At 61.3% G+C, this 113970-nt stretch carries 105 protein-coding genes, 7 tRNA genes and 1 pseudogene (1 of these 113 only partly in view); 43 read left to right on the top strand and 70 right to left on the bottom strand.

Annotated features, from left to right (window positions below; all coding sequences use genetic code 11):
• From A0O30_RS03590 to A0O30_RS03580, 3 genes are all read right to left on the bottom strand, one after another.
• On the bottom strand, positions 1-176 hold the beginning of the coding sequence (locus tag A0O30_RS03590) for a DUF3772 domain-containing protein (protein ID WP_105945599.1). The gene continues 2227 nt to the left of window position 1, outside the view; the window shows 176 of its 2403 coding nt (coding positions 1-176); it begins with the start codon at positions 174-176; the stop codon falls past the left edge of the window.
• A 56-nt stretch (positions 177-232) separates the two neighbouring features.
• Positions 233-1285 (bottom strand): bifunctional DNA-binding transcriptional regulator/O6-methylguanine-DNA methyltransferase Ada, encoded by a 1053-nt coding sequence (gene ada, locus A0O30_RS03585; RefSeq protein WP_105945598.1) that lies wholly within the window; start codon positions 1283-1285, stop codon positions 233-235.
• Between the two features lie 148 nt (positions 1286-1433).
• Positions 1434-2060, bottom strand: a complete 627-nt coding sequence (locus A0O30_RS03580; protein WP_105945597.1) for a DNA-3-methyladenine glycosylase — start codon at positions 2058-2060, stop codon at positions 1434-1436.
• 171 nt (positions 2061-2231) lie between these two features.
• On the opposite strand from A0O30_RS03580, the gene A0O30_RS03575 reads away from it, so the two are divergent.
• Positions 2232-2747, top strand: a complete 516-nt coding sequence (locus tag A0O30_RS03575; protein WP_060709595.1) for a sigma-70 family RNA polymerase sigma factor — start codon at positions 2232-2234, stop codon at positions 2745-2747.
• On the top strand, positions 2734-3690 hold the full coding sequence (locus A0O30_RS03570) for a FecR domain-containing protein (protein WP_105945596.1): 957 nt from the start codon (positions 2734-2736) through the stop codon (positions 3688-3690). The genes A0O30_RS03575 and A0O30_RS03570 overlap by 14 nt, the downstream gene beginning before the upstream one ends.
• A 7-nt stretch (positions 3691-3697) precedes the next feature.
• Here A0O30_RS03570 and A0O30_RS03565 read toward each other — a convergent pair whose 3' ends face one another.
• From A0O30_RS03565 to A0O30_RS03560, 3 genes are all read right to left on the bottom strand, one after another.
• Entirely contained in the window at positions 3698-4855 is a 1158-nt protein-coding gene (locus tag A0O30_RS03565; RefSeq protein ID WP_060500224.1) for an MFS transporter, read from the bottom strand.
• A gap of 83 nt (positions 4856-4938) precedes the next feature.
• Positions 4939-5076, bottom strand: coding sequence for a hypothetical protein (locus tag A0O30_RS27810; protein ID WP_003247435.1), 138 nt, complete (start codon positions 5074-5076; stop codon positions 4939-4941).
• 199 nt (positions 5077-5275) lie between these two features.
• The gene (locus A0O30_RS03560) at positions 5276-6490 is read right to left on the bottom strand and encodes an MFS transporter (RefSeq protein ID WP_105945595.1); all 1215 of its coding nucleotides are present in this window, start codon (positions 6488-6490) and stop codon (positions 5276-5278) included.
• A gap of 191 nt (positions 6491-6681) precedes the next feature.
• Here A0O30_RS03560 and A0O30_RS03555 point away from each other — a divergent pair, with 191 nt between their 5' ends.
• Positions 6682-7605: a FecR domain-containing protein gene (locus tag A0O30_RS03555; protein ID WP_105945594.1), complete on the top strand. Its 924-nt coding sequence runs from the start codon at positions 6682-6684 to the stop codon at positions 7603-7605.
• Between the two features lie 95 nt (positions 7606-7700).
• Positions 7701-7777: transfer RNA gene (locus tag A0O30_RS03550), tRNA-Met, on the top strand.
• Positions 7778-7895: 118 nt separating this feature from the next.
• Here the strand turns inward: A0O30_RS03550 and A0O30_RS03545 are convergent.
• From A0O30_RS03545 to A0O30_RS03530, 4 genes are all read right to left on the bottom strand, one after another.
• On the bottom strand, positions 7896-10400 hold the full coding sequence (locus tag A0O30_RS03545) for a TonB-dependent receptor (RefSeq protein WP_105945593.1): 2505 nt from the start codon (positions 10398-10400) through the stop codon (positions 7896-7898).
• 77 nt (positions 10401-10477) lie between these two features.
• The gene (locus A0O30_RS03540) at positions 10478-11428 is read right to left on the bottom strand and encodes a FecR domain-containing protein (RefSeq protein ID WP_256589596.1); all 951 of its coding nucleotides are present in this window, start codon (positions 11426-11428) and stop codon (positions 10478-10480) included.
• On the bottom strand, positions 11425-11946 hold the full coding sequence (locus A0O30_RS03535; RefSeq protein ID WP_105945592.1) for a sigma-70 family RNA polymerase sigma factor: 522 nt from the start codon (positions 11944-11946) through the stop codon (positions 11425-11427). Before A0O30_RS03535 ends, A0O30_RS03540 begins: the two co-directional genes overlap by 4 nt.
• A 67-nt stretch (positions 11947-12013) precedes the next feature.
• Positions 12014-12628, bottom strand: a complete 615-nt coding sequence (locus tag A0O30_RS03530) for a LysE family translocator (protein ID WP_105945591.1) — start codon at positions 12626-12628, stop codon at positions 12014-12016.
• 156 nt (positions 12629-12784) lie between these two features.
• Here A0O30_RS03530 and A0O30_RS03525 point away from each other — a divergent pair, with 156 nt between their 5' ends.
• Positions 12785-13702, top strand: coding sequence for a LysR substrate-binding domain-containing protein (locus A0O30_RS03525; RefSeq protein ID WP_105945590.1), 918 nt, complete (start codon positions 12785-12787; stop codon positions 13700-13702).
• On the opposite strand, the gene A0O30_RS03520 is transcribed toward A0O30_RS03525, so the two are convergent.
• The gene (locus tag A0O30_RS03520) at positions 13642-14226 is read right to left on the bottom strand and encodes a D-Ala-D-Ala carboxypeptidase family metallohydrolase (protein ID WP_177410247.1); all 585 of its coding nucleotides are present in this window, start codon (positions 14224-14226) and stop codon (positions 13642-13644) included. The two genes, A0O30_RS03525 and A0O30_RS03520, sit on opposite strands and share 61 nt — an antisense overlap.
• Positions 14227-14498: 272 nt before the next feature.
• Here A0O30_RS03520 and A0O30_RS03515 point away from each other — a divergent pair, with 272 nt between their 5' ends.
• Positions 14499-15188, top strand: a complete 690-nt coding sequence (locus A0O30_RS03515; protein ID WP_105945589.1) for an NYN domain-containing protein — start codon at positions 14499-14501, stop codon at positions 15186-15188.
• Positions 15189-15224: 36 nt separating this feature from the next.
• On the opposite strand, the gene rimI is transcribed toward A0O30_RS03515, so the two are convergent.
• Together rimI and A0O30_RS03505 are read right to left on the bottom strand one after the other, a co-directional pair.
• A complete protein-coding gene (gene rimI, locus A0O30_RS03510; RefSeq protein WP_060500236.1) occupies positions 15225-15680 on the bottom strand; it encodes a ribosomal protein S18-alanine N-acetyltransferase in 456 nt (151 codons plus the stop codon).
• Complete coding sequence (locus A0O30_RS03505; protein WP_105945588.1) at positions 15677-16459, bottom strand: energy transducer TonB; 783 nt, start codon at positions 16457-16459, stop codon at positions 15677-15679. Before A0O30_RS03505 ends, rimI begins: the two co-directional genes overlap by 4 nt.
• 396 nt (positions 16460-16855) lie before the next feature.
• Between A0O30_RS03505 and mksB the strand changes: the two genes are divergently transcribed.
• Genes mksB through mksF form a run of 3 tightly spaced genes read left to right on the top strand, consistent with a single transcriptional unit; the run spans position 16856 to position 21673 of the window.
• Positions 16856-18145, top strand: a complete 1290-nt coding sequence (gene mksB, locus A0O30_RS03500) for an Mks condensin complex protein MksB (RefSeq protein ID WP_016713342.1) — start codon at positions 16856-16858, stop codon at positions 18143-18145.
• Positions 18135-18842, top strand: coding sequence for an Mks condensin complex protein MksE (mksE, locus tag A0O30_RS03495; protein ID WP_105945587.1), 708 nt, complete (start codon positions 18135-18137; stop codon positions 18840-18842). The genes mksB and mksE overlap by 11 nt, the downstream gene beginning before the upstream one ends.
• Complete coding sequence (mksF, locus tag A0O30_RS03490; RefSeq protein ID WP_105945586.1) at positions 18839-21673, top strand: Mks condensin complex protein MksF; 2835 nt, start codon at positions 18839-18841, stop codon at positions 21671-21673. The genes mksE and mksF overlap by 4 nt, the downstream gene beginning before the upstream one ends.
• A gap of 138 nt (positions 21674-21811) precedes the next feature.
• Here mksF and A0O30_RS03485 read toward each other — a convergent pair whose 3' ends face one another.
• The 5 genes from A0O30_RS03485 to rplU form a co-directional block, all read right to left on the bottom strand.
• A complete protein-coding gene (locus tag A0O30_RS03485; RefSeq protein ID WP_105945585.1) occupies positions 21812-22273 on the bottom strand; it encodes a CreA family protein in 462 nt (153 codons plus the stop codon).
• Entirely contained in the window at positions 22270-23388 is a 1119-nt protein-coding gene (gene proB / locus A0O30_RS03480) for a glutamate 5-kinase (RefSeq protein ID WP_025754691.1), read from the bottom strand. Before proB ends, A0O30_RS03485 begins: the two co-directional genes overlap by 4 nt.
• A gap of 85 nt (positions 23389-23473) precedes the next feature.
• Positions 23474-24700: an Obg family GTPase CgtA gene (gene cgtA, locus A0O30_RS03475; protein ID WP_060500244.1), complete on the bottom strand. Its 1227-nt coding sequence runs from the start codon at positions 24698-24700 to the stop codon at positions 23474-23476.
• A gap of 188 nt (positions 24701-24888) precedes the next feature.
• On the bottom strand, positions 24889-25146 hold the full coding sequence (gene rpmA / locus A0O30_RS03470) for a 50S ribosomal protein L27 (protein WP_003247464.1): 258 nt from the start codon (positions 25144-25146) through the stop codon (positions 24889-24891).
• 38 nt (positions 25147-25184) lie between these two features.
• Positions 25185-25499 (bottom strand): 50S ribosomal protein L21, encoded by a 315-nt coding sequence (rplU, locus tag A0O30_RS03465; RefSeq protein WP_003247466.1) that lies wholly within the window; start codon positions 25497-25499, stop codon positions 25185-25187.
• Positions 25500-25743: 244 nt separating this feature from the next.
• Here rplU and A0O30_RS03460 point away from each other — a divergent pair, with 244 nt between their 5' ends.
• From A0O30_RS03460 to A0O30_RS03445, 3 genes are all read left to right on the top strand, one after another.
• The gene (locus A0O30_RS03460) at positions 25744-26712 is read left to right on the top strand and encodes a polyprenyl synthetase family protein (RefSeq protein WP_016713348.1); all 969 of its coding nucleotides are present in this window, start codon (positions 25744-25746) and stop codon (positions 26710-26712) included.
• Positions 26713-26898: 186 nt separating this feature from the next.
• Positions 26899-27240, top strand: a complete 342-nt coding sequence (locus tag A0O30_RS03450) for a zinc ribbon domain-containing protein YjdM (protein WP_009686103.1) — start codon at positions 26899-26901, stop codon at positions 27238-27240.
• An 84-nt stretch (positions 27241-27324) separates the two neighbouring features.
• A complete protein-coding gene (locus tag A0O30_RS03445) occupies positions 27325-27570 on the top strand; it encodes a hypothetical protein (protein WP_016713350.1) in 246 nt (81 codons plus the stop codon).
• A 135-nt stretch (positions 27571-27705) separates the two neighbouring features.
• On the opposite strand, the gene A0O30_RS03440 is transcribed toward A0O30_RS03445, so the two are convergent.
• The 5 genes from A0O30_RS03440 to A0O30_RS03420 form a co-directional block, all read right to left on the bottom strand.
• Positions 27706-28323 (bottom strand): FKBP-type peptidyl-prolyl cis-trans isomerase, encoded by a 618-nt coding sequence (locus A0O30_RS03440; protein ID WP_016713351.1) that lies wholly within the window; start codon positions 28321-28323, stop codon positions 27706-27708.
• Positions 28324-28408: 85 nt separating this feature from the next.
• The gene (locus A0O30_RS03435; RefSeq protein ID WP_105945583.1) at positions 28409-28714 is read right to left on the bottom strand and encodes a DUF6482 family protein; all 306 of its coding nucleotides are present in this window, start codon (positions 28712-28714) and stop codon (positions 28409-28411) included.
• A gap of 128 nt (positions 28715-28842) precedes the next feature.
• Positions 28843-29331, bottom strand: a complete 489-nt coding sequence (locus A0O30_RS03430) for a TIGR00645 family protein (protein WP_003247486.1) — start codon at positions 29329-29331, stop codon at positions 28843-28845.
• A 201-nt stretch (positions 29332-29532) separates the two neighbouring features.
• Complete coding sequence (locus A0O30_RS03425; RefSeq protein WP_084297418.1) at positions 29533-29871, bottom strand: hypothetical protein; 339 nt, start codon at positions 29869-29871, stop codon at positions 29533-29535.
• A gap of 160 nt (positions 29872-30031) precedes the next feature.
• A complete protein-coding gene (locus A0O30_RS03420; RefSeq protein WP_019099374.1) occupies positions 30032-32470 on the bottom strand; it encodes a Lon protease family protein in 2439 nt (812 codons plus the stop codon).
• A gap of 251 nt (positions 32471-32721) precedes the next feature.
• Between A0O30_RS03420 and A0O30_RS03415 the strand changes: the two genes are divergently transcribed.
• The 4 genes from A0O30_RS03415 to A0O30_RS03400 all read left to right on the top strand — a co-directional run bounded on the left by A0O30_RS03415 (position 32722) and on the right by A0O30_RS03400 (position 36151).
• Positions 32722-33210 carry a DUF3015 domain-containing protein gene (locus tag A0O30_RS03415; RefSeq protein WP_016713355.1) on the top strand — a complete coding sequence of 163 codons (489 nt, stop codon included), beginning with the start codon at positions 32722-32724 and terminating at the stop codon, positions 33208-33210.
• 71 nt (positions 33211-33281) lie between these two features.
• Positions 33282-35135, top strand: a complete 1854-nt coding sequence (locus tag A0O30_RS03410) for a DUF4105 domain-containing protein (protein WP_105945582.1) — start codon at positions 33282-33284, stop codon at positions 35133-35135.
• A 90-nt stretch (positions 35136-35225) separates the two neighbouring features.
• On the top strand, positions 35226-35582 hold the full coding sequence (locus A0O30_RS03405; RefSeq protein WP_105945581.1) for a hypothetical protein: 357 nt from the start codon (positions 35226-35228) through the stop codon (positions 35580-35582).
• A gap of 71 nt (positions 35583-35653) precedes the next feature.
• Positions 35654-36151, top strand: coding sequence for a GreA/GreB family elongation factor (locus A0O30_RS03400; RefSeq protein WP_105945580.1), 498 nt, complete (start codon positions 35654-35656; stop codon positions 36149-36151).
• A gap of 130 nt (positions 36152-36281) precedes the next feature.
• Here the strand turns inward: A0O30_RS03400 and gdhA are convergent, their stop codons facing one another.
• The 3 genes from gdhA to A0O30_RS03385 all read right to left on the bottom strand — a co-directional run bounded on the left by gdhA (position 36282) and on the right by A0O30_RS03385 (position 40220).
• Positions 36282-37622, bottom strand: coding sequence for an NADP-specific glutamate dehydrogenase (gdhA, locus tag A0O30_RS03395; protein WP_027609768.1), 1341 nt, complete (start codon positions 37620-37622; stop codon positions 36282-36284).
• 220 nt (positions 37623-37842) lie between these two features.
• Complete coding sequence (ettA, locus tag A0O30_RS03390) at positions 37843-39510, bottom strand: energy-dependent translational throttle protein EttA (RefSeq protein WP_105945579.1); 1668 nt, start codon at positions 39508-39510, stop codon at positions 37843-37845.
• Positions 39511-39812: 302 nt separating this feature from the next.
• Positions 39813-40220, bottom strand: coding sequence for a hypothetical protein (locus A0O30_RS03385; protein WP_105945578.1), 408 nt, complete (start codon positions 40218-40220; stop codon positions 39813-39815).
• 248 nt (positions 40221-40468) lie between these two features.
• On the opposite strand from A0O30_RS03385, the gene A0O30_RS03380 reads away from it, so the two are divergent.
• From A0O30_RS03380 to A0O30_RS03370, 3 genes are all read left to right on the top strand, one after another.
• Positions 40469-44299, top strand: coding sequence for a GGDEF and EAL domain-containing protein (locus A0O30_RS03380; RefSeq protein WP_105945577.1), 3831 nt, complete (start codon positions 40469-40471; stop codon positions 44297-44299).
• Positions 44300-44480: 181 nt separating this feature from the next.
• On the top strand, positions 44481-45734 hold the full coding sequence (gene glyA, locus A0O30_RS03375) for a serine hydroxymethyltransferase (RefSeq protein WP_016713363.1): 1254 nt from the start codon (positions 44481-44483) through the stop codon (positions 45732-45734).
• Between the two features lie 114 nt (positions 45735-45848).
• Positions 45849-46802 carry an arsenic resistance protein gene (locus tag A0O30_RS03370; RefSeq protein WP_105945576.1) on the top strand — a complete coding sequence of 318 codons (954 nt, stop codon included), beginning with the start codon at positions 45849-45851 and terminating at the stop codon, positions 46800-46802.
• Between the two features lie 213 nt (positions 46803-47015).
• Here the strand turns inward: A0O30_RS03370 and A0O30_RS03365 are convergent, their stop codons facing one another.
• From A0O30_RS03365 to A0O30_RS03325, 9 genes are all read right to left on the bottom strand, one after another.
• Entirely contained in the window at positions 47016-49370 is a 2355-nt protein-coding gene (locus A0O30_RS03365; protein WP_256589593.1) for a TonB-dependent siderophore receptor, read from the bottom strand.
• A gap of 133 nt (positions 49371-49503) precedes the next feature.
• The gene (locus A0O30_RS03360) at positions 49504-50433 is read right to left on the bottom strand and encodes a FecR family protein (RefSeq protein ID WP_105945575.1); all 930 of its coding nucleotides are present in this window, start codon (positions 50431-50433) and stop codon (positions 49504-49506) included.
• Positions 50434-50438: 5 nt separating this feature from the next.
• Complete coding sequence (locus A0O30_RS03355; protein ID WP_105945574.1) at positions 50439-50936, bottom strand: RNA polymerase sigma factor; 498 nt, start codon at positions 50934-50936, stop codon at positions 50439-50441.
• Between the two features lie 109 nt (positions 50937-51045).
• The gene (locus A0O30_RS03350; RefSeq protein ID WP_105945573.1) at positions 51046-53469 is read right to left on the bottom strand and encodes a TonB-dependent receptor; all 2424 of its coding nucleotides are present in this window, start codon (positions 53467-53469) and stop codon (positions 51046-51048) included.
• A 91-nt stretch (positions 53470-53560) separates the two neighbouring features.
• Positions 53561-54484: a FecR domain-containing protein gene (locus A0O30_RS03345; protein ID WP_105945572.1), complete on the bottom strand. Its 924-nt coding sequence runs from the start codon at positions 54482-54484 to the stop codon at positions 53561-53563.
• A complete protein-coding gene (locus A0O30_RS03340) occupies positions 54481-55002 on the bottom strand; it encodes an RNA polymerase sigma factor (RefSeq protein WP_110740597.1) in 522 nt (173 codons plus the stop codon). Before A0O30_RS03340 ends, A0O30_RS03345 begins: the two co-directional genes overlap by 4 nt.
• A gap of 361 nt (positions 55003-55363) precedes the next feature.
• Positions 55364-57799: a TonB-dependent receptor gene (locus A0O30_RS03335; RefSeq protein WP_105945570.1), complete on the bottom strand. Its 2436-nt coding sequence runs from the start codon at positions 57797-57799 to the stop codon at positions 55364-55366.
• Between the two features lie 91 nt (positions 57800-57890).
• Positions 57891-58856, bottom strand: coding sequence for a FecR domain-containing protein (locus tag A0O30_RS03330; protein ID WP_105945569.1), 966 nt, complete (start codon positions 58854-58856; stop codon positions 57891-57893).
• Positions 58853-59389 carry a sigma-70 family RNA polymerase sigma factor gene (locus tag A0O30_RS03325; RefSeq protein WP_104833497.1) on the bottom strand — a complete coding sequence of 179 codons (537 nt, stop codon included), beginning with the start codon at positions 59387-59389 and terminating at the stop codon, positions 58853-58855. Before A0O30_RS03325 ends, A0O30_RS03330 begins: the two co-directional genes overlap by 4 nt.
• A 325-nt stretch (positions 59390-59714) precedes the next feature.
• Here A0O30_RS03325 and A0O30_RS03320 point away from each other — a divergent pair, with 325 nt between their 5' ends.
• Entirely contained in the window at positions 59715-59900 is a 186-nt protein-coding gene (locus A0O30_RS03320; RefSeq protein ID WP_177410246.1) for a hypothetical protein, read from the top strand.
• Positions 59901-59988: 88 nt separating this feature from the next.
• Here the strand turns inward: A0O30_RS03320 and A0O30_RS03315 are convergent, their stop codons facing one another.
• Entirely contained in the window at positions 59989-60918 is a 930-nt protein-coding gene (locus A0O30_RS03315; protein ID WP_105945568.1) for a malate dehydrogenase, read from the bottom strand.
• A 456-nt stretch (positions 60919-61374) separates the two neighbouring features.
• Here A0O30_RS03315 and A0O30_RS03310 point away from each other — a divergent pair, with 456 nt between their 5' ends.
• Entirely contained in the window at positions 61375-62760 is a 1386-nt protein-coding gene (locus A0O30_RS03310; protein WP_105945567.1) for a GntP family permease, read from the top strand.
• Positions 62761-62788: 28 nt separating this feature from the next.
• On the opposite strand, the gene A0O30_RS03305 is transcribed toward A0O30_RS03310, so the two are convergent.
• The 4 genes from A0O30_RS03305 to A0O30_RS03285 all read right to left on the bottom strand — a co-directional run bounded on the left by A0O30_RS03305 (position 62789) and on the right by A0O30_RS03285 (position 65227).
• On the bottom strand, positions 62789-63286 hold the full coding sequence (locus tag A0O30_RS03305) for a hypothetical protein (RefSeq protein WP_105945566.1): 498 nt from the start codon (positions 63284-63286) through the stop codon (positions 62789-62791).
• Positions 63287-63390: 104 nt separating this feature from the next.
• Positions 63391-63882, bottom strand: a complete 492-nt coding sequence (locus tag A0O30_RS03300) for a helix-turn-helix domain-containing protein (protein WP_105945565.1) — start codon at positions 63880-63882, stop codon at positions 63391-63393.
• 542 nt (positions 63883-64424) lie between these two features.
• Positions 64425-64802, bottom strand: coding sequence for a hypothetical protein (locus A0O30_RS03290; RefSeq protein WP_105945564.1), 378 nt, complete (start codon positions 64800-64802; stop codon positions 64425-64427).
• A 197-nt stretch (positions 64803-64999) separates the two neighbouring features.
• Positions 65000-65227, bottom strand: coding sequence for a hypothetical protein (locus tag A0O30_RS03285; protein WP_105945563.1), 228 nt, complete (start codon positions 65225-65227; stop codon positions 65000-65002).
• Positions 65228-66090: 863 nt separating this feature from the next.
• Between A0O30_RS03285 and A0O30_RS03280 the strand changes: the two genes are divergently transcribed.
• Positions 66091-67785 (top strand): DUF262 domain-containing protein, encoded by a 1695-nt coding sequence (locus A0O30_RS03280; protein WP_256589590.1) that lies wholly within the window; start codon positions 66091-66093, stop codon positions 67783-67785.
• A gap of 217 nt (positions 67786-68002) precedes the next feature.
• Positions 68003-68965 carry a DUF4238 domain-containing protein gene (locus A0O30_RS03275; protein WP_105945561.1) on the top strand — a complete coding sequence of 321 codons (963 nt, stop codon included), beginning with the start codon at positions 68003-68005 and terminating at the stop codon, positions 68963-68965.
• Between the two features lie 301 nt (positions 68966-69266).
• Here the strand turns inward: A0O30_RS03275 and A0O30_RS27635 are convergent, their stop codons facing one another.
• From A0O30_RS27635 to A0O30_RS03235, 7 genes and pseudogenes are all read right to left on the bottom strand, one after another.
• The gene (locus A0O30_RS27635) at positions 69267-69995 is read right to left on the bottom strand and encodes a hypothetical protein (protein WP_146256295.1); all 729 of its coding nucleotides are present in this window, start codon (positions 69993-69995) and stop codon (positions 69267-69269) included.
• Between the two features lie 274 nt (positions 69996-70269).
• On the bottom strand, positions 70270-71406 hold the full coding sequence (locus tag A0O30_RS03265; protein WP_146256294.1) for a hypothetical protein: 1137 nt from the start codon (positions 71404-71406) through the stop codon (positions 70270-70272).
• Positions 71357-72817 carry a DUF3696 domain-containing protein gene (locus A0O30_RS03260; protein ID WP_105945558.1) on the bottom strand — a complete coding sequence of 487 codons (1461 nt, stop codon included), beginning with the start codon at positions 72815-72817 and terminating at the stop codon, positions 71357-71359. The genes A0O30_RS03265 and A0O30_RS03260 overlap by 50 nt, the downstream gene beginning before the upstream one ends.
• Positions 72818-73200: 383 nt before the next feature.
• A pseudogene (locus tag A0O30_RS03255) lies at positions 73201-73346 on the bottom strand (integrase); the annotation flags it as partial.
• Positions 73347-74238: 892 nt separating this feature from the next.
• The gene (locus tag A0O30_RS03245) at positions 74239-75567 is read right to left on the bottom strand and encodes an integrase arm-type DNA-binding domain-containing protein (protein ID WP_105945557.1); all 1329 of its coding nucleotides are present in this window, start codon (positions 75565-75567) and stop codon (positions 74239-74241) included.
• A 164-nt stretch (positions 75568-75731) separates the two neighbouring features.
• Positions 75732-75807: transfer RNA gene (locus A0O30_RS03240), tRNA-Thr, on the bottom strand.
• 71 nt (positions 75808-75878) lie between these two features.
• Positions 75879-76289, bottom strand: a complete 411-nt coding sequence (locus A0O30_RS03235) for a pilin (RefSeq protein WP_105945556.1) — start codon at positions 76287-76289, stop codon at positions 75879-75881.
• Between the two features lie 216 nt (positions 76290-76505).
• Between A0O30_RS03235 and A0O30_RS03230 the strand changes: the two genes are divergently transcribed.
• From A0O30_RS03230 to yacG, 4 genes are read left to right on the top strand one after another with little or no spacing between them, the layout of a single operon-like run.
• A complete protein-coding gene (locus A0O30_RS03230; protein ID WP_105945555.1) occupies positions 76506-77714 on the top strand; it encodes a type II secretion system F family protein in 1209 nt (402 codons plus the stop codon).
• A gap of 2 nt (positions 77715-77716) precedes the next feature.
• On the top strand, positions 77717-78583 hold the full coding sequence (locus A0O30_RS03225; protein WP_105945554.1) for an A24 family peptidase: 867 nt from the start codon (positions 77717-77719) through the stop codon (positions 78581-78583).
• Positions 78583-79206 carry a dephospho-CoA kinase gene (gene coaE / locus A0O30_RS03220; RefSeq protein WP_105945553.1) on the top strand — a complete coding sequence of 208 codons (624 nt, stop codon included), beginning with the start codon at positions 78583-78585 and terminating at the stop codon, positions 79204-79206. The genes A0O30_RS03225 and coaE overlap by 1 nt, the downstream gene beginning before the upstream one ends.
• Positions 79203-79403: a DNA gyrase inhibitor YacG gene (yacG, locus tag A0O30_RS03215; RefSeq protein ID WP_016484797.1), complete on the top strand. Its 201-nt coding sequence runs from the start codon at positions 79203-79205 to the stop codon at positions 79401-79403. The genes coaE and yacG overlap by 4 nt, the downstream gene beginning before the upstream one ends.
• 195 nt (positions 79404-79598) lie before the next feature.
• Here yacG and A0O30_RS03210 read toward each other — a convergent pair whose 3' ends face one another.
• Positions 79599-80306, bottom strand: coding sequence for an energy-coupling factor ABC transporter permease (locus tag A0O30_RS03210; RefSeq protein WP_105945552.1), 708 nt, complete (start codon positions 80304-80306; stop codon positions 79599-79601).
• Between the two features lie 86 nt (positions 80307-80392).
• Between A0O30_RS03210 and A0O30_RS03205 the strand changes: the two genes are divergently transcribed.
• The 4 genes from A0O30_RS03205 to A0O30_RS03190 all read left to right on the top strand — a co-directional run bounded on the left by A0O30_RS03205 (position 80393) and on the right by A0O30_RS03190 (position 83195).
• Entirely contained in the window at positions 80393-80824 is a 432-nt protein-coding gene (locus A0O30_RS03205) for a hypothetical protein (protein WP_105945633.1), read from the top strand.
• A 55-nt stretch (positions 80825-80879) separates the two neighbouring features.
• A complete protein-coding gene (locus tag A0O30_RS03200) occupies positions 80880-81509 on the top strand; it encodes a DUF1780 domain-containing protein (RefSeq protein WP_013970766.1) in 630 nt (209 codons plus the stop codon).
• A 132-nt stretch (positions 81510-81641) separates the two neighbouring features.
• Positions 81642-81815: a DUF3094 family protein gene (locus A0O30_RS03195; RefSeq protein WP_013970765.1), complete on the top strand. Its 174-nt coding sequence runs from the start codon at positions 81642-81644 to the stop codon at positions 81813-81815.
• 84 nt (positions 81816-81899) lie between these two features.
• Complete coding sequence (locus A0O30_RS03190) at positions 81900-83195, top strand: NAD(P)/FAD-dependent oxidoreductase (RefSeq protein WP_105945551.1); 1296 nt, start codon at positions 81900-81902, stop codon at positions 83193-83195.
• Positions 83196-83311: 116 nt separating this feature from the next.
• Here A0O30_RS03190 and A0O30_RS03185 read toward each other — a convergent pair.
• The 8 genes from A0O30_RS03185 to rluD all read right to left on the bottom strand — a co-directional run bounded on the left by A0O30_RS03185 (position 83312) and on the right by rluD (position 88742).
• Positions 83312-83387 (bottom strand) — tRNA-Lys (locus tag A0O30_RS03185).
• 5 nt (positions 83388-83392) lie between these two features.
• A tRNA-Pro gene (locus A0O30_RS03180) sits at positions 83393-83469 on the bottom strand.
• A gap of 46 nt (positions 83470-83515) precedes the next feature.
• A tRNA-Lys gene (locus tag A0O30_RS03175) sits at positions 83516-83591 on the bottom strand.
• Between the two features lie 6 nt (positions 83592-83597).
• Positions 83598-83674 (bottom strand) — tRNA-Pro (locus tag A0O30_RS03170).
• Positions 83675-83678: 4 nt separating this feature from the next.
• Positions 83679-83754: transfer RNA gene (locus A0O30_RS03165), tRNA-Asn, on the bottom strand.
• A gap of 473 nt (positions 83755-84227) precedes the next feature.
• Positions 84228-86792: an ATP-dependent chaperone ClpB gene (gene clpB, locus A0O30_RS03155; protein ID WP_105945549.1), complete on the bottom strand. Its 2565-nt coding sequence runs from the start codon at positions 86790-86792 to the stop codon at positions 84228-84230.
• 250 nt (positions 86793-87042) lie between these two features.
• Complete coding sequence (gene pgeF / locus A0O30_RS03150; RefSeq protein ID WP_105945548.1) at positions 87043-87783, bottom strand: peptidoglycan editing factor PgeF; 741 nt, start codon at positions 87781-87783, stop codon at positions 87043-87045.
• Positions 87780-88742 (bottom strand): 23S rRNA pseudouridine(1911/1915/1917) synthase RluD, encoded by a 963-nt coding sequence (rluD, locus tag A0O30_RS03145; RefSeq protein ID WP_026020366.1) that lies wholly within the window; start codon positions 88740-88742, stop codon positions 87780-87782. Before rluD ends, pgeF begins: the two co-directional genes overlap by 4 nt.
• 147 nt (positions 88743-88889) lie before the next feature.
• Between rluD and A0O30_RS03140 the strand changes: the two genes are divergently transcribed.
• The 10 genes from A0O30_RS03140 to A0O30_RS03095 all read left to right on the top strand — a co-directional run bounded on the left by A0O30_RS03140 (position 88890) and on the right by A0O30_RS03095 (position 98567).
• Positions 88890-89909, top strand: a complete 1020-nt coding sequence (locus A0O30_RS03140; RefSeq protein WP_016713393.1) for an outer membrane protein assembly factor BamD — start codon at positions 88890-88892, stop codon at positions 89907-89909.
• Between the two features lie 94 nt (positions 89910-90003).
• Positions 90004-90234, top strand: coding sequence for a PP0621 family protein (locus A0O30_RS03135; protein ID WP_016713394.1), 231 nt, complete (start codon positions 90004-90006; stop codon positions 90232-90234).
• A gap of 179 nt (positions 90235-90413) precedes the next feature.
• Complete coding sequence (locus tag A0O30_RS03130; RefSeq protein WP_003247561.1) at positions 90414-91178, top strand: FadR/GntR family transcriptional regulator; 765 nt, start codon at positions 90414-90416, stop codon at positions 91176-91178.
• Between the two features lie 90 nt (positions 91179-91268).
• Positions 91269-92471: an ABC transporter substrate-binding protein gene (locus tag A0O30_RS03125; RefSeq protein ID WP_105945547.1), complete on the top strand. Its 1203-nt coding sequence runs from the start codon at positions 91269-91271 to the stop codon at positions 92469-92471.
• 65 nt (positions 92472-92536) lie between these two features.
• Entirely contained in the window at positions 92537-93397 is an 861-nt protein-coding gene (locus A0O30_RS03120) for a branched-chain amino acid ABC transporter permease (protein ID WP_016713397.1), read from the top strand.
• A gap of 1 nt (position 93398) precedes the next feature.
• On the top strand, positions 93399-94418 hold the full coding sequence (locus tag A0O30_RS03115) for a branched-chain amino acid ABC transporter permease (RefSeq protein ID WP_025754951.1): 1020 nt from the start codon (positions 93399-93401) through the stop codon (positions 94416-94418).
• Complete coding sequence (locus tag A0O30_RS03110; protein ID WP_060501394.1) at positions 94418-95170, top strand: ABC transporter ATP-binding protein; 753 nt, start codon at positions 94418-94420, stop codon at positions 95168-95170. Before A0O30_RS03115 ends, A0O30_RS03110 begins: the two co-directional genes overlap by 1 nt.
• Positions 95170-95865, top strand: coding sequence for an ABC transporter ATP-binding protein (locus tag A0O30_RS03105; protein WP_016713401.1), 696 nt, complete (start codon positions 95170-95172; stop codon positions 95863-95865). The genes A0O30_RS03110 and A0O30_RS03105 overlap by 1 nt, the downstream gene beginning before the upstream one ends.
• A gap of 13 nt (positions 95866-95878) precedes the next feature.
• The gene (locus A0O30_RS03100) at positions 95879-97156 is read left to right on the top strand and encodes a Zn-dependent hydrolase (protein ID WP_105945546.1); all 1278 of its coding nucleotides are present in this window, start codon (positions 95879-95881) and stop codon (positions 97154-97156) included.
• 1 nt (position 97157) lies between these two features.
• A complete protein-coding gene (locus A0O30_RS03095) occupies positions 97158-98567 on the top strand; it encodes an amidase (RefSeq protein ID WP_105945545.1) in 1410 nt (469 codons plus the stop codon).
• A gap of 154 nt (positions 98568-98721) precedes the next feature.
• Here the strand turns inward: A0O30_RS03095 and thiO are convergent, their stop codons facing one another.
• From thiO to A0O30_RS03070, 5 genes are read right to left on the bottom strand one after another with little or no spacing between them, the layout of a single operon-like run.
• Complete coding sequence (gene thiO, locus A0O30_RS03090) at positions 98722-99819, bottom strand: glycine oxidase ThiO (RefSeq protein WP_105945544.1); 1098 nt, start codon at positions 99817-99819, stop codon at positions 98722-98724.
• 54 nt (positions 99820-99873) lie between these two features.
• Positions 99874-100263: a type IV pilin protein gene (locus A0O30_RS03085; RefSeq protein ID WP_019099324.1), complete on the bottom strand. Its 390-nt coding sequence runs from the start codon at positions 100261-100263 to the stop codon at positions 99874-99876.
• Between the two features lies 1 nt (position 100264).
• A complete protein-coding gene (locus tag A0O30_RS03080) occupies positions 100265-100729 on the bottom strand; it encodes a hypothetical protein (RefSeq protein ID WP_105945543.1) in 465 nt (154 codons plus the stop codon).
• Positions 100726-101367, bottom strand: coding sequence for a PilW family protein (locus A0O30_RS03075; RefSeq protein ID WP_105945542.1), 642 nt, complete (start codon positions 101365-101367; stop codon positions 100726-100728). The genes A0O30_RS03080 and A0O30_RS03075 overlap by 4 nt, the downstream gene beginning before the upstream one ends.
• On the bottom strand, positions 101364-101546 hold the full coding sequence (locus A0O30_RS03070) for a prepilin-type N-terminal cleavage/methylation domain-containing protein (protein ID WP_105945541.1): 183 nt from the start codon (positions 101544-101546) through the stop codon (positions 101364-101366). The genes A0O30_RS03075 and A0O30_RS03070 overlap by 4 nt, the downstream gene beginning before the upstream one ends.
• A gap of 109 nt (positions 101547-101655) precedes the next feature.
• Here A0O30_RS03070 and A0O30_RS03065 point away from each other — a divergent pair, with 109 nt between their 5' ends.
• A complete protein-coding gene (locus A0O30_RS03065) occupies positions 101656-102141 on the top strand; it encodes a GspH/FimT family pseudopilin (protein ID WP_105945540.1) in 486 nt (161 codons plus the stop codon).
• Here the strand turns inward: A0O30_RS03065 and ispH are convergent, their stop codons facing one another.
• The 6 genes from ispH to murJ all read right to left on the bottom strand — a co-directional run bounded on the left by ispH (position 102142) and on the right by murJ (position 109477).
• Positions 102142-103089, bottom strand: a complete 948-nt coding sequence (gene ispH / locus A0O30_RS03060) for a 4-hydroxy-3-methylbut-2-enyl diphosphate reductase (protein ID WP_016713410.1) — start codon at positions 103087-103089, stop codon at positions 102142-102144.
• Between the two features lie 14 nt (positions 103090-103103).
• Positions 103104-103541 (bottom strand): FKBP-type peptidyl-prolyl cis-trans isomerase, encoded by a 438-nt coding sequence (gene fkpB, locus A0O30_RS03055; protein WP_003247607.1) that lies wholly within the window; start codon positions 103539-103541, stop codon positions 103104-103106.
• Positions 103534-104049 carry a signal peptidase II gene (gene lspA / locus A0O30_RS03050; protein ID WP_105945539.1) on the bottom strand — a complete coding sequence of 172 codons (516 nt, stop codon included), beginning with the start codon at positions 104047-104049 and terminating at the stop codon, positions 103534-103536. Before lspA ends, fkpB begins: the two co-directional genes overlap by 8 nt.
• Positions 104042-106873 (bottom strand): isoleucine--tRNA ligase, encoded by a 2832-nt coding sequence (gene ileS / locus A0O30_RS03045; RefSeq protein ID WP_105945538.1) that lies wholly within the window; start codon positions 106871-106873, stop codon positions 104042-104044. The genes lspA and ileS overlap by 8 nt, the downstream gene beginning before the upstream one ends.
• Positions 106870-107820, bottom strand: a complete 951-nt coding sequence (ribF, locus tag A0O30_RS03040; RefSeq protein WP_060501367.1) for a bifunctional riboflavin kinase/FAD synthetase — start codon at positions 107818-107820, stop codon at positions 106870-106872. The genes ileS and ribF overlap by 4 nt, the downstream gene beginning before the upstream one ends.
• 118 nt (positions 107821-107938) lie before the next feature.
• Entirely contained in the window at positions 107939-109477 is a 1539-nt protein-coding gene (gene murJ, locus A0O30_RS03035; protein WP_105945537.1) for a murein biosynthesis integral membrane protein MurJ, read from the bottom strand.
• 250 nt (positions 109478-109727) lie between these two features.
• Here murJ and rpsT point away from each other — a divergent pair, with 250 nt between their 5' ends.
• Entirely contained in the window at positions 109728-110006 is a 279-nt protein-coding gene (rpsT, locus tag A0O30_RS03030; RefSeq protein WP_003247625.1) for a 30S ribosomal protein S20, read from the top strand.
• 198 nt (positions 110007-110204) lie between these two features.
• Here the strand turns inward: rpsT and A0O30_RS03025 are convergent, their stop codons facing one another.
• The 3 genes from A0O30_RS03025 to A0O30_RS03015 are packed head-to-tail and all read right to left on the bottom strand — an operon-like array spanning position 110205 to position 113767.
• Entirely contained in the window at positions 110205-112505 is a 2301-nt protein-coding gene (locus tag A0O30_RS03025; protein ID WP_105945536.1) for a PqiB family protein, read from the bottom strand.
• Positions 112498-113121, bottom strand: a complete 624-nt coding sequence (locus tag A0O30_RS03020; protein WP_060501363.1) for a paraquat-inducible protein A — start codon at positions 113119-113121, stop codon at positions 112498-112500. Before A0O30_RS03020 ends, A0O30_RS03025 begins: the two co-directional genes overlap by 8 nt.
• Positions 113108-113767: a paraquat-inducible protein A gene (locus tag A0O30_RS03015; RefSeq protein WP_105945535.1), complete on the bottom strand. Its 660-nt coding sequence runs from the start codon at positions 113765-113767 to the stop codon at positions 113108-113110. Before A0O30_RS03015 ends, A0O30_RS03020 begins: the two co-directional genes overlap by 14 nt.
• Between the last annotated feature and the right edge of the window lie 203 nt (positions 113768-113970).

Genomic DNA, 113970 nt, shown 5'->3' with positions numbered 1-113970 from the left:
ACCTGATCCAACCGGTCGCTCAGTTGCTCGATGCTGGCGTTTTCATCCAGCGCTGGCGCTTCGGCCGCCGCCAGGTTGGACAATGGCGTGGCCGGGGCCGACCACGCCGGGCTGGCAAGCGCCAACAGCAGGACCATAAGGCCTGCGCAATAACGGGCAAGGCTGACACGCCTCATCGAATATTCCTCTTTACAACTCGATTTGGCGGGGGATTCTACGCGGCTTCAAGCCATCAGGAGAGTGCCGTCTCTCGTTTGAGTAGCTGCTGTTTGCGCTCGACGCCCCAGCGGTAGCCGCTGATGTCGCCGTCCCGACGCACAACCCGGTGGCACGGGATGGCCACGGCAATGTGGTTGGCCGCGCAGGCCATGGCGACTGCACGCACCGCTTTGGGCGCACCGATGCGCTCGGCGATGTCGGTGTAGCTGACCCGGCTGCCGGCCGGCACCTCGCGCAGGGCCTGCCACACCCGCTCCTGAAACGCCGTGCCCTGTACATCCAGCGGCAAGGTCAGGCCCAGCGCCGGGGCTTCGACGAAGCCCACCACTTCGGCAACCAGCTGTTCGTAGGCGCTGTCGCCGCCAATCAGACGGGCTTTGGGGAACTGGTCCTGCAAGTCTTGCAACAGGGCCTCGGGATCGTCGCCCAACAGAATCGCGCAAATACCCTTCTCGCTTTGGGCCACCAGGATCGCGCCCAGTGAACACTGACCGATGGCGAAATGGATCGTTGCCCCGGTGCCGCCAGCACGGAATTGCCGGGGGCGCATGCCCAGGCGCTGACCGGCGCTTTCGTAGAAGCGGCTGTTGGAGTTGTAGCCCGCATCGTAGATGGCGTCAGTGACTGAACGCTCACCGTCTTCCAGGTGCGCACGCACACGCCGGGCGCGGAAGGCGGTGGCGTAGGCCTTGGGGGTTACGCCGGTTTCAGCCTTGAACAAGCGATGCAGGTGGAAGGGGCTGACAGCCAACTGCGCGCTGAGCTGGTCGAGGCTGGGGGCAGGGTCGCAGGTTTCGATCAGGCGACAGGCGCGGGTGACCAACTGGCTGTGGCGGCTGGTGCTGGCTTTGCTGATGCAACGTTTGCAGGCGCGGTAACCGGCCGCTTCGGCGGCAACGGGGGTATCGTAGAACTCGACGTTGCTGCGCTTGGCCATGCGCGATTTACAGCCGGGGTGGCAGTACACGCCGGTGGTGCGCACGGCGTAGACGAAGTGGCCGGTGGCGTTGGAGTCACGGGACTCGACGGCTTGCCAGCGTTGGTCGGGGGTGGTGTAGAGAGTCATGGGTTAGCATCCAGATGAGTTGTCGCCTGTACCGGCCTATTCGCGGGCACGCCCGCTCCCACAGGGACCGAGCAATGCTCAAGCGCTGTGGAGAACCTGTGGGAGCGGGCGTGCCCGCGAAAGGGCCGGCACAGTCGGTGCGAAAGCCTCAGGCCCGCCACAGGTACCAGGCCGCCACGGTACGGTATGGGCGCCAGCCGCCACCCAGCGAGCGCATCTGCGCAGGCGTTGGCGCCTTCTCCAGCCCCTTGAGCCGTCGATAGCCCTCGCGCACACCAAAATCGTCCACTGGCAGAATGTCCGACCGCTCCAGGCTGTAGATCAGCAGCATCTCCACCGTCCACCGCCCTACCCCACGCAATGCCACCAGGCGCTCGATCAGGGCTTCATCAGCCATGGCCAATGCCTCTTCCCGCGTCGGCACCAGGCCTTCCAGCCGGGCCTGGGCAATGCCCTGCACCGTGGCCATCTTGCTTGCCGAAAACCCACAGGCACGCAGGGTGTCCGGGCTGACAGCCAACAGTTGCTCCGGTGCCGGGAACGCAACCTGCGGGAACAGCGCCAGCAACCGGCCAAGGATCGCCTCTGCGGCGCGGGCATGCAGCTGCTGGTAGGCAATCGCCCGCACCAGTGCCTCATAAGGCTCGCGCCCCGGTGTGGCCTGGTGCAGGCACGGCCCGGTCGCCGCGAGGTGCCGCGACCAGTCCGGATCGAGCGCGGCAAGGTAATTAGTGGCCTCGCGCAAGGCCTGCGGCGAAACGTCGGCCAGAATCATGGCACCTCCATCAAGTCGATTGCAGGTCCAGCTTAGCGCAGCCGTTCATCGGGCAAACGCCGGTTCTTGCTCGGCTAATTCCTGGCATACCATTGCTCCACGCCATCATCCCCGCATAGAATTGAGAACAATTCACAATCGCACACATCAAGGGACCGGGCCTTCGCTACGATGCAGATCAACGACACGCTCAAACCGGCCGAGGTCGCTCTGCTGTACCAGTCCCACCATGCCTGGCTGCGCGGCTGGTTGCGTAGCCGGGTCGGTTGCGGCGAGCATGCCGCCGACCTGGCTCAGGATACCTTCGTACGCTTGCTGCGCGCCCGCCAGGTGTCACCGCTGAAAGAGCCGCGCGCCTACCTCAGCAGCATCGCCCGTGGCTTGATGATCGACCAGTTCCGCCGCCGCGCACTGGAGCGGGCCTACCAGGAAAGCCTCGCGCACTTGCCCGAGGCTGAAGTGCCCAGCGAGGAAGACCGGTTGGTCATCCTCGATGCCCTGGAGCGCCTGGACCGTGCCCTGCACCAGTTGAAACCGCGTGTACGCCAGGCGTTTCTGCTGGCCCAACTGGACGGTTTGAGCATCGTGCAGATCGCCCAGCAGCTGGACGTATCCCGCGCCACCATCGAGCGCGACCTGGCCAAGGCCCTGGGCGTCTGCTACCGGTTGCGCTATGCCGACACCTGACAGCACACCCGCGCAGGCACAGGTCGACCAGGCGATCGACTGGCTGGTGAAACTGCGCTTCGACCGCCCCAGCGCACGCACCGAGCAACAGTTCCGGCAATGGCTGGCCAGCCACCCGCACAACCCGCTGGCCTGGCAACGTGTCAGCCACCTCAGTGACGAGATGGCCGCGTTGCCCAAGGGCCTGAGCCGGCGCACCCTGGACGGCGGCCAGCGCCAACGCGTCAGCCGCCGGAACCACCTTAAGTTGCTGGGGCTCCTGGCCGTGGGCGGCAGCCTGGGCTGGGCTGCACGCGAACCGTTGGGCCTGCCACAACTGCTGGCCGACAGCAGCACCGCCACAGGTGAACGGCGCCAATGGCAAGGCAGCGACGGCAGCCGCATCCAGCTCAACACCGCCAGCGCCATCGACTTGCGCTACAGCGCAGCGCAACGCCGGCTGGAACTGATCCACGGCGAGGTCAGCCTGGACAGCAACCCGAATGACAACCGACCGTTCCGTATCGACACCCGTGTCGGCCCGCTGACCACACTTGGCAGCCAGCTGTTGCTGCGCGAAAACAGCCAGGGCCTGCTGCTGTCGGTGCGTCGTGGCGAAGTTACGCTGTTCCCCTCTTCCGCGTCTGCGCGGCAAATCGAGCAGGGCGAAACCTTGCAGGTCGGGGCAAATGGCAGCATCCACACAGTGACGCTGCACAGCGACCCGTGGGGCTGGACCGACGGTGTTCTCAGTGTGCAGCAGATGCCATTGGCCGAGTTTGTCGCCGAACTCGGCCGGTACCGTCCAGGCCTGTTGCGCTGCGCGCCTGAAGTGGCAAGCTTGAAAGTGTCTGGCACCTTTCAGTTGGCTGACACCGAGCAGGTCCTGCAACTGCTCACTCGCAGCCTGCCTGTGCGGGTCGACTACAGGACGCGCTTCTGGGTAAACGTCGGCGCAGCCTGAAAGGTCATCATTGCGCTACAGCGCGGATGCGCCCCGCACGCCGGTACGACTGCCTAGCAAAACACACGAACAACCCGGCCATCAGCGCCAGCGCCATGGGCAAGCCATGTGGCGCCACATTCATTGCCGCGCCACTGAGCAGCGGCCCGATCAGGCTCCCCACGCCCCACAGCAACCCTACGCTGGCGTTGGCAGTGACCAGGTCCTGGCCTTTGAAGCGCTGCCCGATCAACACCAACGCCAAGGTGTAGATACCCCCTGCCACCGCGCCCAGTACCACCAACAGCGGCCACAGCAGCCAGGTGAGGTTCAACAGCCAAGGCAGGCCGATGCCGATCGCCATCGCCACCAGCCCGCACACCAGGTGCAGCCCGGTGCGCTCCACCCGGTCCGCCAGCCAGCCCAGCGGCAGCTGGAACAGCATGTCGCCAGCAAACACCACAGTCACCATCAGCGCCGCGACGCCCACGGCAAAGCCATGGCTGGTGGCATACACCGGCAACAGCGACAGCACCACGGCATCGAAGAACGAGAAGAACAGCACGGCCACGCACAGCGCCGGCGCCACACGGAAGAACCCGGCCAGGCCAAAGCTCTTTTCGCCCTCTTCATGTTCGACATGGTCGTTGGGCACGGTCAGCACGATGCACAGCAGCGCCAGGCCATAGCAGGCGGTGACCACCCCGGTGATCCACGGGCTATCGGCACCCAGCACCGCCAGCATGGCCGGGCCGAGCACCTGAAAGCCGGTGAAGCTGGTGGCATACAGGGCCATGATCTTGCCGCGGTTGTGCTCCGGGCACAGCTCGTTGACCCACGACTCGCCGAGGATGATGGCAATCCCCATGCCCAGCCCGAGGCCCAGGCGCAGCAGCGCCAGTAGCCACAGCGAACCGAATGCCGACTCGAGCAAGGCAATGCTGACCGTGCACAGGCTGAAACACAGCAAGTAGATGGTGCGCCGGGTGAGGTGACGGCAGCAGGCATCGACCAGAAACGCCGAGAGCATCATGCCCGCAGCAGGGATGGCCGAGATGATGCCGATTTCCAGGGTGCTCGCCCCCGCTTCATGCAGGCGCAACGACACCAGCGGCAAGCTGGCCCCCAAACTGAAACCCACGACCGACACGGCGAACAACAGGCCCGCCAGCAAACGCATGTTCATGTACCACTCCTTGCAAACCGAAAAGACGTGCAGACACAGGCGCGCACGCCAGGGTGGCGAGCGACGCAAAAGCGCAGATCAGTTCAGGCGAGGTGTGGCGAGAAGGTGAAGGCAAACAGCACGCTGCGGCGGCGCTTGAGCACCGTGTCGCTCGGCCACGCACGACGCAAGGCCTGGAAGGCAGGCTGACGGGCGTGTGGCAGGGACTGGGTACGGCGCATTGCTTTGACTACTACGCAGGTGGTTGGAAAAAGAGGCGGCACTCTAGGCCAAGGGTGTCAGGTCGTCAATCGTCAGGGCCGCTGCGCGCCCCATCGCCGGCAAGCCAGCTCCCACAGGTTTTGCACATGGCTCAAGGTCTGTGCAGCCGGGGTGGGAGCTGGCTTGCCGGCGATGGGCTGCAAAGCAGCCCCGGCAATGTTAGCGCTTACCGGTACTCGGCAAGAACACCGCCAACAACCCGAACAGCGGCAGGAACGAGCACACCCCGTACACATATTCGATACCGCGCAGGTCCGCCACATAACCTAGCAGCGCCGCACCAATGCCGCCAAAGCCGAACATCAGCCCGAAGAAGATACCGGCGATCATGCCCACGCTGCCCGGTACCAGCTCCTGCGCATAGACCACAATCGCGGAAAACGCCGACGCCAGGATAAAGCCGATCACCACGCTCAACACCGTGGTCCAGAACAGGTCGGCATACGGCAGTGCCAAGGTGAACGGCGTCACACCCAGAATCGAGAACCAGATCACCGCCTTGCGCCCGATGCGGTCACCGATCGGCCCGCCAAAGAACGTGCCGGCCGCCACCGCGCCGAGGAACAGGAACAGGTGCAGCTGCGAGCTGGCCACCGACACATCGAACTTCTCGATCAGGTAGAAGGTGAAGTAGCTGGTGAAGCTGGCCATGTAGAAGTACTTGGAGAACACCAGCAAGCCCAGCACGATCAGCGCTGCGATCACCCGGTTGCGCGAGATGCCGTGGGTGGCCTGCACCGCCTTGCGCGCCTTGGCCTGGTTGAGGTGCTCCTTGTACCAGCCACGCAGCATCAAGGTGACGCCAAAGAAGAACAGCGCGGCCAGGCCGAACCAGGCGACGTGGGTCTGGCCGAATGGAATGACGATGGCCGCCGCCAGCAGCGGGCCCAGGGCCGAACCGGTGTTGCCGCCCACCTGGAAGGTCGATTGGGCCAGGCCGAAGCGCCCGCCAGAGGCCAAGCGTGCAATACGCGAGGTTTCCGGGTGGAACGTCGATGAGCCGATACCGACCAGCGCCGAGGCCAGCAAGATCATCGGGAAGCTGCCCACAAAAGCAAGCATCACGATGCCCACCAGCGTGCACAAGGTGCCCATCGGCAACAGGTTCGGTGTCGGCCGGCGGTCGGTGAAAAAGCCGACCCAGGGTTGCAGCAACGAAGCGGTGATCTGGAACGTCAGCGTGATCAGGCCGATCTGGGCAAAGCTCAGGTCGTAGTTGGCCTTGAGCATCGGGTAGATCGCCGGCAGCACCGACTGGATCAGGTCGTTGATCAGGTGCGCCAGGGCGCAGAAACCAATGATGCGCATCACCAGCGGCGTGGCTTGGTTTGCCGTTGCGTTGGTGGACGCGGTGGAGGCACTACTGATGGCCATTTGCCTAAATCTCCGTCCTCAGGTTTGGGATCCGATTATCAGGAAACAAATAGATACATAGCTACCTTTTTTATCCCTCCGTCGCGACGTACTTGAAAATGGTTCTCAATATAATTAGCATCCTTGACCCATACCCCTGTCATCGTTGGGCGAAACGGCCCCTATCGTGAGCAGACCTACCCATGAGCCCGATGCCCGCCATGCAACTGCAGCCCGACCCACAGCAGGAAGCGCTGGAGTGGTTTTCGCTATTGCGCCAACCCGGCTGTGACGAAGCCCAGCGCCAGGCATTTGCGGCCTGGTGCCAGGCCCCCGATAACGCTCGCGCCTATGCCGAGCTGGAAACGTTCTGGCAGCAGTTGCAGCCACCACCCGCCCGCCCCCGCCCACGGCAGGTCACTGTGCGCCGCAGCCACCTGGGCAAATGGCTGGCACTTGTGTTCCTGCTTGTATTAAGCGCCGCAGCTTACCTCTACTGGCCGCTGATGCAGCGCCTGGCCAGCGAGTTGCACACCGACGTGGGCGAACGCCGCAGCACGCGCCTGGCAGATGGCACCACGCTTAACATGGACAGCGCCAGCGCCATGAACGTCGACCTGCGCGGCCGTACGCGTCAACTGCACCTGGTGCAGGGCCAGGTGTACCTGGAGGTTGTGCTCGATGGACGGGCGATGGAAGTGGAAGTGGGCAGCGCACGCATCCAGGTGTTCGGCACTCGCCTGCAGGTCGCCCGCCATGCAGATCATGATGAACTCGTGGTAATCAGTGGCAAGGCCATGGTCACCCAAGGGGGGGATCAACGCATGGTCTCGGCGGGTGAGCGGGTTACCTTTGATGACATGCGTATCGACCCGGTGCAGAAAGCCGACCTGAAAACCGCCGACAGCTGGCGCAACGGCCGCCTGAAAGCCACCGACATGCCTTTGGGGCAGGTGCTGGAGCGCCTTGCCGGGTACCAGGGGCAACGCCTGTGGATGATGGATGAACAAATGGCCCATCGGCGCGTAAGCGGTGATTTCAACCTCGACCAGCCACAGGAAAGCCTGCAATCCCTGGCTGCGGCCCAGCATCTGCAGCTTCAGGGCGTGCTCGGGCACTGGCTTGTGGTGCGCTGAAACCGCGCCCGGCCGCTAAGTTTTTGAAAGCGTGCAAATTTTTTTTGAAATGAGTGTTGACAGGGGGGCCGTTCAAGAGAATAATGCGCGCCATCGGCTACATAGCTCAGTTGGTTAGAGCATAGCATTCATAATGCTGGGGTCCGGGGTTCAAGTCCCTGTGTAGCCACCAAACAAGACGAAGGGCTTACCGCAAGGTAAGCCCTTTTTCTTTGCCCGCGAAAAAGATTCACCCGTTCTCCTGGCAATATGCAGCCCCCACCGCAGGGGCTGCATGGCCTGTTAGCGCGTCAGAACTCCCACTTCGAACTCAGCATGAAGTTGCGCGGTTCACCGTACGATGCACTGTTGAAGTTGTCATCGAACGAGCTGAAGTACTTCTTATCGAACAGGTTGTTCACGGTCGCGGTCGCCGACCACTGCGGCGTGAGTTGATAGCGAGCCATCAGGCCAACGGTGGCATAGTCTCCCTGCTTGATCTTCACCGGGTTACCGACCTGCCAAGGCGTGGCGGTAAAGTGCATGCCGCTCTGCCAGTTCACACCACCACCAACGGTCAGACGCTCCAGTTCACCAGACAGCTGGTAAGTGCTCCACAGCTTGAACATGTCCATCGGGATGGTGGTCTTGACCCGCTCGCCGTCATTGTCCTTCACCCTGGAATGGGTATAGCTGGCTGCCAGGTTCCAGCCCGGCGCCAGCTCCCCGCTTACCTCCATGTCGATACCGCGGGTGGTGGTCTTTTCTGCGCGATACGCGGTGATCAGGCCATCACTGCCGGCCACGGTCCCGTCGGCCACGGCATCGTTGTCCAGCTTGACTTCATACAGCGCAAAAGCGGTGTTCAGGCGGCCACCGAAATACTCGCTCTTCAGGCCAAGTTCGTAGTTGTCCCCTTCACGCGGCTCCAGCAGCTTTCCTGCCTGGTTACGGTAGGGCTGCGGCTTGAAGATGCTGGTGTAGCTGGCGTAGACCGAGTGCACATCGTTCAGGTCGTAAACCACGCCTGCATAGGGCGTCACCTCCCCCGTGGCCTTGACCGAATCATCGGTGTCGTAGGGCTGCAGGCTGGCAACGTGGTAATGGAACAGGGCGTCGTACTGGTAATTGCTGACCCGCGCACCCAGGATCACCGACAGATCATCCGTCGGTTTCAGGCGCGTCGCCAGATAGGCCCCGGTTTGGCGCTGGTCGATATCATCGTCTTCACGGTTGAAGTTGTAGGACGGTGTCGGGCCTTGGTTGTCCCAGGTCCAGATGTTCACCGGCACACCGCTGACGCCATTGTTACTGCTGCCGTTCGCCAGCAGGTTGCCAAAGCCGTTGCGGCGGTTCTCATAGCTTTGGTAATTGAAGCCCATCACCAGCTCGTGTTCACGCCCCAGCAACTGGAACGGGCCACTGAGCATCACATCGATACCGCGTTGCTTCTGCGTGTTGTCACCCTTGGTGGCGGTGTAACGCAAACCGTCGCCGGTGGTCGGGTTGACCACGCCCGTGGTGGTGCCGACGATGACCGAGTCGTAATCGCGGGTGCCGTACAGATAGTTGGCGGCGAGCTTGAGCGACCAGCCCTCGCCCAAACGCTGCTCAAGCGAGGTGAAGGTGTTGACCGACTCCTGATGGTTGCTGCTATCGCGGCTGGCACCGTTGTATGAGCGTGGCATGCGGTACTGGAAGCCACGCCCCGAACCGTCGGTGGCCACTACCGGCAAGCCGGTGGTGGAGAAGCCACGCGGGTCGCTGTCCAGGTACTCCACGCCCAGGGTGAACAGGGTATTCGGCGTCAGGTCCATCTCGCTGACGCCATACACGATGGTCTTCTGCTGCTGCAGGTGGTCGGTGAAGCTGTTGGCCTGCTGGTACGCCGCCACGGCACGGCCGCGCACCGCGCCGTTGTCGGTCAGCGGGCCGGACACATCCACTTCGGTGCGGTACAGGTCCCAGGAACCAAGCCCGCCACTGATGTAGCCCTTGAAGTGGTCCGTTGGCTTCTTGCGCACCAGGTTTACCGTGCCGGACGGGTCGCCCGCCCCGGTCAACAACCCGGTGGCGCCCCGCACCACTTCGACCCGGTCGTAGATGGCCATGTCCGACAGCGCCTGGGGCAGCGCCTGGCTGAAGGCGAACGTGGTGGTGGGCATGCCGTCATATTGGTAGCTGTCGATCGCCAATCCACGAGAGAACACATACAGGCGGTCACTGCCAGGGCTCTGCACGTTGACCCCTGGCGTTTGCTCAAGCACTTGCCCGATGCTGCGCAGGTTCTGGTCTTCCATCCGCTGGCGGGTCATCACGCTGACCGACTGCGGCGTCTCGCGCAGGCTGAGGTTGAGCCTGGTGGCGGCGTTCGTGATACCCGTGGTGTACGAACCCGTGCCCTCGGTGGTGCTACCCAGCAACTGACTATTGATGGTGGTGGCGCCCAACTCCAGCGCCCCGTCATTGCCCGGCACGCTGACCAGCACGAAGCCATCGGCACTCCCTTGCGCCTGCAGCCCCTGCCCGCCCAGCAGCACGGCAAACCCTTCATTTACGCCGTAACTGCCCTGCAAACCGATGCTACGCCGCCCTGCCACCTGGCTGGCGTCGAACGAAATGGCCACGCCGGCCTGGCGAGCGAAGCTGCTGAGCACATCCCCCAACTGCCCTGCCGGGATGTCATAGCGCTGCACCTGCTGCTGGGCTGCGGCCACAGGCGCCAGCAGCGGCAGGCTGCCCAGCCCCAGGTGAAGCCCCAGGGCCAGCGCATTGCGAGGCGTGAAAGGGATGCGCGCGCGCAAGTTCGAAAGCATGTTCCCGATACTCCGTTATGTTGGCTTACGACAAGGACGCACGGAAATCGAGAACTGGAAGCAGACAGGAATGTTTTTTATCTGAGCTCGGATTCAGGCAGGTAGCGCACCCGCGTGATCCAGGGCGTGTAGTGATCGATGCCCAGCGGCAGACTACGTGCCAACAGGCGCAATGCCCGCTCACTGTCGTCGGCCGGCAAGACAGCAGTCACGCGAATGTTCGCCAGGGCCTTGCGGTCGAACAGCAGGTAGCCCGAATGGTTACGGCTCAGCTGTTCGAGCACCTCGACCAGCGGCCGCTCGCGTACCACCAGCTGGTGCCGGGCCCAGGCCTGCTCCACGCCCCTGCCGTCGACAGGCTGTACCTCACCTGGCCCCGTCGCATCGAAATGCAGTTCCTGGCCTGCCGATACCACCCGGCGCTGGCCATGGCTGTCGACTTCGGTAGTGGATTCGATCATTGCCAGGCGTGAGCCTTCGGCCAACTGCTCCACGACAAAACGCGTGCCCAACGCCCGCACACTGCCATGTTCGGTGACCACCCTGAACGGACGCCCGGCGTCCTTGGCCACATCCACCAGGATTTCCCCACGTAGCAGGCGAACCGTCCGCGTCCGGTCATCGAAGTCCAGGTCGACGGCAGATCCACCATCCAGCCGAAGCAGGCTGCCATCAGGCAACTGCCGCGTGGCCCATTCACCGCTGCCGGTGCGAATATCGGCCAGCAGGTAGGCCGGCCCCTGCTGCACGAACAGCACCAACGGCAAGGCCAGCACCACAGCCAGCGCGAGCGCCTTCATGGCGTTGGCCGAACGCCGCTGCTGCTTGAACGCCCGCAGCGCACTGCGGGCTGGCGCATGCTTGAGCACCTGCAAGGGGGCCAAGGTTTCCTGCATACGCTGGAAGGCTTCGAGGTGCTCGCTGTCCTGCTCCAGCCAGGCACGAAACGCCTCACGGTCGCGACCACTGGGCTGGTCGTCCAGGCGCACGAACCACTCGGCGGCCTCATGAAGAACTTCCGGGCTCACAGGCAGGCCTCTGCGGCGGCGTGACAGGCCAGCAGCGCTTGCACCAGGTAGCCTTGCACACTCTTGGTGGACACCTGCAAATGCTCGGCGATTTCGCTGTGGCTCAGGCCTTCGAGATGGCGCAGCACAAACGCCTGGCGTACCCGCGGCTGCATGCGCGACAGGGCACGGTCGATCTGCTCCAGAGCTTGTATTGCCGTGTGAATCTGCTCGGGAGATGGCGCTTGTTCCATCTGTTCCACATGCAGCGCCAACGCTTCGCGATAGGCTTGCTCCAGCTTGTGCCGACGTCCACGGTCGATCAGCAGGCGCCGCGCCACCGTCGCCAGCAAGGCCCGAGGCTCGCGTGGGGCGACGTAGCTGCCAGCACTGAGCAAACGAACGAACGTGTCCTGGGCCATGTCTGCGGCATGCTGCGGGCAGTTCAGGCGCTGGCGCAACCACACCAGCAACCAGCCGTGATAGCCCTTGTACAAGGCATCCAGGGTGTCTACGGCGGCGGGAGGGGTTGATTTCATCGCGAAGCTTCGCAAATGGGAATGATTCTATTCTAAGTGGCCGTCACCCCAACTTGCAATCGCCGCCTCAACGTATACCCGTCACCGCCACTGCCAAACCAAGCCCGATCAACGCCAGCCCGATCACTCGGTCCACCAGCACTTGCCGCTCGATCATCGCCTTGCGCAATGCCGTGCTGGAGAAGAACACCGCCACCAGGCTGAACCACAGCCAGTGGGCAAAGGACATGAACGCCCCGTAGGCGAAGTCCAGCACCAATGGGCTACCGGGCTGGACTACCTGAGTGAACGCACTGATGACAAACAACATGGTCTTGGGGTTGAGGGCATTGGTCAGAAAGCCCGTTCGCAGGGCTTGCAATACGCCACCAGCGGTTTGCCCTAAACCATCCAGGCTGATGCGCCGGGTATTGGTCAATGACTGGTAGCCCAGATAGATCAGGTAGCCCGCACCCAGCACTTTCATGGTGAAGAACAAAGCCGGGCTCTGGCTGATGAGCACTGCAATGCCCAACACCGTGTACAGCACGTGCACCTGCACGCCCAGCGCAATGCCCACGGCAGCGGCCAGCCCGGCCCTTCGGCCCTGTGCATAACTGCTGCGGGTGACCATGGCGAAATCGGCGCCAGGGCTGATGACGGCGAGCAAGGTAAACAGGGCGACGGCGATGAGTTCGGTCATGCGGGTGGCTCTCGATAGGCGATGGAAATGCACAGACCGCGCAATTATCGAGCGCTTAATAGCCAGGAAAAATCGATTTATAGTAAGGGAAATCTGATAGTTTTTTTCACAGAGGTGTAGTGCCCAAGAAGAGGCCGGGCCTAAAAACATAAAACCATGAAACTGCCGCCACTCAACGCCTTCCGCTACTTCGACATCGCCGCCCGGACCGAAAGCTTCGTGCGCGCCGCCGAGCACCTGCACGTCACCCACGGCGCCGTCAGCCGCCAGGTACGCCTGCTTGAAGAACACCTCGGCGTGGACCTGTTCGAACGCCGTAACCGGGCCATTTTCCTCACCCCAGCCGGCCGCGCCCTGCAAGGCACTACCCAGGCGATCTTCGAACAGCTCGAAGGTGCCGTGCAGCGCTTGCAGCAACAGGCCCGCGACAATGTGCTGGTGCTGTCCTGCGAGCCGACCATCGCCATGCGCTGGCTGATCCCGCGCCTGCCGCGCTTCCATGCCGACCACCCCGACCTGCAGTTGCACCTGGTAGCCGCAGGCGGGCCGCTGGACTTCGCCCGTAGCGGTGTCGACCTGGCAATCCGCCGCGACGACTTTCACTGGGATAACCAGTTGTACAACCAGAAAATCTGCGACGAATGGATCGGCCCGGTGTGTCACCCCACTGCCCCCAACCAGCTGAACGGCCAGCGCCTGCTGCACAGCACCACCCGCCCCGGCGCCTGGCCCACCTGGTTACGCCTTAGCGGCCAGCAGGCGCGGCATAACGAACGCAGCGACTACGAGCACTTCTACCTGTCGATCCAGGCCGCCAGCGCCGGCTTGGGCGTGGCCATGGCCTCAGCCCTGATGGTGCGCGACGAACTCGACAGCGGGCAGTTGCAGGCGCCCTTTGGTTTTGTCCGCGATGGTTCGGCCTACTACCTGCTCAGCCCACAACCGGTCGAAGACGGCGGCAAGCGCCAGCGTTTTGCCGAATGGGTCACCAGCGAATGCCAGCGCTGCCTGGCTCACTTGGGCTTGATGCAGAACGACGAGCCAGCGCTGCCATCGCCGCCCCAGGTGCGATAGCCGGCGGTGTCCACATGGATACGCCCGGACGGGTAGCGCCCCAGGCCCATGTTCCAGGCCTGGCCATACTGCTGCCAGAAGCGGCACAGCGGGTTGGGATCGGCCCAGGCCGGCAACAGGATATCAACGGCGAAGGCACGGGTATGGGCACTGTTGGCAGCACCGCCCGCGCAGGTATTCAGGCGTGGGTTACGGTAGGCGGAGACCACTTCGAACTGGCGCAGGATGCCTTGATCATCAAGCGTCTTGATCAGCGAGAGGGTCGAACGTACAGCCGACCAGTTGCTGGCAGGCGGCACGGCAAAGGGAGACGCCTGGCACAGCTTCCAGTCCGAGGCCGAGCGCAGCAACTGGTGGATAGGTACTACGCCATAAAGACGGGCATCCACCAGCATTTCACGAAAAGGCCGGGTTTGATGGTCGCCAGCCCATTGGGCGAACATCCACAGGTCGCGTTCGTCGGCGTGGGACACGCCGCCCAATGCCAAACATAGTGTCAGCAATCCCCTCTTGGTACCGTTCATATCGGCTCTCCTTTCCAACGTGATCGACTCGAATATTTCGCGTTATTTCACGCGCAACGCCAGGAAATACTATTCCTCGGTATCGATCGCCCATTGTCAGCCATCATTGCCCTGCAACTGTTCGCCGGCCCCTGCTACTCGTTGACTCACTCAGCCACGGTGGCATAATCCCACTCACTACTCAGCCTCGTACGCGATGATTTGATTCGTCGGCTGTTGGGGTGAAAAAACCGGCCTAGTGCCGGTTTTTTCGTTTTCAAGGAAAGATACCCTTGCGTACTGCCTGCTTTGTAGACGGCTACAACGTGTTCTATGGCCTGGTGGCAGGCACTAAATACAAGTGGTTGGATCTACCTGCCTTACTGAAGCACATCATTCGCATCGAACAACCCGAAAGCGAACTGAGCGCCATCAGCTTTTTCACCTCGGGTGTGAAACCGTCGCTTGCCAGCCGCGGAAACCTTTCCAAAGAGGCTCAGGACACCTACCTTCGGGCCTTGATTGCGCAAGGTGTAACCGTGCATTACGGAAGACATCAACTTGAGCCACGCAACGCACCTCGCTTCGTGAGCAAAGACACGCCACCCTCCAGGCTCGACCAGGTAGCCATCTGGAAACTGGAAGAAAAGGAGACGGATGTTCACATCGCCATCAGCATGTATCGGCTCGCAGCCCGACAAGCTGGGCTTCCCACGGGTGAGCGAATCCAGCAACTGGTTCTGGTTTCTGCCGATACCGACCTGACACCCGCCCTGAAAGCTATCAAGGAAGATTTCTCGGACCTGCGACTGGGTGTGATCTTGCCGCATCGCGAGGGCATGAAGCGGACGCTGCCGGGGTCGCTGCAAAACAACTCCCACTGGATGCGCCGAGTAGTAACCGAGGACGAGCTTGCTTCCAATCAGTTTCCCGACCGGGTGCCCACTCAGAAGAGACCGGCATGCAAGCCACTGTACTGGTGACCGCGAAAGCCACCCTATTACTCCTCACCTGCAAGGTCAGTCCTCAAGCAGGGTGCACGCCATCACCAGCGCGTCTTCGCGCCCCCCGGCAACCGGATAATAGTCGCGGCGGCGGCCGATTTCGTTGAAGCCGTAGCGCTCATACAAACGATAGGCCGACTGGTTGCTGGCACGCACCTCCAGGAAGCACTCGCGACCATTGAGCTGGTAGGCCCGGGCCATCAGGTGCTCCAGCAGGCGCAGGCCCAGGCCACGGCCCTGGTTTTCAGGTTTGACAGTGATGTTGAGCAGGTGCGCCTCGTCGATGATCACGTTGATCACGCCATGGCCTACCTGCTGCTGGCCGTCGAACATCAGCCAGATTTCGTACGATTTGAGCGCATCCAGAAAAATCCCGCGGGTCCAGGGATGACTGAACGCGGCATATTCGATCTTAAGTACGGCATCCAGATCCGCCTCGGTCATCGGGCGGAAACTGATCGATTCACTCATTCAACGCTCTTCCAGCGCGCCATCAGCTGGCGCATGGCTTTCCAGACGTCCGCCTTGCGCTGCGGCTCGTCCATCAACAGTTCAAGGCCCGGCAGTGCCCAGGCATCGCCCAGGCCGTCGAGCGTCAGGGCTTGGTAATAGGCGTCGGCGTCGGCATTGGCGGCAAAGCGCAGCGCCGGCAGGCCGATCAGCCACAGGCAGGTGCTCGGGGCATCTTCGAGGCGCGCCTGAACAAAGCCCCGGACAAAATCGCGCGCAGCTTCCGGCCCCTGGTCCATGTTGCCTCGCACCAGCAACGGCCAACGCACCGGTTCGCCGATGATCTGCGGGGCGTCAGGCAGGCCGGCGGCGCGCAGCATGTCCTTGAGCAGCAGGTAGGACGGGTCGCGGCTCTGGAACGGCTGGCCGGTGGCCAGTTCGACCAGCAGCAGGCAACTGCCGGCGCGCAGCAGTTGCAGCGCGAAACGCGGTGGAGGTACCGGGGCCGGGCGCGGCGTGGGCGCAACTACCTCGACTTCGGCAGGCTTGGCAGCGACCTTGGGCGTGCTGCCAGGACGCGGAATCTCGATTTTCGGGCGCTCGCCCGAGCGCGCCTGGGGCGCGGCCTCGCTGGCCGCCGGCGCGGTTGGCCGAATCTCGAAATCGGCTGCCTCTACCGGCGCCTGTGGCAACAGCAGCTCAGGGCGCGACGGTGCGGCGAACGGCAGTTCGGCGCGCGGCAGCCAATGCACCACTTGCATGGCGGAAAGGTAGGCGCGGCGGCGGGGTTCGGTCAGCAAGGCTCGGGGGTCCGGGGTTTGAAACGTCGCACATTCTAGCGTGTACGCCTCGGTTTTTGCAGGGTCTGTCCGACCGAGCGCCGCCCGCGCGGCGCATCGCGGATAAATCCGCTCCTACATTTGTTGCAACGTGGCCATGCCTGACAGGCCATGGTTGTCAGCGGTTTGCAAGACTCAAGACATGCACCAAGGCAGGCAACCATGGCGTAACAGGTTCGGCACGTTGCAACAAATGTAGGAGCGGATTTATCCGCGATGCGCCGCGCGGGCGGCGCTCGGTCTCACATCCAGTACAAACCTCAAGCCAAACATCTCTCATTACAGACCAAGGGGTAAAAACCTCCCCCCCGGATGCAGTACAATCGCCCCCTTTTTCTTGGCAACGAGTCGAAGCCAATGATCGAACCCAAGCGCGTCCTGCGCGCCCTAGCCGAACACTGGGCCCTGATCGAGCCGCTGTGCGAGCGTTTCGACCAGGGCACCCTGAGCCTGGTCGAGCTGCGCCAGCATGTGGCCCGCCAGCAGGTCGAGAGCACCCCGCAGGACATCACCCAGCTGCTCGACGTATGGATCCGCCTGGATATCCTGGTCCCGGTGGCCAAAAGCCCGAACCGTTTCGAGCTCAACGCGCAGATCCATGACTTCCTCGCCTACCTGCGCCGCGAACACCGGCTGGGCCTGTGCCTGGAGATCGAAGCCTACCTGCGCCACCTGGAACGCCTGGCCGGCCACATCCAGGACGCCTTCGACAACCGCGACAGCGACGACCTGGCGCGCCAGCTGCGCCTGCTCGACATGCGTGTGCGCGATGTGCTTAAAAAGCTCGATAACGACGAGCAGGCGCTGGTGGCCGTGGCCGAACGGGCCAAGACCAGCAACCGCCAGATCCCGCTGCGCCAGCGTTATGCCGAAGTACTGGCCACCTGGGACGAATACGTCGAACCGATGATCCAGCTCGTGAACGCCGACGGCGCCTTCGAACAAGGCGTGCGCAAGGTCGAGACCGTGCTGCTGAAACTGTTGGGTGAGCAAGCCCGCCTGGGCCACCTGGTCGACGACGACATGCTGCTGCGTACCCACGCGCGCATCCTGGAAATGCAGACCAGCGCCCAGCTCACCCTGCGCCACGCCCGCGAACTGCTGCTGCCGCTGCGTGAAGAAGCCCGCCGGCACAACGCCGTAACCCGTGGCGCTGCGCTGGCCCTGTCGGTGATCCGGCGCAAGGGCATCGATGCCGTGCCGCAAGCGGCCATGCCGATGTTCACCCGCCCGCAAAGCACCTTCCTGGGCAGCGCGAGCCAGGTCGAGGCCTATGTGTATGCCCTGGCCCGCTTCGAGCCCAAGCCGGCGCGCTTCCCCAAGGCCCACAAGACCCAGTCCGGTGCCCTGCCCCGTGCACCGCGCACGGTCAAAGAGATGGCCGAACGCTGCGAACAGGCCCTGCCGCTGCCCGACCTGATGGTCTGGCTGCTGGAGCAGGAACCCGAAGGCGCCACCGACGAGCTGCTGTACTGGTTCTCGCGCCTGTCGCGGGAAAAGCGCTTCAAGCGCGAACGCCTCGACCGCCGCGAATACACCACCCAGGAACACTTGGTCAGCCTGCGCTCGTTCGCCCTGACCTCCAGCCGCGAAGACGCCACCAGCGCGCCTACCGAACCCAACGCGAGCCCAGCCCATGCATCTTGATCTTTCCGAACTGTCCCAGCTCGCACCGATCTTCCGCGAGCTGTTCAAAGGCTTCCACGTCAGCCGCCGCGACCCGGAGCTGTACGCCCAGCTGTCGAACTTCCAGGACCAGTACCGCACCCTGTTCAAGGCCCTGGGCTTCGAGCTGGTGTGCGATACCCGTGGTTTCTACTACTTCGTGCCGGACATGACCGCCGCACAGGTGAACAAGACCGCGCAGCGCCTGTCGCTGTTCACCTTCATTCTGGTCGAGCATCTGGCCGACCAGGGCCGCGACCCGATGGCCGTGCTCGATGGCGGCAGTATTGGCCGTGACGAGCTGCCCTCGCTGCTGGACAAGTACCGCGACCTGTTCCTGCAGGCCGAAGTGCAGACCGTGGACGAGCTGGAAGAAAAAATCCTGCGCCGCATGACCCAGCTTGGTTTCGCCCACGAAGAAGGCGGCATCTACCGCTTCTTGCCGCCGATGCACCGCTTCCTCGATGTGTGCCTGTCGGTGCAGCAGGACCGCGACCTGGCCGCCACCCTGCACAGCGACCTGCCGCTGCCCACCCCGGTACTGGTCGAGGAAGAAAGCCCCGAAGAACTCAACCGCACCGACGACCCGCTGGACCTCAGCCCGTTCGACGGCGAGGAAAGCGAAGAAGAAGCCCTGGCCCGGGCCATCCGCGAAGAGCAACAGGAGATTGACGCATGAGCCAGGAACGCTACGGCATCCGCCGCTTTGCATTGCTCAACACCGCCGGCTACAGCCTTGGCCTGTTCCCGCTGGAGCACCCGCTGTCGGTGTACGGCGCCAACAACCTGGGTAAATCGGCGTCGATCAACGCCCTGCAGTTCCCGATCCTGGCGCGCATGTCGGACATGAGCTTCGGCAAGTACAGCCTTGAGCAGTCGCGCCGCTTCTACTTCGCCAGCGACACTTCGTACATTCTCTGCGAACTGAGCCTGCCGCACGGCCCGCACGTGATCGGCGTGGTCGGCCGCGGCCCAGGTGGCGGTTTCGGCCACCAGTTCTTTGCCTACAAGGGCGAACTGGACCTGGCCCACTACCAGAAGAACGACACCTGCCTGCGCCAGAAAGAGCTGTTCACCAACCTTGAACGCTTAGGCATCAAGGCTTACGAGCTGAAGCCGGACGAACTGCGCCGCCTGCTGGTTGGCGGCCACACCTCGGTGCCGCTGGACCTGACCATGATCCCGCTGCGCTCCACCAGCGAGCAAAGCCTGAAAACCTTCCGCGCACTGTTCATCAACCTGCTGCACATGCGCGAAATCACCGCCGCCAAGCTCAAGCAGCTGTTCCTCGACGCGTTCGAGCACAGCCTGCGTTCGGGCAGCGTCGACTACATCGCCGCGTGCGAAGAAGCGTTCCGCGACGTGCGCCGCATGGAGCAGGACTACAACGCCCTGGTCGCCGCCGGCCCGCTGGTCGAGGCCTTGGCCGGAGGTGTGGCCCAGCGCGACATCCTGCGCGGCAAACTGCACCGCATTTCGCCCGTACTCGACACCCTGCTGGGCACCTGGCAGGAATACGCCATGGCGCGCAAGGAAGAGCTGGTCATCCAGTCCGAGCACTACCGTGGCGAGCAGGACCGCCTGCAGAACGACCAGCGCGGCGGCACCCAGGAGCTGATGCGCCTGGAGCGTGAAATCACCGGCATCCAGCGCTGGCTGGGCGAGCTGTCGGTGCTCAAGCACCGCTTTGCCCTGGTTGATGACGTCAAGGTGCTGGAGCAGCAGTTGCTGGCAGCCAAGGACGCCCACGACGAACTGGCCGGCGCCCTGGCCCAGTCGCGGCAGTTCAGCGCCGAAGACCTCGACGAGCGCGTACGCGACCTGGAAAAACGCCTGAAGCAGGTCAAGCAGCAGCTCGACCACGCCGACAACAACAGCTACGCCCGCCTGCGCGAAGAGTTCTCGCAAGCCGACGTCGACCGCCTGATGCGCCTGTTCAACGGCGCGCTGTTCAGCCTGCCGCTGGGCGACCGTGGCATCGAGCTGGACGACAGCGACCTGTGGGTAAAATCGCTGGAAGCGGTGCTCGACGGCTTCAAGGGCGAGCGCTTCGAAGCCCCGGGCCTGGCCATCGACCTGACCAACATCGACCCGCCGGCACTGCAGGCCCTGGCCGACCGTGCCGCCCTGCGCGACCAGAAAGAGCGCCTGGAAAAAGAGCTGAAACAGCTCAAGACCCAGCAAGCCGTAGCCGCCGACCGCTCTGCCTCCAAGGCGCAAACCGAAACCCTGTACCAGGAAGTGCTGGATGCGCAAAAGGCGCTGGAAGACTTCCGCCGCAGTGAAACCCTCAGCGCCGAAGAGCCAGAGAAGCTGGAGCAACTGTCGCAGCTGGAAGCTGCCCAGGACGAATTGAAGCGTTCCAGCGACGCCTTCACCGAACGCGTCCAGCAGCTGTCGGCCAAGCTGCAGTTGGTCGGCCGCCAGATCGGCGACCTCGAGTCCAAGCAACGCACCCTGGAAGACGCCCTGCGCCGTCGTCAACTGCTGCCGGCCGACCTGCCCTACGGCACGCCGTTCATGGAAGCCATCGACGACTCGATGGACAACCTGCTGCCGCTGCTCAATGACTACCAGGACAGCTGGCAAGGCCTGCAGCGCGTGGATAACCAGATCGAAGCGCTGTACGCCCAGGTGCGCCTGAAAGGCGTGGCCAAGTTCGACAGCGAAGACGACATGGAACGCCGCCTGCAACTGCTGGTGAACGCCTACGCGCACCGCACCGACGAAGCCCTGACCCTGGCCAAGGCACGCCGCGCTGCAGTCACCGACATTGCCCGTACCCTGCGCAACATCCGTAGCGACTACGACAGCCTCGAGCACCAACTGGCCCTGTTCAACCGCGAGATCAACAAGCGCCAGGTGTCCAACCTGGAAAGCTTCCGCGTGGTGCTGGCGCCGAACAAGGAAGCGCTCAAGCACATCGACCAGATCATCCACAGTGCCGGCCAGTACGAAGAAGGCGAAACCCTGTCGGTGTTCGACCTGACCCAAAGCGCCGAGCAGGACAACAAGAACGAAGAAGCCAAGGAGTACCTGGCACGGCTGGTGGCAGCCAACCACAACCAGCTGGGCCTGAAGGACCTGTTCGAGCTGGCGTTCGAGATCACCAAGGTCAACGGCCAGCCGATCATCCACGCCGACATTGACGGCGCGGCGTCCAACGGCACCACCATGACCATCAAGGCGCTGACCAACATGTACCTGTTGCTGCACCTGATGGACCGTGACCTGGCCGGGCGCATTCGCCTGCCGTACTACCTGGACGAAGCGGCGGACATCGACGAACGCAACCAGGCAGCACTGCTGGAAACCAGCCTGCAGCTGGGCTTTGTGCCGATCCTGGCGAGTGTGAAGCCTCAGGTATCGGCGCGTGTGGCGATCGACCTGGAAGGCGGTAGCGGGCCGAATGGCATCTACATCGACGAGGCGGACTGGAAGTTCATCAGCCGGCTGGATGAGGTGAAGGCGGTTGTGCGTGAGGATCATCAGGCTGAGGAATTGGCCTGATACCGGTGTGATGGGGCCGCTTTGCGGCCCTTTCGCGACACAAGGCCGCTCCCACATTGATCGGCGTACGCAGGACTTTTGTGGGAGCGGCCTTGTGTCGCGATGGAGGCCAAAGGCCTCCCAGGATCTACCAGGCTATCAATGCGCCCAAGGCAAGATCGGTATCGCAGTCACCGCATTCTGCGGGCTGCCCTCGATCATGCGGTCGCTGTATACCAGGTACACCAGCGTATTGCGCTTCTTGTCCAGGAAGCGCACCACCTGCATGGTCTTGAACACCAGCGAGGTGCGCTCCTTGAACACCTCCTCGCCGTCTTTCAACTCACCCTTGAAGTTGATCGGCCCAACCTGACGGCAAGCAATCGATGCCTCCGCACGGTCCTCGGCCAGCCCCAACCCACCCTTCACACCGCCTGTCTTGGCCCGCGACAGGTAGCAGGTCACGCCCTCGACCTTGGGGTCGTCGAACGCCTCGACCACGATGCGGTCGTTCGGCCCGAGGAACTTGAACACGGTGGACACCTGGCCGATTTCCTCGGCCCCGGCCAGCATTGGCAGCACCAGCGCTATCACGCCGATCACCCGCTTGAACAGGCTCATACCAGCACCAGGTTGTCGCGGTGCACCAGCTCCGGCTCGGCGCTGTAGCCCAGCAGGCTTTCGATGGCATCGGACGGCTGACCAATGATCTTCTGCGCTTCCAGGGCACTGTAGTTGGCCAACCCGCGCGCCACTTCCAGACCGTCCGGGCCGACGCACACCACCATCTCGCCACGGCGGAAACTACCCTGCACCGTCTTCACGCCAACCGGCAGCAAGCTCTTGTTGGCCTGGCGCAGCGCCTGCACGGCACCGGCGTCCAGCACCAGGGTGCCACGGGTTTGCAGGTGACCGGCCAGCCACTGCTTGCGTGCAGCCAGCATGCCGCGCTCGGGCGACAGCAGAGTCCCCAGGCGCTCGCCCGCCTTGAGGCGGTCCAGCACGCGCTCGATGCGGCCACCAATGATGATGGTGTGGGCACCGGAACGGGCAGCCAGGCGCGCAGCGCGCAGCTTGGTCTGCATGCCGCCACGGCCCAGCGCACCACCGGTGCCACCGGCCACGGCGTCCAGCGACGGGTCGTCGGCGCGGGCTTCGTAAATCAGCTGGGCTTCGGGGTTGTTGCGCGGGTCGGCGTCGAACATGCCATCGCGGTCGGTGAGGATCACCAGCAGGTCGGCCTCGACCAGGTTGGCCACCAGCGCCGCCAGGGTGTCGTTGTCGCCGAAACGGATCTCGTCGGTGACCACGGTGTCGTTTTCGTTGATCACCGGCACCACGCCCAGGTCGACCAGCGTGCGCAGGGTGCTGCGGGCGTTCAGGTAACGCTTGCGGTCGGACAGGTCGTCATGGGTTAGCAGGATCTGCGCGGTGTGCTTGCCGTGCTCGCCGAAGCTCGACTCCCACGCCTGCACCAGGCGCATCTGGCCGAGTGAGGCAGCCGCCTGCAGCTCGTTCATCGCGCTCGGTCGCGTGGTCCAGCCCAGCTGGCTCATGCCGGCAGCCACGGCCCCGGAAGAGACCAGTACCAACTCCACGCCTGCCTCACGCAGCGCGACCATCTGCTCGACCCAAACGGCCATGGCACCGCGGTCGAGGCCCTTGCCATCGGCGGTCAGCAGAGCACTGCCAATCTTCACGACCCAGCGCTTGGCGCCCGTCACCTTGCTTCGCATCTTCTTCCAACCTATGTCGAATCTGTAGATACCGTGGATACAAAAACGCCGCTCCAGAGAGCGGCGTTTAGTGTACTGCAACCGATCAGTCGCGCACGTAAATGATTTCCGGGCCGTCTTCGTCGTCCTCGAAATCATCGTCCCAACCGTCATCGTCGCCGATGTCGTGCACGCTCTTGACGCCGGTACGGCGCAGGGTACGCGCGTCGTCCAAGGCCTGCAGCTGGGCACGGGCTTCGTCCTCGATACGCTGGTCGAGGTCGGCCAGTTCTTCGGCGTAGGCCGGGTCGTTGGCCAGGCGGTCGGCGCGGTCTTCGAGGTAGCGCATCAGGTCGTGGCTGAGTTTTTCGGTGCCCTGCTTGGAGATGGCCGAAATCACGTAGACCGGGCCTTCCCACTGCAGGCGCTCGACCACTTCCTGAACGCGCGCGTCGCGCTCGTCTTCCATGACCATGTCGGCCTTGTTCAGCACCAGCCAGCGCTCACGCTCGGCCAGCGACGGGCTGAAGCGGGTCAGCTCGTTGACGATCACTTCGGCGGCATCGGCCGGGCTGCTTTCGTCCAGCGGCGCCATGTCGACCAGGTGCAGCAGCACGCGGGTACGCGCCAGGTGCTTGAGGAAGCGGATACCCAGGCCGGCACCGTCGGAAGCACCTTCGATCAGGCCGGGGATGTCGGCGATGACGAAGCTCTTCCAGCGGTCGACGCTGACCACGCCCAGGTTCGGTACCAGGGTGGTGAACGGGTAGTCGGCCACTTTCGGCTTGGCGGCGGAAACCGAGCGAATGAAGGTGCTCTTACCGGCGTTCGGCAGGCCCAGCAGGCCCACGTCGGCCAGCACTTTCATTTCCATCTTCAGGTCGCGCTGGTCACCTGGTTTACCCGGGGTGGTCTGGCGCGGTGCACGGTTGGTGCTGGACTTGAAGCGGGTGTTGCCCAGGCCGTGCCAGCCGCCTTGGGCGACCATCAGCTTCTGGCCCGGGGTCACCAGGTCACCGATCACTTCCTGGGTGGAAGCGTCGATCACGGTGGTGCCGACCGGCACACGCAGGAACAGGTCGTCGCCTTTCTTGCCGGTGCAGTCGGTGCTGCCGCCGTTGGCGCCGCGCTGGGCCTCGTGGTGACGGGTGTAGCGATAGTCGACCAGGGTGTTGAGGTTTTCGTCAGCGACCATGTACACCGAGCCGCCGTCGCCACCGTCACCGCCGTTGGGGCCACCGTTCTCGATGAATTTTTCGCGACGGAAGCTCATGCAACCGTTGCCGCCGTCACCGGCCTTGACCCGAATGGATACTTCGTCAACAAACTTCATTAAAACCGCCTCTCGTCGGCAGACGAGCTGAATGACTCAAAAACATGAGGCTCTTGCAAAAATGAGCGCGGCGGCCCCGTACGACCGTAGAAACCAACGCCGGCAACCCAGACAAACAGCTTTGCAAGAGGCTCACCACAAACGAAAAAGCCCCGTCGCATGACGGGGCTTCTGGAGCGACGTCGCGATTAAGCGGCGACGATGCTCACGTAACGGCGCATGAACTCGCCTTTTTTCTCGAACTTGATCACGCCTTCGATCTTGGCGAACAAGGTGTGGTCCTTGCCCATGCCAACGCCGTAGCCAGCGTGGAATTCAGTACCGCGCTGACGGACGATGATGTTGCCTGGCTTGATAACCTGGCCGCCATACATCTTCACGCCAAGGCGTTTAGATTCTGAGTCGCGACCGTTACGAGTACTACCACCAGCCTTCTTGTGAGCCATGGTTCAATTCTCCAAATAAATTCAGGGGATCTAGGGGATTAAGCCTGGATGCCGGTGATTTTGATCTCGGTGAACCACTGGCGGTGGCCCATACGCTTCATGTGGTGCTTACGACGACGGAACTTGATGATGCGAACCTTGTCGTGGCGGCCTTGCGAAACAACTTCAGCCACTACTTTAGCGCCAGCAACAACTGGAGCGCCGATGGTGACTTCTTCACCGTTGGCGACCAGCAGAACGCGATCGAAAGTCACGGATTCGCCAGTGGCGACTTCCAGTTTTTCGATCTTGAGGAATTCACCTTCAGCGACTTTGTACTGCTTGCCGCCGGTAACGATTACTGCGTAAGACATGGTATTTCTCCGATAATCCTGCTCACCCAGCGCTTTATATGATGAGTATTGGCTGGCATGGCTGCATGGGGCTGGAACGGCCCGGTGCAATTGCGTAAGGCAGGTGCTGCCCAGGAAGTTAGGGTGCGCGATTGTACGCAACCCGGGTTTTGCTTGCAAGTGCCGCCCCCGGCCAGCGGGCACCGCGCCTTGACACACCGGGACCTGCGACCTAGCATGCCGCGCAACCTCACTGGAGCAGCCGATGCAACCCCAAACCTTCTACCGTGCGGTGGCTGATGATTTCAGCGCCGTCGACGAGATCATCAAGAAGCAGCTGACCTCGCGCGTGCCGCTGGTATCGAAGATCGGCGACTATATCACGTCCGCCGGTGGCAAGCGCCTGCGCCCCCTGCTGGTGCTGCTGTGCGGCAAAGCCCTGGGCCGCGAAGGCGACGACCTGCGCCTGCTGGCCGCCACCATCGAATTCCTGCACACCGCCACCCTGCTGCACGACGACGTGGTCGACATGTCCGGCATGCGCCGCGGCCGCTCCACCGCCAATGCCCTGTGGGGTAACGCGCCAAGCGTGCTGGTGGGCGACTTCCTTTATTCGCGCTCGTTCGAAATGATGGTCGAGCTGGGCTCGATGCCGGTCATGCAGATCCTGTCCAAGGCCACCCGTGTGATTGCCGAGGGTGAAGTGCTGCAGCTGTCGCGAGTACGCGATGCCAGCACCACCGAAGAAGTCTACATGGAAGTCATCCGCGGCAAGACCGCGATGCTCTTCGAAGCCTCGACCCACAGCGCTGCCGCGCTGGCCGAAGCGACAGACGAACAGCGCGAAGCCCTGCGCACCTTCGGTGACCACCTGGGTGTGGCCTTCCAGCTGGTCGACGACCTGCTGGACTATAAAGGCGACTCGCAAACCCTGGGCAAGAACGTGGGTGACGACCTGGCTGAAGGCAAGCCTACCCTGCCGCTGATCTACACCATGCGTGAAGGCACTGCCGAACAGGCTGCACTGGTGCGCCAGGCGATTCAGAAAGGTGGCCTGGAGGACCTTGAGCAGATTCGCGTGGCCGTCGAGGAATCGGGGGCGCTGAAGTACACCGCAGAGCTGGCCCGTGATTACGTGAAGCGTGCCATCGAGTGCCTCGAAGTGCTGCCGGCCAGCGAATACCGGGATGCGCTGGTTGAGCTGAGCGAGTTTGCGGTCGCACGTACTCACTGACAGACCGAGTCGCCTTCTTCGCGGGCAAGCCCGCTCCCACAGGAATAGCGCAAGCCTCAAAGGTGGCGCAGATCCTGTGAGAGCGGGTTTGCCCGCGATGCTTTTGTCCGGACATAATCCCTTCTGGAAAAATACCTTTTACAATGCAGGCCTTTAACCGCCCGTCTGTTTGTTTGAGGAACCGAAGTGAGCACTCTGCCACCCTGCCCTAAATGCAACTCCGAATACACCTATGAGGATGGCACTCAGCTGATCTGCCCTGAATGCGCCCACGAATGGTCGGCCAGCGGCGATGCCGAGGCGGCCAGCGACGAGGTGGTGAAAAAGGATTCGGTCGGCAACATCCTGCAGGACGGCGACACCGTCACCGTGATCAAGGACCTCAAGGTCAAGGGCTCGTCCCTGGTGGTCAAGGTCGGCACCAAGGTCAAGAACATCCGCCTGTGCGACGGCGACCACGACATCGACTGCAAAATCGACGGCATCGGCGCCATGAAGCTGAAGTCCGAGTTCGTCCGCAAAGTCTGATTACACAAAAATCTGCCAATTGGCGCTTGCTATTTAGATAATAAGAATTATTCTCATTGGGACTGCTATCCAAGGAGAATAGCCATGACTTATCTGATCGACGCCTGGCTGGACCGCCCTCACCCCTACCTGCGCATTCTTCATCGGGAAACCGGCGAAGTGTGCGCGGTGCTTGAAGAAGAAGCACTCGATGAACTGCGTGACCAGGGCGACCTGGACATGAGCGGGCTGAATTCGAGTGAACCGGGGGTGCTCAAGGAGCTGGTGCGGAACCTGTTTCTGTTCTGCTATGCGCGGGCGTTGCGCCCGGCGGGAACAGACTGGAACTGATGGCCCTAGCGAGGGCTTCGCCCTCGATCGCGACACAAGGCCGCTCCTACAGAGAACGCATACCCATGAGGTATCGCATGTCCCTGTAGGAGCGGCCTTGTGTCGCGACAGGGCCGCAAAGCGGCCCCAGCGGTATTACAGAACGTCGAGCAGCTCGACGTCGAACACCAGCACGCTGTGCGGCGGGATGCTGCCAACGCCTTGGGCGCCGTAAGCCAGCTCGCTTGGCACGTACAGGCGCCATTTGCTGCCTGCGTTCATCAGCTGCAGGGCTTCGGTCCAGCCCGCGATCACGCCGCCTACCGGGAATTCAGCCGGCTGACCACGGTCGTAGGAGCTGTCGAACACAGTGCCGTCGATCAGGGTGCCGTGGTAGTGCGTGCGCACGTTGTCTTCGCGGGTCGGCTTGGCGCCTTCACCGGCGGTCAGCACTTCGAACTGCAGGCCCGACGCCAGGGTGGTGATGCCTTCGCGCTTGGCGTTCTCGACCAGGAATTCTTTGCCAGCGGCAGCAGCGGCTTCGGCCTTGGCTGCGGCTTCGGCTTGCATCACGTCACGGATGACCTTGAAGCTGGCCGACAGGTCGGCTTCGCTGACGCGGCTGTCGGCGCCGTTGAAGGCATCGGTCAGGCCGGCCAGGATGGCCTCCAGGCTGACGCCTGGTGGCGGGTTGTCGCGCAGCTGGCCGCCCAGCTGACGGCCGATGCCGTAGCTGACGCGGGTTTCGTCGGTGGACAGGTTGAGTTCGGACATTGTCGTGCTCCACTGCAGGGCGCAGTGCAGCCGCGCCCTTGATGAAAAGGGCGAGCAGCCTAGCACACTGGGGCGCTGCGAGCAGCTACCAGGCCGAACGCTGGGAAATCGGCACCTTCAGGTCTTCTTCCGGGTGCGTGCCCATGCCGCACATTTCATCTTGCACCGACCAGTGCACCAGGTTCATCGAAACCATGGGGATGGTTTGCAGCAAGTTGCGCGCATCCTCCACCGAGTGCACACGCAAGCGCTCACCACGGGTGTCGGACAAGGGGTGGGCACGGCCTTTGACCCGGGCCTCAAGCAGGTAATCACCGCCTTCGATGGCGATCAGGTTCAGTTCATCGACATGGCCAGCCCTGGCCTCGGTATTGAGCTGATGCAGGTTCATGAGAGCACCTCGCGACGGGAACCACGCATGAGAGCTCATTTTTTGTACAGGCTGGCTGAAAGCACAAGCCAGAAACAACACCGCCCGTCCGTTTTGCAACGGACGGGCGGCGCCAACAGCTATCTGGCTCAGTGCTTGGTCAGCTTGTCCAGGTAGCCCATGCAGAATGCCGACACCACGAAGGTCATGTGGATAATCACGTACCACATCAGGTAATCGGTGGAGATGTTCTGCGCATCCATGAACACCCGCAACAAGTGAATGGACGAAATCGCCACGATCGACGCAGCAACCTTCATCTTCAGCGACGAAGAGTCCATCTTGCCCAGCCAGTTGAGCTTCTCTTTGCTCTCGTCGATATCCAGTTGCGAGACGAAGTTCTCGTAGCCGGAAATCATCACCATCACCAACAGGCCGCCCACCAGCGACATGTCGATCAGCGACAGGATCACCAGAATCAGGTCGGCCTCGCTCAGGGCGAAGACGTTAGGCAGGACGTGGACCACTTCCTGGAAGAATTTCAGCGCCAGGGCCAGCAGGCCGAGGGACAGGCCGAAGTAGATGGGTGCGAGCAGCCAGCGCGAGGCATACATCGCATTTTCGAGAATACGTTCCATGGAAAGTTTGGGACTCGTCAGGTGACTGGAAAAACGACCGCGAGTATAGCCAGCCACCTGTTACAGCAAAAGCCCGGTGAATGGGGGCTGCTTTGCAGCCCATCGCCGGCAAGCCAGCTCCCACAGGTACAGCGCAAATCTCAGGCACAGCGCTATACCTGTGGGAGCTGGCTTGCCGGCGATGAGGCCGGTGAAGGTGATTCAGGTCTCAGGATGAAACTGGTAATCCCCCAGGTTCCGACACCGCTCGCCATTGATCTTGCGCAACTGCGCCTGCAGGTGCAGGCACCAGATCTGCGGGTCCTCGGCCACCTGGTACCCGTGCAAGGTCAGGCTGTCGACAATGGCATTGAGCACCGATTCGGCCACAAGCGGCCCATGGAAAGGCCCTTGAGCCTTGATCGCAGAGGGTTGTTCACCGGCCATGCCGGCGGCAAACAGCAGCGTCCACATGCCGTTGTCCCCAGCCAGTGGGCGGATGCTGCATTCGATGCGGGTCACCAGGCCCAGGCACTGGCGTGTGAGGCTGAGGTTGCGCATGGCCGCGTCCCCTCCAAAGAGCCTTGTTCAGCCTGTACCTCAGGCTGTTTCCATCCTGAACGCTGTACCGTCCTTAAGTTCCAGCATAGAAGAACCGTACAGAAAGATGGAAAACCGGCGCTGAACGGTAGCACTTCGCCGCTAGCGCCGGTTTATTGACTCAGGCCGGTTTGGCCTGGGCAATCACCTCTTCGAGGCGTTCCTTTTCTGCCTTCTCGATTTCTTCCTCGCTGATCATTTCGGCGATTTCGCGCAGGCGTTCCACCACCCGGGCATTGACGCTGCCCTCGGTGAACTGGCCGTTGTCATCGAGCACCCCGGCCTCCTCGCCCACCAGCAGGCTCAGCGCCTCATCGGCCTGGCTGACCGCGTAGACGTGGAACATGCCGTTCTCCACCGCCTGAAGCACGCGCTCGTCGAGCATCAGGGTGGCAACGTTGGCACGCGGAATGATCACCCCCTGCTCACCGGTCAGGCCACGGGCCTCGCAAAGGCGGAAGAAGCCCTCGATCTTCTCGTTCACCCCTCCCACTGCCTGCACTTCGCCAAACTGGTTGATCGAGCCGGTGATGGCAAAGCACTGCTTGAGCGGCGTGCGCGACAAGGCCGAAATCAGCGTACAGGCTTCGCCCAGCGAGGCGCTGTCACCGTCCACATAGCCGTAAGACTGCTCCAGCGCGATGCTCGCGGAAATCGCCAGCGGGAACTCCTGGGCATAGCGGCTACCCAGGTAACCGGTCAGGATCATCACCCCCTTGGAGTGAATCGGCTGGCCCAGGTTGACCTCGCGCTCAATGTCGACGATGCCGCTGCCGCCCGGGTAGACGGTGGCCGAGATGCGCGCCGGCATACCGAACGCCGAGTCGCCCACTTCCAGCACGGTCAGGCCGTTGCACTTGCCAATGGCCGCGCCTTCGGTGTCGATCAGGATGATGCCGGCAAGCATGTCGTCCAGCACCCGCTGCGACACACGCCCGGTGCGGGTGGCCTTGGCCTTGAGCGCACGTTCGATGTGCCCGGCGTCGGTCATTTCGTCACTGGCCAACTGGCGGATGAAGTCGGCTTCGCTGACCAGCTGGAACAGGTCACCGATGCGCGCCGACAGGCGCGACTGGTTCTCTGCCAGGCGGGCGCTGTAGGTCGCCAGGCGCGCCACCGCGTCACTGGTCAACGGCGCCATGCCCTCTTCGTTGGTGCGGGTGCGCAACAGCTGGGCGAATTGCTCCAGGTTCTCGTCGACCATCGGCATGTCTTCGTCGAAGTCCACCAACACCCGGAACATCTCCTGGAAGTCCGAGTCGTGGTCCTGCAAGGCGTAGTACAGCTGGCGCGAGCCGATAATCACCAGCTTGACGTTGAGCGGAATCATCTGCGGCTGCAGGCTGACGGTGGCGACACGGCCCAGTTCACCGATCGGTGACTCCATCTTCAGCTTGCGCGACTGCAAGGAACGCTTGAGCGCATCCCACACGAACGGCTCGCCCAGCATTTTCTCGGCTTCGAGAATCAGGAAACCGCCGTTGGCACGGTGCAACGCGCCCGGGCGCAGCTGGCGGTACGAGGTGTACAGCGCGCCTTGGTCGGTGCTGTATTCAATACGGCCGAACAGGTTGTCGTAAGTCGGGTGCGGCTCGAACACGACCGGCGCACCACCGGCAGCATGGTGGCCGACCACCAGGTTGGGTGCGTACTGCTCTTCGAGCAGCTTGCGCGCGGCAGCGTCGGTCTTGCTGTCGTCGACCAATTGCTCGACCACGGTGCGCAGCAGGTTCAGTTGCACCGACTGCAGGTAGGCGCACACTGCGGCGTTCTCGGCATACTTTTCCGACAACGGCGCCAGCAACGGTTGCAAGGCCAGGGTAATGGTTTCTTCATTCAGCTGGCGCAGCTGGTTGTTCGACTCACGCTTCCATTGCGGCAGGCTGGCCAGTTCTTCGTTCAACTGCTCTTCGAGCTGGGCAATGTCCTCGTGGAATTGTTCACGCACGTCTTCCGGCAACTGGGCGAACTCGGCTTCATCCAGCGCCTTGCCGTCTGCCATCGGGGTGAAGGCAACGTTGCTGGCGTCGCGGTACAACGCTACGTCCTTTTCCAGCGAGGCACGCTCGATCACATCCAGGGCGCGGTCATAACGCTGGTTGAAGGCACGGTCGATGGCGCCCTTCTTCTGCTGGTACGACGGGTGTTCGAACACGGCCGGGAAGGTGGCCAGCAGGTTGTCGATCAGCCCGCCCATGTCGGCGATGAACGCCCCGGCGCTGCCGGAAGGCAATTCCAGCGCACGCGGTTCACGGGTGTCGTCGAAGTGGTTGACGTAGACCCAGTCAGCCGGGGTCTGCTGGCGCTTGCCCTCGGCCTTGAGGTAGCGCTTGACGAACGAGAAGCGGCCGGTACCCGGCTCGCCCATCACGTACACGTTGTAACCGGGGCGTGGCATGGCCACACCAAACTGCAGGGCCTCGACAGCACGCTCCTGGCCCAGGACTCCGCGAAACGGCTCCAGATCGTCGGTATTGGTAAAGGCAAACTGCTCGGGTGAGAAACGCCGGGTCAGGGCTTCAGGCGCGAGACGCAGGCGCGCAGCGACAGGATCGGGCATTGGGTTTCCTTACTTCGGCGGGGCAGATACGCAGCATTCTGGCGCTGCCCGCGCGCGCCTTGCAAGGCTCTGCGGGACTTTATGTCGCAGCCCATGCAAGTCATGTAACAGCAAATTTTTCGCAATCAACAACGCAACCTTTAGATCGTGCCTAAACTCCAAGCTGCGCGGGTGGGTGAAATGCTTTCCCGACCTGGCAACCGAGTTGCCAGAAACCCTGACCCTTGGTTAAGACAAAGAGAACAAATGCTATGAAACGGATTCTTCTGGGTACTCTGTTCACCGTGGTCTCGCTGAACGCCATGGCTGAAGCGCCAGGCGGCCCGAACTGCGGCTGGGGCAACATGCTGTTCGAAGGCCAGCGCGGCACGCCGGCACACTTCCTGGCCTCCACCACCAACGGCACCTCCGGTAACGCCACCTTCGGCATGACCTCCGGCACCAACGGCTGCTCCACCAAAGCCTCGCTGACCTACGGCGGCAAGTCGTGGTTCGCCATGAACGGCATGATGAACGAGCTGTCCGAAGACATGGCCATGGGCCAGGGTGAAGCGCTGACCACCTATGCCGTGGTCCTCGGTGTGGCCCCGGAAGACCGCAGCTACTTCCAGTCGGTCGCCCACCAGCACTTCAACCAGATTTTCACCAGCGCCGACGTCACTGCTGAAACTGTCCACAGCAACACCCTGGCCGTTCTGAAGAACGACCCACGCCTGGCCAAATACGCTACCGAGGCCTAAGCCCTGCTGCTCCCGCCCCACCCGGGGCGGGTTTCGCCTTTTTCGGCATCGTCAAGAAGTAGTTGCCCGATATGCTCAAACGCCTCGCTGCCCTGGCGCTGTGTGCCTGCGCCCCTGTTCATGCCGCGCCCGTGCTGGATCAAAGCCGTCTCCAGCAACTGGCCAACACCCCTTACTGGATTGCCCTGGGCCATTACGAAACCGCCAAGCTCGGGGGCTGGCGCAGCTATGTGGACGACGATGCGTTCTTCCTTGCCAAGGACGGCGCACACCACCCTGACCAGGAGCTGCAAGCCACGGTCGACGCGCTGTATGCCCCGGCCAGCCTCGGCGACAAGCACGCCCAGTGTGTATTCCCTGCACGCACCCGCTGGCTACGTGAACAGCTTGGCCTGCAAGGCCTGCCGCAACCGGATTGCCAGGAATTCAAGACCTGGTATCAGTCGATCGACCCGCACAGCGCCGCGTTGATTTTCCCGGCGGCCTACCTGAACAGCCCATCGTCCATGTTCGGCCACACCCTGCTGCGCATCGACCAGTCCAACACCCGCAGCGACGACACCACCCTGCTGAGCTACGCGATCAACTTCGGTGCGTACATCGAGGGCAGTGACAACAGCATCCTGTACGCCTGGAAAGGCCTGATGGGCGGCTACCCGGGGCTGTTCGCGCTCATGCCCTACCAGGAGAAACTGTCCGAATACCGCAGCCTGGAAAACCGCGACCTGTGGGAATACCAGCTGGACCTCACCCCCGAAGAAACCGGGCGCATGGTCGAGCATGTGTGGGAGTTGAAGCAGATCCAGTTCGACTACTTCTTCTTCGACGAAAACTGCTCGTACCGCCTGCTGGAGCTGCTGCAAGTGGCCCGGCCAAGCCTGGACCTGACCTCGCAGTTCCCGTTGACCGCCATCCCGACCGATACCGTGAAGGCCGTGAAGCAGTCCGGCCTGGTCGCCAGCGAGACATACCGCCCTTCTCGCGAACGTGAATTGCTGGCCCGCGCCGAGCCACTGGATCACGGCGAAAAGCAGCAGGTGCTGGCCGTGAGTGCCGACACCGCACAATTGCAGAGCGCCGAATTCAAGGCCCTGCCCCGCGAACGGCAAGCGCTCGTGCAAGATGCCGCGTATCGCCTGGAGCGTTACCGGGCCAATGGCCAGGAACGCGACCCCGGGCAGGCGAAGCGCAGCTTCGAGCTGCTGCGGGCAATCAACGGCAACCCGCCGCCGCCCCTGCAAATCGAGCGCCCCGGCCTGCCCGAAGACGGCCACGACTCACGTACCTGGCAGTTAGGCGTGGGCACCCGTGAAGACCGCGCCTACGCCGAGTACGGCCTGCGCATGGCCTATCACGACCTCAACGACAATGCCTACGGCTTCCCGCTGGGTGCCCAAATCGAGATCCTGCAGTTGAAAGTGCGCCAGTACGAAGGCAACGACTGGCAAGTGCAGCGCCTGGACCTGGCCACCATCCGCTCGCTGACGCCGCGCAACGCGTTGCTCAAACCCTGGTCGTGGCAGGTGGCTGGCGGCCTTGAGCGCGTGCCGGGAAAACATGATGACGAAGTGCTGGTCAGCCATGTGAACGGTGGCGCCGGGGGTACCTGGCAGTTGGCCGACGGTTTGCTGGGCTTTGCTCTGGGCACCGTGCGGGTCGAACATCACAATGATTTCGCCGAATTCATCGCTCCAGCGGCAGGCTTCAATGGCGGCCTGCTGTGGCGAAACGGCTTGGGCAACCTGACGCTGGAGGCCAAAGGCGACTATTTCACCAATGGCGAAGTCCGCCGCAGTGTGAGCCTGAACCAGCAGTGGGAGATCAGCCAGAACGTGGGCGTGCGGTTAAGTGCATCACGCGAGTTCAGCCACCTGGCGACGGCGCAGAATGAGGTGATGCTGGAGCTGAAGTGGTATCACTACTAGTGACCCAATCGACTCTTTGACACCGTTTTGACAGCTCCCCGACAAATCGCCACCTAGACTTTCCATTATCAATTGGAGGGCTGGGTGGTTATGTCGCGGTACTGGTTCGGCGTGTGCATGGCGTTGTTGCTGTCAGGTTGTGAAACCACCCACGAGCAGATGGTCAACCGTGGTTATCCGCCTGCCTATGCCGATGGCTTCCAGGACGGCTGCAGCAGCGGCCGCCAGGCTGCCGGGCTGATGGTGGGCAACTTCCGCAAGGACGTGCCGCGCTATCTGCACGAGCGTCAGTATGAAACCGGCTGGGACGACGGCTTTCGCCAGTGCCACGCCATGCAAAACAGCGAAGAACAGCGCGAGTACCATGAGCGCTTCTGGGACGAGCGCGAGCGGGAGTGGCAACAGGAAAAGGATCGCGGTGCCGCAAAAGCCTATCGCCACGACTAAGTCAGTCGCAAACGGACATCCCTTGAAACCGACGGCCTGCCATGCTGGTCTTCAGCACAAGGAGGCCCAGCATGAGCCGAGCATTCGTCAACGAAGACCAGGCTGCCGACCAGGCCGACCCACCCGTCGAGCGCCTCGTCAGCGAACAACCCAACTACGTCACCGCCAACGGCCTGCGCCTTTTGCAGGCGCGCGTGGCCGAACTGAATGCCCTGCGCAGCGAACTGCAGGCGCAGGGTGAGCGTGCCGACAAACAGCGCCTGGCCGAGACCGAGCGGGACCTGCGTTATTTCAGTGCGCGGGTGCAGAGTGCCCAGGTGGTGCCGGCAGCGACTTCACGCAGCAAGGTGCAGATTGGTAGCCGGGTGCGGTTTGTGGATGCGCAGGATCAGGAACAGGTGGTGCAGCTGGTGGGCGAGGATGAAGCGGATGCGGGCCGGGGCTTGATTAACTGGGGCTCGCCGTTGGGGCGGGCATTGCTGGGCGCAGGGCCTGGAGATGAGGTAGTTTGGCGGCGGCCGGTGGGGGATCAGGCAATTGAAGTGGTCGAAATCGAAGTTGGACCCTAAGGGGCCGCTGTGCGGCCCATCGCCGGCAAGCCAGCTCCCACAGGATCACCACAGGTCTCAAAGGCTGCGGTAATCCTGTGGGAGCTGGCTTGCCGGCGATGGGCTGCAAAGCAGCCCCAAAAGCCTCGAATCAGACCACGCCCTGCGCCAGCATCGCATCGGCCACTTTCACGAAGCCTGCGATATTCGCACCTTTGACGTAGTTGATACGGCCATCCGCCTCTTCACCGTAGTGCACGCACGCATGGTGAATCGACTGCATGATGTTGTGCAGCTTGCTGTCCACTTCACCGGCAGTCCACAGCAGGCGCATGGCGTTCTGCGACATTTCCAGGCCCGACACGGCCACGCCACCGGCGTTGGAGGCCTTGCCCGGGGCGTACAGAATGCCAGCGTCCAGGAAGATATCCACAGCCTCAAGGGTGGTCGGCATGTTGGCACCTTCGGCCACGCAGATGCAGCCGTTGCGCAGCAGGGTGCGGGCGTCTTCGGCGCCCAGTTCATTCTGCGTGGCGCACGGCAGCGCGATGTCGCACGGCAGGCTCCACGGGGTCTGGCCCTTGCGGAACTCCAGGCCGAACTGCCCGGCCAGCTCGCTGATGCGGCCACGCTTGACGTTCTTCAGTTCCATCACCGCATCCCACTGGGCGTCGGTCAGGCCGGCTTCGGCATACAAGGTGCCTTCGGAGTCGGACAGCGAGATCACCTTGCCGCCCAGGTCCATGACTTTGCGCGCCGCATACTGGGCCACGTTGCCCGAGCCGGAAATCGCCACGCGGCAGCCATCGATACGCTTGTCCTGGCGCTTGAGCATTTCTTCAGCGAAGTACACGCAGCCATAGCCGGTGGCTTCAGGGCGGATCAGGCTGCCGCCGTAGGTCATGCCCTTGCCGGTCAGCACCGAGGTGAACTGGTTGGCCAGGCGCTTGTACTGGCCAAACATGAAGCCGATTTCGCGGGCACCCACGCCGATGTCACCAGCAGGTACGTCGCAGTCAGCGCCGATGTGGCGGTACAGCTCGCTCATGAACGCCTGGCAGAAGCGCATCACTTCGGCGTCGCTCTTGCCTTTCGGGTCGAAGTCCGAGCCACCTTTGCCGCCACCCATGGGCAGCGAGGTCAGCGAGTTCTTGAACACTTGCTCGAAGGCCAGGAACTTCAGCACGCTGAGGTTCACCGACGGGTGGAAGCGCAGGCCGCCCTTGTACGGGCCGATGGCGCTGCTCATCTGAATGCGGTAGCCGCGGTTGACCTGCACCTTGCCCTGGTCATCGACCCAGGAGACGCGGAACAGCACAGCACGCTCCGGCTCGACCATACGCTCAAGGATGCCGGATTGCAGGTAATGCGGATTGGCTTCAAGGAATGGCCACAGGGTGCGCAGCACCTCTTCCACCGCCTGGTGGAATTCAGGTTGGCCTGGGTCACGCTGTTGCAGGCGTGCAAGGAAATTGTCGACAGATTCGATCATGGTAGACATCTCACCGAAGGTTTTGGACTTATTGGTTTTTTCAGGAATGTACCAAGAAGCAATCGCACTGGAATAGGGCGTGATGTCGTTTTTTTGAAATTATTTGGTGCGCTTTATGTAAGTGTATACAAATTTACTGCCAAAACAGCCGTTTTCAGGTTTCACCAAGGCACAAAAATGGGGCTCCGCAGAGCCCCATTCTTGTGCAACTCAAACCGGCTTACTGGGCCAGTTTTTTGTGCCGTACACGGTGCGGCTGGGCAGCAGCATCGCCCAGGCGCTTTTTGCGGTCGGCTTCGTACTCGGTGTAGTTACCTTCGAAGAACACCACGTTCGAGTCGTCTTCGTACGCCAGGATGTGGGTAGCCACACGGTCCAGGAACCAACGGTCGTGGGAAATCACGATCGCGGCGCCCGGGAAGTCCAGCAGGGCTTCTTCCAGCGAACGCAGGGTTTCAACGTCCAGGTCGTTGGACGGTTCGTCGAGCAGCAGGACGTTGCCGCCCTCCTTCAGGGTCAGGGCCAGGTGCAGGCGGCCACGCTCACCGCCGGACAGGTCCTTGACGAACTTCTGCTGGTCGCCACCCTTGAAGTTGAAGCGGCCAACGTAGGTACGCGACGGGATCTCGTAGTTGCCGATGCGGATCATGTCGGAACCGTCGGAAACCTGCTGGAACACGGTCTTGGCACCGTCCAGGTCTTCACGGCTCTGGTCCACGCAGGCCAGTTGCACGGTTTCACCGATCTCGATGCTGCCCGAGTCCGGCTGCTCCTTGCCCATCAGCATGCGGAACAGGGTCGACTTACCGGCACCGTTACCACCGATAACGCCGACGATGGCGCCTTTAGGCATGGCGAACGACAGGTTGTCGATCAGCACGCGGTCGCCGTAGCCTTTGGTGACGTTCTTGAACTCGATGACCTTGTCGCCCAGGCGCGGGCCAGCCGGGATGTAGATCTCGTTGGTTTCGCTGCGCTTCTGGAATTCCTGCGACTGCATTTCTTCAAAGCGCTGCAGACGGGCCTTGGATTTGGACTGGCGAGCCTTGGCGCCTTTACGCACCCACTCCAGTTCCTCTTTCATGGCCTTTTCGTGGGCGCTCTGCTGCTTGGATTCCTGCGCCAGACGGTCCGACTTGGCTTCCAGCCAGCCCGAGTAGTTGCCTTCGTACGGGATGCCGGCGCCGCGGTCCAGTTCCAGGATCCAGCCGGCGACGTTGTCGAGGAAGTAACGGTCGTGGGTAATCGCAACCACGGTGCCCGGGAAATCGTGCAGGAAGCGCTCCAGCCAGGCCACCGAATCGGCATCCAGGTGGTTGGTTGGTTCGTCGAGCAGCAGCATGTCGGGGGCCGACAGCAGCAGGCGGCACAGGGCCACACGGCGCTTCTCACCACCGGACAGGTGCTCGATGCGGGCATCCCAGGCAGGCAGGCGCAGAGCATCGGCGGCGACGTCCAGCTGGCGCTCCAGGTTGTGGCCATCGGCGGCTTGCAGAATGGCTTCCAGCTTGGCCTGTTCGGCAGCCAGCTTGTCGAAGTCGGCATCCGGTTCGGCGTAGGCGGCGTAAACCTCGTCCAGGCGCGCCTGGGCATCCTTGATCACGCTGACGGCTTCCTCGACCACTTCGCGAACGGACTTGTTAGGGTCCAGTTGCGGTTCCTGCGGCAGGTAGCCTACGTTGATGTCGGGCATCGGACGGGCTTCGCCGTCGAATTCCTTGTCGACGCCCGCCATGATCCGCAGCAGGGTCGACTTACCGGCGCCGTTCAGGCCGAGCACGCCAATCTTGGCGCCCGGGAAGAACGACAGGGAAATGTTCTTGAGAATTTCCCGCTTCGGCGGCACGACCTTGCTCAGCCGATGCATGGTGTAGACGTATTGAGCCAAAACCAAGCCCTCTAATCAGATAGGTAAAGACATCGACGATCGCCCCGGCGCGCTCGCCAGGGAGATGTGTGTTTGGGTGTCGTTGAACAAAGTCGACCATTCTACGCCAACGCACGGCGTTGCATAGGAGGGGGCGATGGTGGGCTGGGATCGGAGTGATCCCTGGAAGAAATGTATTGCCTGTGCCGGCCCCTTCGCGGCTAAAGCCGCTCCCACAGAGATATCGCCGCCCTCAAGGGCAACGCAGTACCTGTGGGAGCGGCTTTAGCCGCGAAAGGGCCGGCACAGCAGCCGAAAATGGCTCAGACGTGGCGCTGCCTGGCCTTGCCACGCGGCAACCGGCAACGGTCACCCTGCTCGGCCAGGCGCGCAGCCCAGGCAGACTTCACGCTGAAGCCACCGCTGCGGGCAGGCTGCTGCTCGCCAACCTTGGCGGGTTTGCCGGCCGCAGGCGCAGTGCTGACCCCCTTGGCTGCAGGCTTGTTGGCCGCAGCTACTGCAACTGCCGGCTCTGCTGCCGCCTTGGCGGTCTTGCGCAGTTCAGCCAGCGACGGGGCCTTGCTTTTGGCGGCGTTGGCCGCCTCGGGTTTGCTCAGCGAACGCTGGCAAGACTTGCAGGATACGTCCTCGGTCACGGCAGTGCTGACAAGGGTCTGACTGCTGCGCCCGCAGGCGGAATCGAGGCCATTGGAGGAAAAGTGAGTAACCAAAACCGAACATCTCCGATGCGTTGTCATGTGAAGCGGGCGCTATTCTCGCACAGGTTGCAGGGGCTTGCCGAACCACCGGGCAGGCACCATCGGTCAACATGGCTGGCACTTTGCCATAATCCTAGGCATGCTAGCCGGTTTCGGGTGTCCGGCCTTATAGTGCGCCACCGCGGTACGGCAGCCAGGCACCGGCACACACCGTGCATGATCCTTCCCTGCCATCGCCAGCCCAATCGCAGGATCAACGCTTGACCAACCTTACTCATCCGTCGTCATTGCGTTCCGCGCCACACGCGCCCGCCGCTACCCTGCGCGGGTCGATCAAGGGTGCGCTGGCGCTGCTGGCCCTGATCCTGCTGGGCCTGCTGCTGTGGCAGCTGTTCGCCCAGTTCAACCACACCCAGGCCGACCTGCGCAAACAAAGCCTGGACGCCACCGCAGAGCTGGCCGACCACCTGAGCCTGAACATGGCGTTCAAGGCACAGCAAGCCGTGAACGTGGTGCAGCCCTACGTCAATGCGCCGACACCGGCCGCCCTGCCCAGCCTGCTGGATACCCTGCGCGAACGCCTGCCCGCCCTGCAGAGCATGGCCTGGCTGGACAGCGCCGGGCAGCTGCGCAGCGACAGCCTGCCAGGCAGCCCGGACCGCCAGTTGCTTGACGAGCTGCTGACGCTGAACCAGGGGCGCCCGTACTTCTTTACCAATTCGGCCGACAATCGAACCTTGTACCTGCTGCTGCGCCAGGCCGCCGAACAGGACCGCGGCTACTGGCTGCTGCGCCTGTCACCGGACTACTACCGCGAGCTCACCGTTCACCTCGATGGCGGCGGCCATCCGCTGTGGCTGCTGGAAAACAGCCGCAGCGGCGAAGTGCTGCAGCAGCACGCCCCAACCGACACCAGCCACGAGCCGCTACAAAGCGTGATGCTGGCCTTCATCGACAACAGCACCTGGCAGCTGCGCGGCCTGTTCGACGCCAAGCTGACCCAGCAAAAATTGCTGCCCGCGCTGATCGGCAAATGCCTGTTGGTGCTGTTCTGTGCCCTGTTGCCGGTGTTGGCGCTGATCAACATGCGCCGCCGCCAGCGCGCGCTGCAGGAAGACCGCCGGCGCTACCAGGAAATCTTCGAAGGCACCGGCGTGGCCCTGTGCGTGCTCGACCTGTCCAGCCTGCCCGGCCAGCTCGACCGCTACCACCTGCGCAACCACGCCGCACTCAGGCACAGCCTGGCACTGGACCCGAACCTGCGCCGCTCGCTGCTGCTGGAGCTGAAGATTACCGAGGTCAACCAGGTAGCGCGCCAGCTGTTGAACATCGAATGCCACGAAGGGGCCTGGCAGCGGCTGATCGATGGCAGCGGCGATGGCCGCGACAGCGTCGGCATGCAACTGATCGACGCGCTGATCGAACAACGCCAGGTGCTGGAGCTTGAAGTGCGCCTGCCGGCTCCGCTGGGTGGCGAGTTGCACCTGTGGCTGATGGCGCGCCTGCCGCAGCAGCGCCGCGACTACCAGGCCGTGATCCTCAGCATCAGCGACATCACCAGCCGCAAACAGGTCGAGCTGTCGTTGCTGGAGCGCGAGAGTTTCTGGTCGGACGTGGTGCGCACCGTGCCCGATCAGCTGTACGTGCAAGACGTAATCAGCCAGCGGATGATCTTCAGCAACCGTCACCTGGGGCAGACCCTGGGTTACGACCGTACCGAGCTTGCGCAGATGGGCGACCGCTTCTGGGAGCTGCTGCTGCACCCCGAAGATGCCGCGCACTACCAGGCATTGCGCCAGCAACAGCGTGACAACGGCCATGATCAACCGCTGCACTGCCAGCTGCGCTTCCGCCACCGTGATGGCGGCTGGCGCTGCTACGACATCCGCGAACAGGTGCTGACCCGTGACGCCGATGGCCTGGTAACGCGCATCATCGGCGTGGGCAAGGACGTGACGGTGCAGATCGAGGCCAGCCAGTCACTGCGCGACAGCGAACAGCGCTACCGCATGCTCGCCGAAAGCATCAGCGATGTGATCTTCTCCACCGACAGCCTGCTGCAGCTCAACTATGTCAGCCCCTCCGTGCAGAGCGTGCTGGGCTACCAGGCTGACTGGATTTTTGCCAACGGCTGGCAATCGATCATCGCCAACCCGGCCCAGCTCACCGGCATCTACAGCCTGATGGAACGCGTCAGCAAGGCCATGGGCGACCCGGCACAACTGGCCCAGCTGCGCAGCCAGCTGCCAACCCAGCTGTTCCTGTTCGACTGCCTGCGCGCCGATGGCCGCAAGATCCCGATCGAGCTGCGCCTGGTGCTGGTGTGGGACGATGACCAACGCTTTGAAGGCGTGCTTGGCGTGGGCCGCGACATCAGCCAGCAACGCCGCGCCGAAAAAGACCTGCGCATGGCCGCGACGGTATTCGAGCACTCCACGTCGGCGATCCTCATCACCGACCCGGCCGGCTATATCGTCCAGGCCAACGAAGCGTTCAGCCGTGTCAGCGGTTATGCCGTCAGTGAAGTGCTCGACCAGCTGCCGGGCATGCTTACCGTCGATGAACAGCAGGAAGGCCACCTGCGCTACGTGGTCAAGCAGCTGCACCAGCGCGGCAGCTGGGAAGGCGAGGTGTGGCTCAAGCGCCGCGACGGCGACCACTACCCGGCGTGGGTCGGCATTACTGCAGTACTCGATGACGAGGGCGACCTGGCCAGCTACGTGTGCTTCTTCACCGACATCAGCGAGCGCAAGGCCAGCGAACAGCGCATCCACCGCCTGGCCTACTACGACGCCCTCACCCACCTGCCCAACCGCACACTGTTCCAGGACCGCCTGTACAACGCCCTGCAGCAGGCCGAGCGGCAGAAAGCCTGGGTGGTGCTGATGTTCCTCGACCTGGACCGTTTCAAGCCGATCAACGACTCCCTCGGCCATGCCGCCGGCGACCGCATGCTCAAGGACATGGCCCTGCGCCTGCTGGCCTGCGTGGATGACGACGACACCGTGGCGCGCATGGGCGGCGACGAGTTCACCCTGCTGCTGCAACCGCGCCCCACCCGCGAGATGGCCCTAAACCGCGCCATCCACGTGGCCGAGAACATCCTCGGCAGCCTGGTGCGCCCGTTCGTGCTGGAAAACCGCGAGTTCTTCGTCACCGCCAGTATCGGCATCGCCCTCAGCCCGCAGGATGGCGGCGAGCTGAGCCAGTTGATGAAAAACGCCGATACCGCCATGTACCACGCCAAGGAACGCGGCAAGAACAACTTCCAGTTCTACCAGGCCGAAATGAACGCCAGCGCCCTGGAGCGCCTGGAGCTGGAAAGCGACCTGCGTCATGCCATGGAGCAGAACGAGTTCATCCTCTACTACCAGCCGCAGTTCAGCGGCGACGGCAAGCGCCTGACCGGTGCCGAAGCGCTGCTGCGCTGGCGCCATCCGACCCGTGGGCTGGTGCCACCGGGCGACTTCATACCGGTGATCGAGGAACTGGGCCTGGTGGTGGACGTGGGCGACTGGGTGCTGCGCGAGGCCAGCCGGCAGCTCAAGGCCTGGCACAAGGCCAAGGTGCGAGTGCCCAAGGTGTCAGTGAACATTTCCGCGCGGCAGTTCTCCGACGGCCAGTTGGGCACGCGCATTGCCAACATCCTTGAAGAGAGCGGCCTGCCGCCTGCGTGTCTGGAGCTGGAACTGACCGAAAGTATCCTGATGCGCGAAGTGAACGAGGCGCTGCAGATTCTTGCCAGCCTGAAGAACCTCGGCCTGAGCATTGCGGTCGACGACTTCGGCACCGGTTACTCGTCGCTCAACTACCTCAAGCAGTTCCCCATCGACGTGCTGAAGATCGACCGCACCTTCGTCGACGGCCTGCCCGAAGGTGAGCAGGATGCGCAAATTGCCCGGGCGATCATCGCCATGGCCCACAGCCTCAACCTGGCGGTCATCGCCGAGGGTGTGGAAACCCACGAACAGCTGGAGTTCCTGCGCGAACATGGTTGCGACGAGGTCCAGGGCTACCTGTTCGGGCGGCCGATGCCGGCGCATCAGTTCGAGGCGCAGTTCTCCAACGAGACCCTGTTCATGTTCCATTGAGGGGGGCAAAGCCCCCTCAAAAGCGGACTTCCGGGTCAACTAGCGCGCCCGCGCAGCCCAGACACGGCGCGGGATGCAACATGAAGCCCATTGGTCCGCGACTTGATGCCACTTCATATGCCAGCCGCGAATCAATCGGTTAGAATGCCCCCCCAAACTACCCCGATCCTTGAGGACCGCCATGTTCAGCCGTGATTTGACCATTGCCAAGTACGACGCCGAGCTCTTCGAAGCCATGCAGCAAGAAGCTCTGCGCCAGGAAGAGCATATCGAGCTGATCGCTTCGGAAAACTACACCAGCCCGGCAGTCATGGAAGCTCAGGGCTCGGTCCTGACCAACAAGTACGCCGAAGGCTACCCAGGCAAGCGCTACTACGGTGGTTGCGAATACGTCGACGTCGTCGAGCAACTGGCCATCGACCGTGCCAAGGAGCTGTTCGGCGCCGACTACGCCAACGTCCAGCCGCACGCCGGATCCCAGGCCAACGCTGCCGTCTACCTGGCCCTGCTGTCGGCCGGTGACACCATCCTGGGCATGAGCCTGGCCCACGGTGGCCACCTGACCCACGGTGCTTCGGTAAGCTCCTCGGGCAAGCTGTACAACGCCATCCAGTACGGCATCGACGGCAACGGCCTGATCGACTACGACGAAGTCGAGCGCCTGGCTGTCGAGCACAAGCCGAAGATGATCGTTGCCGGCTTCTCGGCCTACTCGCAGGTTCTGGACTTCGCCCGCTTCCGCGCCATCGCCGACAAGGTCGGTGCCTACCTGTTCGTCGACATGGCCCACGTTGCCGGCCTGGTTGCCGCTGGCGTGTACCCGAACCCTGTTCCGTTCGCCGACGTGGTCACCACCACCACGCACAAGACCCTGCGCGGCCCGCGCGGCGGCCTGATCCTGGCCCGCGCCAACGCCGACATCGAGAAGAAGCTGAACTCCGCTGTCTTCCCGGGCGCCCAAGGCGGCCCGCTGGAGCACGTCATCGCTGCCAAGGCCATCTGCTTCAAGGAAGCCCTGCAGCCTGAGTTCAAGGCTTACCAGCAGCAAGTGGTGAAGAACGCCCAGGCCATGGCCAGCGTGTTCATCGAGCGTGGTTTCGACGTAGTGTCCGGTGGCACCCAGAACCACCTGTTCCTGCTGTCGCTGATCAAGCAGGAAATCTCCGGTAAGGACGCTGACGCCGCCCTGGGCAAAGCGTTCATCACCGTCAACAAGAACTCGGTACCGAACGACCCACGTTCGCCATTCGTCACTTCGGGCCTGCGTTTCGGCACCCCAGCCGTTACCACCCGTGGTTTCAAGGAAGCCGAGTGCCGCGAGCTGGCCGGCTGGATCTGCGACATCCTGGCTGACCTGAACAACGAAGCGGTCATCGACGCTGTACGTGAGAAGGTCAAGGCCATCTGCAAGAAGCTGCCGGTTTACGGCAACTGATTGGCGATTGCCTGATGTGAAGAAGCCCGGCCTAGTGCCGGGCTTTTTCGTTTGCGCCACTGCAATCACGTATTACCCTGTGCCCCCATTCACTTATCGAGCACAGGCCGCACCTTGACCAGGGAACAACTCGAAACCCACCAGATTCCAATCTACTTCGCCGCCGTGCTCGCGGCCGTAGCCTTCGGCTTGATGGCCAGCGACAGCGCCAGCCAGCTGGAAGCCCTGGTGACCCCCGCCATCGCCGTGTTGATGTATGCGATGTTTCTGCAGATCCCTTTCCTCGACCTGCGTCAGGGTTTGGGCAACCGCCGCTTCATCACCGCGTTACTGCTCGCCAACTTCATCCTTGTGCCGTTACTGGTCTGGGCCATTACCCGTGGGCTGGTGGAACACCCGGCGATCCTCGTCGGCGCCTTGCTGGTGCTGCTTACGCCGTGCATCGACTATGTGGTGGTGTTCACCCACATAGGCAAAGGCGACTCGCGCCTTACCTTGGCCGCTACACCCGTGCTGCTGTTGCTGCAACTGGTGCTACTGCCGGTGTATCTGGCCTGGATGCTGGGAGACAGCAGCAACGTGGCAATCTCCATCACCCCGTTCGTGGAAGCCTTTGTACTGTTGATTGTGTTGCCAATGATCCTGGCCGTGCTCACCAGTGCCGGCGCTCGTCGCTCAGGCGCGGTTTCGGCCTGGAACGACGCCTGGGCGTGGTTGCCCGTACCGGCGATGGCCCTGGTGCTGGTGGTTGTGATCGCCTCGCAGATTGCTGTGGTGCTGCGAGATTTCGACCGTTTGCTACCGGTCATTCCGGTGTACATCGGCTTCATGTTGCTGGCGCCCGCGCTTGGGTTCATTTCGGCGCGGCTGCTGCGCCTGCCTGTTGCCGAAGCACGCTCGGTCACCTTCAGCGCCGCCACGCGAAACTCGCTGGTGGTGTTGCCGCTGGCGCTGGCATTGCCGGAAGAAATCCGTGGGTTGGCTGCGGCAGCAGTGATAACCCAAACGCTGGTGGAGTTGGTATGCGAGCTGATTTATGTGCGCGCGGTGCCACGGCTCGTGGGTTGATTCGTTCGCTAATGTAGATGCGCTATATGGCACCGGCTTCGCCGGTGTTCGCGGGCTTGCCCTAATGCCAGTCAGTTAAGCCAATCGGGGCTGCTGCGCAGCCCATCGCCGGCAAGCCAGCTCCCACACCGACCGCATCGCACTCAAGCCATGCGCTGTACCTGTGGGAGCCTGGCTTGCCGGCGATGGGCCGCAAAGCGGCCCCTTGGGCACTCACCAGTTATAGGTGACCGTCCCGTAAACCGTGCGCTGCTGCCCATACTGGCAGCCCATGTCGCTGAAGCACCCGGCCACGTACTCCTTGTCGAACAGGTTGCTGGCATTGAGCGCCAGCTCCACACCCTTGAGCGAAGCATCAAGCTTGCCCAGCTCGTAGCTGACCATTGCGTCCACCAACACATAGCTGTCGACCTTGAAGCTGTTCTGCGCATCGCCATAGGTACTGCCCACATAGCGGGTGCCCGCGCCCAGTCGCAGCCCGCCTGGCAACAGATAGTCCGCCCACAGCGAGGCCATGTGCTCCGGTGTGCGGAACGGTGTGTTGCCCTTGTTGCCGCGTTCGGACTTGGTCACTTCAACATCGTTCCAGGTGTAGCTGCCGATCAGGTTGAAACCCGGCGCCAGCTCGGTCTTGGCCTCCAGTTCCACACCGCGCGAACGCACCTCGCCTTCCTGGCGGCTGAAGCCGTTGACGTTCTCGGTCACGTTCTGCCGGGTCAGCTCGAACACTGCGACGGTGTACAGGCTATTGCTGCCGGGCGGTTCGTACTTCAGGCCCAGCTCATACTGCTTGCCGGTTTCCGGGTCGAGCTGGGTGCCATCGGCAGTGGTGCCCATGACTGGCAGGAACGACTCGCTGTAGCTGAGGTAAGGCGCCAGGCCATTGTCGAACAGATACACCAAGCCGGCACGGCCGCTGAACTGCTCGTCCTTCTGGGTTTGCGGGGCACGGTCGTCCTTCTGGTTGGCCGCCCAGTCGTAGCGGCCACCCAGCAGCAACACCCAGTTGTCGATGCGCAACTGGTCCTGCAGGTACACACCGGTCTGGGACAGTTTTTGCTCATAGCTGGCAAAGCTGAACGGCACCGTGCTCAGCGGCTGGCCGTACACCGGCTGGAACGGGTCGAAGCTTTGCAGGATGAAGTCCAGCGACTGCTGCTGGTCGAACTTGCCGTTGTTGTAGTCCACCCCCGTGAGCAGCGTGTGCTCCACCGGCCCGGTAGCGAAGTTGGCCTGGACGTGGGTGTCCACCGTGAACAGGCGGCCATCGCCCTTGCGTTGGTCGCTGTAACGCGAATACTGCCCACCGCCAACCGGGCCGAACAGGGCGATCTCGCTGCTGGCCTGCCGGTAGTTGCTGTAGCGCACGTTCTGGCGCAGGGTCCACACCTCGTCGAAGTGGTGCTCGAACACATAGCCCAGCGAGGTTTTTTCGTTGGTCATGAAGTCGTAGGCACTGTCGCCCACGTAGGTGTCGCGGTCCAGTCGACCACGCGCATCGCGGAACACGGTACCGCTGGCGGGCAGCGCGTTGGCGAAGTTACCGGTCTGGCGCTGGTATTCGCCAAGCAGAGTGAGCTCGGTATCGGCACTGGGGCGATAGCTGAGCGCCGGGGCGATGTACTGCCGGCGATTGGTGATGTGATCGGTCTGGGCATCGGTTTCGCGGAACAGGCCGGTCAGGCGATAACTCCAGATGCCTTCGTCATCCAGCGCATCACCCAGGTCGAACGCGCCTTGCTGGTAGTTCAGGTTGCCTGCCTGCAATTGCACTTCGTGCAAAGGCTGCTGGGTGGGGCGCTTGCTCACCAGGTTGATCTGCCCGCCTGGGTCCGAAGCACCGTACAGCACCGAGCTGGCACCGCGCAGCACCTCGATGCGCTCCAGGCCGTAGGGCTCTGGCGCGTCCCAACCGAGAAACTCCGGCAGGAAGGTGCGAGTGCCGTCGCGCAACATGCGCCCGGTGCCCTGCTGGAAACCGCGGATGGACAATTGATCGACGACGAACTGCGGGCCGGCCAGCTCGGTGTTGACGCCCGGAGTATAGCGCAGCGCCTGGGCCACGGTCTTGGGCTGCTGGGCCTCGATCTGCTCGCGGGTGATGACCGAGACCGAAGCCGGGGTTTCGATCAAGGGGGTGTCGGTCTTGCTGCCGACCGACGAACGTTTGGCCACGTAGCCATCGTCCGGGCTGACCGAACTGTAGGCTTGGCCAACGATCGAGGTCGCCCCCAACTCCAGCGCGCCGGACGATTGCGCGGCGGGCTCCAGGGTGACACTGGCGCTGCCGGTGGAGCGCCAGGTCAGGCCACTGCCTTGCAGCAATTCGGACAGTGCTGCTTCCGGTTCATGCCTGCCACTGATGCCGCGGCTGCTCTTGCCCTGCACGAGGTTGCCATCGAAGATCACCTGCAGCCCGCCCTGCGCGGCCAGGCGATTGAGCGCGCTGGCCAACGGCTGCGGGGCAATGTCGAACTCACGTGGTTCAGCCAGGGCCAGGCCTGGCAGCAGCGCGCACAGCAGCGAAAACGACGTCATCGACGCCCTGCGGAATTGGCCTTGGATCATCAACACTCCCCCTTTCAAATACGAAGCATTCGTTTTTGAAAGGGGATGACGGATGACTGCAGCAGACCCGTAAAAATAGTTTTGATACCGATTAAGGGATGGCACCGGCAAAGCCGGTGCCATCCACCGCTAGTCAGTCACGCGCCTCAAATACCAGCAAATACGCCGAGTAGCGCCGGATACTTAACGGAAAGGCCTGCTCCAAGGTCGCCAACCCTTCATCCAGCCGGTCCAGCCGGAACGTGCCGCTCACCTTCAAGCCACGCAATTGTTCGTCGCCGATCACCAGCCACCCCGGCCGATAGCGCTCCAGCGCTTTCAACACCTGCGCCAGTGGGGCCTGCTCGAATACCAGCCGCCCCTCTTGCCAGGCCAATGCACTGTCCACATCCACCCGATGTTTGCTGCCTGACCGCCCAGCCCCCCGCCCCACCGCTTCACCGGCAGCAAGCTCAACCCGATCCTGCGCATCGCTGACTGCCACCCGCCCGCGCCTGACCACCACATCCACCGCCGCGCCCTCGCGGCTCACTGCGTACACAGTGCCCAACGCCGCTGCCTGCACCTCCCCCGCCTGCACGGTAAACGGCCGAGCCGGGTCATGCGCCACGTCGAACACCGCCTCGCCCTTGCGCAAAGTGATGCGCCGCGCCCCGGCAGTCAGCTCGACGTCCACCGCCGATTCGGCATCCAGGCTGATGCGCGAGCCATCACTCAGCGCAACAACCCGGCGCTCGCCTACCCCGGTCCGATAATCCGCCCCCCACTGCCCCTGCCAGGCCAGCGCCAGGCCGACGCCCAGCACCAGCACAGCCGCACTGGCCAGTGCCCACTGCCGAGCCGGCGTACGCCGACGCAACGGCGCCTGCATCTGCCCACTCAAGGCCCATAGCCGCCGCGCTTCGACAAATGCCTGCTGATGCTCCGGCGCCTGCGCGCACCAGGCCCGCGCCGCCTCCACATCGCCAGGTTGCACATGCCCCGACGTCAAGCGCACCACCCAGGCCTGGGCAGCCCGACGTACGTCAAGTGAAGGGTCGAGAGGAGCGGATGGCTTGTGCATGACCGTCAACGTTGCAAACTCTGGCCCAGAAAGTCCAGCGCTATGGCCAGCTGCTTCTCGACCGTACTCACCGACACGCCCAACTGCTCGGCTACCGCCTTGTGCGCCATGCCTTCCAGGCGGCACAGCAGAAAAATCTCCTGGCAGCGCGGCGGCAGGCGCTGCAACGCCTCGGCCATCAACGCCAGCTCACGCCGGGCAGCAACTTCGGCAAAGGGTTCTGGGCTCTCGCCAGTGACTTCGTACAGATAGGCCATGCCCTCGTCATGCTGCCCCCGCGTGCCACGGCTGCGGGTGTGATCGATGACCAGGTTGCGGGCAATGCGAAACAGCAGGCTGCGCAGGTTAAGCACCGGGCCACGGGGCGGCTGACGCAGCATGCGCAGGTAGGTTTCCTGCACCAGGTCGGCCGCTGTGTCGGTGTTGCGCAACTGCCGGTACAGGAACGCGCGCAACTCCCCCGCATGGGTCTTGAAAGCCAGTTCCAGCTCTTCGGTCTTCATGCTTGGGTGCGACCCGGACGGGGAGGAAGCCGCTGACTTTAACGATAAGGGTTTTCATTTACAACGGGGCAAGCACACGCCGCCCTCCCCCGTCGTTACCGGCTGCCAATCAGAACCGGTACTCCACACTGGTCATGAAATTGCGCGGTTCGCCATACACCACCCAGCTGTCGGCATAGCCGTAGTACGTCTTGTCGAACACGTTGTTGAGGTTGAGCTTCACGCTCAGGTCGCGGGTAACGTCATACCGCGTCATCAGGTTCACCACTGCGTAACTGCCCTGGGTGAAAGTGCGCAGGTCCTGGCCATACTTGCTCTGCCAGTTCACGCCGCCGCCCACGGTCAGCTTGTCCAAGGCGCCCGGCAGGCGGTAGGTGGTGAAGGTTTTCACGCTGTGGCGCGGGATATTGGTGACGATGCGCTGGTCGTCCTGGTCGGTACTGACGCTGTAGGCATAACCGGCCATGGCCTGCCAGCCTTCGGCCAATTCGCCATCCAGCGACAACTCAACGCCTTCAGTGGTAGTGCCCTGCTCAAGGGTGTAGATATCCGGGTCACGCAGGTACACGGCCAGGTTGTCCTGCTCGATCTTGAACAGCGCCAGGCTGGCATTGAGCTTGTCGTCGTTGAAGCTGCCCTTCACCCCTACCTCGTAGCCTACCCCTTCCTGCGGATCCAGCGCCTTGTTGTTGATGTCCTTCATGCCGTATTGCTGCGGGTTGAAGATTTTGGTGTAGCTGCCGTACAGCGACCAGGTGTCGTTCAGGTCGTAGACCAGCCCGGCGTACGGCAGGAAGATGCCATGCCGGTTCTGGCTGTCCTTGGTACTGGTGCCGCTGTAGCTGATGTTCTCGTTCTCGCGCTTCCAGTCGGTCACCCGGCTGCCGAGGATCAGGTGAGTGTTGTCGGTGATATGAAAGCGCGACGTCAGGTAGGCCGCGTACTGGTTTTCGTCGATCAGGCTTTTGCCCACCGGGGTGGTGTCCGGGCGTGGGCCGCTGCCATCCCAGGTGAAGAAGTTGTCGATGGTGCCGTCATAGCCGGTCCATGGCCCGTACCAGCCGCCCCGCTCCGGGGTGTGCTCGCGGTAGCGAGACAGGGTGGTACCAACGATCAGCTCATGCTCGCGGCCGAACAGGCTGAAGGGGCCGGTGACGTAGGCGTCCAGTGTGTTCTGCCGTGGGGTGCCGGACCAGCGGTTGGGGTACATGTAGGCACCGGCGCCGGTCTGCTGGTCGATGCTGCCGTTGAGGTAGTTGGTCAGTTGGTCGAAGGAGTTTTGCGTGTGGCTGAGTTCGACCTTGGCGCTCCAGCCATTGTCGAACGTGTGCTCGATGGAGCCGAAAAGGTTGGTCACCTTGCGGTCGTAATAGGCCCAGTCAGGCGAGCTGTTGGTCGAGCGCGGGAAGTCGGTTTTCTGGCCATTGCTGAAATACACCGGGAAGCCCGCACGCAGCGGCGAGTTGGTGTGGGTGTTGGCGTAGCTGAAACCCAAGGTGAGCAAGGTAGACTCCGCCAGGTCGAACTCGGTGATGCCATACACCAGCGCGGCATCCGACGACATGCGGTCAACCCAGTACTTCTGGTCCTTGTAGTCCACCACCAGGCGCCCGCGCACATTGCCCGTTTCGGTCAATGGCCCCGAAGCATCGAAGCCCAGGCCGTAGCGGTCCCAGCTACCGGCCTCGGCGGTGACGCTGAACTGCGGCTCGAAGGTGGGCCGCTTGCGGATCAGGTTGATGGTCGCCGAAGGCGTGCCGGTGCCGCTGATCAACCCGGTGGCGCCCCGTACGATCTCGACCCGATCGTACATGGCGGTGTACTGGGTGGAGTTGTCGATGCGCGACGAAGTCGGCACACCGTCGATTTCGAAGTTGTTGATCTGGAAGCCACGCGACCAGTAGGTGTTGTTCTCGGCGCCGATGCTGGTATGCGACGCGGTGATGCCTGGCGTCTGCTCCAGCACCTCGTTGAGGGTGGTGAGCTTCTGGTCATCCAGGCGCTGGCGGGTCATGACCGTCAGCGATTGCGGGGTTTCCTTCGGCGTCAGGTTCAGGCGCGTGGAGCTGCTGGAGGAATACGTGGTGTACAGCCCGGTGCCCTCGGTAGTCGACCCCGGCGCCTTGCCGGAAATGCTCAAGGTCTCCAGCTGCACACTGTTACCCGCGCGGGCTGGCAAGGTGATGACGAAGCTGCTGGCATTGGGCTGGCTGAGCTGCGCATTGCTGCCGGCCACCAGGGTGCGAATGGCATCGCCCGCGCTGAGCTGGCCCAGCACCGCAGAGGATGACTGGCCCATGACTTCACTGGCGCTGTAAATCACCTGATAGCCGCTTTGCGCGCTGAACGCATCGAGCGCATCGGCCAGTGCCTGGGCGGGGATGTTAAAACTGAAACGTTGGCTCTGCGCCTGCGCAGCGTTTGCCTCGGCAGCCTGCACTGGCAACCCGGGCAATGCAGAGAAAAAGCTGGCCGCCAGCACGGCACTGGCCAATGGGCGGCGGTTGAAAACAGAATCGCGTGGGTGCTGCATGTGTACTCCCCGGAAAAATGCAAATGCAAATATTTCTTATGTGTGGGGTGTGACGCAGCAGAATCGGTAATCCCCGCGCGGGTAAAAAAAATTATCGAATGATCAGCCAATGCCCCAGCAACGGGTGGGCTTGCAGTTGTTGGCTACTGACCAAGGCATCCAGGGCGCTGTCGGCGTTGTCCAGGTTGAAACTGCCACTCACCAGCCGCTGCCCGGCCTGTTCGTTCAGCAACACCAGGCGCTTGCCTTGGTAACCGGCCAGTTGCTGCAGCACCTGTTGCAACGGCACCTCACGCACCCGCAGCTGCCCGGTGCGCCAGGCCAGCAGGCGCTCGGCATCAACCGTTTCCGGCGCGCTTACCCGCTCGCCCTGTACTTCCAGGCGTTGCCCCGGAGCGAGCAATTGCTGTTGTGCCGGCGTGCTGATTTGCACCCGGCCGCTGAGCAATACCACCTCATCACCTGCCGCTGCGCGGCTGACCGAAAAGCGCGTGCCCAGCACTTCAACCTTGGCCTCGTCGACGTGCACCACGAATGGCCGACCGTCGTGCACCACATCGGCAAACAACCGCCCTTGGCGCAGCCGCACGGTGCGTGTAGCGCCCTGCACGTCCACATCCACCTCGCTGGCGCTGTCCAGCCACAGGCGGGAGCCATCGTTCAGCAGCACCTCGCGGCGCTCGCCCGCCAGCGTGGCGTAGTCGCTGCCCAAGCCCTGCAACGCCGGCACCGACAGCCAGACCGCACCAGCGGCCACTAGCAGGCAGGCAGCAGCCGCGTAACGCGGCCAACGCCCGGCCTTGGCACGGTCGGCCTTGCGCACCCGGTGTGCGGGCAGTTCAAGGGTTTGCCACAGCTGCTCCACCTCGGCATATGCCCGTGCGTTTTGTGGTTGCAGCCGCCAGGCCTCGAACGCCGCATGCTCTTCGCTGCCAGGGTTTTCGGCGCGCAGGCGGGTAAACCAGTCCAGGGCTTGCTGGTGCGCGATAGGGTCGTGGTCGGGAGAGACGGTCATGGCGATTCAGTCTTGATGCGGGCATCCAGCGCGGCGGCAGCGCAGTGGCTGAGGGCTTTGTTCAAATGCCGCTCGACGGCGCGCTCATTGATGCCAAGCCGCGTGGCGATGTCCTTGTAGCTCATTTGCTCCACCCGGGCCAGCAGAAACACCTCACGGGTGGGCGATGGCAAGCCATCGATCAACCGCTCCAGATGCGCCAGCGTGTTGCCCGCCATCGCACTGCGCTCGGGCGTGGTATCGGTCAGTAACTGGTCCAGCGCTTGCTCGTCGTTCACCCCACGCACCTGGGTACGGCGGGCGTGGTCGATGCTCAGGTTGGTGGCGATGCGGTAAAGGAACGCGCGCAGGTTGCCAACCTGGCCGTGCTCGCTGTGCAGCAGGCGCACGAAGGCGTCCTGCAGCAAGTCCCGGGCCGTTTCGCGGCAGCGCACCTTGCGGGTGAGGAAGGCCAGCAATTCGTTGCGGTGCCGTTGGTAGAGCAGCGACAGACTGCGGGCTTCCTGCTCGTCGGACATGGACTGGCGCGTGTGCTGGGGTGGCTGGAGCGGCGATGCTAGCGTTGTTGAGAATTTATCGCAAGCGTAGACATTGTGTGCGGGCATGCCCGCGAAGCAGGCGACGCGATGGATGGCACCGGCTGCGCCGGTGTTCGCGGGCTCGCCCTAATGCCAGTCAGTTAAGGTTATTGGGGCCGCTTTGCGCCCCATCGCCGGCAAGCCAGGCTCCCACAGGTACAGCGCATGGCTTGAGTGCGATGCAGTCGGTGTGGGAGCTGGCTTGCCGGCGATGGGCTGCGCAGCAGACCCAATTGGCTTAACTGACAGGCATTAGGGCTCGCCCGCTCCCACAGGTTATGTGCTTACTTCAGCTACACCGTTAGAACCTGGCCCGCAGCGCCAGGTTGAAATTGCGCGGCTCGCCGTAGAAGTTCCAGTAGTTGGGGTTGCCCAGGGTCTGGTAGTACTTCTTGTCGAACACGTTATCCAGGTTGTACTGCACCTCAAGGTTCTTGTTGATCTCGTAGATCGCATGCAGGTTGGTCAGGTGGTAGGCGTCCTGCTGGATTTTGTAGTCTTCGCCAACCTCGGTCTGGGTCATCTTGCTTTGCGCATAGAAGCTGCCGCCTACACGCAGCTGGTTGAGCGCACCTGGCAGACGGTAATCGGTCGCGACCTTGAACAGGTGGCGTGGCGAGGCGCCGTTGAAGTCTTCGCCTTTCTGCTCACCCGCAATGTATTTGGACTGGGTATAGGTGTAGCCCGCCGACACGTTCCAGTTCGGCAACACCTCACCGGTCAGCTCCAGCTCGATGCCTTTGTTGCGCACCTTGTCGGATGCACGGTAGCAAGCAAAGGTCTGCGCACAGGTCACCCGCTCGGCACGGCCAGTCTGGTCGGACTGGAACAGCGCGATGGAGGTTTGCAGGCGCTTGTCCAGGAACTCCCCCTTCAAACCGATCTCGTAATTGCTGCCGGTCATCGGGAGCAGGGTGTTGCCATTCACGTCCTCCGAGCTCTGCGGTTTGAAAATTTCGGTATAGCTGGCATAGGCCGACCAGTTTTCACTCAGGTCCTGCACCAGGCCCGCATACGGGGTGACTTCGCCACTCTTGGAGAAGTGCTTATAGTCTGTGGGCTCACGCTTGCCATTGGTGTCGTCCAGCGAATCGTGGCTGTACCAGCTCCAGCGGCTGCCGAGGATGAACGTGGTGCTGTCGGTAAGGCTGAACCGGCTGGCCGCATACACGCCCTTCTGCTCTTGGGTGCGGTTGTATTGCCACTGGTTGACGTTAAGGCCGGTCGGCCTGGGCGGGTCGAACGCCGCCAGGTTGTTCATGTCGACGATGTAGCTGTAAGTGGCATCGCGCCCGCCGTGATAGTCGAAGTCGTCCTTGTTCCAGTTGCCGCCCACGATCAGCTCATGTTGGCGACCCAGTAGCTGGAACGGGCCGGTGAAGTAGCCGTCGATGCTGGTCTGGGTGTCATCGAAGCGAAAGTGGCGCGGGTTGAGGGTGAACAGGTCAGTGCCACCGCCCGGGTAGGTGTAGTTACCCAGGAAGTCCGATTTCGCCCACATCTGGTTCACGGCCACCACGCCCTTCCAGCCGTTGGCGAAGGTGTGCTGGATATCGGCAAACAGGGTGGTATTGCGCTTGTCCAGGTGGTTCCAGTCGCCAGTCAGCGACGTGGACCGCGAAATCGGGTAGAACGCGCCGCTCTCCTGGCTGGGCAGGCCCGACCAGTCGTAACCGGAGTTGCGCTCCTTCTGGTAGGTGAAACCGAAGGTGGCCAGGGTCGACTCATTCAGGTCGGCTTCGATAATGCCGTAGAACAGCTGGTTTTCTTTCTGGGCGGTGTCCAGATAGCTGTTGGCATTGTTGTACGAAATGACCGAGCGACCGCGCAGGGTACCCGCTTCGTTCAGCGGCGCCGACAGGTCGACCATGGTCTTGTAGTCGTCCCACGAGCCGACCGATGTTTCGATCAACGCCTGGCGCTCGGCCGTGGGCCGCTTGCGAATCAGGTTGATGGACGCTGACGGGTTGCCCGCCCCTTCCATCAGGCCGGTGGCGCCGCGCACCACTTCCACGCGATCGTAGATGTCGGTGTTGGGCTTGGAGATGGTGTCCATCGAGTACGGGTTGCCGATGTTGGTCGGCACACCGTCGATCTGCAGGTTTTCGACTGTCTGCCCGCGCGCCTGGTACAGCGAGCGCTCGCTGCCGTTCTTGATGATGGTGATGCCGGTGGCATTGCGCATCACGTCATCGAGGTTTTTCATGTTCTGGTCATCCATGCGCTGGCGGGTGACCACGGTGACCGACTGCGGCGTTTCGCGCAGGCTCATCGGCAGCTTGGTGGCGGTGGACGAACGGCCCGTGGCGTAAGCCCCCGTGCCCTCCGTCACATCGCCAAGGCCCTGACCGGAAATGGTGGTGCTACCCAGGGTCACGGCGCCTGCCGCCGCCTCGGCCTGGCGCACCAGCTGAAACTCCCGTTCGCCCGTGCGCACGGCTTCCACACCGCTGCCGGCCAACATTTGCGCCAGCGCCTGCTCCACACTGGTGGCGTGCACCACCTGGCTCTGCTTGTTGGCCGTGAGCGTGGCATCGCCGCCAATCAACAACCCGGCTTGGCTGGCCAGCAGGTTCAGTTGCCGCGCCAGCGGCCCGGCCGGGATGTCGAACACCACGCCTTGCGCCGCTGCGCCGGTGTTGTCGGCCTGGGCAGCGGCAACATGGCCGCCAAGGGCAAGGAGAATGGCAAGGGCCAGTGGATGACGGCGCAGGGAAGCAGAGTCGCGAAGCAGCATGAAAGGGGTCCTTCCGGAAGCAGGATGAAGTAGCGTCATCCCACCAAGCGCATGAGCACCTCAAAACCAGAAAAAGAATTTTGAAAATTTTTCAGCGTGCTTCGATCGAGACCCACCAAGGCAAGGTGCGCACCACCCGAATGGGCAACGCACGTTCGAGCATGGCCAGGGTGCGGTCGGTGTCCTGCAACGGGAAGGTACCCACGGCGCGCAAGCTGTTCAGCGCGGGATCAATGCCAAGGTGGCCACGGCGGTAGTCGCGCAGCACATCGACCACCTGGCCCAGCGGCATGTCTTCCGCCACCAGCACGCCACGGCTCCAGTCCTGGCGCAAGGCCTGTGCAGCCGCCGACGCGCCGGCCTGCTGCGCGTCGAACACCAGCATGTGCCCGGCGCCCAGCGTGGTTTGCACACCACTGTCGGAACAGGTGGCCTGCACGGCGCCTTCGAACACACTCAAGGTGGTTGTCAGCCCTTGGTCCCGAACGCTGAACCGCGTGCCGAGCGGTTGCATGCGCCCTGCCCGCGTCACGACGGCCAGGGGACGAGGGTCTTTGCCGGTTTCTATCAGGATTTCGCCACGATACAGGCGCAGTTGCCGTACATTTTCATCGAACTGCACATCCAGCGCCGTGCCGCCGTTCAGCCACAGCTGGCTGCCATCGGCCAACGTAAGCGGCCGCACCTCGCCCAGGCCGGTGCGGTAGGTAGCAAACCAGGCGCGTGGCGAGTCCACCCAACCCCGCTGCCAGCCGCCCCACCCCAACACCCCTGCCGCACCCGCCACACACAGGCTGCCAAGCACGGCCCGGCGCGATTGCTGGCCACGGCGAACGCTGTCGAACACCTGCCGGGCCTGCTCTGCCTGGCCGTCGAGGTTGCCAAAACGCTGGTTGATGTTTTCCACATAGGACCAGGCCAGGCGATGGCGCGCATCTTCGTTCAGCCAGGCATGCCATTGTGCGTTGGCGGCGGGGTCGTTCTGCGCTGCATGCAACCGCGCGAACCAGCCGGCAGCCGCTTGCAGCACGGCATGGTCGAGTGACGCCCGGCTCATGTCAGCGCGTCGTCCAGGTCCACTTCCAGCAGCAGGCACTGGTACATCGCCTGGGCCAGGTAGGTGTTCACGCTGCGCTCGCTCACGCCCAGTTGCTCGGCGATCTCGCGTTGCTTCATGCCCTGTAGCTGCGCCATGAAGAACGCCTCGGCCACCCGCTTGGGCATGCGCTCGAACATCGCCTGCAATTGCTCCAGTGTTTCGAGGATCACAGCCTGATGCTCAAGCGACGGCACCAGGTGCTCGGGCTGGGCGGCCAGCACTTCCAGGTAGGCCTGCTCTACCCGCCGCCGCCGCCAGAAGTCCACACAGGCATTGCGCGACATACGCCCGAGGTAGGCGCGCGCGTGCTCCTGGTCATTGAAGGCGCGGGGTTTGGTGAGCAGCCGCACGAACACATCCTGCGCCAGCTCCGCCGCATCATGGGCATTGCCGAGCTTGCGCTGCAGCCACTGGCGGATCCAGCCGTGGTGGGCACGGTAGAGGGTCTCCAGTTCGAGGCCCGGGGCAGGAGCACTGGGAGGGGCATTCATGGGGGACGCCGTTGTGCTAATAGGAATTATTAGCAATGGTAGCTTGGATGAATGGGGGTGAGCAATTGGGATGGTATCCAGTTCGAGCGCGGCAAAACCAAGGCATACATACCGAAATGGGTTCGGTGGATCCCGCTACACCTACTCGAACACCCTTTGCCCAACTGAATCAAGATTGTAGGAAACGTCTGGGATTAGCTCATCAATAGAGCCAAAACTCGCACTTGGTGATATGAAAACACCTGATTGCAAGTGTTTGTCTCAATCGCTCCGAGTTACGAACTCAGCGAGATGGTCACCGCATTGGTCATTAAGGTGGAATGAAATGCACGACATCAGAATTGAACGTGTTGCCAAGGCTATTGAGCTCAACGCAGGCCAACATCTATCTGACCTACGACAAGCACTCAAAGAAGCCAAGATGGGCAACGGTAAGGTAACCACGCCAGAGCAAATTTTGAGCCGCCAGGCCGGCTCGCAAGCTAAAGAGTCAACTCCTCATTGCCCATGAGCTTTCACAGTGACTGGCCAAGATTTGATCACTGTTTCCAACGGTTCTATCGTCGACCACTTCATCGGCGATAGAACCATCCCCTCGTTCACAACGCCTTCATCTCAGCAATATCCCGCGCCACCTGATCGGCAGAATGGTCAAACATCGCCTGCTCCTGCGCATCCAGCGGCAACTCGATCACCCGCGTAAGCCCCGCGTCCGCCAGTACACAGGGCACGCCCATGGCAATGTCCTTGCGCCCGTACTCCCCTTCCAGAATCGCCACTGCCGGCAAAATGCGGTTTCGCCCATTGGCGATGGCATCCACCATCTGCGCAATGGCCACGCCCGGCGCATCGCAGGCGCTGCCCATTTTTTTCAAACCCAGAATCTCGCCGCCGCCCTTACGCGTGCGCTCCACAATTTGCTCGATCTGCTCATTGGACAGGAAGTGGGAAAGCGGCACCGAGCCGATCTGGCAGTAGCGCATCAGCGGCACCATGCTGTCGCCATGCCCGCCCAGCACCAGCGCCGTGATATCCCGTGCAGAGAACCCGGTTTGCTCAGCGATGAAACACTTCATGCGCGCGGTGTCCAGCACCCCCGCCTGCCCGAACACCTTGTCGCGCCCCAGACCGCTGAGGCTCCAGGCACGATAGGTGAGCACGTCGACCGGGTTGGACACCACCAGCACCGTTGCCGTCGGGGCATGCTGTTTGATGTCGGCCATAATGCCATCCAGTATCGGCAAATTGATGCTCAGCACATCCTGGCGCGACTGGCCGGGCTTGCGCGGCACGCCTGCGGTAATCACCACCAGCTCGGAGCCCACCAGCATTTCAGCCTTGGCCCCGCCGTACACACGGGTATCGGAGCCGGACTCCACAGCGGCCTGCCACACATCCAGCGCCTTGCCCTGCGCCAGCTCACCCTGCACGTCCATCAACACCAGCTCACGGCACAACTCATCCCGGGCGATGATCTGCGCCGCCGCCTCGCCGACCAGGCCGGCACCTATGATTGAAAGTTTGTTCACCAGACACCTCCCAGCGGCGCGCGCCACTAGGAACACGCCTGCGTATAGAGAGAAGTATTGCCTGCCGGGGCTAAAAGGCCACTCGAAGGTGATGCCTGACTGGTGCGATCACTGTGGGAGCGGGCGTGCCCGCGAACACCGGCACAGCCGGTGCCATCCACAGCGTCGCCTGCTTCGCGGGCTTGCCCGCTCCCACAGTAATGGCTCGATGCATCGCTCAAGAGACGACCACCTGCGCTTGACAGTGTCCGGTCACAACCGAAATACTTTGAAACGATTCATATAGATGACCAAATAACAAGGTGAATCGCTCCATGAATACCCCACCCAACAATGTTCATTTGCCGTGTGCGGAACCTCCATCCGTAGGCCTCAGTGCCATTCCTCTCGACGTCGAATCGTCCGCCTTCAAATCCTGAGTGCCGCCAGAGTGCCTGCCCAACCGAGATTCCTTGCATGACTCCTTTAGATATACAGCTGTTGCTGACTGCCTTGGTCAGTGTCCTGGTGCTGGTGGCGCTCATTGTGTCGCGCCTGAAGATGCACCCCCTCCTGGCCTTGCTGGTGGTGTCCATCGGTGTGGGTTTCGCTACCCACATGGAGCCCGGCAGCATCGTCTCCCACCTGCTCACAGGCGCCGGAAAGACCCTGGGCGCAGTCGGCGTGGTGATCGCGCTTGGTGCCATGCTTGGCAAAATCCTGGCTGATGCGGGCGTCACCGAGCAGGTCGCTGATGTGATCCTCAAACGCACCCCGGACCGCATGATCCCCTGGGCCATGATGCTGGTTGCCTTTGTCATCGGCATCCCGATGTTTTTCGAAGTGGGCCTGGTAATCATGCTGCCGCTGATTTTCAGCGTGGCGCGCAAGCTGGAAGGCAAGGCGCGCTTCAAAGGCTCGGCGTATGTGTACGTTGGTGTGCCGGTGATTTCGGCGCTGGCCGCCATGCACGGCATGGTGCCCCCGCACCCAGGCCCCTTGACCGCCATTGCCGTGCTCAAGACCTCGGTGGGGCCGACCATGCTCTATGGCTTCCTGGCGGCTATCCCGGCAATGATTCTGGGCGGCCCGCTGTATGGCATGTTCATCTCGAAGCGTATGAGCACCCGGCCTGATCAGGCATTGCTGGACCAGTTCACCCTGACGGAAAAAGCCGACAACCAGCCCCGCCCCGGCGTATTCATCGGCATGCTGGCCGCGCTGCTGCCGGCGATCCTGATGCTGGTGCATGCCGTTGCCGAGATGCTGCTGCCCAAGGGCAATGCGCTGCTGGAAATGGCCAGCTTCCTGGGCAACCCGCTGATCGCCATGCTGCTGGGCGTGCTATTCGCCGGCGCCAGCCTGGTACTGGCGCGTGGCGGCGACGCCGAACAGCTGCGTGATGCGTTGGGCAAAAGCCTCAAGCCTATCGCCTCCATCATCATGATCATCGCCGGCGGCGGCGCCTTTCAGGAGATGCTGACCAGCGCCAAGGTGGGCGATGCCATTGTGCACCTGACCCAGCAATCGGCGTTCCCGCCCTTGATCCTGGGGTGGCTGATCGCGATGTTGCTCTCGGTGTCTACCGGTTCCGCCACGGTGGGTATCGTCGGGGCTGCCGGCTTGCTGGCACCGCTTGCGGGGGCAGACCCTAGCCTCAACCTGCCGTTGCTGGCCTTGTCCATCGGCTGCGGGTCGCTGTTCTTCAACTATGCCAACCATGCAGGGTTCTGGATGGTGAAGGAATCGTTCGGCATGACCATGGGCGAAGCCACCAAGACCATTTCGGTGGTGCAGTCCATCGTGGCTTTGGTCGGGTTGATGGTGGTGTTGGTGTTGAATGCGGCGATTACAGTGAGCTGAGCCGGATTTAAAAAGCTTGGCCGCCGTGTTACTGCGGCGGCATTTTCCGGTAGCTACCGAAGGTATCGGCACAAGGCGCCAACCACTGGCGGAGTTTGGCATTCTGCGCCAGCGCCTCGGGGTCCAGCAGGCGTGCGCCGAAATTGGCATGGCGCAGAAAGCGCACATCCAGGCATTGCTCCAGTTGCCCGGCCAACAGCGGGAAGTCCATGAGGCTGTGCAACCGTGGCCACTTGATCAGCTTGCGATACCGCAGTTGCTGGGATACGACCCGCAGGTCGTCGTTGGCGCGCCACTGAATGTCGAACAGCTTGTCGTGGCGCGACAGGTGGACCCACCAGTTACCGCTGGCAGTCAAGGACAGGTCGAGCTTCAAGCTGTCCGGCCGCAACTGGTTGCGCTTGTAAAACCAGTGCTCGGGAGGCTCGGTGGTGACGTCGATGGAGCAGACGCTGTGGGATACCGCGTCGATCCCGAATGTGGCGAACCACTCGGCGATTTCCGGTTTGACGGGATGGCTGAACATGCGTGGCCTCCTGCTGAGAAATATCCATTGGGGCGAAAGCTTAAATGCCGGGCTTGGCCAGGTGATGCTGCTTGATCGCATGCCGTGAAGTGCGAGCATCAATCTCACTGTTCCTGAGTGCTTTTCCGTGCGCGTGGCGATGCCGGCCTCGACACTTCCTTCTTCGCTTTGGCTGCCGCAGGGCTTTTCCCTCGTTTCGGTCCGGCCACCACGTAAGAGCTGGCCGGCTGCAAAAGATTCGCCACCGGTCGCGCGGCCACAGCGATTGGCCCAGCCGCCTTCAACTGGCCGACATTGTTGCCGGCGACCGTTGCAGTGGGATTATCTTTGGCAGTCATCACCATACCCATCCGAATGCCAAAGAGACGCAGCACGGCATCCAAAGTGCTGAGCTTCGGATTCGACTTCCCGCTCTCCAGTTCGTACAGGCTTTTCGTGGAGATCTTGCACATGGCCGCAAAGGTCTCTTGGTCAAGCCCGGTCACTTCGAGCCGCAGACGGCGGATGGATGCCCCAATTGGATCGAGCCCCGCCGCGTTGCGCTTGACTATTTCCTCTACGAGCTGAGCGCGCTCTTCAGGCTGAAGTTTTTTCATCGCAGTCCCCACTCCACGAGTCGCTTGTCCAAGTTAGTCGTTGTCGCATGCGACAAAGCACCCTCCATCAGCAACACGCTCGGGGTTCTCAACCGTGAGCGTCGCAGCATCGCTCCATGGACCCTCAGAGAAAGCTTGGATCGTAAGTCTGAGCGGCATCGCCACACCATTAATCAGCACTTTAATGCTGATTGTCATAGTGTACACGGCAGGAACCGGCAATATTTTGCTGATTACAAACGTCACACGCAAAAAAATCGGCACCACACTACCGATTATGCATTCACAGCAATTTAGCCTCACACAGAGGACGAGGCTTGGAATCGGTCGGATTGCGGCCATCAACCTCTCGCCGAGATAAGGTTTACGTCAAATTCGGCCAGCATTTTCAGGGCAAAGCGGTCAGGTCAGTGGCCATGGCATCCTGCGAAGGCCAAGAAGCGCATCACACTGCAGCGAACGGTAGACGGCACATCAACGCTGAAACCACGCAAGGAAGACCGGGTGCTCGCCTTCCACTACTCAGTGGTGACCTGGACACCTCAGCCCACTCCAAGGGGAAGCAATTCAACGTAGCTGGATTCCCCTCCACCCTGCGCCCCCGACAACCACCCCCAAACGAAATGCAGTGTAGTGCGCCCTGCTTCATCAACCCCTACCCTGCCACGTGACCAACCGGCGAGAATTTCACCGTCGTTAGTGATGCAGTGGTAAAGCAGCTCAATGGTATCGGGGCCAGTTACTCGGCCAACTTGATGGCCGGTACGAATCCGGCCGCCTTGGTAGGTACTGGTGATAGCAAACTCTTCGACCAGATAATGGAAAACCGTGCCGGTGCCCGAGAGGCCCTGGGAGTTGTTGGCGACAGCGAAACGACGATTGTGCAGCCGGTCTTTGACTTTGGCGTAAGCGCTTTCCATAGCAAGGTATCCTCGATGTTGAATGCCGAGACTAAAGCGCTTGCCATCGAGGCTGCAACGACAGGTAGGAGATTTTTCCGAATGCTTCGCGGTCAAAGGGTGAACCCTACCTGACAGGAATAAACCATCTGCCGACCTTTAGCAGAGGGCCAGCCGCAGTGCTGATTGACTGGCCCGTCATTCATCAGTGATCTGGTCTAACTCTCCAGATCCTGGCCGTTTCGCTCCATCACTTTCCCACACTGCTCACTGGCCAAACGGCTGATGATCCGAATTGCTTGATGGATGCCCGCCGTGTTGCGAAAGCTCAATCGCGGGTTGTGTTCGCATTCCAGCATTTCGTCATGCTGGACCAGAGCCTCGCCTAGCAGTTCGAGGGTCCAGGCGTAACTTTGGAGGGTGGATAGGCGTTCTTGGTCAGTCATGGTGGACCTCCGACTTCGTGGAGACGGCGTGGTCTTGGTCGAGGGTGAAGCCGCCGGGGACCGTCGAGGAACGACGGTGGAGAGCGAATGCGAGGATCCTGCTTGGACTTGAGATAAGCATGCATGAAACTCCAAGTTTTAGTTGGAGCTGCCACGATCCTTCCTACGGGATTGGGTGGCAGCTGTGTGCGGGGTAGGAATACCGGGAAACTTGGAAACCCGGCCAGGCCGAAGCCTGCCCACACACAGCCGCCATGACACAACACGGCAGGCACAAAAAAAGCGCCAGCTGTGGTGCAGGGGCGCCTAGTGCGTGCGCCAAGTTTACCAACGGGTTCCTACGCCCGGTCACGGTTTTTTCCGCGACGGGGAAATTTAGCCTCACATTTCTTGGTGGGGCAAGTGTTGAAGCTGTAGGAAACGTCACCGAATGATGTGTGAAAGTCGCCTAAAGGAATGGAAAGAGAGCAGATCCGTCATCAGTGCTCACTTTGTATATCAATCAATGATGCAGCGTCTGAAAGGAGTTAGGATGGCGGAGACAGACGGACGGTTGTTGGCCGTGAGGGCCTGGTTTTCGCGGGGCTGGAATTGGGTGGATTTTTTGATGTACCTCATAGGGTATCTATAAAAAAATCAGCTAGTTATGGCTTTCTGTGGAATCGAATCGGGAATTTCTGGGTTGTTTAGATTGGTACCCAGCGAGAATAGGTGCTGCATAACGCTTGGCCAGTGAGCTCTATCCACGATAGCCATGGGCACACTGACTGGGCCGAGCGAAATAAATGTAGTGCCCAGGCATGCAAAAAATCACGACTCAAGCGATGATGAAGCAAAAAGCCACCACCGTAGGGAAATAGCTTGTGGAAGCCTCTTCAACCATTCGCCACATGCTGGCCAACAAACGCATCGTCGTGCCAGCATATCAACGCGCTTATTCTTGGGATACGCCAGCTGAAGGTTCGACCCGCACCAGTCAGACACAGGTATTTCTATCCGATCTGGAGGCCTATCGCAATAGCAAATCCCGCAGCCCTTATTACTTTGGTCATTTCCTATTTGAGCAGACACAGGGAGAGTATCGGGTAATTGACGGCCAGCAGCGCCTGACTACGATCACGTTGTTCCTAGCTGCGTTGTTCGCATGCTTACAAGCCAAGCGCGCCCTCACCGAAGATGAGCAGGACTGCTACAAAGACATGATAAAGCGGGAAAATCAGATCCGCTTTAAGACGGTTGACTACGACAACCGGACCTTTGTCGATTATGTGATCAACCAGTCCAGAACCGTCGCCCCGGCTTCGCTAACCACATCTGCTCAGCGACTCATCAATGCGTTCAACTTCTTCAAAAAGAAGCTGGGTGCTCAGCCCGAAACCTACCTGACCGACATGCTGCGGACTGTGTCCCAGGCATCATGCAGTACGCACCCAGTGCGGGATGAAGCTGAAGCCATCCAGATGTTCATCTTCCAGAACAACCGCGGCAAGCGCCCATCCAATCTTGAGGTGGTAAAGGCGCAGTTCATGTATGCCATCCATCTTCATGGCGAAGACCAGCAAGCGAAGGACAGTCTGATCGAAGAAATCCAGAATCGCTTCGAAACCATCTACAAATCGATCTCGGCAATTGAATACCGCATCAATGAAGATGATGTGCTTCAGTACACATTGCGGGTCCATTTCAATTCCCTATGGGAAAGCGGCGCGCTGGACCGGATTGAGAAAAAGCTCGCAGCAGAGTCGCCTCTTCAGTTTGTAAAAGACTTCACCAGTTCACTGGCTATCAGTTTTGAGCATTTATCGGTATTCTTTGGTGATGACGAGCGAAGCAGCTTTCCGATCCACTCACTGGTGAGCTTAGGCGGAATCGCGATTATACTGCCATTTATTCTCAAGGCCTACCGCTTTGGTCTTTCCCTATCGGACAAGAACAAGCTTTGTGTTGCCTTTGAAAGCCTGATATTGCGACATCGCCTGATTGGCACCCGTGCGGATATCACATCCCGTATCAATGATACTTACGAAGCGTTTACCAGCGACAGACCGACGATAGAGCCTATTATTGAGAACATTGAGTATCTCAAAACTGTAGCCAGCGGGTGGTGGGCTTATTGGAACAATGAGAAACTGGCAGAGGCTCTAGAATGGGAGATCAGACACACCACCGCCAGGCACCTACTCTGGAAATATGAAGTACACCTAGAAAGGCAAGGTCAGCGCGGTTACGAACCACGACGTAATTACGACATCAAGCGCCCAGAGCTGGAGCACATCGCCCCGACCACCGAACCTACAGCTAGCCCTCATGGTTACGGCACCTACGACGAAACCTTCAAGAGCGAATACCTGAACTGCTTGGGCAATTACCTGCTGGTATCAAAATCTCACAACTGCGCAGTAGGAAACATACCATTCGCCGAAAAACTGAAGACCTACCAGCACAATTTCCAACAGCGGGAAATAACAAATTTTGTTAGCGCAGGTAACGTTTGGGACCAAGACGCAATCCAGGTTCGGCACGATACAATCGTCGCAGCACTGATGACTAATCTTTGAGTGAGCTGTACTCTGACTTGGTCTAAATTACTAGGACTAATGGCGCGCAGCCGACTAAGTGAAACATATACTCCACGACATGTGCAAAAGGGTGCGTAAAATGGGACATATTTATTTTTTACGCTTTCACTTCTCCCTGACAGAAAAACAAGTCCATCATCTTTTCGTCTTCCACCCCATCAAATTTCAAACAGACCACAACTGAGACCAAGTGAAAATGGCTGAACTGAAGAACCAACACTACGTACCAAAAGTTTTACTATCTCGATTCACGAACCCTGACAGAACAACCACCAACCTCTTCAATGTACACACAAATAAAATTCGAACATCAATCCCCTACAAACCACAATGCTCAATTGATTATTTTTACGGAAAAGATCTCGAGATAGAGAAAAGACTTGGCATCCTTGAAAATCGCGTCGGAAGCATTTTAAATGTAATCGAAGCAAGACCCGAAACTTCCATCAAGCCATACAGCGAAGAACACGTACTACTCACTATATTTTCTCTATACCAATACGTTCGCACTCTAAAAACATTAGAAACAGTGCAAAATGTTGTTTCCCTGGCGAGCGATGAAATAAAAAAACAGACTCGCCAAGATATAATGCCTAAGCTATTAGAAGCGGCCAACGGAAAAGCCACAAAGGAGCAGGTCGAAGAATTTTTCGACAGCATGACGCTCAGCTTAGAAAAACCACACTTTGCAATATTCAGCATTGCGGACAAAGAAATAGAACCAACCTTGCGCCTGAGAATGAAGATAATTCAAAACAAGACAACAAAACCATTCATAATTAGCGACAACCCGTTAGTCTACATGCACCAACAAGATACAGACTGCTTTTACAGAATGCTTTTACCATTAACACCGAAACTTGCGTTAGTTTTTTACGACAACAAAAAATATAAGATAGGAAAAAAACACAGCACCACACATGAACTACACAATGACAAAGATGTCTTCCACTTAAACTCACTTCAGTATATGAATAGCAAAACCAACCTATACTTTAATTCCAGCCTTAATCTAAAAGACCTTCAATCATACTCACGCACTTTCATAAATGACAGAATCAACAAGCCCATAACTCCAACATTACAACAAGGCAGTCCGTTCTTGAAAAGCAATAGGCCTAAATCTGGACACTCGTTTAGCTTTGTAAAAAAAATCTGAACCCCTTCGGACATTTGAAAACCCCAAAGGGAACGGATTTATTTATCAGCAGAAACTTCAAAAAATAAATCGATCCCCTTTTTGTGTCGTACCAAGAGGTGCTGACTCATGAGCAAAAAAGGGGACAGATTTATTTTTTGCCGTAGGTTCGAGTGAACAACACAACTTTGAGAACGACTCGAGCATCGCCTCTTGACGCCCGTTGACGCGGGGCAGGCGCAAGATTTATATTTTATCAGCGAGCGTCACAAAAATGAATCTGTCCCCCTTGACTCATTTCAGCCACTAATAATTGATCGTATTAAACACCTTGTTTATCTAGGAATGAAGACAGTTTCCCGCTATGTGCTAGCTTGTCGGCGCGCTGATACTCTTCAAAACTCTGGGCCGGCATTACAGTGTAGAGCAAGTCAGGATTGCCCCGTATAGAGCCTCTCTGCAAAGCCCCACCCTGGGGGGATTGCTTATCAATTTTTATGAAAATAAACATACCACCCACAAGGAGGCGGTAGCCGTTCACAAGTTCTTGCCGGTCTGGGGATGGCAGTCGGTAGGCGAAAACTCCATCGTCTGTGTCATGAGTTTTAAGGCGAAAAATAACAGCATCGACGCTTGATGGAATTGGCTCATCATGAAAAATGATACCTTCCAGTATTTTCTTGTAGGGGCCTAGATTAATTGCTCCATTATTTTTGGATGCAACGCTATACTTCCAAAGAATCCCAGCCGCAAATCGAAGGATGTCATCACCTGCAACCCCCTTCAAAGTGTACTCGCCGTAATTTGCATTCTTGGCATCTTGACGAATATTGCGAAATGCTTTGATTGCAATATTTTCAAAATTTCCGAGTTTGTTGTCACAATTCCCACACAGAATCTCGCGTTCAAACACCCCTGACTGAGTGTAAACATAACTATCAGGATTATTGGCAACAGCATGAGCTTTCCCCGCTTGCACCTCTTGAGCCATGGCTTTTGGTATAAGGTGAGATTTTATAGTTGGAGATATTCCGCAAATCAGGCAATTCATTACAGTTCCCGTTCGATGGGTATTGGACAGCAAATTTTTATTACTTTAATCTGTTAACACATGAATTGGACTAATAGTGACAAAAGAGAGAATGGATTTAACAGGCTTTGCCTAAAGATTTGTTGCCAGCACTGGCCCTAATCGACGAAATGCCTCCCCCAAAACCGCGCCATATCCTTCATTAAAACTGGCACTCTTAATTAATACGCTCGAGAATGCGGCACTATGACAGCCAGGGGAAGAAAGATACTCCTTCCCCTAAACGTTACTCACACTATGCTATACGACCGCCTGAGCAAGCCCAAGATATGATTCCATCCTTAATTTTTTCCCATTCATTCCGCACGTGACCTTGGCAGTCGGGAATGCGGAACGGCACTCCATTAAGTGAATTATTCAAGTAATCCGCCACTTTAATTAGCGTAGTATTTTTTAGTGGTGTGAATATTGAGCATTTGTCCTTTACACAAGGGGGGGGACATGGAAGCCCTGCGAAAGAAGGCCTATATATAGCCCAGTATTTATTTTTTTCGGAGACGCCTTCAAAGTCGATGCAAGTTTTACGAGCCTTAAGAGCGAGAAACTGCCAAAAGTCCAACTCAAAAAATTTTTCAATCTCAAGGTACCATGATTCAGTGCCCATAAGGTTCAGCGCAGACTTAATCATCAACGGGTGTATCAGATTCTCCGCTGAATAGCAGTTTAGTATTAGCGCATCAGCAGTAGCCTTAGGTGTTTTTAGCTCTGAATTGAATACTGGCGCCGCCGTATTCCCGCCTAAAGGGGCTTTTGGAAAGTCGACGTCGGCATCCACTATACAATAGACAAGATACTCCGTCAGCTTAAGCGCTTCATATTCCCTAGGAGTCTGACTTCCACCTCCACCAACTAACTCATACGCTAACATCAATCCCTTGGTGGAACGCTGTTGATCTATCAGAAGTTTAGCGAGTGCCGTGTAGAACTCACCATCGGTGCGATTTTCGACAAGCAACTTGGGCTTTGCAAACAACTCATCACCATTGATCATATCAATTGAGATGAAGATTTCCGTCTTGCCACCGACAGCATTCTTAGTAAGCATGCGGTCACCATGCACAACTCGAATGAAAACTCTACAAGCCTGAAATATCGGTAACTTCCCCCTAATTCTTCGGACCACAACAGACAAAGTCCTATGAGCACGAGGACTTAACCCCGGCAACTTCATTAACTGCTCAATGGTGCTTTTATCTGCAAAAATCAAATGGCGACCATTACGACGGGCCGAACACAAATTTTCTAGAAACTCGAGCAACTGAACCGGGCGCACCGTTATGTCTTCGAGCAAACTGGCATCGAGATAAAAAAGCATATGGACCTCAAGCGTCGAAAAAGCCATAAGGCCAATGCTCAAGGAAACCTTTTTCATCAAAGTGAGATTCAACTATGTCCGTAACACCGCTATCACTAGATTTCTCGAACACATAGATCCCAATATCAGAAGCAGGAATAACCCCATCTTCAACGGAGGCACCAAATTGATTAATGAACACCTCACTATGTGTTTCTATGACAAACTTTATATGCCTATGGCGATTAGCTACTGATGCGAACAATGATGCCAACTTCGATTGCATATGAGGATGCAAATGCAACTCAGGCTGCTCAATCACAAATATAAATGGAGTAGAATTTCTATTTGACTTTATGCACTGCCAAACCTGAGCCAAAATCGGTGCAACCTGAGAGAATCCAAAACCGGTATCCGCCATATTGGTCTTGCTACTCACAGCATCAGATATCAAGATTGAAACATGCCCCTCCGATGTTCTCGACTCTATTGAAAAACCTAAATGCTTAGTCGTCCAAGAAGAAAATTCAGCCGCTGCCTTAGCAGACAAGTCATTGAGAAACATTGCAAGGTTTGTTCCTTGCGGATCAATCTCATCAACAGACAGACCTTGAGTACGATAGTATCTTTCCGCAGAGGCCCTTAACGGCTTAGTATACCTAATCCGGGTTAGGCTTTCCGTTAGTTCATCCCTGACTGTTTCCCAAATAATCGGGAAATCTCGCCACATTATGTAGGTACGGACAAATGAGACAAAGTTTTTAGACATTTGCTGAGGCTCGATATCCAAATGCTCAGCTAACATACTCCGATTGAATAGTATACGTGTCGGCAACTCCCCTATCCTGCTCAACGACAAGGTTGCGGGCGATATAGAGTAGTGCTTTAGCAGAAGCCGGTAGACAGAAGTATTGACTGACTCGATATCCAATTTTTCAACAGGGTAAATGTCGGGCAACAATCCTGAGTGGCGATAAAAATACATAGCTTCTTGCGCAGCTAAAGTGAGATCAACACCATCAATAAAAAAACTTGCCCCAAACATCCCATGCACATCAAATGTCGCTACGCTAGGACCAGCCTTTAATTCGTACGAAGCTAATTTCTTTTCATCCTCCCAAATATTTGCAGTTACCTCGACACGTCGAAGCCGGCTGCTTAACCGTTGCTGGGATCTCTGTTTGCTTTGAAAATAGAGTAATTCTGGAGAAATATCTAAATTACGTTTCACAAACGTGAACGAAATAGGATCATTCTTATTCGCCGTTCTCGACCTCGCATCATGAAACGAGCCGAAATCGACGTCAGATCCAAACCAAATCACACCTGACTTAGATTTTAACTTAGCGCCTTGTTTCAACAAAGGAAAGGTTCGAGCAAAAGTACTTTTACCCGAACTATTACGCCCAAGAAGGACATTTATTTTCTTCAATTCAATATAACCAGTGTCACTCAACGTACGAAGATTATTTATTCTAATTTCGTCCATGATCGCTCTCGGATTGTCAAGATACCAGCATCATATCAAATGGCCACAACGCTGTGAAGCACATCACCCAATCGATATTCCAAGCGAAAGCATCCTAAACAGTTGCAACAACTAGAAATTGTGTACTCCTATGGAAAAAGCATCTGATGAAATTAAAATTTACCAATTGAACACAACCAAAAAAATCGCGAAAAATACTTAATCGATTAATGATTGCTACTTAACACAAAGAACACCAAACGAAAAATAACATGATGATGATGCTAATTTTTCGATCTAACACTGACCAATTATGGCCACCCATTCACAACCCATAATCGATCCTTAATCGTCTATACAACCTTTGCAAACCCTGTGGAATGGGGTACGGGAACGCCCCACTATACGAATACCTGCCATCGACCATAGTGCGCCTTGACCGTGCCGTAGTGGCCGTCGCCGAACGGTCATTCAACGCCTACGGCCCTGCGTAGCTCAATTGCCTGCCGTAGCCGAAATGACGGCCATCGCGCCTACCCACCAGTACCATGTCGGTGACCTCATCGTCCGTTCTCCAATCCTCGACCCACGTCATCCCGCCAAGAATGCTGAGTGTTATCAGGGATCAAGGCCCCTGCGACCTGTGGGGATGTCCTCTAACGCGGGACTGGCGGCTCCTTACGTCCGGGAGCAAGGGCATCTCATGATCTGGCCTCCTGAACACCGTTACCGGTGGGCGGGTGGAGGCTGCATTGGCTGACGAGACCAGTGCCTGAAGATCCTGAGCCAGGTGCAAGCAGCACTGCGATGACCGGGGCATGCCTGACTGTCACTCAGGTGCAGTCCATTCCTTGGTCTGCGGCACCATCATCTACAGCGCTGTTGCTGGTGACATCGGCGTTTGTCACGCCGATTGTCACGAGGGGGAGTGCCGCAAAGCCATATGCGATGAGGGCTGCAGCAATATTAGAAGCGCCCGTCTCTTTCCACAGAAAGAGACGGGCGCAGGTTGGCGCAATAGTCGGCCAAGCGTATAGGTTGCTGCAGGGCAGCACAGTACCGTGTAGCTGGCGCACTAGGGCCATATGTGTAAGAGCATCCATCACTGGGGGGTGACCGGGCGAGCTGCCGGATGCGAATCGCCCTTGGGGAGAACCACCGCGGGAGCGGCGTGACCTTTAAGATTCGGGCCACCTGGGGTGCTGTCATCGACAGCGCTTGCACGGCCAGTTCTACGCCTGTGGATAAACCCGGTCAAGGGTCGAAATTCAGCGCTAGTTGGGACGTGAAAGGCGGTTATCCACCGGTGGAATTCCGTGGTAAACCCCGGACAACTTCGTGGCTTTTAGCTTTTCAAAGTGAGGTCCATTCAAACAGGGCGGCTTTGCAGCCCTGTTTGAATGGACCCGCGTGAAAGAGCAGCCAGCGCCGATCTTGCAGGCTCACCCGCGATTGAATGCGCCATGGCCATTTGGCAAGGCGGTGACGTTATCGCCTACCGGATGGGCAAACTCATGCGGAGTGACATGGCCCGATCTGTTGGCATCGATGTAGTTACTCCACCACGCCATGATCAACCGACGCTGCTCCAGAAATTGGGCCTTGTGGATGTACGCAGCGCGCACGCGGTTACGCTCCTGATGGCTCATCTGCCGCTCAATCGCCGCGTCCGTCCACAGCCCCGATTCGAGCAAGGCGCTACAGGCCATGGTCCTGAAACCATGCCCGCACACGTCCTTGGTGGTGTCGTAGCCCATATTGCGCAGCACCTGGTTAACCGTATTCTCCGACAAGGGTTTCCAGTACCTGTGGTCACCGGGCAACACCAGTTCAGAGAACCGATTCAAGCTGCGCAGCCGTTCAAGGATCTCGATGACTTGAGGCGACAGCGGCACTATCTGAATGTCACCACTCATCTTGGTCCCACGCGTGGAATAGCGGACGCCTTCAATCGGCTTGCGGGTATCGGGGATTTCCCACATCGCTCGTTGCAGATCAAATTCATCCCACCGTGCAAAGCGTAGTTCGCTGGAGCGCACGAACACATGCAGCGTCAGCAGCACTGCGAGCCGGGTTAGCTCGCGACCGGTGTAGTTGTCGATTCGGCTCAACAATTCAGGAAGGCGGTTCAGCGAGAGTGCTGGACGGTGCACAGTACGGGGCGCTTGAATCGAGCCGGCCAGATCGAGCGCCGGATTTTGAGTGATCTGCCTCGCCCGCTTCGCACCCCGCATGATCGTGGATAGATAGTTCTGCACACGCAGGGCTACATCCATGGTGCCGCGATCCTTGATCCGCTGGGTGACCTCAAGCAGATCGTGGGTGTCGAGTTCAGCGATAGGCCGCTGGCCAATCAGTGGGAACACATGGGTGCGCAACCTGCTCAGCACCGTCTTGGCGTGACCCTCGGTCCAGCGCCGGGACATTTCGACGTGCCACTCCAGGGCAACGGTTTCAAAGAGAAGGCTCGCCCGCTGGGCTGCGATCTTGGCCTTCTGCTTTTCTTCCATCGGATCAAGGTTGTCGAGCAACAGTGCCTTGGCCTCATCACGCTTGGTCCGTGCGACAGCCAACGAAACGATGGGGTACTTGCCGATAATCAGCGTGCCTTCCTTGCCATTGGGTTTGAAATACCGCAGCCGCCAAGTCTTCGAGCCACTGGGTGCGACGTACAGGTACATGCCCCCGCCGTCGAACAGTTTGTAGGCCCGATCACGCGGTTTGGCCGTGCGGCATTTGAGGTCGCTGAGCGGAATGGCTAGGCGTGGCATAGGGGTACGTTCTCCATTCAGGAAAGACGCTGTACCCCAAAAATACCCCCGGTTATTGGGGATTTTGTTGGTTCCCGACGGAGGGTCGTGGAAATGAAAAACCGGCCAGAAGGCCGGTTTAGAGGGTTTCCAAAGCATTCAGCGGAATGCAGTGGAGCTGGATGTGGTGCCGGAGACAGGAATCGAACCTGCGACCTTCGCGTTACGAGTGCGCTGCTCTACCGACTGAGCTACACCGGCGTGTAGCGCAACGTACCACTGCTCACACCCGCAACGCAAACGCCTGTTTCCGCTAGTTTAATCCCCTACCCTCAAGCCCCCTTGCAACCCTTGGGCGCGAGGTCTTCCTCGATGTCGGTAGTGCATGCCCACCCACTGGCCGAGCGCGTCAGGGTCAGTGCCTTACCCACCACATTGGCCGGCGCATCCACCAGCGTGCAAGCAATCTTCCCGCTGCCATCCGCCGCCTTGCCTTCGGCGGTGATCGCACAATGCGCCGTCGCCGGCTGGCCACCCAGCTCGGCCACGCCCCCCACGTCTTTCCCGTCATTCAGGCGCAGGTCCATCGCCGTCTTCAGCGCGCTGATTTCCAGCAACCCGGCCGCCGCCTTGGAGCGTGCCTGGTGGTTGGTGTACATCGGTAAGGCGATGGTCGCCAGAATGCCGATGATCGCGACAACGATCATCAGTTCGATCAGGGTGATACCGCGTTGCCCTTTCATGAACGTAGTTCCTTTTTCATTCGCTTACACGTTGAGGTCGGTTGCGCCCCAACCGGCAGCGGCGCAGTAGGCCTGAACAGACACCTTTTGTCACCCCTGCCCGCTTGGGCGTCATCTTCGCTGAACTACTCTAGTGAGCATCACGGACGCGCGCCCTTGCATGGACGCGGCAAGCTGTTTCCAGGCTTGTCGCACGGGCAGAAAAAGGACCTTTGCATGACTTCATCTTCACCCCTCTACCGCTGGCATGGCACCGACGCCAACGGCACGCCGGTCAGTGGCCAAACACCCGGGCGCAGCCCGGCTTATGTGCGGGCCGGGCTGATTCGCCAGGGCATCACGGTGGCCAGTTTACGGCCGGCCAGCGGGCTGACGTTCAGTTTGCCGAAGCGGCGCGAGAAGGCCGACCCGGCGGGTTTCAGCCGGCAGTTGGCGACTTTGCTCAAGGCCGGCGTGCCGCTGCTGCAGGCGTTCGAGGTGATGGGGCGCAGTGGCTGCAATGCGGCGCAGGCGGCGTTGCTGGAGAGATTGAAACAGGATGTGGCCTCGGGCCTGGGGTTGGCGGATGCGTTGCAGCGCCACCCGGCATGGTTCGATGCGCTGTATTGCAACCTGGTGCGGGTGGGTGAGCAGTCTGGCACGCTCGATCGCCAGCTGGAGCAGCTGGCGGGCATGCTGGAACAGCGGCGGGCGCTGCACAAGAAGGTGCGCAAGGCGATGATCTACCCGCTGCTGCTGTTGCTGACCGGGCTGGGGGTGTCGGCGATTTTGTTGCTGGAGGTGATTCCGAAGTTCGAGAGCCTGTTTGCGGGTGTAGGGGCAGCCTTGCCGGCATTTACCCAGTGGGTGATCGACTTGTCCGCAGGGCTGAGTCGGTTTGCGCCGCTGTTGCTGGTGATGGCTGCGGTGTTAGGTTTTGCCGGGCGCCAGCTGTACCGGCAGCATGCGCCAGCGCGCCTGTGGCTATCTCGGCAGGTGCTGGGTTTGCCGGTGTTCGGCAAATTGCTGGGGCAGGCGGCGCTGGCGCGGTTTGCGCGTAGCCTGGCAACGTCCTATAGCGCCGGGGTGCCGTTGCTGGATGCGTTGGGCACGGTGGCCCGGGTAACCGGTGGCGATCTGCACGAGCAGGCGGTGTTGCGGCTGCGCCAGGGCATGGCCAATGGGCAGGGGCTGAACCAGGCGATGGCGGGTGAACCGCTGTTTCCACCGTTGCTGGTGCAGCTGACGGCCATCGGTGAATCCAGCGGCACGCTGGACCAGATGCTGGAAAAGGCCGCCAGCCATTACGAGGAACAGGTCAGCCAGGCGCTGGACCAGTTGACCAGCCTGCTGGAGCCGGCCATCGTGCTGATCCTGGGCCTGCTGGTCGGTGGCCTGGTGGTGGCGATGTACCTGCCGATCTTCCAGTTGGGTAGCTTGATCTGAACATGACTTTATGGACTTTGCTGGCAGAGCAGCCGGCGTACTTCCTCACCCTGGCCACGCTGCTCGGCCTGTTGGTGGGCAGTTTTCTGAATGTGCTGGTGTATCGGCTGCCGATCATGCTGGAGCGGCAATGGCAGCGTGAGGCACAAGAAGTGTTGGGGTTACCGGTTACGCAACACGAACGGTTCGACCTGTGCCTGCCCGCCTCCCGCTGCCCACATTGCGCGCATCAGATTCGCGCGTGGGAGAACATTCCGGTCATCAGTTACCTGGCATTGCGCGGGCGTTGCTCAGCCTGCAAAACCCGTATCAGCCCGCGCTACCCGGTGGTGGAAATCGCCAGCGCGCTGCTGTCGCTGGTGGTGGCGTGGCGCTTTGGCGCTTCGGTAGAGGCGTTGCTGGCACTGCCACTGACCTGGTGCCTGTTGGCCCTGAGCCTGATTGATGCAGAACATCAATTGCTGCCGGATGTGCTGGTGCTGCCGATGCTGTGGCTGGGGCTGATCGTCAATGCCTTCAACCTGTATGCCCCGCTTACCGACGCGCTGTGGGGCGCGGTGGCCGGGTACCTCAGCCTGTGGACGGTGTACTGGGTGTTCAAGCTGGTCACCGGCAAGGAAGGCATGGGTTATGGCGACTTCAAGCTGATGGCGCTGATCGGGGCCTGGGGTGGCTGGCAGGTGTTGCCGTTAACGCTGCTGCTGTCGTCGGTGGTGGGGGCGCTGGTTGGCCTGTGCCTGCTGCGTTTGCGCCGGCATGCCATGGGTACGGCGATGCCGTTCGGGCCTTATCTGGCGATTGCGGGGTGGATTGCCGTGCTCTGGGGTGATGAAATAGTCGCCTCTTACATGCAACTGCTTGGATACTGATGGCCACTGCAGCCTTTACCCCCTGGATTCTCGGCCTTACCGGCGGCATTGGTAGCGGCAAGAGCGCCGCTGCCGAGCACTTTGTCGAGCTTGGCGTGCACCTGGTCGATGCCGATCAGGCGGCGCGCTGGGTGGTCGAACCTGGCCGCCCAGCCTTGGCCAGCATCGTCGAACGCTTCGGCCCGGGTGTGCTGCAGGCCGACGGCCAGCTGGACCGCGCCGCCCTGCGCCAGCTGATCTTCGCAGACCCGGCGCAGCGCAAATGGCTGGAGCAACTGCTGCATCCGTTAATCGGGCAGGAGATTTTCAGCTACCTGGCCAAGGCCCAGTCGCCGTATGCGGTATATGTGTCGCCGCTGCTGATCGAGTCGGGGCAATACCATAAGACCCAGCGTGTGCTGGTGATCGATGCGCCGCAGGAACTGCAAGTGTCGCGTACCCTGGCGCGAGACAACACCAGTACCGAGCAGGTGCAGGCCATTTTGCAGGCCCAACTGGCCCGTGAGGATCGCCTGCGCCATGCCGATGACGTGGTGGTCAATGACGGCGACCTGGCCGCGCTGCATCAGCAGATTGACCGCCTGCACCACTTTTACCTGACTTTGAAAGGAGGCCAGCCATGAGCCAGCCATTGACCGTCGACTGCCCGACCTGTGGCGCACCTGTGGAATGGAACGAGAAAAGCGCGTTCCGGCCGTTTTGCTCGGACCGTTGCAAGCTGATCGACCTCGGGGCCTGGGCGGCTGAGGAACACAAGATTCCGGGGGCTGAAGAGTCTGAGGATGAGCTGTATTCGGGGGACCTGGAGCCTCGGCACTAAGCTGAACAGGCTCTCTTTCGGCCCACACAGATCGTGTGGGAGCGGCCTTGTGTCGCGATAGGGCCGCAAAGCGGCCCCAGATTTGATGCTAACTCAAAGAATGCCGGGGCTGCTTCGCAGCCCTATCGCGACACAAGGCCGCTCCCACAGAGACCGCGCCAGGTTTTGGATGTGCCGGCACAGCCGCCCCTATAATCACCGATCATCTTCCTTCCACGGCGCCTGCAAGTACCGCGTGCGGTTGAACGCTTCCAGCCACTCCGGGCAAAACACCACCAGCGCACTGATCACCATGCCGTTGATGAACGCCTCGGGGAACATCATCAACCACAGGTAGCCCACAAAGTCGCTGAGCCATTCCGGCATGGCAAAGCGCCCATCCAGCCACAACACCCCTAGCGCTGCAGGCACGCAAACAAGCACGGTGAGCGCCGCAGGAAAGAACCCCGAACAAAAAATATAAACGAACAGGTTTCGCGGCTGGGCACGCTCGACCACGATCGCGCACACCTCGGTAATCAGCACCGGCAAGCCAATCAGCAACAAGCCATTCACCCCCAGCGCCGCCAAATCCTGCCGCCCCAACGCCAGCAAACCGAGCTGGGCCATCAACCCACCCAGCACCGCCAGCGGCCAGTCCAGCAACAGGGTAACTGCCGTCATGCCGATGAAGTGGTACGACACCCCGGTGTCGAAATCACGCCTCACCAGCCACAACGCGAACAGGCAAAACACGGTGCCAAACAACAGATGCTGCCGGCGCCGGTCGGTGAACAGTTCAACCCAGCGCACCCGGCTGACAGCCCACACCAGCAACGGTACGTAACCCAGCCAGCCAAGGGTAAGGGTGGTACCGGACAACACCTGCGCGCTGATCACCTGAGCAATGCCCCTTGCGGCCATGTGGATAAACCCGAGTCTACACCCATTCTCCGTTTCCTTCGGCTGCGGTAGGCTGGCGCCCTCATTCGATGCAGGAAGCATTGGCCATGCCGGAAGGAATCAACCCCACCCTGCTGCTGGCAGCAGCACTCAACGCCATCATTGGCGTACTTCACCTGGCTGTGATCGCCGTTGGGCCACGCTGGTACCGTTTGTTCGGGGCCGGCGAACGTATGGCGGTGGCCGCCGAAAAGGGCCGCTGGTACCCGGCGCTGATCACCGCCGCCATCGCCTGCGTGTTGCTGGCCTGGTCGGCCTATGCACTGTCGGCTGCCGGGGCAATCGGGCGGCTGCCGTTGCTGCTGCCGGCCATCTGCCTCATCACCCTGGTGTACCTGCTGCGCGGCCTGCTGGGGCCCAGATTGCTGGCGGGCACCGGGCGTTCGCAGCGTTTTATCGTGGTCAGTTCACTGATCTGCCTGGGCTTCGGCCTGGTGCACCTGGTCGGGCTGGTGCAGCAGTGGCCGGTGCTGGGCTGATTCCCGCGCTTAAACAGCATCTTACCGTCATCGATTAGCGGCTAAGCTTGTCTGCATGGATGACTCAGACTACCTGCGCCTGCTTACCATCCAGGCCGAACAAGCCAATGCCTTTCTCTCCAACGCCCGCAAGTGGGAGCGGGAGCGTTGGGTGTGCCAGCGTCTGTTGCAGGGGTTGAACATTCCCTACCGCAGCGAGGACTTCACCCCGGCCGGCCAGGAGCCGCCAGACGTGCTGTTCCGCGATGCCGCGTTCGAGGTATTTTTCGTGCTCGACGAAGGCCGCCGGCTGAACGATGAATGGCGCGAAGAGCTGCAACGCCGGCGCAGTGCGTTTTCCCTGGCGCAGCTGGTACGCCGCGAAGCGCGCCCCCGGCGCATCAGTGCCACCGAGTTGCTGGGGCGCCTGGCACCGACCTTGCGTAAAAAGGCGCACAACTATCGGGAACGCGGGCTGGAGCTGAACGAGCTGGACATCATCGCCTTCGCCAGCCTCAAGCGCGAAGTGCTCGACCTCAACACCCACTTCCCGCCGCCTACCGAATACCTGCGCCAGGGCTGGCGCTCACTGTCGCTGGTGGGGCCGACCTTTGCCCGGGTGCTGTTCGCCCACCCAGACGCGCCAGACTTTTTGCGCGGCAACCTGGGCCGCAGCATCGTCTTCGACGTGGGCATCAGTCTTTGATCCAGTGCAGCGAATGTTTGCGATGGCGTACACTCGGCGCCAGGGATAGAAAGCATTATCATTTGTTTCAAGCGCTTGCGCGAACGCTGTAGCGTTTGCGCAGTCACAAACGTCTACCTGACGAGGCCCACCATGACCAGCCGCCTGAATCCGGAAGATCAGCGTCGTGTCGATGAGTATCTGCGAGCCCCCCAGCACCAAGTCGAGCGCAGGCCCTTCCGGCCGTGGCTGCTCCTTGTGCTGGTGGTGGCCGTGACCATCGGGTTGGGTCTCATCAGCCGCCTGCTGAGTGGACTGGTGCTATGAGCTGCTTCGCGCTCGCCCTCCCCTCGTGCAGTTTGCGGCCGGCCCCCAGGGCCACGAATTCCGTAAACCTTATGAGATATCCCCATGACTCATCGCATCGTGATTGTCGGCGGCGGCGCCGGCGGCCTGGAACTGGCGACCCGCCTGGGTAAAAGCCTGGGCAAGCGCAAGCAGGCCGAGATTACCTTGGTCGACGCCAACCTCACGCACATCTGGAAACCACTGCTGCACGAAGTGGCTGCCGGCTCGCTGAACTCCTCGGAAGACGAACTGAACTACGTGGCCCAGGCCAAGTGGAACCACTTCAACTTCCAACTGGGGCGCATGAGCGGCCTGGACCGTGAAGGCAAACAGATTCAACTGGCCGCCACCCTCGATGAAGAGGGCCGCGAGCTGCTACCTGCGCGCACCCTGGGCTACGACACCCTGGTCATTGCCGTGGGTTCCAACACCAACGACTTCGGCACCCTGGGCGCGGCGCAGCACTGCCTGTTCCTGGACACCCGCAAGCAGGCCGAGCGCTTCCACCAACAGCTGCTGAACCACTACCTGCGCGCCCATGCCGGCGATGTGGCCAGTGAAAAAATCAGCGTCGCCATCGTCGGCGCGGGTGCCACCGGTGTGGAACTGGCGGCCGAGCTGCACCACGCCGCACACGAACTGGCGGCCTATGGCCTGGACCGCATCCAGCCCAAGGATATGCACATCACCATCATCGAGGCAGGCCCGCGCGTGCTGCCGGCGCTGCCAGAGCGCATCAGCGTGCCGGTGCACAAGACCCTGGAAAAACTCGGCGTGAAGGTGATGACCAACGCTGCGGTCAGTGAAGTGACCGAGGACGGGTTGAAAACCAAGGACGGCGAAGTGATCCAGGCCAGCCTGAAGGTGTGGGCGGCGGGTATCCGTGCGCCGGGCTTCCTGAAAGACATCGACGGGCTGGAAACCAATCGCATCAACCAGCTGGTCGTGCGCCCTACCCTGCAAACCACCCGCGATGACAACATCTTCGCTTTCGGTGACTGCGCCGCTTGCCCGCAACCAGGCAGCGACCGCAGCGTGCCGCCACGGGCACAAGCCGCGCACCAGCAGGCTTCGATGCTGGCGCAAAGCCTTAAGGCGCGTCTGGAGAACAAGGCGCTGCCGACCTACGAGTACAAGGACTACGGCTCGCTGGTGTCGCTGTCACGCTTCTCGGCGGTGGGCAACCTGATGGGTAACCTGATGGGCAGCGTGAAGCTGGAAGGCTGGCTGGCGCGGATGTTCTACGTGTCGCTGTACCGCATGCACCAGATGGCGTTGTACGGGTTCTTCCGTACAGCGTTGATGATGCTGGGTAGCAAGATTGGCCGGGGTACCGAGCCGCGGCTGAAGCTGCACTGATTGAAAGCCAAGGGTCGCTGATGCGGCCCTTCTTTTTGCTCTTCTACCGGCTGTGGGTTCAGCACTTTTTGCAAGGCAAAGAAAAAGGGCATCTCTTTCGAGATGCCCTTTGTTCATGGTGGGTCGTGTAGGATTCGAACCTACGACCAATTGGTTAAAAGCCAACTGCTCTACCAACTGAGCTAACGACCCAAAAATGGTCGGGGTGAGGGGATTCGAACTCCTGACATCCTGCTCCCAAAGCAGGCGCGCTACCGGACTGCGCTACACCCCGGGTCTTTCAAAAAAAAGGGCATCTCTTTGAGATGCCCTTCTTTACATGGTGGGTCGTGTAGGATTCGAACCTACGACCAATTGGTTAAAAGCCAACTGCTCTACCAACTGAGCTAACGACCCGGAAAATGGTCGGGGTGAGGGGATTCGAACTCCTGACATCCTGCTCCCAAAGCAGGCGCGCTACCGGACTGCGCTACACCCCGAGATTGGCTCCGCGACCTGGACTCGAACCAGGGACCCAATGATTAACAGTCATTTGCTCTACCGACTGAGCTATCGCGGAACTGAACTTCGGTACAACTTACCGATTTGCTACTCCGAAGGCTGTGTTCGCTTCGGACTCTTTGGCTTCTTCGCTTTCGCGTTGTCGCTGCTGAGGCCGGCTATTCTACATTCTTCGTTTTGCTTGTCAACCACTTTTTTTCATTCAACTTACTGATTTGTAAGTTGTTTTGCGGTCACCTATGTTGCTGGTGATTCGCTTAGTGCCTGACAACGCGGCGTATATTAGGGGCACTCGGAAATTGATGCAAGCAAAAATTTCAAAAATTTCAGCAGGTTATCCAGATAGACTGAGAAAGCCCGGATTTGCTGGGCTGTGCCGGCCTCTTCGCAGGCACGCCCGCTCCCACAGGTACGGTGCAGCCCTTGAAATTTGCGCAGATCCTGTGGGAGCGGGCATGCCCGCGAAGAGGCCAGTGCAGGTAAACAAGCGAAAAAAAAGCCCCGCTAATGCGGGGCTCATGGTGAAGCAAATCAGCCGAAGACGATTTCGTCGCCCTCCACCTTGGCGGTGATCGCTGAGCCGGGCACGAACTTGCCAGCCAAGATCAGCTGCGCCAGCGGGTTTTCGATCCAGCGCTGGATGGCACGTTTCAGCGGCCGTGCGCCGTACACCGGGTCGTAACCCACGGCAATCAGCTTGTCCAACGCCTCCGGGCTCAGGCTCAGCGACAATTCGCGTTCCAGCAAGCGGCTGCGCAGGCGGCCCAGCTGGATTTCGGTAATGCCGGCAATCTGCTCGCGGCCCAGTGGTTCGAACACCACCACTTCGTCGATACGGTTGATGAACTCTGGGCGGAAGTGCGAACCCACCGCATCCATCACCGCTGCACGCTGTGCTTCGCGGTCGCCCACCAACTCCTGGATCTGCGCCGAGCCCAGGTTGGAGGTCATCACGATCACGGTGTTGCGGAAGTCCACGGTGCGCCCGTGGCTGTCGGTCAGGCGGCCGTCTTCCAGCACCTGCAACAGCACGTTGAACACATCCGGGTGGGCTTTCTCCACCTCATCCAGCAGCACCACCGAGTAAGGCTTGCGCCGTACCGCTTCGGTCAGGTAACCGCCCTCTTCGTAGCCGACGTAGCCTGGTGGTGCACCGATCAGGCGAGCCACGGAGTGTTTCTCCATGAACTCGGACATGTCGATACGCACCATGGCCTCTTCGGTGTCGAACAGGAACTCGGCCAGCGCCTTGCACAGTTCGGTCTTGCCCACACCGGTCGGGCCGAGGAACAGGAACGAGCCACTTGGCCGGTTAGGGTCGGACAGCCCGGCACGCGAGCGGCGCACGGCGTTGGCCACGGCGGTTACCGCCTCGCCCTGGCCAATCACGCGCTGGTGCAGCAGTTCTTCCATTTTCAGCAGCTTTTCACGCTCGCCTTCGAGCATCTTGGCCACCGGAATACCGGTCCACTTCGACACCACTTCGGCAATTTCTTCCTCGGTCACCTTGTTGCGCAGCAACTGGTTCTCGGTCTTGCCGTGCTGGTCGACCATCTGCAGGCTGCGCTCCAGGTCCGGGATTACCCCGTACTGCAGTTCGGCCATGCGGCTCAGGTCACCTTTGCGACGGGCGGTTTCCAGCTCTTGGCGGGCCTGCTCGATCTTTTGCTGGATCTGCGCCGAGCCCTGCACTTCGGCCTTTTCCGAAGCCCAGATTTCTTCCAGGTCGGAATACTCACGCTCCAGCCGCTCGATTTCCTCGGTCAGCTTCTCCAGGCGTTTTTTTGCCGCTTCGTCTTCTTCTTTCTTCAGTGCCTGCGATTCCACCTTCAACTGGATCAGGCGGCGATCAAGGCGGTCGAGCACTTCCGGCTTGGAGTCGATCTCCATGCGGATGCGGCTGGCGGCTTCGTCGATCAGGTCGATGGCCTTGTCGGGCAGCTGGCGATCAGTGATGTAGCGGTGGCTGAGCTTGGCCGCAGCGATAATGGCGCCGTCAGTGATGGCCACCTTGTGGTGCACTTCATAGCGCTCTTTCAGGCCACGCAGAATGGCGATGGTGTCTTCTTCACTCGGCTCTTCTACCAGCACCTTCTGGAAGCGGCGCTCCAGCGCAGCGTCCTTCTCGATGAACTGGCGGTACTCGTTAAGCGTGGTAGCGCCAACGCAGTGCAGTTCGCCACGGGCCAAGGCTGGCTTGAGCATGTTGCCGGCGTCCATGGCGCCCTCGCCTTTGCCGGCGCCGACCATGGTGTGCAGTTCGTCGATGAACAGGATGATCTGGCCTTCCTGCTTGGACAGCTCGTTCAGCAGGCCTTTCAAACGCTCTTCGAACTCGCCACGGTACTTGGCACCGGCAATCAGCGCGCCCATGTCCAGCGCCAGCAGGCGCTTGCCTTTGAGGCCGTCGGGCACTTCACCGTTGATGATGCGCTGGGCCAGGCCTTCGGCGATGGCGGTTTTACCCACGCCAGGCTCACCGATCAGCACCGGGTTGTTCTTGGTGCGACGTTGCAGTACCTGCACGGTACGGCGGATTTCATCGTCACGGCCAATCACCGGGTCCAGCTTGCCTTCTTCGGCACGCTTGGTCAGGTCGACGGTGTACTTGTCCAGCGCCTGACGCGACTCTTCGGCGTTGGCATCATTCACTGCCGCGCCGCCGCGCAGGTTGTTGATGGCATTTTCCAGGGCCTTCTTGGTCACGCCCTGGCTCAGCAGCAGTTTGCCGAGTTTGCTGTTCTCGTCCATGGCGGCCAACAACACCAGCTCGCTGGAAATGAACTGGTCGCCCTTCTGCTGGGCCAGGCGGTCGGCCTGGTTGAGCAGACGCGCCAGGTCCTGCGACATGTTCACGTCACCGGTGGGGTTCTGGATTTTCGGCAGCTGGTCGAGCTCTTTCACAAGCCCCTGGCGCAGGCTGTTGATGTCGAAGCCAACCTGCATCAGCAGGGGCTTGATGGAGCCGCCCTGCTGTTCGAGCAGCGCCTGCAGCAGGTGCACGGGCTCGATGGCGGGGTGGTCCATGCCAACGGCCAGGGATTGGGCATCGGATATTGCAAGTTGCAGCTTGCTGGTCAAACGGTCTATTCGCATGGTGTACCTTCCTTTAAAGGGCAGGTCGGAGCGATGGACAGCGCCTGTTTATGAAGAAACCTGCCTGAGATGACCTTATAGATAAGGCTGATTCTGGAAGATTCAAGCGTAGCGGGGTTGACCGGGGTCAACCTGTTGGATGAGTGATGGGGCCATTCGCGGGCATGCCCGCTCCCACAGGTACACTACCGGTACCAAAGTTGTGGAATCTCTGTGGGAGCGGGCGTGCCCGCGAAGAGGCCGGTACAGGCTAGCGAGGATCCAGCCAGACCAACGAGGCAAACCGCCCACCCTGCGGGGTACGGCGATAGGAGAAGAACCGCGCATCGCTGACCGTGCACAAGCCGCCGCCATACACAGCGGTCACCCCACGGGCGGCCAGGCGAATACGCGCCAGCTCGTAGATATCAGCCATCAGCTTGCCCGGCCGCTCACCCTCGACAAAAGCACGGGCCGCTTCCGGATGCACCGCCGTAAAGGCATCACGCACTTCCAGCCCTACTTCGAACGCCTGCGGGCCAATGGCCGGCCCCAACCACACCAGCACCTCTTCTGGCGGCAGCGCCAGACGGTCCAGCGTGGCTTCCAGCACGCCACCGGCCAACCCGCGCCAGCCCGCATGCGCTGCTGCCACGCGCGTCCCCGCCCGGTCGCAGAACAGCGCAGGCAGGCAATCGGCAGTCATCACGGTACAGGCAACGCCTGGCTGGTCGGTCCAGCTGGCGTCGGCCTCGGCCACCACGGCCGGGTCGGCATCCGCCACTACCAGCCCATGCACCTGCTTGAGCCAGGCTGGCTGGATGGCGAACGCGTCGCTCAGCCGGCGGCGGTTCTCGGCGACCGCCGCTGGGGCATCCCCTACGTGGTCGCCAAGGTTGAAGGTTTCGTAGGGCGGCAGGCTGACGCCGCCCTGACGGGTGGTGACACAGGCGCGAACCGAGGCCGGGGCCGGCCAGTCGGGAAACAACAGCGACTGCGTCAGGCCACTCATCCGATAAAGCTCTCGCGGTCTTCGTTCAGCAGCGTCAGCAACCAGAGGAAGTCATCCGGCAGTGGCGATTCCCACTTCATGACTTCACCGGTAATCGGGTGGGCCAAGGCGAGGAAACGCGCATGCAGAGCCTGACGCGGGAAGGTTTTCACCGCCTCGACCATGGTTGGGCTGGCAGCCGGCGGAATGCGGAAGCGCCCACCGTACGTCTGATCACCCACCAGCGGGAAGCCGACATGGGCCATGTGCACGCGAATCTGGTGAGTACGGCCGGTTTCCAGCTTGACCCGCACATGGGTGTGCGAGCGGAAGCGCTTGAGCACACGGTAGTGGCTGACCGCCGGCTTGCCGCCGTCGGTGACGGCCATGCGCTGGCGCATACCGCCGTGGCGGCCGATCGGGGCATCGATCTTGCCACCGGATGTCACCACGCCAATCACGATGCACTCATAGATGCGGCTGACCTTGCGGGCTTGCATCTGCTCAACCAGCTTGGTCTGCGCCTGCAAGGTCTTGGCAACCACCATCAGGCCCGTGGTGTCTTTGTCCAGGCGATGAACGATACCGGCACGCGGCACGTTGATGATGTCTGGCACGTGGTGCAGCAGCGCATTGAGCAGGGTACCGCTGGCATGGCCGGCGGCCGGGTGCACAACCAGGCCCGCAGGCTTGTTGATCACCAGGATGTGGTCGTCTTCGTAGACGATATCCAGCTCGATGTCTTCTGCGATCCACTCGCCCTGGGCCTCTTGCTCGGCCTCCAGAGCAAGCACAGAGCCACCATAAACGGTATCGCGAGGACGCACGACGGCGCCATCGACCGTCAGGCGGCCTTCTTTGATCCACGTAGTAAGCCGCGAACGCGAGTACTCGGCGAACAATTGGGCGGCGACCTGGTCGAGGCGTTGACCGCCCAGATCGGACGGTACCTCTGCGCTAAGTTGAATGATCTCGGACATGCTCGATTCGGCGGGCGCACAGCCTTTGGTTTCGGCTGCGAGCTTGTGGTTAAATACGGCTTCTTTTGTCCCGGGGTTGGCCGGGGCGCTCATCATAACAGGACGGCACCGCCCAAGACAGCGGCCGTCAAAGGGACGCAAGCCGCCATGCAAGTGAAACACCTGCTGCTGATCGCCATCCTCGGGCTTACCGCGGCCTGTTCCTCCAATAAAGAGGTCATTGACGAGAACCTCAGCGAAGCCGAGCTGTACCAGCAGGCGCAAGCTGACCTGGACAACTCCAGCTACACCAGCGCCGTGAACAAGCTCAAGGCCCTGGAATCGCGCTACCCGTTCGGCCGCTATGCCGACCAGGCGCAGCTCGAGCTGATCTACGCCAACTACAAGAACTCCGAGCCCGAGGCTGCCAAGTCGGCCGCAGAGCGCTTCATCCGCCTGCACCCGCAGCACCCGAACGTGGATTACGCCTACTACCTCAAGGGCCTGACCTCGTTCGACCAGGACCGTGGCCTGCTGGCGCGCTTCCTGCCGCTGGACATGACCAAGCGTGACCCGGGTGCCGCCCGCGACTCGTACAACGAGTTCGCCCAGCTGACCAGCCGCTTCCCCAACAGCCGCTACGCACCAGACGCCAAGCAGCGCATGATCTACCTGCGCAACCTGCTGGCCTCGTATGAAATCCACGTGGCCGACTACTACCTGAGCCGCCAGGCTTACGTGGCCGCTGCCAACCGTGGCCGCTACGTGGTCGAAAACTTCCAGGAAACCCCCTCGGTCGGTGACGGCCTGGCGGTGATGGTCGAGTCGTACCAGAAGATGCACCTGGACGAACTGGCCGCCAGCAGCCTGGAAACCCTCAAGCTCAACTACCCGGACCACCCGAGCCTGGTCGATGGCGAGTTCCAGCCCAAGCAGACCGAGTCTGACGGCCGTGGCTGGCTGTCCAAGGCCACCCTGGGCCTGATCGAAACCGACACCCCGCTGCCGCCGGGCGAAACCCGCGCCAACCAGGACGTGGTCAAGCAGTTCCAGGACGCGCGCGACGAGATGCCGCAAGAGCTGCTGCCGAAGGACGAGAACGGCGACCCGATCGTGCCGGAAGGCCCGAAAGAAGCCGAGAAAGACCGCTCCTGGTTCAGCTACATGACCTTTGGTCTGTTTGACTGACACACAGCGGTAAATGAAAGGGAGGCCTTGGGCCTCCCTTTTTTATTGGCCGCGTCCTAGACTGTCGGCTTCTTCAACCGACAAGCTGGACACCATGGTTCGCCTACTTTTCTGGATCGCCCTGATCGCCGCCGCGTTCTGGCTGTGGCGCAAGTTCAAAGTCAGCCAGCAGTCGCACCCCGAGGCGAAGCTGGATGCGCCGCTGAAGATGGTGCGCTGTGCCCATTGTGGCGTGCATTTGCCCAACGACCGGGCGCTGCAGCAGGGCAATGAGTGGTATTGCAGCCAGGCACACCTGCAACAAGGCCCTGGCCGCCAAGGCTGAGCCAGTATCACCTGAATCCCTTCGCGGGCATGCCCGCGAAGAGGCCTGTGAACCCAGCATCACTTATCCCTCCCCGACCCTTTCGCACCAATTACGACCCCTCCCCCCCGCCAGCATTGACCCATCCCGGTAAAATTCGCTAAATCCTATTTATCCGCATAAATATGAAAAATAGCGAAATGCTCAAACCCAAACGCAAGCGCCAGAAGCTGTCCGATGTGATCGTCGAATCGGTCAAGCGCTCGATCGTCACCGAAGCGCTGCACCCCGGTGACCGCCTGCCCACCGAGCGTGAGCTGATGGAGCATTTCGAGTGCTCCAAGGGCACCGCCCGCGAAGCGCTCAAGGCGCTGGAAGTCGAAGGCCTGGTCAGTACCCGTACCGGCCCGACCGGCGGCGCCTACCTCAATGAAGTAGGTACCGAGCCGGCCAGCCGCGCGCTGCGCAATTACCTGCACTTCCAGCACCTGGACGGCGAGCAGGTTTACCAGCTGCGCAAAGTCATCGAGGTCGAGCTGGCAGTGTCGGTGATGGGCAAGCTGAGCGAAGCCGACTACGCCGCGCTGCAGGCCAACATCGACTTCTGCAGCGCACCGGAAGACAGCGAGGAAGGCCAGCGCGAGCAGCGCCTGGCAGAGCTGGAGTTCCACACGCTGCTGGCCGACCGTTGCCCGAACCCGTTGCTGCGGTTCATGGCGGTGTTCCTCAACGACCTGCTGCGCGACCTGGTGGTGCTGAAAAAGGCCTACCTGCCCAAGCGCCAGCAGTTCGCCGCCGCCAACATCGACTACCACAAGCAACTGCTGACCGCCCTGCGCGCCAGCGACGAACCCGCTGTACGCCGGCTGATGCATGAACACATGTGCGACGCCGAGCACCACATGACCGCGCTGGAAGGCGAGGTTGCCCGCAACTTCCTGCTGGAGTTCGACCACCACCACTGATGCGCCTGGTAAGAGGCCTGTACACAGGCCCGGCCGTACCCGCTTTGTCATTGCCACTCCTGCCTAATAACCACAACCAAGGAGTTACTCATGCAAAGACGTACCCTGCTCAAGGCAGGCCTTGCCCTGGGTGCCTTAGGTAGCCTCCCCTTGGGAGCGCACCGGGCATTCGCCGACCAACCGCTGACCTTCTATGGGCTCAAGTCCATGTCGGGCGCCTTCGCCAGCTACGGCAAGTACGCCGACATGGGATCGCGCCTGGCCATCGCCGAGTACCCGCAGCTGCTCGGCCACCCGCTCAAGTACAAGGTCATCGACACCGAAGGCAACGCCGGCAAGGCGGTGCGCAAGGTACAGGAAGCCATCGGCCAGGATGGCGCACGCTTCTTCCAGGGCTGCACCCTGTCGTCTTCGGCACTGGCGGTGTCGAAGGAAATCCACAAGGCCGGCGGCGTGTTCATGACGCCCGTGGGCGCCGACGAAATCACCGGTAAAGACTGCAACGCCTCGACCTTTCGCTGGTCGGTACCCACCTACGGCGCCATCCGCGAAACCCTGGTGCCCATGATTCGCCAGCTGCCCCAGGCCAAGCGCTGGTACACCATCACCCCGCAATACGTGTTCGGCGATGCCCTGCTGGACAACGCCCGCAAGGTGTTTGCCGAGCTTGGCGTGGAACACATCGGCAACAGCTACCACTCGCTGCAGGAGCAAGAGTTCTCCGGCTACCTGACCAACGCCATCGCCGCCAAACCCGATGTGCTGGTGCTGCTCAACTTCGGCAGCCAGGCCTCCAACGCCCTGCGCCAGGCCGTCAACTTCGGCATCAAGGACCGCATGAAAGTGCTGATGGTGTGGTCTGCCGGCCTCGACCAGTTTCAGGAGCTGGGCAGCGACGTGCTCGAAGGCGTGTACCTGGGTGCCCAGTACTGGCACCAGGTCGATACACCGCTGAACAAGCAACTGGTTGCCGCCACCCGCAAGGCCTATGGCATCAACCCCAACTACCCGCTGGCTGCCGACTATATCGGCACCAAGGTCATGCTCGAAGCCATCGTCAAGGCCGGCAGCCTGGAGGGTGCCGCCGTGTCTGCGGCATTGCAGGGCATGCGCTTCCAGGGCCCGACCGGCGAAGAACTGATCCGCCCTGGCGACCATCAGGTACTCAAGGATTACTACCTGCTGCGCGGCAAGCCTCAGGGGCAGATGCGCGACGAGGACGACCTGGCCGAAGTCATCAGCTCGGGCCGTTCGTTCGTCGAGGTCGACCACACCGGTTGCGCCCTGGCCTGAAGCCGCGGCGTTAGTCACACACACTCGTACAGGCAGCCGCACCGCGCGCTGTCGAGGGCACGCTCATGCTCGATTTGTACCTGTTCCAACTGCTCAACGGCCTGGGCCTGGGGATGATCTACTTCCTCATCGCCGTGGGCCTGACGATCATTTTTGGCCTGCTCAACTTCGTCAACTTCGCCCACGGCGCGTTCTTCTTGCTGGGCGCCTACCTGTGCTACACCGCCGTGGCCATCACCGGCAACTTCTGGCTGGCACTGCTGATTGCACCGCTGGTGGTGGCCGCCCTGGCCTGGGCGGTCGAACGCCTGTTGATCAAGCGCATCTACCACCTGCCGCACACCTTCCAGATCCTCGTCACCCTCGGCATCGCGCTGATCATCCAGGAAGCCTCGGTGCTGATCTGGGGCCCGGTGGGCAAGAACATTGCGGTACCGCCCGAACTGCGCGGGGTGCTGATCCTCGGTGACTTTATCTACCCCTACTACCGCCTGTTCCTGATCGGTTTCGCCGCGCTGATCGGCCTTGGCCTGTGGCTGCTGCTGGAGCGCACCCGCTTCGGCGCACTGGTGCGGGCCGGTAGCGAAAGCACCGAGACCGTGTCGCTGCTGGGCACCAACATTTTCCGCCTGTTTTCCCTGACCTTCGCCCTGGGCGTGGGCCTGGCCGGCGTGGCGGGTGTGCTGTTCGCCCCGCTACGGGGTGCGCAACCCTTCGTCGGCCCGGAAATCCTCGGCATTGCCTTCGTGGTGGTGGTGATCGGCGGCATGGGCTCGTTCGGCGGTGCGCTGGTTGGCGGCCTGCTGGTAGGTGTGGTGCAAAGCATGATGACCAGCCTCTGGCCGCAGGGCGCCAGCCTGATGATCTACGGCGCCATGGCCGCCGTGATTCTGGTCCGTCCCTATGGCCTGTTCGGGAGAGCCTGAGATGAGCGAGAAAAACCCATTGCCAGTCGCCAAGGGCCGCGCCCCGGCGCTGCTGTTGCTGGTGGTTGCCAGCCTGGTGGCGCTGCCACTGCTGCTGCCGTCGGCCACCCTGGCCACCGAGATCCTGATCTTTGCCCTGGCCGCGCTGGCCTGCAACCTGCTGCTCGGCTACACCGGCCTGTTGTCGTTCGGCCAGGGCATCTTCTTTGGCGTGGGTGCCTATGGCGCGGCGCTGCTGATGATCCACCTGCAGTGGGGCATGTTCGCCGCGCTGTTGGGGGCTGCCGTGTTTGGCGCCTTCCTGGCATTGCTGGTGGGCGCACTGGCGATTCGCCGCACCGGCATCTACTTCGTCATGCTGACCCTGGCCTTCAGCCAGATGGCCTACTTCCTGGCCTACACCCTCAGCGGCTGGACCGGCGGTGACAACGGCCTGCTCGATGTGCCCCGGCCGAACATCGAAATCGCCGGCCATGTGCTGGTCGATCTGGCCGACCCGCGGCACTTCTATGTGTTTGTCGCGGTGCTGTTCCTGTTGATCTTCGCCGCAGCCCTGCGGGTCATCCGCTCGCCGTTCGGCAGCACCCTGCTGGCCATCCGCGAGAACGAAACCCGCGCCGCCGCCATCGGCTACGACACCCGCCACTTCAAGATCCTGGTGTTCATGCTGTCGGGCGCCATCACCGGTATCGCCGGGGCGCTGTACGCCATGCTGCTGCACTTTGCACCGCTGTCGAACATCGACCTGATGATGAGCGAGAACATCCTGATCATGACCATCGTCGGCGGCACCGGCTCGCTGTTCGGCTCGCTGCTGGGGGCTGGCGCCATCGTGCTGCTGGGCGACGTGCTGTCGGAACTGTGGCCACGCTGGCTGATGCTGCTGGGCGTGATCCTGATTCTGGTGGTGGTGTTCATGCGTGGTGGCCTGTGGGGTGGCCTGGCCGAACTGGGCAAACGCCTGCTGGCCACCCGCAACGCCAACGACAAACCCCAGGCCAAGACCAAGGAGACCCTGTGATGAGCGACTACCTCCTGGAAACCCGTCAGCTGGAGCTGGCCTACGGGCCGTTCAAGGCGGTTGCGGGCGTTGACCTGAAAGTGCGCGCCGGCACCATCCACACCATCATCGGCCCCAACGGCGCCGGCAAGACCAGCCTGTTCCACTGCCTGACCGGCGAACGCCAGGCCACCGCTGGCAAGATCCTGTTCAACGGCCAGGACATCATCCGCAAGCCATCCCACGGGCGGGTGGCGCTGGGCATGGCCCGTTCGTTCCAGCTCACCAGCCTGTTCCAGAACCTGTCCGTGCGCGAAAACCTGCGCCTGGCCGCCCAAGGCCGTGATGGCCTGGGCGCGCTCAACTTCTGGCGCAGTGTCGAGCACAAGCGCAGCCACTGGAACACCGCCGACCAGGTGCTGGAGCGCCTGAAACTGAGCGCCCGCGCCGAAACCCTGGCCGGTGAGCTGTCGCACGGCCAGCAACGGGTACTGGAAGTGGGCATGTCGATCTGCGCCAGGCCCACCCTGCTGATGCTCGACGAGCCCACCTCGGGCATGGGTATCGACGACATCCCGGTAATGACCGACCTGATCAGCGACCTTGGCCGCGACCATACCGTGCTGCTGATCGAGCACAACATGAGCATCGTCATGTCGATCAGCCAGCGCATCACGGTGATGAGCCACGGCCAGATTCTGGTCGAGGGTACCCCTGAACAGGTGCGCAACGACGAGCGCGTACGCACCGCTTACCTTGGAGAGGCCGCCTGATGCTCAACGTCGATTCGATCCACGCCTACTACGACAAGAGCCATGTGCTCGAAGGGGTTTCGCTCAAGGTCGAGGCCGGTGAGCTGGTAACCCTGCTTGGGCGCAACGGTGCGGGCAAGACCACCACCTTGCGCAGCATCCTCGGCATCGTCCGCCCACGGCAGGGGCAGATCAGCTTCAACGGCCAGCCGCTGGTGGGCCGCGAAATTTTCGATATCGCCCGGCTCGGCATTGCCCTGGTGCCCGAGCACCGCGGCATCTTCCGCCAGCTCAGCGTCGAGGAAAACCTGAAAATTGCCGTGCGCAAAACCAGCCGTTGGCAGCTGGAAGACGTTTACAGCATGTTCCCACGGCTCAAGGAGCGGCGCCGCAATGGTGGTTTCGCGCTGTCCGGTGGCGAGCAACAGATGCTGGCCATCGCCCGCGCCCTGCTCAACGGCCCCAAGCTGCTGATTCTCGATGAACCCACCGAAGGCCTGGCCCCAGTGATTGTCGACGAGCTGGTGAAGATCCTGCGGCGCATCAAGGACGAGGGCCTGTCGATCCTGCTGGTGGAACAGAACCTGATGGTCTGCGATGCCCTTGCCGACCGCCATTACGTGCTGGAGCAAGGCCGGGTCGCCTACCAAGGCAGCGCGGCGCAGTTCCGTGAGGACCCGAGCATCAAAAACCGTTACCTGGCCCTGAGCGCCTGAAAGGAGAACGCCCATGAACACCCGCATCGATCCCTCACAGCACGTGCTCGGCCAAGGCTCGCAGGTCAACCGCGAGCGCCTGTGGCAATCGCTGATGGACCTGGCCCTGCTCGGCGCCACCGCCAAGGGTGGCGTATGCCGCCTGGCGCTGACCGACCTCGACCGCCAGGCCCGCGACCTGTTCGTGCGCTGGTGCGAAGAAGCCGGCTGCACCGTCAGCATCGACGCCATCGGCAACATCTTCGCCCGCCGCCCCGGCCGCAACCCTGCCCTGCCCCCCGTGATGACCGGCAGCCACATCGACACCCAACCCACCGGTGGCAAGTTCGATGGCTGCTATGGCGTCATGGCTGGCCTCGAAGTGATCCGCACCCTGAACGATCTCGACCTGACCACCGAAGCGCCCTTGGAAGTGGTGGTGTGGACCAACGAAGAAGGCTCGCGCTTCCCGCCCTGCATGATGGGCTCGGGTGTGTTCGCCGGTAAGTTCGGCCTGCAGGAAACCCTCGAAAAGGTCGACGACCAGGGCCTGTCGGTCGGCGCCGAGCTGCAGCGCATTGGGTACGCCGGCCCGCGTGTGCCCACCGGGCATGCCGTCGGTGCCTACTTCGAAGCGCATATCGAGCAGGGGCCGGTGCTGGAGGACCAGCGCACCACCATTGGTGTTGTCCAGGGCTGCCTGGGCCAGAAATGGTTCGACCTGGTGCTGACCGGTGTCGAGGCCCATGCCGGCCCCACCCCGATGCACCTGCGCAAGGACGCCCTGGTGGGTGCGGCCGAGGTGGTGGCTGCGGTCAACCGCGTGGCCCACGCCCACCAGCCGCATGCCTGCGGCACGGTCGGCTGCCTGACCCTGCACCCAGGCTCGCGCAACGTCATCCCCGGCCAGGTACACATGACCATCGACTTGCGCCACCTCGACCCCGAGCACCTCGCTGGCATGGTGAACGAAGTACGCACGGCCATCGAAAGCAGCACGGCCAGGCACGGGCTGAGCTACCAGCTGACCCCGACCGCCGACTTCCCGCCACTGTATTTCGCCGAGCAGTGCGTGGACGCCGTGCGCCAGGGCGCACGCACGCTGGGCCTGAGCCATATGGAAATCGTCAGTGGCGCCGGCCACGATGCCATCTTCCTCGCCGAGCTGGGCCCGGCCGGGATGATCTTCGTGCCATGCGAGGGTGGCATCAGCCACAACGAAATCGAAAATGCCGCGCCGCAAGACCTGGCCGACGGCTGTGACGTCCTGCTGCGTGCCATGTTCCAAGCCGCCAACCCGGGAGCCCGTTGAGATGACCCAGAAAACCGCGTTGGGTGAGTTCACCGCTGTCGAATTGCTCGAACTGTACCAGCGCCGTCAGCTGTCGCCGGTCGAGGTGGTCGACGACGTGCTGACGCGCATCGACCTGCACAACCCGGCGGTCAACGCCTTCTGCCATGTCGACGGTGAAGGTGCTCGCGCCGCCGCCCGCGCCAGCGAGCAGCGCTGGCAACGGGGCGAGCCCTGTGGCCGGCTGGATGGCGTACCCGCCTCGATCAAAGACCTGACCCTGACCCGTGGCATGCCCACCCGCAAGGGGTCACGCACCACCTCCGGGGCCGGGCCGTGGGACGTCGATGCTCCCTTCACCGCGTTCATGCGTGAAGCTGGCGCAGTGCTGGTGGGCAAGACCACCACGCCGGAGTTCGGCTGGAAGGGGGTGACGGACAACCCGCTGTACGGCATCACCCGCAACCCCTGGGATACCAGGCTGACTGCCGGAGGCTCGTCGGGGGGGGCTGCGGCCGCCGCTGCACTGAACCTGGGGGTGCTGCACCAGGGTAGCGATGCCGGGGGCTCAATTCGTATCCCGTGTGCCTTTACCGGCACCTTCGGCATCAAACCGACCTTCGGCTATGTGCCGCAATGGCCGGCCAGCGCCATGACCGTGCTGTCGCACCTGGGGCCGATGACGCGTACCGTAGACGACGCGGTACTGATGCTCGACTGCGTCGCCCGCCCCGATGCCCGTGACGGGCTGGCTGGTGCGCCACGGCAGGCGCCGTGGATGGGCCAGCAGCAAGACCTGAGCGGCCTGCGCATTGCCTACAGTGCCAACTTCGGTTACGTGCAGGTCGACCCGCAAATCCAGGCACTGGTAGCGCAAGCAGTGCAGCGCCTGGCACGGCTGGGCGCGCAGGTGGAAGAGGTGGACCCGGGGTTCAGCGACCCGCTGGAAACCTTCAATACCCTGTGGTTTGCCGGGGCGGCGCGGTTGGCCAGTGCCTTGAGCGATGAACAGCGAGCGTTGCTTGACCCCGGGCTACGCTGGATTGCCGAGCAAGGCGCCAGGATCGGCCTTGGCGAATATACCCAGGCGCTGGAAGCACGGGCAGCGCTGATTGCGCAGATGAATGCCTTCCACCAGCGCTATGACGTGCTGGTATCGCCGATGCTGCCGCTGGTGGCATTCGAAGCCGGGCACAACGTGCCGCCTGGGTCGGGGATGGCGCAGTGGATGGAGTGGACGCCGTTCAGCTACCCGTTCAACCTCACACAGCAGCCAGCGGCTTCGGTGCCTTGCGGGTTCACTCGCGAGGGGTTACCGGTGGGGCTGCAGGTGGTAGCCGGGCGCTTTGCCGATGAGCAGGTGCTGCGGGTGTGCAAGGTGTATGAACAGCATTACCCGAGCCGGCACCTGCAGGCACCGATAACCGGCTGAAATCGCTAACTGTGCCCTCCCTGTGGGAGCGGCCTTGTGTCGCGAAAGGGCCGCAAAGCGGCCCCGGCAATTCCAGCTGTGTAGCGGGATTCCCCGGGGCTGCTGCGCAGCCCATCGCGACACAAGGCCGCTCCCACAGGTACTGCATGGGCCCTCAGCCCAAGCGCCCTTCTGGGGCATAGGGCGCTGGGTCGATGATCGGCTCAGTACCGGTCAGCAAATCGGTGAACAACTGGCACGAAGCCGGCGCCAGCACCAGCCCATTACGGTAATGGCCGCAGTTCAGCCACAACCCCGCATACCCCGGCACCGGCCCGATATACGGAATGCCTTCCGGCGACCCCGGCCGCAGTCCCGCCCAGTGCCCAACCACGGTGGCCCCCTCAAGCTCAGGCAACAACTCCACCGCCGATGCCTTCAGGCTTTCCAGCGCATCCCCGGTCGGGGTTTTGTCATACCCGGCATGTTCCAGCGTACTGCCCACCAGAATGTGCCCATCGCGACGCGGGATCGCGTAGCGCCCCTTGGCCAGCACCATGCTCGGCAAGAAATCTTCGGCACACTTGAACAAAATCATCTGGCCCTTCACCGGCTCCACCGGCAGCTCAAGGCCAACGGTACGCAAGAGGTCGCCACTCCAGGCGCCAGCACTGAGCACCACCTCATCCGCCGCCAGCACGCCATCAGCCGTCTGCACACCGGTCACACGCCCGTCTTGCTGAACGAAGCCGGTGATCTGACAGTGTTCGCGCAGGGTTACGTTCGGCAGCGCCAGCAACGCCGCCTTCAGCGACTTGACCAGGCGCGGGTTGCGCACATTGGCCACGCCAGCCATGTAGATGCCGCGCTTGAAGCCCGGGCCCAGCACCGGCACCGCATCATAGGCCGCCGAGATATCCACGGCACTCAGCGGCCGCTGTTCGCGCTCGGCCCAGGCCAGCGCTTCGGCCTCGTCGTCCAGGTCCAGCCAATACAGGCCGGTGGTGTGCACTTCGGGGTCGACGCCGGTGCTGGCGAACAAACGCTCGCCCAGCTGTGGATAAAAGTCCTGCGACCAGTGCGCCAGGGCGGTCACCGCCGGGCTGTAGCGCCACGGGTACAGCGGCGAAACAATGCCACCACCGGCCCACGACGACTCACGGCCGACCTCGCCCTGGTCACACACCACCACCTGCCCGACCTTCGCCGCCAGGTTGAATGCCGTCAGCAGGCCGATGACCCCGCCACCGACCACCACTACTTGCTTGCTCATCTGTCGATCCAACACCTGAAGTAAAACCGCGATGCACGGGGCATCATTCAACCTTCAGCTTCCCCAGCAGTGGGCGCCGTGTTCAACAGCACCCGGATTGCGCTGCACGCCGGCCTGGTCAAGCTGGAAGTCGCCACAGCCATCCTGCGCCATCAGCCCATGCGGCAGCCGCCGGGCGCGCAGTGTGAAGGTGTCGCTGTCGCGCTGGGCCTGCAGGCTGTAATAGCGGGTGCCGTCGGGCAAGGCCGGGTCGCCTTCGGCGTATTGGCCGGTGCGCACGCGGTGGCGCTCCAGGCGCAAGGCGGCATCGTGCAGCAGGCCAACCACTTCGCTGCGCGCGGCTCGCCGAAGCTGGTCGCTGTAACTGGGGTAGGCAATGGCTGCCAGAATGCCGGTCACGGCCAGCACAATCAACAGCTCGATCAGGCTCAAGCCTTGCTGCATGTCAGTCTCCTCTCAGTCTTTGACGCCAGGTGATGCGCTGGATTGTGTCGCCGGCCACGGCGTAGACAGCTTCCAGTACCTGCCGGGCTTGTGCTTGCCGGCTGACGGCGGTTACCCGGTACAAAGCAACTTGCGGCCCTTCCGGCATGTGCGCAGCGCGCTCGCTCATGCCTAGATGCTGGATCTGGAAGTAGCCGCTCTTGCTGCCCTGCCACTGCCCCGTCAAATCGTGCGGGTGTGGCGGGGGCAGGCACATCTGGCATTTGCCTGGAGGTGCCCGCAGCAGTTCATCTGCCCCGGCCTGCAATGTGGCCTCTGCCTCTTCGAACGCCAGCAGGCCATCGCGCAGGTAGCCGGCCATGCGCGTCTCCACCAAGGCATCACGCAAGGCAGAGGCTGTCAGCAAGCCGAGCAGCAGGCTCAGTACCAACGCCAACAGCAGCACGACACCGCGTTGACGCTTCATGGCCCCGGCACCCGATTGCGCAGCGCCACGCTCAGTTCATGGCGCTGTTCGAGTTTGAGCGTGGGCTCGTACAACATCAGCGTGATGTCTACCCTCTCCCCCTGCGGCGTTTGCACACGTTCGAAGCGCGCCTCTCGCACATTCTCGACCAGCGGTTGGAAGTTGCCTTTTCGCTTGAACCTCAGCTTATTGCCATGGAACTGATAGACGTACTGGCTGATGGGGAACGTCAGTGGGTAACCCTCTACCGTTTTTTTATCCACGCGTACTTTTTCGATGCAGTCCGTCTGCAACACCCAGTCACCGTTGCCAGTTTTTCCTGACAACTCCGCCACAACCAGGCTGAGGGTAGTGGCTTCAACCTCCAGGGGGCGGGCGAAAGCCTGCCGCGCAGCCGGGTCCTCAAAGTCATCAGGTCTAATCCGCAGGCAACCAAACATCCCTGCCATGCGGATATCCTGCGCCATACGCAGCAAGGCAAGTCGTGCCTCATCCTGCATGCGCACTGCCGTACTTTGCAGACGCCAGGTCTGGTGTGCGGAGGTAAAGAGCTGGCTGGCCGCTGCCAGCAGCATCAACCCGATGGCCAGCGCCATCACCATCTCAAGCAGACCGAACCCAATCTGGCTGCGCCTCATCGCCGCCTCCGCTCATGCTCGCTGTACACCGCCATCGCGGCCTGCCCATCACGACGTGCGCCGTCCGCAGCCTGCAATGCCTGCAACTGCATCGCTGCCGTTGCGAACATGCCCACGGCCACAACCACGACTGCCAACAACACTTCCAGGAGCGTCATGCCCCGTTGCCTTGCGTGCATCCCTGCACCTCCCGCGACTTTTCCTGCAATAGCCCTGAACCCGGCCGACTAGACGGCTTGGCCGACGAACGTGAAGCTATAGCCAAGCACTTCCAGGGAGGAATGCACGGTGAAGCAACGAGGCGTAACACTGATTCAAATGTTGTCGGCCTTAGCCGTGGCCGTCTTGCTGACACAGCTCGGTATACCGGCCTACGCAACGATGAGCGATGACCTACACCGGGCGGCAGCGGCCCGTGATTTGGCGCAAGCACTGCGCAGTGCGCGCAGCCATGCCATGCTGCAATCCCAACCGGTGCTGGTGCAGGCGTTGGACGGTAATTGGGGGAATGGTTGGCGGGTAGTGCTGGAGCATAACCAGCAAGTACTGCGTGAACATCGGCTTTCTCGACCAATGAAAATCACAGCGAATACTGGCGGAGAAGTGAAGTTCAGTGCTTTGGGTGTTCCGATGCAGCCAAACAACGCCCAGATGAGCGGCAGGCTTGTAGTCTGCGATAAACCCACCAGTCCCTATCGTGTGTTTATGGCAAGCACCGGCAGAATAGACCTGCGCACAGACAATCCCAATGATCCTCTGTGCGCAGGTTCCTGATCAGATCAGCGAACGAACCCGCAGCTCTTTAGGCATCGAGAACGTGATGTTTTCTTCCCGTCCATCCAGCTCTTCAGCGCCAGTCGCGCCCCAGGCCTTGAGCTGCTCGATCACGCCACGCACCAGCACTTCGGGGGCCGAAGCACCGGCGGTGATGCCGATTCGAGCGGCCTGGTCGAACCAACCTTGTTGCAGGTCTTCGGCACCGTCGATCAGGTAAGCCGGGGTGCCCATACGCTCGGCCAGCTCGCGCAGGCGGTTGGAGTTGGAGCTGTTCGGGCTGCCCACCACCAGCACCACATCGCATTCACCGGCCAGTTGCTTCACGGCATCCTGGCGGTTCTGGGTGGCGTAGCAGATGTCGTCCTTGCGAGGGCCACCGATGTTCGGGAAGCGTGCACGCAGGGCGTCGATGACGCGGCTGGTGTCGTCCATCGACAACGTGGTCTGGGTCACGAAGGCCAGGTGGTCCGGGTCGCGCACCTGCAGCTTGGCCACATCCTCTTCGTCTTCGACGAGGTAGATGGAGCCGCCGTTGCTGGCGTCGTACTGGCCCATGGTGCCTTCGACTTCCGGGTGCCCTTCGTGGCCGATGAGAATGCACTCACGGCCGTCGCGGCTGTACTTGGCCACCTCGATATGCACCTTGGTCACCAGCGGGCAGGTGGCATCGAACACTTTCAGGCCACGGCCAGCCGCTTCCTGGCGCACAGCCTGGGAAACACCGTGGGCACTGAAGATGACAATGACATCGTCCGGCACCTGGTCCAGCTCTTCGACGAAGATGGCACCGCGGTTGCGCAGGTCTTCCACCACGAACTTGTTGTGCACCACTTCGTGACGCACATAGATCGGCGGGCCGAAAACTTCCAGCGCGCGGTTGACGATCTCGATCGCCCGGTCGACCCCCGCGCAGAAGCCGCGAGGGTTGGCGAGTTTGATTTGCATGCTCGGCTCCAGGCTTACAGGGCCTTCACCTCGAGGATCTCCACCTCGAAGGTCAGGGTCTTGCCAGCCAGTGGGTGATTGAAGTCGATGGTCACCTGGTCGTCATCGAACGCTTTGACCACACCCGGCAGCTCGGTGTTGGCGGCGTCGTTGAAGATGATCAGCAGCCCTTCGGACAGCTCCATGCCTTCGAAGTTGGACCGCGGCATGACTTGCACGTTTTGCGGGTTGGGCTGGCCGAAGGCGTTCTCCGGGGCCACCACCACAGTACGCTTGTCACCGGCCTTGAAGCCGAACAGCGCGTTTTCGAAACCTGGCAGCAGGTTGCCGTCGCCCACCTTGAAGGTGGCCGGGGCCTTGTCGAACGTGCTGTCGACGGTGTCGCCGTTTTCCAGGTGCAGCGCGAAGTGCAGGGTGACTTCGGTGTTCTGGCCGATACGGGTGTCAGTCATGGACCGGATCCTCGGACTTCTTGCTCTTGAACATATCCAGCGCCAGCATCACCGCACCAACGGTAATGGCGCTGTCGGCCAGGTTGAAGGCCGGGAAGTAATGGCGGTTTTGCCAGTGCACCAGGATGAAGTCGACCACATGGCCCAGCACGACGCGGTCGTACAGGTTACCGATCGCGCCACCCAGCACCAGCGACAGCGCCACAGCCAGCCAGGTCTCATTGCGCCCCAGGCGCTTGAGCCACACCACCAGCACGGCACTGACCACCACGGCGATCAGGGCGAACAGCCAGCGCTGCCAGCCCGCGCCATCAGCCAGGAAGCTGAAGGCGGCGCCGGTGTTGTAGGCCAGGGTCCAGCTGAAGTAGTCCGGGATGACGACAATCTGCTGGTACATGGTCAAGGCGTTGTTGAAATACAGCTTGGTGGCCTGGTCGAGGACCAGGACCAGCAAGCTCAGCCAAAGCCATGCAAGGCGCCCGAAGCGCCCCGCTGCAGGGTTAGGCATAGTGACGCACCTCGCCCGAACCGCTCAGGTTGTCGACGCAACGGCTGCAGATTTCCGGGTGCTCCGGGTGGCTGCCGACGTCGGCGCGGAAGTGCCAGCAACGGCCGCACTTGGCGTGACCGGACTTGACCACTTTCAGCTTGAGGCCTTCGACTTCGGTGGCCACAGCATCCGCTGGCGCCTGCACGAACGGCACCACGCTGGCGGCCGACGTGATCAGCACGAAGCGCAGCTCGTCGCCCAGCTTGCCCAGGTCGGCGCTCAGGCCTTCGTCGGCGTACAGGGTGACCTCGGCCTGCAGGTTGCCGCCGATGACCTTGGCGGTACGCTGGTTTTCCAGCTCTTTGTTGACCGAGGCCTTCACTGCCATCACGCGGTCCCAGTAGGCGCGGTCCAGCTCGGTGCCTTCCGGCAGCTCGCTCAGGCCCTGGTACCAGCCGTTGAGCATCACCGACTCGTTGCGCTCGCCCGGCAGGTACTGCCAGATTTCATCGGCGGTGAATGCCAGGATCGGCGCGATCCAGCGCACCAGCGCTTCGCTGATGTGGTACAGCGCAGTCTGGCAGGAACGGCGGGCGACACTGTTGGCGCCGGTGGTGTACTGGCGGTCCTTGATGATGTCGAGGTAGAAGCCGCCCAGCTCCTGAACGCAGAAGTTGTGCACCTTGGAGTAGACGTTCCAGAAACGGTACTCGCTGTAGTGCTCTTCCAGCTCGCGTTGCAGCAACAGGGTGCGGTCCACGGCCCAGCGGTCCAGTGCCAGCATGTCTTCCGGGGCCAGCAGGTCGCGGGCCGGGTCGAAGCCGGACAGGTTGGACAGCAGGAAGCGTGCGGTATTGCGGATACGGCGGTAGGCGTCGGCGCTGCGCTGCAGGATCTGCTCGGAAACCGCCATTTCACCGGAGTAGTCGGTAGCGGAAACCCACAGGCGCAGGATGTCGGCACCCAGGGTGTTGTTGACCTTCTCCGGCTCGATGGTGTTGCCCAGCGACTTGGACATCTTGCGGCCGTTCTCGTCCACGGTGAAGCCGTGGGTCAGCAGCTCGCGGTATGGCGCATGGTTGTCGATGGCGCAACCGGTGAGCAAGGAAGAGTGGAACCAGCCGCGGTGCTGGTCGGAACCTTCCAGGTACAGGTCGGCACGCGGGCCGGTAGCGTGGCCGATGTCGTGCGAGCCACGCAATACGTGCCAGTGGGTGGTGCCCGAGTCGAACCACACGTCGAGGGTGTCGGCGATCTTGTCGTACTGGTCGGCTTCAGCGCCCAGCAGCTCGGCAGCGTCCAGCTTGAACCAGGCTTCGATGCCTTCCTGTTCGACGCGCTTGGCCACGGCTTCCATCAGCTCGACGGTGCGCGGGTGCAGCTCGCCGGTTTGCTTGTGCAGGAAGAACGGGATCGGTACACCCCAGTCGCGCTGACGCGAGATGCACCAGTCCGGGCGGTTGGCGATCATCGAATGCAGACGCGCCTGGCCCCAGGCCGGGACGAACTTGGTCTCTTCGATGGCCTTCAGGGCGCGCTCACGCAGCGGCTCGCCAGTAGACGGCTGCTTGTCCATGCCCACGAACCACTGCGCGGTGGCGCGGTAGATCAGCGGGGTTTTGTGACGCCAGCAGTGCATGTAGCTGTGGCTGATGGTTTCGGTGTGCATCAGCGCACCGACTTCGCTCAGCTTCTCGACGATGGCCGGATTGGCCTTCCAGATGAACTGGCCGCCGAAGAAGGGCAGCGACTCGACATATACACCGTTGCTCTGCACCGGGGTGAGGATGTCGTCATTGACCATGCCGTAGCGTTTGCAGGTGACGAAGTCGTCTTCACCGTAGGCTGGCGAGGAGTGCACCACGCCGGTACCGGCGCCCAGCTCGACGTAGTCAGCCAGGTAGATCGGCGACAGGCGGTCGTAGAACGGGTGGCGGAAGTTGATCAGTTCCAGCGCCGAACCTTGCGCGGTAGCGATGACCGAACCTTCCAGGTTGTAGCGCTTGAGGCACGACTCGACCAGCTCTTCTGCCAGCACCAGCAGGCGCTCACCGGTATCGACCAAGGCGTATTTGAACTCCGGGTGGATGTTCAGCGCCTGGTTGGCCGGGATGGTCCACGGGGTGGTGGTCCAGATCACGATGGCGGCTGGCTTGGCCAGCGTATCCAGGCCGAAAGCGGCGGCCAGCTTGGCCTCGTCGGCAACCGGGAAGGCCACGTCGATGGTCTGGGATTTCTTGTCGGCGTACTCGACCTCGGCCTCGGCCAGCGCCGAACCGCAATCGAAGCACCAGTTCACAGGCTTGAGGCCCTTGAACACGAAGCCTTGCTTGACCATTTCGGCCAGAGCGCGGATTTCGCCGGCTTCGTTGGCGAAGTTCATGGTCTTGTACGGGTTGTCCCAGTCACCCAGCACACCCAGGCGGATGAACTCGGTCTTCTGCCCTTCGATCTGCTCGGCAGCATACTCGCGGCACAGCTCGCGGGTGCGGTCGGCGGACAGGTGCTTGCCGTGGGTTACCTCGACCTTGTGCTCGATCGGCAGGCCATGGCAGTCCCAGCCAGGCACGTACGGCGCATCGAAGCCGGCCAGGGTCTTGGAACGGACGATCATGTCCTTGAGGATCTTGTTCAGCGCATGACCGATGTGAATCTTGCCGTTGGCATAGGGCGGGCCGTCGTGCAGGACGAACTTGGGACGATCCTTGCCAATTTCGCGCAGCTTCTGGTACAGGCCAATGCTGTCCCAGCGCTGCAGGATCTGCGGTTCGCGCTGAGGCAGGCCGGCCTTCATGGGGAAGGCGGTGTCCGGAAGGTTAAGCGTGGCTTTGTAGTCGGTCATTTCAGGCTCTTCGTTAGCGGTTGAGCGTGCCAATGTGCACGTGCGGCGGCGATATCCGCATCGATCGCCGACTTCAGCGCCTCCAGGGAGGCGAATCGCTGCTCTTCACGCAGCTTGTGGTGGAACTCCACCGTCAGGCGCCGGCCGTAAAGGTCGCCGGCATAATCCAGCAGATGAATCTCCAGGTGCGGGCGCCCATCACCGGCAACGGTGGGGCGCACGCCGATATTGCCGACACCCGGCCAGGCCTTGCCGTCGATCTCGATGCTGGCCAGGTAGACCCCGGACAGCGGCACGCGGCGGCGCTTGAGCTGGATGTTGGCGGTAGGTGTGCCGAGCTGGCGGGCCAGCTTCTGGCCATGCAGCACGCGGCCGGTGATGCTGTACGGGCGGCCCAGCAGGTGCTCGGCCAGCTCGAAGTTGCCCTCGGACAGCGCTTTGCGCACTTCGGTGCTGCTGACCCGCAGGCCGTCCTGGATCACCGTATTGGCGGCCTCGACGGTGAAACCGTACTGCTTGCCGGCCTCGACCAGGAAGGCGAAGTCACCGGCGCGGTCACAGCCAAAGCGGAAGTCGTCACCCACTTCAAGGTGACGCACACCCAAGCCGTCAACCAGGATGGCCTTGACGAAGGCATCGGCGCTGAGCTTGCTCAGCCGCTGGTTGAACGCCAGGCACAGCACCCGGTCGATACCTTCGGCGGCCAGTAGCTCGACCTTGTCGCGCAGGCGTGCCAGACGCGCCGGTGCGGTATCGGGGGCAAAATACTCGCGCGGTTGCGGTTCGAAGATCACCACACAGGTCGGCAGGCCCAACGCCTGGCCGCGCTCGCGCAGGCGCGCCAGGATTGCCTGGTGGCCGCGGTGAACCCCGTCGAAGTTGCCAATGGTGGCGACACAGCCCCGGTGCTCGGGGCGCAGGTTGTGAAGACCTCGAACCAGCTGCATAACGCGCTTCTTGCTCATAAAGTGGCCGATTATAACCACACCCGGGCGCTGGTGACAGGCAGCAGCGCCCAAGGGCGGCGTGGAATGTGAAAAACCGACGCCTGACCCGTCCGAAGCCTCAGTGCAGGGCCTTGCGGGCGAAATGCCGGGGCCGGAAGCCGCACAGGTACAGGCAGCCGAAATACGTCACGACACCTGCCAGGATCAACGCCCCAAGCCGCAGGAAGCGCTCCAGCATGATGCCCTGCTCCCAGGCCGGCATATAGTGCATGCCTGCCAGCAGTACAGCCGACATCAGCGTCACTGCCAAAACCAGCTTGAGCAGGAACACTGCCCAGCCTGGCTGCGGCTGGAACAACTGCTGACTGCGCAGCTTCCAGAACAGCAAGCCGGCATTCAGGCAGGCACCCAGGCTGATCGCCAATGCCAGGCCGGCATGCGCAAGCGGGCCGACCAGCGCAAGGTTGAACAACTGGGTACAGACCAAGGTGAAAATCGCGATCTTCACTGGCGTGCGGATATTCTGCTGCGCATAGAAGCCGGGTGCCAGTACCTTGACCAGAATGATCGCCAGCAAGCCTACGGAATACGCCATCAGCGCCCGCTGCGTCATGGCCGCATCAAACGCACTGAACTTGCCATATTGAAAGAGCGCAACGGTCAGTGGCTCGGCAAGAATGGCCAATGCCAGTGTGCAGGGCAGCACCAGCAGGAAGCACAGACGCAGGCCCCAGTCGAGGATTCGCGAATACTCCTCGCGGTCCTTGTTGGCATAGGTCTTGGCCAAAGTCGGCAGCAGGATGGTGCCCAGGGCCACGCCGAGCACGCCCGAGGGCAGCTCCATGAGGCGGTCGGCGTAGTACATCCACGACACCGAGCCGGCTACCAGGAAGGAGGCGAAGATGGTGTTGATGATCAGCGAAATCTGGCTTACCGAAACCCCGAGAATCGCCGGCAGCATCTGCTTCAGCACACGCCATACACCCGCGTCCTTGAGGTTCAGGCGCGGCAGCACGAGCATGCCGATCTTTTTCAGCGCTGGCAGCTGGTACAGCAACTGCGCCAGGCCACCGGCCAGCACACCCCAGGCCAAAGCCATGATCGGTGGGTCGAAGTACGGCGTCAGCAGCACGGCGAAGGCGATCATCGCCACGTTCAGCAGGGTCGGGGTGAAGGCGGGTACCGAAAAACGGTTCCAGGTATTGAGGATCGCCCCGGCCAGGGAAGACAGCGAGATCAGCAATATATAAGGAAAAGTCACCCGCAACAGCGCAGTGGTCAGCTCGTATTTTTCCGCGCTGTCGACAAAGCCCGGGGCTGTGGCCCACACCACCCACGGTGCCGCCAGGATGCCGATGGCAGTCACCAAGGCCAGGACCAGGGTCAACAGGCCACTGACATATGCGATGAAAGTGCGAGTCGCCTCCTCGCCTTGCTGGGTCTTGTATTCGGCCAGGATCGGCACGAAGGCTTGGGAGAAGGCCCCTTCGGCGAAGATGCGCCGCAGCAGGTTGGGCAGCTTGAACGCGATGAAGAAGGCATCGGTGGCGACACCAGCACCAAAGATGCGGGCCAGGATGGTGTCGCGAACAAAGCCCAGCACCCGCGAAATCATGGTGATCGAGCTTACTGCAGCCAGGGATTTGAGCAGGTTCATCGAAAAGATTCACGCCAATGACAGAGGACGCTGCCAGACAGCGTCCGAATGTGCGATACTCCCGCGCCTTCGCAGGGGAGCCAAAAATTCCCGAGTGTACAGGTCGCGCAGCAGAAAGGAATCTTTCCCGCTTGTTGGCGCACCGCTCGGCGGAACCTTGCAGGTGGCCTTGACATCCGGTCGACTGATCGGCATGATTCGCGGCCTATTTTGTTTGCTATTTACCTAAAGTCTTTCGAGGAGCTCGACGGTGGCCAACACACCTTCCGCCAAGAAACGTGCAAAACAGGCTGAGAAGCGTCGCAGCCACAACGCCAGCCTGCGTTCCATGGTCCGCACCTACATCAAGAATGTAGTTAAAGCCATCGACGCAAAAGACGCCGAAAAAGCGCAAGCCGCTTACGTTCTGGCTGTACCTGTAATCGACCGTATGGCCGACAAAGGTATCATCCACAAGAACAAGGCTGCTCGTCACAAAGGCCGTCTGAATGGCCACATCAAGGCGCTGAAAGAAGCTGCAGCTGCCTAAGCGACGTGCTAGTCGAAAAGCCGACCCTAGGGTCGGCTTTTTGTTGCCTGCGATTTGATGGACCTGCCCAAGTAACCTGATCTGACCTCATCGCCGGCAAGCCAGCTCCCACAGGAGTACCGCCAGACTCAAGGCTTGCACAGTCCCTGTGGGAGCTGGCTTGCCGGCGATGGGCCGCAAAGCGGCCCTCTTTGCCATCTACTTGGCTATCTGAATCTTCGGCGCCCACTGCATCCATTCATCCTCGGCCTTGTCGAACAAGGCGAAGGTCTGCTGTGGCCGAGCCGGGTTACCCATTTGCTCGCCATCTGGCGTAGCGAACGCGATACCACCGTCGATCAGGGTTTCCACCGACTCGGTACGCACCGTAGCTCCCTTGAACAGCCCCCAGTCGAAACCGAAGCCACTGCTGTTCCAGAAGCGGCTACCACTGCGCACCAAAGCCGCATAACGTGGCTCAATAAGGATATGGATCAGCACGCGATCGGCATTCTGGCCCAGCTCGAAGCCCGTCACCTTCCCCACCGCCACTTCTCGGTAGGTCACCGGCACACCCGGCTTGATCGACCCACGGCGTGGCGCACTGAGCGTCAATGGCAAACCGACTTCTGGCCCCGCCACCTGCGGCGCATCAGCCAAGGCGATGAAATCGCGCTGCGGGCCACGGTCCTTGGCCGCCGGCTGCACTTCCAGGTACTGCCCGCCCACAAGGGTGTCGAGGTTTTCGGTGCGTACCAGGCCCAAAGCCGGCTTGACCACCCAGAACTGCGTCCCGACACGGGCGATACGGTCGGCCGACTCGGTAATGCGAGCGCGCAGAAGCACCGCCTGCAGGTCATCGGTGAGGTCGACACTTTCGATACTGCCCACATCCAGGCCACGGAAGCGGATCGCCGTGCCCGGCTTCAGGCCATCTGCCCGGTCAACGCGGATGGTAATCAAGGTACCCGCGCGGTTTACCGCCTCTTGGCTATCATGCAGTCGGAAACGTGGAATATGGCGTTTGAGCGCTACATCGGGGCGTGGCGTGTCGAAGGCGATACCACCGGCCATCAGCGTTTGCAGCGACTCACTCTTGATCTTGATGCCCGACAGGCCGCCCGTCAGGGTGATACCACTGACGTTCCAGAAGCGCGACGAACCGTTGACCAGCTTCTCGTACTCTTTCTCGATATGCACGCCGATCAGAATGCGGTTGCTGTTACGGGCAAACTGGTAGCTCTGCACGCTGCCCACCTTCACCTGGCGGTACATTACCGGGCTGCCGATTTCCAGCGAACCCAGGGTATCGGCGAACAACACCATGTGCAGGCCCGGCGCCTTGAGGTCGAGCGGCGGCGCCTTGGCGCGGGCCTCGAACTCACGCTCGGGCCGTGCGCCCTTCTCGCCCGGGCGAATGGCGATGTAGTTACCTTTGACCAACGCCTCCAGGCCGGTGATACCCGCCAGGGAAATCGACGGCTTGACCACCCAGAACTGCGTGCCTTCGACCAGGTAGTCCTCGGTCAGCGGGTCCAGCGTCAGCTCCGCTGATGCACTGGCCAGGTTGTCTTCCATCTTCAGGGCTTTCAGCGAGCCCACCTGGATGCCCTTGTACATGACCGGCGTGCGACCTGCCTGCAGGCCTTCATAGTCACTCAGTTTCACTTTGACGCGAATACCGGCCTGGGCTGCATCGAAGTCTTCATACAGACGGAACGGCAGGCTCGGGTCGGTGGGTGGGCTGTCCTTGCGGTATTCCGGCGTGGCAAAAGCGATACCACCGGCCACGATGCTCGACAGCGACTCGCTGCGCACCTTAACACCCGAAAGCGAAGCATCGATGCTGACGCCACTGGCGTTCCAGAAACGCGTGTGCTTGCGCACCAGGCTGGCGTAGGCTGGCTCGATGAAGACTTTGACCTCTACAGTGCTCTGGTCCTCGGACAAGCGGTAGCTTTTTACGCGACCAACCTGGATCTGCTTGTAGAACACCGGGCTGTCGCGGTTGAGCGAGCCCAGCCTGTCAGCCTTGAGCGTCAAATGCAGGCCTGGCTCCGTGTCCGAGAGCGGTGGTGCCACCTTCAATGCGGTGAAGCGCTTGGTGCGCTCCCCCTCCCCCGGGCTAACGGCGATGTAGTTACCCGATACCAATGTTTCAAGACCGGAAATACCCGCCAGGCTGACACTCGGCTTCACCAGCCAGAAGCGCGTGCCTTTGGTCAGGTGAGGCTCGGCGGCCTTGTTCATCTCGATGGTAGCGATCACACCCTGGTTGTCGCCCTTGGCGTCGAGCACCAGGCTTACCACCTTGCCAACCGGCATGCCCTTGTAGATCACCTCAGTCTTGTTGGCGACGATCCCCTCGCCGGACTCGAAACGGACTTCAATTTGCACGCCGGCATCACGGTAGGCTTGCCATGCGAGCCAGCCACCGATCATCAAGGCGATCAAAGGCAGGATCCAGATGGCCGACCAGTTCGAGGCTGGGCGGGTTTTAGCCGTTGGCAGGTCACTCATGGTCGTCATCCGACTCCGTGTTATCCCAAATCAGTCGGGGATCGAAAGTTAAAGCGGCAAGCATTGTCAGAATCACCACAGTTGCGAAGGCGACAGCGCCCAGGTTGGCTTCGACACTGGCTATTCGGCCGAAATTCACCACCGCCACCAAAATGGCAATGACGAAGATATCCAGCATGGACCAGCGCCCAATGAATTCGATAAAGCGGTACATCAAAATCCGTTGTCGGGCAGACAGCGGTTGCCGGCGCTGAACGGAGTACAGCAGCAAGCCGATACCCACCAGCTTGAACGTGGGCACCAGGATACTGGCAATGAACACCACAGCCGCAATGGGCACCATACCGTGCTTGAGCAGCGTGATGACGCCAGACATGATCGTGTCGGGGCTGCCCTGACCAAGCGTACTCACGGTCATGATCGGCAGCATGTTGGCCGGGATGTACAGGATCGATGCAGCAATCAGTAATGCCCAGGTACGCACGATGCTGTTCGGCCGGCGCGCATGCACGATGGCCCCGCAACGCGTACAGGTCTGTGAAGTGCTGTCGGGCTCTTGCCGGTTCAGCTCGTGACATTCATTGCAGACAAGAATGCCCGCATCAATCGCCCGCATGCAGGTCCTCCCCCGATAGCGCACTCCAGATCTGGTGAGGTGACATCACCACTTCGAGCCACACCTGAATCAATAGCAGGCTGATGAAGCAGAACAGCCCTAGGCCCACCGTCAATTCGGCCAGGTCCACCAACTTGACGATGGCCACAAGCACACCCATGAAATAGACCTCGAGCATGCCCCAATCACGCAGGTGGTGATAGATGCGGTAGAACAGCAGGCCGAAGCTGCGCCCCACATTCAGGCGGATACTCAGCAGCACTGCCAACTGGCAAAGCAGTTTTGCCAGGGGAATGGCCATGCTACACAGGAACACCACCACGGCTACGCCGCGCATTCCTGAGTTGTACAGGCCCAACACACCACTCCAGACAGTGTCGTCCGAGGTCTGGCCAAGCAGGTGCAGCTGCATGATTGGCAGGAAATTGGCTGGCACGAAAAGCAACAGGGCGGTCAGTACCAAGGCCAGACTGCGGTTGACCACATTGTGTCGGTGAGCGTAGAGCTCGTAGCCACAGCGCGGGCATTGGGCTTTTTCGTCGTGCTGGAGCACGGGCTTGCGCAGCAGCAGGTCGCACTCGTGGCAAGCGACAAGCTCGTCCAGCGGCAACTGGGCCAGGGTTTCAGGTTCGACAGATTTGGGCATATAGCGCTTCTGAATAGGTGCGTGGGGCTATTCTAGTGTTCTGGCTCGAATTGTGGGAGGGAGACCTGTGGGAGCGGCTTTAGCCGCGAAGCAAGCGACGCGGAGGATGGCACCGGCTTTGCCGGTGTTCGCGGCTAAAGCCGCTCCTACAGGGATCTGGGCAAGGCCGAGACTTGCGTGAGAGCTTGGCTTTTCCGGGCTAT

It is taken from the genome of Pseudomonas sp. LLC-1 (assembly GCF_002992185.1).
GTDB classification, from domain to species: domain Bacteria; phylum Pseudomonadota; class Gammaproteobacteria; order Pseudomonadales; family Pseudomonadaceae; genus Aquipseudomonas; species Aquipseudomonas monteilii.
The sequence above is the reverse complement of the archived record's forward strand: the minus strand, read 5'-3'. Positions and strand labels throughout refer to the sequence as shown.

What these genes read in the sequence shown, in the direction of transcription:
- A0O30_RS03400 (WP_105945580.1), top strand. Translation starts at nt 35,654, where the DNA reads ATGAGCCGAGCATTCGTCAACGAAGACCAGGCTGCCGACCAGGCCGAC.
- glyA (WP_016713363.1), top strand. Translation starts at nt 44,481, where the DNA reads ATGTTCAGCCGTGATTTGACCATTGCCAAGTACGACGCCGAGCTCTTC.
- A0O30_RS03115 (WP_025754951.1), top strand. Translation starts at nt 93,399, where the DNA reads ATGAGCGAGAAAAACCCATTGCCAGTCGCCAAGGGCCGCGCCCCGGCG.
- A0O30_RS03135 (WP_016713394.1), top strand. Translation starts at nt 90,004, where the DNA reads ATGGTTCGCCTACTTTTCTGGATCGCCCTGATCGCCGCCGCGTTCTGG.
- ada (WP_105945598.1), bottom strand. Translation starts at nt 1,285, where the DNA reads ATGACTCTCTACACCACCCCCGACCAACGCTGGCAAGCCGTCGAGTCC.
- A0O30_RS03415 (WP_016713355.1), top strand. Translation starts at nt 32,722, where the DNA reads ATGAAACGGATTCTTCTGGGTACTCTGTTCACCGTGGTCTCGCTGAAC.
- A0O30_RS03015 (WP_105945535.1), bottom strand. Translation starts at nt 113,767, where the DNA reads ATGCCCAAATCTGTCGAACCTGAAACCCTGGCCCAGTTGCCGCTGGAC.
- gdhA (WP_027609768.1), bottom strand. Translation starts at nt 37,622, where the DNA reads ATGATCGAATCTGTCGACAATTTCCTTGCACGCCTGCAACAGCGTGAC.
- mksE (WP_105945587.1), top strand. Translation starts at nt 18,135, where the DNA reads ATGCATCTTGATCTTTCCGAACTGTCCCAGCTCGCACCGATCTTCCGC.
- A0O30_RS03410 (WP_105945582.1), top strand. Translation starts at nt 33,282, where the DNA reads ATGCTCAAACGCCTCGCTGCCCTGGCGCTGTGTGCCTGCGCCCCTGTT.
- A0O30_RS03330 (WP_105945569.1), bottom strand. Translation starts at nt 58,856, where the DNA reads ATGAGCCGGGCGTCACTCGACCATGCCGTGCTGCAAGCGGCTGCCGGC.
- A0O30_RS03430 (WP_003247486.1), bottom strand. Translation starts at nt 29,331, where the DNA reads ATGGAACGTATTCTCGAAAATGCGATGTATGCCTCGCGCTGGCTGCTC.
- A0O30_RS03075 (WP_105945542.1), bottom strand. Translation starts at nt 101,367, where the DNA reads ATGAGGCGCAGCCAGATTGGGTTCGGTCTGCTTGAGATGGTGATGGCG.
- yacG (WP_016484797.1), top strand. Translation starts at nt 79,203, where the DNA reads ATGAGCCAGCCATTGACCGTCGACTGCCCGACCTGTGGCGCACCTGTG.
- A0O30_RS03190 (WP_105945551.1), top strand. Translation starts at nt 81,900, where the DNA reads ATGACTCATCGCATCGTGATTGTCGGCGGCGGCGCCGGCGGCCTGGAA.
- A0O30_RS03350 (WP_105945573.1), bottom strand. Translation starts at nt 53,469, where the DNA reads ATGCAGCACCCACGCGATTCTGTTTTCAACCGCCGCCCATTGGCCAGT.
- A0O30_RS03485 (WP_105945585.1), bottom strand. Translation starts at nt 22,273, where the DNA reads ATGAGCCTGTTCAAGCGGGTGATCGGCGTGATAGCGCTGGTGCTGCCA.
- A0O30_RS03335 (WP_105945570.1), bottom strand. Translation starts at nt 57,799, where the DNA reads ATGCTGCTTCGCGACTCTGCTTCCCTGCGCCGTCATCCACTGGCCCTT.
- mksB (WP_016713342.1), top strand. Translation starts at nt 16,856, where the DNA reads ATGATCGAACCCAAGCGCGTCCTGCGCGCCCTAGCCGAACACTGGGCC.
- A0O30_RS03445 (WP_016713350.1), top strand. Translation starts at nt 27,325, where the DNA reads ATGACTTATCTGATCGACGCCTGGCTGGACCGCCCTCACCCCTACCTG.
- A0O30_RS03110 (WP_060501394.1), top strand. Translation starts at nt 94,418, where the DNA reads ATGAGCGACTACCTCCTGGAAACCCGTCAGCTGGAGCTGGCCTACGGG.
- A0O30_RS03420 (WP_019099374.1), bottom strand. Translation starts at nt 32,470, where the DNA reads ATGCCCGATCCTGTCGCTGCGCGCCTGCGTCTCGCGCCTGAAGCCCTG.
- A0O30_RS03355 (WP_105945574.1), bottom strand. Translation starts at nt 50,936, where the DNA reads ATGAAGACCGAAGAGCTGGAACTGGCTTTCAAGACCCATGCGGGGGAG.
- A0O30_RS03525 (WP_105945590.1), top strand. Translation starts at nt 12,785, where the DNA reads ATGAAACTGCCGCCACTCAACGCCTTCCGCTACTTCGACATCGCCGCC.
- A0O30_RS03580 (WP_105945597.1), bottom strand. Translation starts at nt 2,060, where the DNA reads ATGATTCTGGCCGACGTTTCGCCGCAGGCCTTGCGCGAGGCCACTAAT.
- pgeF (WP_105945548.1), bottom strand. Translation starts at nt 87,783, where the DNA reads ATGAGTGGCCTGACGCAGTCGCTGTTGTTTCCCGACTGGCCGGCCCCG.
- A0O30_RS03020 (WP_060501363.1), bottom strand. Translation starts at nt 113,121, where the DNA reads ATGCGGGCGATTGATGCGGGCATTCTTGTCTGCAATGAATGTCACGAG.
- A0O30_RS03225 (WP_105945554.1), top strand. Translation starts at nt 77,717, where the DNA reads ATGACTTTATGGACTTTGCTGGCAGAGCAGCCGGCGTACTTCCTCACC.
- A0O30_RS03325 (WP_104833497.1), bottom strand. Translation starts at nt 59,389, where the DNA reads ATGAATGCCCCTCCCAGTGCTCCTGCCCCGGGCCTCGAACTGGAGACC.
- A0O30_RS03195 (WP_013970765.1), top strand. Translation starts at nt 81,642, where the DNA reads ATGACCAGCCGCCTGAATCCGGAAGATCAGCGTCGTGTCGATGAGTAT.
- A0O30_RS03520 (WP_177410247.1), bottom strand. Translation starts at nt 14,226, where the DNA reads ATGAACGGTACCAAGAGGGGATTGCTGACACTATGTTTGGCATTGGGC.
- A0O30_RS03460 (WP_016713348.1), top strand. Translation starts at nt 25,744, where the DNA reads ATGCAACCCCAAACCTTCTACCGTGCGGTGGCTGATGATTTCAGCGCC.
- A0O30_RS03555 (WP_105945594.1), top strand. Translation starts at nt 6,682, where the DNA reads ATGCCCGCCATGCAACTGCAGCCCGACCCACAGCAGGAAGCGCTGGAG.
- ileS (WP_105945538.1), bottom strand. Translation starts at nt 106,873, where the DNA reads ATGACCGACTACAAAGCCACGCTTAACCTTCCGGACACCGCCTTCCCC.
- rplU (WP_003247466.1), bottom strand. Translation starts at nt 25,499, where the DNA reads ATGTCTTACGCAGTAATCGTTACCGGCGGCAAGCAGTACAAAGTCGCT.
- A0O30_RS03435 (WP_105945583.1), bottom strand. Translation starts at nt 28,714, where the DNA reads ATGAACCTGCATCAGCTCAATACCGAGGCCAGGGCTGGCCATGTCGAT.
- A0O30_RS03245 (WP_105945557.1), bottom strand. Translation starts at nt 75,567, where the DNA reads ATGCCACGCCTAGCCATTCCGCTCAGCGACCTCAAATGCCGCACGGCC.
- A0O30_RS03290 (WP_105945564.1), bottom strand. Translation starts at nt 64,802, where the DNA reads ATGGAAAGCGCTTACGCCAAAGTCAAAGACCGGCTGCACAATCGTCGT.
- A0O30_RS03560 (WP_105945595.1), bottom strand. Translation starts at nt 6,490, where the DNA reads ATGGCCATCAGTAGTGCCTCCACCGCGTCCACCAACGCAACGGCAAAC.
- A0O30_RS03340 (WP_110740597.1), bottom strand. Translation starts at nt 55,002, where the DNA reads ATGTCCGACGAGCAGGAAGCCCGCAGTCTGTCGCTGCTCTACCAACGG.
- A0O30_RS03425 (WP_084297418.1), bottom strand. Translation starts at nt 29,871, where the DNA reads ATGCGCAACCTCAGCCTCACACGCCAGTGCCTGGGCCTGGTGACCCGC.
- A0O30_RS03070 (WP_105945541.1), bottom strand. Translation starts at nt 101,546, where the DNA reads ATGCACGCAAGGCAACGGGGCATGACGCTCCTGGAAGTGTTGTTGGCA.
- rluD (WP_026020366.1), bottom strand. Translation starts at nt 88,742, where the DNA reads ATGTCCGAGATCATTCAACTTAGCGCAGAGGTACCGTCCGATCTGGGC.
- ribF (WP_060501367.1), bottom strand. Translation starts at nt 107,820, where the DNA reads ATGCAGCTGGTTCGAGGTCTTCACAACCTGCGCCCCGAGCACCGGGGC.
- clpB (WP_105945549.1), bottom strand. Translation starts at nt 86,792, where the DNA reads ATGCGAATAGACCGTTTGACCAGCAAGCTGCAACTTGCAATATCCGAT.
- A0O30_RS03575 (WP_060709595.1), top strand. Translation starts at nt 2,232, where the DNA reads ATGCAGATCAACGACACGCTCAAACCGGCCGAGGTCGCTCTGCTGTAC.
- A0O30_RS03570 (WP_105945596.1), top strand. Translation starts at nt 2,734, where the DNA reads ATGCCGACACCTGACAGCACACCCGCGCAGGCACAGGTCGACCAGGCG.
- A0O30_RS03260 (WP_105945558.1), bottom strand. Translation starts at nt 72,817, where the DNA reads ATGGACGAAATTAGAATAAATAATCTTCGTACGTTGAGTGACACTGGT.
- A0O30_RS03025 (WP_105945536.1), bottom strand. Translation starts at nt 112,505, where the DNA reads ATGAGTGACCTGCCAACGGCTAAAACCCGCCCAGCCTCGAACTGGTCG.
- A0O30_RS03265 (WP_146256294.1), bottom strand. Translation starts at nt 71,406, where the DNA reads ATGAAAAAGGTTTCCTTGAGCATTGGCCTTATGGCTTTTTCGACGCTT.
- A0O30_RS03320 (WP_177410246.1), top strand. Translation starts at nt 59,715, where the DNA reads ATGCACGACATCAGAATTGAACGTGTTGCCAAGGCTATTGAGCTCAAC.
- murJ (WP_105945537.1), bottom strand. Translation starts at nt 109,477, where the DNA reads ATGAACCTGCTCAAATCCCTGGCTGCAGTAAGCTCGATCACCATGATT.
- proB (WP_025754691.1), bottom strand. Translation starts at nt 23,388, where the DNA reads ATGCGAAGCAAGGTGACGGGCGCCAAGCGCTGGGTCGTGAAGATTGGC.
- thiO (WP_105945544.1), bottom strand. Translation starts at nt 99,819, where the DNA reads ATGAGCAAGCAAGTAGTGGTGGTCGGTGGCGGGGTCATCGGCCTGCTG.
- mksF (WP_105945586.1), top strand. Translation starts at nt 18,839, where the DNA reads ATGAGCCAGGAACGCTACGGCATCCGCCGCTTTGCATTGCTCAACACC.
- A0O30_RS03120 (WP_016713397.1), top strand. Translation starts at nt 92,537, where the DNA reads ATGCTCGATTTGTACCTGTTCCAACTGCTCAACGGCCTGGGCCTGGGG.
- A0O30_RS03360 (WP_105945575.1), bottom strand. Translation starts at nt 50,433, where the DNA reads ATGCACAAGCCATCCGCTCCTCTCGACCCTTCACTTGACGTACGTCGG.
- A0O30_RS03105 (WP_016713401.1), top strand. Translation starts at nt 95,170, where the DNA reads ATGCTCAACGTCGATTCGATCCACGCCTACTACGACAAGAGCCATGTG.
- A0O30_RS03440 (WP_016713351.1), bottom strand. Translation starts at nt 28,323, where the DNA reads ATGTCCGAACTCAACCTGTCCACCGACGAAACCCGCGTCAGCTACGGC.
- A0O30_RS27810 (WP_003247435.1), bottom strand. Translation starts at nt 5,076, where the DNA reads ATGCGCCGTACCCAGTCCCTGCCACACGCCCGTCAGCCTGCCTTCCAG.
- A0O30_RS03275 (WP_105945561.1), top strand. Translation starts at nt 68,003, where the DNA reads ATGGCTGAACTGAAGAACCAACACTACGTACCAAAAGTTTTACTATCT.
- cgtA (WP_060500244.1), bottom strand. Translation starts at nt 24,700, where the DNA reads ATGAAGTTTGTTGACGAAGTATCCATTCGGGTCAAGGCCGGTGACGGC.
- A0O30_RS03095 (WP_105945545.1), top strand. Translation starts at nt 97,158, where the DNA reads ATGACCCAGAAAACCGCGTTGGGTGAGTTCACCGCTGTCGAATTGCTC.
- rimI (WP_060500236.1), bottom strand. Translation starts at nt 15,680, where the DNA reads ATGAGTGAATCGATCAGTTTCCGCCCGATGACCGAGGCGGATCTGGAT.
- A0O30_RS03300 (WP_105945565.1), bottom strand. Translation starts at nt 63,882, where the DNA reads ATGAAAAAACTTCAGCCTGAAGAGCGCGCTCAGCTCGTAGAGGAAATA.
- A0O30_RS03535 (WP_105945592.1), bottom strand. Translation starts at nt 11,946, where the DNA reads ATGAAATCAACCCCTCCCGCCGCCGTAGACACCCTGGATGCCTTGTAC.
- A0O30_RS03205 (WP_105945633.1), top strand. Translation starts at nt 80,393, where the DNA reads ATGCCGGAAGGAATCAACCCCACCCTGCTGCTGGCAGCAGCACTCAAC.
- A0O30_RS03210 (WP_105945552.1), bottom strand. Translation starts at nt 80,306, where the DNA reads ATGGCCGCAAGGGGCATTGCTCAGGTGATCAGCGCGCAGGTGTTGTCC.
- A0O30_RS03100 (WP_105945546.1), top strand. Translation starts at nt 95,879, where the DNA reads ATGAACACCCGCATCGATCCCTCACAGCACGTGCTCGGCCAAGGCTCG.
- A0O30_RS03530 (WP_105945591.1), bottom strand. Translation starts at nt 12,628, where the DNA reads ATGACCGAACTCATCGCCGTCGCCCTGTTTACCTTGCTCGCCGTCATC.
- A0O30_RS03200 (WP_013970766.1), top strand. Translation starts at nt 80,880, where the DNA reads ATGGATGACTCAGACTACCTGCGCCTGCTTACCATCCAGGCCGAACAA.
- coaE (WP_105945553.1), top strand. Translation starts at nt 78,583, where the DNA reads ATGGCCACTGCAGCCTTTACCCCCTGGATTCTCGGCCTTACCGGCGGC.
- A0O30_RS03125 (WP_105945547.1), top strand. Translation starts at nt 91,269, where the DNA reads ATGCAAAGACGTACCCTGCTCAAGGCAGGCCTTGCCCTGGGTGCCTTA.
- A0O30_RS03130 (WP_003247561.1), top strand. Translation starts at nt 90,414, where the DNA reads ATGCTCAAACCCAAACGCAAGCGCCAGAAGCTGTCCGATGTGATCGTC.
- A0O30_RS03345 (WP_105945572.1), bottom strand. Translation starts at nt 54,484, where the DNA reads ATGACCGTCTCTCCCGACCACGACCCTATCGCGCACCAGCAAGCCCTG.
- A0O30_RS03405 (WP_105945581.1), top strand. Translation starts at nt 35,226, where the DNA reads ATGTCGCGGTACTGGTTCGGCGTGTGCATGGCGTTGTTGCTGTCAGGT.
- A0O30_RS27635 (WP_146256295.1), bottom strand. Translation starts at nt 69,995, where the DNA reads ATGAATTGCCTGATTTGCGGAATATCTCCAACTATAAAATCTCACCTT.
- A0O30_RS03305 (WP_105945566.1), bottom strand. Translation starts at nt 63,286, where the DNA reads ATGTTCAGCCATCCCGTCAAACCGGAAATCGCCGAGTGGTTCGCCACA.
- A0O30_RS03085 (WP_019099324.1), bottom strand. Translation starts at nt 100,263, where the DNA reads ATGCAGCAAGGCTTGAGCCTGATCGAGCTGTTGATTGTGCTGGCCGTG.
- A0O30_RS03365 (WP_256589593.1), bottom strand. Translation starts at nt 49,370, where the DNA reads ATGATCCAAGGCCAATTCCGCAGGGCGTCGATGACGTCGTTTTCGCTG.
- fkpB (WP_003247607.1), bottom strand. Translation starts at nt 103,541, where the DNA reads ATGACTGACACCCGTATCGGCCAGAACACCGAAGTCACCCTGCACTTC.
- A0O30_RS03140 (WP_016713393.1), top strand. Translation starts at nt 88,890, where the DNA reads ATGCAAGTGAAACACCTGCTGCTGATCGCCATCCTCGGGCTTACCGCG.
- A0O30_RS03545 (WP_105945593.1), bottom strand. Translation starts at nt 10,400, where the DNA reads ATGCTTTCGAACTTGCGCGCGCGCATCCCTTTCACGCCTCGCAATGCG.
- A0O30_RS03080 (WP_105945543.1), bottom strand. Translation starts at nt 100,729, where the DNA reads ATGAAGCGTCAACGCGGTGTCGTGCTGCTGTTGGCGTTGGTACTGAGC.
- A0O30_RS03235 (WP_105945556.1), bottom strand. Translation starts at nt 76,289, where the DNA reads ATGAAAGGGCAACGCGGTATCACCCTGATCGAACTGATGATCGTTGTC.
- lspA (WP_105945539.1), bottom strand. Translation starts at nt 104,049, where the DNA reads ATGCCTAACCCTGCAGCGGGGCGCTTCGGGCGCCTTGCATGGCTTTGG.
- A0O30_RS03285 (WP_105945563.1), bottom strand. Translation starts at nt 65,227, where the DNA reads ATGACTGACCAAGAACGCCTATCCACCCTCCAAAGTTACGCCTGGACC.
- A0O30_RS03310 (WP_105945567.1), top strand. Translation starts at nt 61,375, where the DNA reads ATGACTCCTTTAGATATACAGCTGTTGCTGACTGCCTTGGTCAGTGTC.
- ispH (WP_016713410.1), bottom strand. Translation starts at nt 103,089, where the DNA reads ATGCAAATCAAACTCGCCAACCCTCGCGGCTTCTGCGCGGGGGTCGAC.
- A0O30_RS03565 (WP_060500224.1), bottom strand. Translation starts at nt 4,855, where the DNA reads ATGAACATGCGTTTGCTGGCGGGCCTGTTGTTCGCCGTGTCGGTCGTG.
- rpmA (WP_003247464.1), bottom strand. Translation starts at nt 25,146, where the DNA reads ATGGCTCACAAGAAGGCTGGTGGTAGTACTCGTAACGGTCGCGACTCA.
- A0O30_RS03230 (WP_105945555.1), top strand. Translation starts at nt 76,506, where the DNA reads ATGACTTCATCTTCACCCCTCTACCGCTGGCATGGCACCGACGCCAAC.